Annotated in this window: 104 protein-coding genes and 1 pseudogene (2 of these 105 cut by a window edge); 60 read left to right on the top strand and 45 right to left on the bottom strand. The window is 72.0% G+C overall.

What is annotated here, in order from left to right; translation table 11 throughout:
* The 6 genes from ACWEGE_RS06985 to ACWEGE_RS06960 all read left to right on the top strand — a co-directional run.
* Positions 1 to 700: the 3' portion of a TlyA family RNA methyltransferase gene (locus ACWEGE_RS06985; RefSeq protein WP_449659496.1), read on the top strand. The gene continues 128 nt to the left of window position 1, outside the view; only the last 700 of its 828 coding nucleotides appear in the window; its start codon lies beyond the left edge, outside the window; the stop codon is at positions 698 to 700.
* Positions 697 to 1,623: an NAD kinase gene (locus ACWEGE_RS06980; RefSeq protein ID WP_449659495.1), complete on the top strand. Its 927-nt coding sequence runs from the start codon at positions 697 to 699 to the stop codon at positions 1,621 to 1,623. The genes ACWEGE_RS06985 and ACWEGE_RS06980 overlap by 4 nt, the downstream gene beginning before the upstream one ends.
* A gap of 87 nt (positions 1,624 to 1,710) precedes the next feature.
* Entirely contained in the window at positions 1,711 to 3,489 is a 1,779-nt protein-coding gene (gene recN, locus ACWEGE_RS06975) for a DNA repair protein RecN (RefSeq protein WP_449659494.1), read from the top strand.
* A gap of 115 nt (positions 3,490 to 3,604) precedes the next feature.
* The gene (locus tag ACWEGE_RS06970; protein ID WP_449659493.1) at positions 3,605 to 4,780 is read left to right on the top strand and encodes a DUF1266 domain-containing protein; all 1,176 of its coding nucleotides are present in this window, start codon (positions 3,605 to 3,607) and stop codon (positions 4,778 to 4,780) included.
* Between the two features lie 98 nt (positions 4,781 to 4,878).
* Positions 4,879 to 6,063: a putative cytokinetic ring protein SteA gene (gene steA / locus ACWEGE_RS06965; RefSeq protein WP_449659492.1), complete on the top strand. Its 1,185-nt coding sequence runs from the start codon at positions 4,879 to 4,881 to the stop codon at positions 6,061 to 6,063.
* Complete coding sequence (locus ACWEGE_RS06960) at positions 6,060 to 7,010, top strand: copper transporter (RefSeq protein ID WP_449659491.1); 951 nt, start codon at positions 6,060 to 6,062, stop codon at positions 7,008 to 7,010. Before steA ends, ACWEGE_RS06960 begins: the two co-directional genes overlap by 4 nt.
* Positions 7,011 to 7,075: 65 nt before the next feature.
* Here the strand turns inward: ACWEGE_RS06960 and ACWEGE_RS06955 are convergent, their stop codons facing one another.
* The 3 genes from ACWEGE_RS06955 to ACWEGE_RS06945 all read right to left on the bottom strand — a co-directional run bounded on the left by ACWEGE_RS06955 (position 7,076) and on the right by ACWEGE_RS06945 (position 10,555).
* Entirely contained in the window at positions 7,076 to 8,338 is a 1,263-nt protein-coding gene (locus tag ACWEGE_RS06955) for an alginate lyase family protein (protein WP_449659490.1), read from the bottom strand.
* A gap of 91 nt (positions 8,339 to 8,429) precedes the next feature.
* Positions 8,430 to 9,137, bottom strand: coding sequence for an aspartate/glutamate racemase family protein (locus tag ACWEGE_RS06950; protein ID WP_449659489.1), 708 nt, complete (start codon positions 9,135 to 9,137; stop codon positions 8,430 to 8,432).
* Positions 9,134 to 10,555, bottom strand: coding sequence for an NCS1 family nucleobase:cation symporter-1 (locus tag ACWEGE_RS06945; protein WP_449659488.1), 1,422 nt, complete (start codon positions 10,553 to 10,555; stop codon positions 9,134 to 9,136). Before ACWEGE_RS06945 ends, ACWEGE_RS06950 begins: the two co-directional genes overlap by 4 nt.
* Positions 10,556 to 10,702: 147 nt before the next feature.
* On the opposite strand from ACWEGE_RS06945, the gene ACWEGE_RS06940 reads away from it, so the two are divergent.
* The 5 genes from ACWEGE_RS06940 to ACWEGE_RS06920 all read left to right on the top strand — a co-directional run bounded on the left by ACWEGE_RS06940 (position 10,703) and on the right by ACWEGE_RS06920 (position 16,536).
* Positions 10,703 to 11,371 (top strand): GntR family transcriptional regulator, encoded by a 669-nt coding sequence (locus ACWEGE_RS06940; RefSeq protein WP_449659487.1) that lies wholly within the window; start codon positions 10,703 to 10,705, stop codon positions 11,369 to 11,371.
* A gap of 163 nt (positions 11,372 to 11,534) precedes the next feature.
* Entirely contained in the window at positions 11,535 to 12,725 is a 1,191-nt protein-coding gene (locus ACWEGE_RS06935) for a S53 family peptidase (protein WP_449659486.1), read from the top strand.
* A gap of 234 nt (positions 12,726 to 12,959) precedes the next feature.
* Entirely contained in the window at positions 12,960 to 14,120 is a 1,161-nt protein-coding gene (locus ACWEGE_RS06930) for an acyltransferase (RefSeq protein ID WP_449659485.1), read from the top strand.
* 89 nt (positions 14,121 to 14,209) lie between these two features.
* Positions 14,210 to 15,910, top strand: coding sequence for a CTP synthase (locus ACWEGE_RS06925; protein WP_449659484.1), 1,701 nt, complete (start codon positions 14,210 to 14,212; stop codon positions 15,908 to 15,910).
* A complete protein-coding gene (locus ACWEGE_RS06920; RefSeq protein ID WP_449659483.1) occupies positions 15,907 to 16,536 on the top strand; it encodes an NUDIX domain-containing protein in 630 nt (209 codons plus the stop codon). The genes ACWEGE_RS06925 and ACWEGE_RS06920 overlap by 4 nt, the downstream gene beginning before the upstream one ends.
* Before the next feature lie 21 nt (positions 16,537 to 16,557).
* Here the strand turns inward: ACWEGE_RS06920 and ACWEGE_RS06915 are convergent, their stop codons facing one another.
* On the bottom strand, positions 16,558 to 17,067 hold the full coding sequence (locus ACWEGE_RS06915; RefSeq protein WP_449659482.1) for a DUF1707 domain-containing protein: 510 nt from the start codon (positions 17,065 to 17,067) through the stop codon (positions 16,558 to 16,560).
* 92 nt (positions 17,068 to 17,159) lie between these two features.
* Here ACWEGE_RS06915 and xerD point away from each other — a divergent pair, with 92 nt between their 5' ends.
* The 6 genes from xerD (at position 17,160) to ACWEGE_RS06885 (ending at position 22,125) form a co-directional block, all read left to right on the top strand.
* Complete coding sequence (xerD, locus tag ACWEGE_RS06910; RefSeq protein WP_449659510.1) at positions 17,160 to 18,062, top strand: site-specific tyrosine recombinase XerD; 903 nt, start codon at positions 17,160 to 17,162, stop codon at positions 18,060 to 18,062.
* A gap of 147 nt (positions 18,063 to 18,209) precedes the next feature.
* On the top strand, positions 18,210 to 19,181 hold the full coding sequence (locus ACWEGE_RS06905) for a ParA family protein (RefSeq protein ID WP_449659481.1): 972 nt from the start codon (positions 18,210 to 18,212) through the stop codon (positions 19,179 to 19,181).
* Positions 19,178 to 19,588, top strand: a complete 411-nt coding sequence (locus tag ACWEGE_RS06900) for a cobyrinic acid a,c-diamide synthase (protein ID WP_449659480.1) — start codon at positions 19,178 to 19,180, stop codon at positions 19,586 to 19,588. Before ACWEGE_RS06905 ends, ACWEGE_RS06900 begins: the two co-directional genes overlap by 4 nt.
* Positions 19,588 to 20,484: a segregation and condensation protein A gene (locus tag ACWEGE_RS06895; RefSeq protein ID WP_449659479.1), complete on the top strand. Its 897-nt coding sequence runs from the start codon at positions 19,588 to 19,590 to the stop codon at positions 20,482 to 20,484. Before ACWEGE_RS06900 ends, ACWEGE_RS06895 begins: the two co-directional genes overlap by 1 nt.
* Complete coding sequence (scpB, locus tag ACWEGE_RS06890; protein WP_449659478.1) at positions 20,481 to 21,386, top strand: SMC-Scp complex subunit ScpB; 906 nt, start codon at positions 20,481 to 20,483, stop codon at positions 21,384 to 21,386. Before ACWEGE_RS06895 ends, scpB begins: the two co-directional genes overlap by 4 nt.
* A complete protein-coding gene (locus ACWEGE_RS06885) occupies positions 21,373 to 22,125 on the top strand; it encodes a pseudouridine synthase (RefSeq protein WP_449659477.1) in 753 nt (250 codons plus the stop codon). Before scpB ends, ACWEGE_RS06885 begins: the two co-directional genes overlap by 14 nt.
* Here ACWEGE_RS06885 and ACWEGE_RS06880 read toward each other — a convergent pair.
* Positions 22,104 to 22,934: an SAM-dependent methyltransferase gene (locus ACWEGE_RS06880; protein ID WP_449659476.1), complete on the bottom strand. Its 831-nt coding sequence runs from the start codon at positions 22,932 to 22,934 to the stop codon at positions 22,104 to 22,106. The genes ACWEGE_RS06885 and ACWEGE_RS06880 overlap by 22 nt on opposite strands.
* Positions 22,935 to 23,013: 79 nt before the next feature.
* On the opposite strand from ACWEGE_RS06880, the gene ACWEGE_RS06875 reads away from it, so the two are divergent.
* Entirely contained in the window at positions 23,014 to 24,843 is a 1,830-nt protein-coding gene (locus tag ACWEGE_RS06875) for a Xaa-Pro dipeptidyl-peptidase (protein ID WP_449659509.1), read from the top strand.
* Here the strand turns inward: ACWEGE_RS06875 and ACWEGE_RS06870 are convergent.
* The 3 genes from ACWEGE_RS06870 to ACWEGE_RS06860 are packed head-to-tail and all read right to left on the bottom strand — an operon-like array spanning position 24,840 to position 26,928.
* Positions 24,840 to 26,033, bottom strand: coding sequence for a cation:proton antiporter (locus ACWEGE_RS06870; RefSeq protein WP_449659475.1), 1,194 nt, complete (start codon positions 26,031 to 26,033; stop codon positions 24,840 to 24,842). The genes ACWEGE_RS06875 and ACWEGE_RS06870 overlap by 4 nt on opposite strands.
* Before the next feature lie 7 nt (positions 26,034 to 26,040).
* Positions 26,041 to 26,523, bottom strand: a complete 483-nt coding sequence (locus ACWEGE_RS06865; protein WP_364591918.1) for a cation:proton antiporter regulatory subunit — start codon at positions 26,521 to 26,523, stop codon at positions 26,041 to 26,043.
* 36 nt (positions 26,524 to 26,559) lie between these two features.
* Positions 26,560 to 26,928, bottom strand: a complete 369-nt coding sequence (locus tag ACWEGE_RS06860) for a DUF4267 domain-containing protein (RefSeq protein ID WP_449659474.1) — start codon at positions 26,926 to 26,928, stop codon at positions 26,560 to 26,562.
* 94 nt (positions 26,929 to 27,022) lie between these two features.
* Here ACWEGE_RS06860 and ACWEGE_RS06855 point away from each other — a divergent pair, with 94 nt between their 5' ends.
* From ACWEGE_RS06855 to ACWEGE_RS06815, 9 genes are all read left to right on the top strand, one after another.
* A complete protein-coding gene (locus tag ACWEGE_RS06855; RefSeq protein ID WP_449659473.1) occupies positions 27,023 to 27,589 on the top strand; it encodes a TetR/AcrR family transcriptional regulator in 567 nt (188 codons plus the stop codon).
* Between the two features lie 91 nt (positions 27,590 to 27,680).
* Positions 27,681 to 28,385 carry a (d)CMP kinase gene (gene cmk / locus ACWEGE_RS06850; protein ID WP_449659508.1) on the top strand — a complete coding sequence of 235 codons (705 nt, stop codon included), beginning with the start codon at positions 27,681 to 27,683 and terminating at the stop codon, positions 28,383 to 28,385.
* Positions 28,382 to 29,041 carry a lysophospholipid acyltransferase family protein gene (locus tag ACWEGE_RS06845; protein WP_449659472.1) on the top strand — a complete coding sequence of 220 codons (660 nt, stop codon included), beginning with the start codon at positions 28,382 to 28,384 and terminating at the stop codon, positions 29,039 to 29,041. Before cmk ends, ACWEGE_RS06845 begins: the two co-directional genes overlap by 4 nt.
* Before the next feature lie 17 nt (positions 29,042 to 29,058).
* Complete coding sequence (gene der, locus ACWEGE_RS06840) at positions 29,059 to 30,519, top strand: ribosome biogenesis GTPase Der (RefSeq protein ID WP_449659471.1); 1,461 nt, start codon at positions 29,059 to 29,061, stop codon at positions 30,517 to 30,519.
* Positions 30,520 to 30,854: 335 nt separating this feature from the next.
* The gene (locus ACWEGE_RS06835) at positions 30,855 to 34,730 is read left to right on the top strand and encodes a Pls/PosA family non-ribosomal peptide synthetase (RefSeq protein WP_449659470.1); all 3,876 of its coding nucleotides are present in this window, start codon (positions 30,855 to 30,857) and stop codon (positions 34,728 to 34,730) included.
* Between the two features lie 81 nt (positions 34,731 to 34,811).
* Positions 34,812 to 36,215, top strand: a complete 1,404-nt coding sequence (locus tag ACWEGE_RS06830; protein ID WP_449659469.1) for a M1 family metallopeptidase — start codon at positions 34,812 to 34,814, stop codon at positions 36,213 to 36,215.
* Positions 36,216 to 36,361: 146 nt separating this feature from the next.
* Positions 36,362 to 38,659: a glycosyl hydrolase family 95 catalytic domain-containing protein gene (locus ACWEGE_RS06825; RefSeq protein ID WP_449659468.1), complete on the top strand. Its 2,298-nt coding sequence runs from the start codon at positions 36,362 to 36,364 to the stop codon at positions 38,657 to 38,659.
* Between the two features lie 25 nt (positions 38,660 to 38,684).
* A complete protein-coding gene (locus ACWEGE_RS06820; protein ID WP_449659467.1) occupies positions 38,685 to 40,958 on the top strand; it encodes a glycosyl hydrolase family 95 catalytic domain-containing protein in 2,274 nt (757 codons plus the stop codon).
* Between the two features lie 59 nt (positions 40,959 to 41,017).
* Positions 41,018 to 41,911 carry a peptidylprolyl isomerase gene (locus ACWEGE_RS06815; protein WP_449659466.1) on the top strand — a complete coding sequence of 298 codons (894 nt, stop codon included), beginning with the start codon at positions 41,018 to 41,020 and terminating at the stop codon, positions 41,909 to 41,911.
* Positions 41,912 to 41,992: 81 nt separating this feature from the next.
* Here ACWEGE_RS06815 and ACWEGE_RS06810 read toward each other — a convergent pair whose 3' ends face one another.
* The 6 genes from ACWEGE_RS06810 to ACWEGE_RS06785 all read right to left on the bottom strand — a co-directional run bounded on the left by ACWEGE_RS06810 (position 41,993) and on the right by ACWEGE_RS06785 (position 49,173).
* A complete protein-coding gene (locus ACWEGE_RS06810; RefSeq protein WP_449659465.1) occupies positions 41,993 to 43,735 on the bottom strand; it encodes an FAD-dependent oxidoreductase in 1,743 nt (580 codons plus the stop codon).
* Positions 43,732 to 45,474 carry a maleylacetate reductase and hydroxyquinol 1,2-dioxygenase domain-containing protein gene (locus ACWEGE_RS06805; protein ID WP_449659464.1) on the bottom strand — a complete coding sequence of 581 codons (1,743 nt, stop codon included), beginning with the start codon at positions 45,472 to 45,474 and terminating at the stop codon, positions 43,732 to 43,734. Before ACWEGE_RS06805 ends, ACWEGE_RS06810 begins: the two co-directional genes overlap by 4 nt.
* Positions 45,475 to 45,549: 75 nt before the next feature.
* Positions 45,550 to 46,419: a helix-turn-helix domain-containing protein gene (locus ACWEGE_RS06800; RefSeq protein ID WP_449659463.1), complete on the bottom strand. Its 870-nt coding sequence runs from the start codon at positions 46,417 to 46,419 to the stop codon at positions 45,550 to 45,552.
* 471 nt (positions 46,420 to 46,890) lie between these two features.
* On the bottom strand, positions 46,891 to 47,685 hold the full coding sequence (locus ACWEGE_RS06795) for a siderophore-interacting protein (RefSeq protein ID WP_449659462.1): 795 nt from the start codon (positions 47,683 to 47,685) through the stop codon (positions 46,891 to 46,893).
* Positions 47,685 to 48,551 carry a PDR/VanB family oxidoreductase gene (locus ACWEGE_RS06790; protein WP_449659461.1) on the bottom strand — a complete coding sequence of 289 codons (867 nt, stop codon included), beginning with the start codon at positions 48,549 to 48,551 and terminating at the stop codon, positions 47,685 to 47,687. Before ACWEGE_RS06790 ends, ACWEGE_RS06795 begins: the two co-directional genes overlap by 1 nt.
* A 1-nt stretch (position 48,552) precedes the next feature.
* Positions 48,553 to 49,173, bottom strand: a complete 621-nt coding sequence (locus ACWEGE_RS06785; protein ID WP_449659460.1) for an MSMEG_1061 family FMN-dependent PPOX-type flavoprotein — start codon at positions 49,171 to 49,173, stop codon at positions 48,553 to 48,555.
* Between the two features lie 56 nt (positions 49,174 to 49,229).
* Between ACWEGE_RS06785 and ACWEGE_RS06780 the strand changes: the two genes are divergently transcribed.
* Complete coding sequence (locus tag ACWEGE_RS06780; RefSeq protein WP_449659459.1) at positions 49,230 to 49,847, top strand: TetR/AcrR family transcriptional regulator; 618 nt, start codon at positions 49,230 to 49,232, stop codon at positions 49,845 to 49,847.
* Here the strand turns inward: ACWEGE_RS06780 and ACWEGE_RS06775 are convergent.
* Both ACWEGE_RS06775 and ACWEGE_RS06770 read right to left on the bottom strand, forming a co-directional pair.
* A complete protein-coding gene (locus ACWEGE_RS06775) occupies positions 49,837 to 51,117 on the bottom strand; it encodes a right-handed parallel beta-helix repeat-containing protein (protein ID WP_449659458.1) in 1,281 nt (426 codons plus the stop codon). The genes ACWEGE_RS06780 and ACWEGE_RS06775 overlap by 11 nt on opposite strands.
* 59 nt (positions 51,118 to 51,176) lie before the next feature.
* A complete protein-coding gene (locus ACWEGE_RS06770; RefSeq protein WP_449659457.1) occupies positions 51,177 to 51,755 on the bottom strand; it encodes a response regulator transcription factor in 579 nt (192 codons plus the stop codon).
* Between the two features lie 22 nt (positions 51,756 to 51,777).
* Here ACWEGE_RS06770 and ACWEGE_RS06765 point away from each other — a divergent pair, with 22 nt between their 5' ends.
* A complete protein-coding gene (locus ACWEGE_RS06765; RefSeq protein ID WP_449659456.1) occupies positions 51,778 to 52,767 on the top strand; it encodes a histidine kinase in 990 nt (329 codons plus the stop codon).
* Here the strand turns inward: ACWEGE_RS06765 and ACWEGE_RS06760 are convergent.
* The 3 genes from ACWEGE_RS06760 to ACWEGE_RS06750 all read right to left on the bottom strand — a co-directional run bounded on the left by ACWEGE_RS06760 (position 52,709) and on the right by ACWEGE_RS06750 (position 55,208).
* A complete protein-coding gene (locus ACWEGE_RS06760) occupies positions 52,709 to 53,440 on the bottom strand; it encodes a polysaccharide deacetylase family protein (RefSeq protein ID WP_449659455.1) in 732 nt (243 codons plus the stop codon). The two genes, ACWEGE_RS06765 and ACWEGE_RS06760, sit on opposite strands and share 59 nt — an antisense overlap.
* A 122-nt stretch (positions 53,441 to 53,562) precedes the next feature.
* Complete coding sequence (locus ACWEGE_RS06755) at positions 53,563 to 54,369, bottom strand: NAD-dependent epimerase/dehydratase family protein (protein WP_449659454.1); 807 nt, start codon at positions 54,367 to 54,369, stop codon at positions 53,563 to 53,565.
* Between the two features lie 26 nt (positions 54,370 to 54,395).
* Positions 54,396 to 55,208, bottom strand: a complete 813-nt coding sequence (locus ACWEGE_RS06750) for an IclR family transcriptional regulator (RefSeq protein ID WP_449659453.1) — start codon at positions 55,206 to 55,208, stop codon at positions 54,396 to 54,398.
* A 153-nt stretch (positions 55,209 to 55,361) separates the two neighbouring features.
* On the opposite strand from ACWEGE_RS06750, the gene ACWEGE_RS06745 reads away from it, so the two are divergent.
* From ACWEGE_RS06745 to ACWEGE_RS06715, 7 genes are all read left to right on the top strand, one after another.
* Positions 55,362 to 56,870, top strand: a complete 1,509-nt coding sequence (locus tag ACWEGE_RS06745; RefSeq protein ID WP_449659452.1) for a sodium:solute symporter family protein — start codon at positions 55,362 to 55,364, stop codon at positions 56,868 to 56,870.
* Between the two features lie 51 nt (positions 56,871 to 56,921).
* Positions 56,922 to 57,857 (top strand): 5-dehydro-4-deoxyglucarate dehydratase, encoded by a 936-nt coding sequence (locus ACWEGE_RS06740; protein WP_449659451.1) that lies wholly within the window; start codon positions 56,922 to 56,924, stop codon positions 57,855 to 57,857.
* On the top strand, positions 57,857 to 59,113 hold the full coding sequence (locus ACWEGE_RS06735) for a glucarate dehydratase family protein (protein ID WP_449659450.1): 1,257 nt from the start codon (positions 57,857 to 57,859) through the stop codon (positions 59,111 to 59,113). Before ACWEGE_RS06740 ends, ACWEGE_RS06735 begins: the two co-directional genes overlap by 1 nt.
* A gap of 4 nt (positions 59,114 to 59,117) precedes the next feature.
* Positions 59,118 to 60,245 carry a hypothetical protein gene (locus ACWEGE_RS06730; protein ID WP_449659449.1) on the top strand — a complete coding sequence of 376 codons (1,128 nt, stop codon included), beginning with the start codon at positions 59,118 to 59,120 and terminating at the stop codon, positions 60,243 to 60,245.
* Between the two features lie 15 nt (positions 60,246 to 60,260).
* Positions 60,261 to 61,715 carry an aldehyde dehydrogenase (NADP(+)) gene (locus ACWEGE_RS06725; protein WP_449659448.1) on the top strand — a complete coding sequence of 485 codons (1,455 nt, stop codon included), beginning with the start codon at positions 60,261 to 60,263 and terminating at the stop codon, positions 61,713 to 61,715.
* A gap of 233 nt (positions 61,716 to 61,948) precedes the next feature.
* Positions 61,949 to 64,321 carry a polysaccharide lyase 8 family protein gene (locus tag ACWEGE_RS06720; RefSeq protein WP_449659447.1) on the top strand — a complete coding sequence of 791 codons (2,373 nt, stop codon included), beginning with the start codon at positions 61,949 to 61,951 and terminating at the stop codon, positions 64,319 to 64,321.
* A gap of 68 nt (positions 64,322 to 64,389) precedes the next feature.
* On the top strand, positions 64,390 to 65,838 hold the full coding sequence (locus ACWEGE_RS06715) for a flavin-containing monooxygenase (RefSeq protein ID WP_449659446.1): 1,449 nt from the start codon (positions 64,390 to 64,392) through the stop codon (positions 65,836 to 65,838).
* A gap of 48 nt (positions 65,839 to 65,886) precedes the next feature.
* Here ACWEGE_RS06715 and ACWEGE_RS06710 read toward each other — a convergent pair.
* From ACWEGE_RS06710 to ACWEGE_RS06680, 7 genes and pseudogenes are all read right to left on the bottom strand, one after another.
* Positions 65,887 to 66,015, bottom strand: a pseudogene (locus tag ACWEGE_RS06710) (winged helix-turn-helix transcriptional regulator); the annotation flags it as partial.
* Positions 66,016 to 66,422: 407 nt separating this feature from the next.
* Entirely contained in the window at positions 66,423 to 66,581 is a 159-nt protein-coding gene (locus ACWEGE_RS06705) for a 50S ribosomal protein L36 (protein ID WP_449659445.1), read from the bottom strand.
* A 40-nt stretch (positions 66,582 to 66,621) separates the two neighbouring features.
* A complete protein-coding gene (locus ACWEGE_RS06700; RefSeq protein WP_449659444.1) occupies positions 66,622 to 67,836 on the bottom strand; it encodes a VWA domain-containing protein in 1,215 nt (404 codons plus the stop codon).
* A complete protein-coding gene (locus ACWEGE_RS06695) occupies positions 67,833 to 70,016 on the bottom strand; it encodes a DUF5682 family protein (protein WP_449659443.1) in 2,184 nt (727 codons plus the stop codon). The genes ACWEGE_RS06700 and ACWEGE_RS06695 overlap by 4 nt, the downstream gene beginning before the upstream one ends.
* Entirely contained in the window at positions 70,013 to 71,098 is a 1,086-nt protein-coding gene (locus ACWEGE_RS06690) for an ATP-binding protein (protein WP_449659442.1), read from the bottom strand. The genes ACWEGE_RS06695 and ACWEGE_RS06690 overlap by 4 nt, the downstream gene beginning before the upstream one ends.
* Positions 71,095 to 72,480: a DUF5691 domain-containing protein gene (locus ACWEGE_RS06685; protein WP_449659441.1), complete on the bottom strand. Its 1,386-nt coding sequence runs from the start codon at positions 72,478 to 72,480 to the stop codon at positions 71,095 to 71,097. The genes ACWEGE_RS06690 and ACWEGE_RS06685 overlap by 4 nt, the downstream gene beginning before the upstream one ends.
* A 43-nt stretch (positions 72,481 to 72,523) precedes the next feature.
* Complete coding sequence (locus ACWEGE_RS06680) at positions 72,524 to 73,843, bottom strand: SWIM zinc finger family protein (protein WP_449659440.1); 1,320 nt, start codon at positions 73,841 to 73,843, stop codon at positions 72,524 to 72,526.
* A 92-nt stretch (positions 73,844 to 73,935) separates the two neighbouring features.
* On the opposite strand from ACWEGE_RS06680, the gene ACWEGE_RS06675 reads away from it, so the two are divergent.
* Both ACWEGE_RS06675 and ACWEGE_RS06670 read left to right on the top strand, forming a co-directional pair.
* Positions 73,936 to 74,445 carry a PadR family transcriptional regulator gene (locus tag ACWEGE_RS06675; protein WP_449659439.1) on the top strand — a complete coding sequence of 170 codons (510 nt, stop codon included), beginning with the start codon at positions 73,936 to 73,938 and terminating at the stop codon, positions 74,443 to 74,445.
* A complete protein-coding gene (locus ACWEGE_RS06670; protein ID WP_449659438.1) occupies positions 74,445 to 75,032 on the top strand; it encodes a GyrI-like domain-containing protein in 588 nt (195 codons plus the stop codon). The genes ACWEGE_RS06675 and ACWEGE_RS06670 overlap by 1 nt, the downstream gene beginning before the upstream one ends.
* Positions 75,033 to 75,068: 36 nt before the next feature.
* Here ACWEGE_RS06670 and ACWEGE_RS06665 read toward each other — a convergent pair whose 3' ends face one another.
* On the bottom strand, positions 75,069 to 77,135 hold the full coding sequence (locus ACWEGE_RS06665) for an AMP-binding protein (protein WP_449659437.1): 2,067 nt from the start codon (positions 77,133 to 77,135) through the stop codon (positions 75,069 to 75,071).
* A 340-nt stretch (positions 77,136 to 77,475) separates the two neighbouring features.
* Positions 77,476 to 78,414: a helix-turn-helix transcriptional regulator gene (locus ACWEGE_RS06660; RefSeq protein ID WP_449659436.1), complete on the bottom strand. Its 939-nt coding sequence runs from the start codon at positions 78,412 to 78,414 to the stop codon at positions 77,476 to 77,478.
* Between the two features lie 256 nt (positions 78,415 to 78,670).
* Between ACWEGE_RS06660 and ACWEGE_RS06655 the strand changes: the two genes are divergently transcribed.
* Positions 78,671 to 80,083, top strand: a complete 1,413-nt coding sequence (locus ACWEGE_RS06655; RefSeq protein WP_449659435.1) for a hypothetical protein — start codon at positions 78,671 to 78,673, stop codon at positions 80,081 to 80,083.
* A gap of 43 nt (positions 80,084 to 80,126) precedes the next feature.
* Here the strand turns inward: ACWEGE_RS06655 and ACWEGE_RS06650 are convergent, their stop codons facing one another.
* The gene (locus tag ACWEGE_RS06650) at positions 80,127 to 80,744 is read right to left on the bottom strand and encodes a toll/interleukin-1 receptor domain-containing protein (protein ID WP_449659434.1); all 618 of its coding nucleotides are present in this window, start codon (positions 80,742 to 80,744) and stop codon (positions 80,127 to 80,129) included.
* 121 nt (positions 80,745 to 80,865) lie between these two features.
* On the opposite strand from ACWEGE_RS06650, the gene ACWEGE_RS06645 reads away from it, so the two are divergent.
* Positions 80,866 to 81,258 carry a VOC family protein gene (locus ACWEGE_RS06645; RefSeq protein ID WP_449659433.1) on the top strand — a complete coding sequence of 131 codons (393 nt, stop codon included), beginning with the start codon at positions 80,866 to 80,868 and terminating at the stop codon, positions 81,256 to 81,258.
* On the opposite strand, the gene ACWEGE_RS06640 is transcribed toward ACWEGE_RS06645, so the two are convergent.
* Complete coding sequence (locus ACWEGE_RS06640; protein ID WP_449659432.1) at positions 81,212 to 81,652, bottom strand: hypothetical protein; 441 nt, start codon at positions 81,650 to 81,652, stop codon at positions 81,212 to 81,214. The two genes, ACWEGE_RS06645 and ACWEGE_RS06640, sit on opposite strands and share 47 nt — an antisense overlap.
* Positions 81,653 to 81,739: 87 nt before the next feature.
* Here ACWEGE_RS06640 and ACWEGE_RS06635 point away from each other — a divergent pair, with 87 nt between their 5' ends.
* The 8 genes from ACWEGE_RS06635 (at position 81,740) to ACWEGE_RS06600 (ending at position 89,616) form a co-directional block, all read left to right on the top strand.
* Positions 81,740 to 82,588, top strand: coding sequence for a helix-turn-helix domain-containing protein (locus ACWEGE_RS06635; protein ID WP_449659431.1), 849 nt, complete (start codon positions 81,740 to 81,742; stop codon positions 82,586 to 82,588).
* Positions 82,581 to 82,769: a DUF397 domain-containing protein gene (locus ACWEGE_RS06630; protein ID WP_449659430.1), complete on the top strand. Its 189-nt coding sequence runs from the start codon at positions 82,581 to 82,583 to the stop codon at positions 82,767 to 82,769. The genes ACWEGE_RS06635 and ACWEGE_RS06630 overlap by 8 nt, the downstream gene beginning before the upstream one ends.
* Positions 82,770 to 82,818: 49 nt before the next feature.
* Complete coding sequence (locus ACWEGE_RS06625) at positions 82,819 to 83,568, top strand: 3-hydroxybutyrate dehydrogenase (RefSeq protein WP_449659429.1); 750 nt, start codon at positions 82,819 to 82,821, stop codon at positions 83,566 to 83,568.
* 36 nt (positions 83,569 to 83,604) lie between these two features.
* Positions 83,605 to 84,930 (top strand): MFS transporter, encoded by a 1,326-nt coding sequence (locus tag ACWEGE_RS06620; RefSeq protein ID WP_449659428.1) that lies wholly within the window; start codon positions 83,605 to 83,607, stop codon positions 84,928 to 84,930.
* Between the two features lies 1 nt (position 84,931).
* On the top strand, positions 84,932 to 86,785 hold the full coding sequence (locus tag ACWEGE_RS06615) for a helix-turn-helix domain-containing protein (RefSeq protein WP_449659427.1): 1,854 nt from the start codon (positions 84,932 to 84,934) through the stop codon (positions 86,783 to 86,785).
* Positions 86,786 to 86,931: 146 nt separating this feature from the next.
* The gene (locus ACWEGE_RS06610; protein WP_449659426.1) at positions 86,932 to 87,186 is read left to right on the top strand and encodes a hypothetical protein; all 255 of its coding nucleotides are present in this window, start codon (positions 86,932 to 86,934) and stop codon (positions 87,184 to 87,186) included.
* A 34-nt stretch (positions 87,187 to 87,220) separates the two neighbouring features.
* Positions 87,221 to 87,424, top strand: coding sequence for a hypothetical protein (locus tag ACWEGE_RS06605; RefSeq protein WP_449659425.1), 204 nt, complete (start codon positions 87,221 to 87,223; stop codon positions 87,422 to 87,424).
* Positions 87,421 to 89,616, top strand: coding sequence for a TOMM precursor leader peptide-binding protein (locus tag ACWEGE_RS06600; RefSeq protein WP_449659424.1), 2,196 nt, complete (start codon positions 87,421 to 87,423; stop codon positions 89,614 to 89,616). The genes ACWEGE_RS06605 and ACWEGE_RS06600 overlap by 4 nt, the downstream gene beginning before the upstream one ends.
* On the opposite strand, the gene ACWEGE_RS06595 is transcribed toward ACWEGE_RS06600, so the two are convergent.
* Positions 89,613 to 90,800 carry an extracellular catalytic domain type 1 short-chain-length polyhydroxyalkanoate depolymerase gene (locus ACWEGE_RS06595; RefSeq protein WP_449659423.1) on the bottom strand — a complete coding sequence of 396 codons (1,188 nt, stop codon included), beginning with the start codon at positions 90,798 to 90,800 and terminating at the stop codon, positions 89,613 to 89,615. The genes ACWEGE_RS06600 and ACWEGE_RS06595 overlap by 4 nt on opposite strands.
* 191 nt (positions 90,801 to 90,991) lie before the next feature.
* Between ACWEGE_RS06595 and ACWEGE_RS06590 the strand changes: the two genes are divergently transcribed.
* Positions 90,992 to 92,329, top strand: a complete 1,338-nt coding sequence (locus tag ACWEGE_RS06590; protein WP_449659507.1) for a tannase/feruloyl esterase family alpha/beta hydrolase — start codon at positions 90,992 to 90,994, stop codon at positions 92,327 to 92,329.
* Here the strand turns inward: ACWEGE_RS06590 and ACWEGE_RS06585 are convergent.
* The gene (locus tag ACWEGE_RS06585) at positions 92,316 to 93,272 is read right to left on the bottom strand and encodes a glycoside hydrolase family 6 protein (protein ID WP_449659422.1); all 957 of its coding nucleotides are present in this window, start codon (positions 93,270 to 93,272) and stop codon (positions 92,316 to 92,318) included. The genes ACWEGE_RS06590 and ACWEGE_RS06585 overlap by 14 nt on opposite strands.
* A gap of 308 nt (positions 93,273 to 93,580) precedes the next feature.
* On the opposite strand from ACWEGE_RS06585, the gene ACWEGE_RS06580 reads away from it, so the two are divergent.
* Positions 93,581 to 93,994, top strand: coding sequence for a hypothetical protein (locus ACWEGE_RS06580; protein WP_449659421.1), 414 nt, complete (start codon positions 93,581 to 93,583; stop codon positions 93,992 to 93,994).
* Positions 93,995 to 94,060: 66 nt separating this feature from the next.
* Here ACWEGE_RS06580 and ACWEGE_RS06575 read toward each other — a convergent pair whose 3' ends face one another.
* The 4 genes from ACWEGE_RS06575 to ACWEGE_RS06560 form a co-directional block, all read right to left on the bottom strand.
* Positions 94,061 to 94,354: a hypothetical protein gene (locus tag ACWEGE_RS06575; protein WP_449659420.1), complete on the bottom strand. Its 294-nt coding sequence runs from the start codon at positions 94,352 to 94,354 to the stop codon at positions 94,061 to 94,063.
* Between the two features lie 245 nt (positions 94,355 to 94,599).
* Positions 94,600 to 95,574, bottom strand: coding sequence for a TolB family protein (locus tag ACWEGE_RS06570; protein WP_449659419.1), 975 nt, complete (start codon positions 95,572 to 95,574; stop codon positions 94,600 to 94,602).
* The gene (locus ACWEGE_RS06565) at positions 95,571 to 96,815 is read right to left on the bottom strand and encodes an MFS transporter (RefSeq protein WP_449659418.1); all 1,245 of its coding nucleotides are present in this window, start codon (positions 96,813 to 96,815) and stop codon (positions 95,571 to 95,573) included. Before ACWEGE_RS06565 ends, ACWEGE_RS06570 begins: the two co-directional genes overlap by 4 nt.
* Positions 96,816 to 96,819: 4 nt before the next feature.
* A complete protein-coding gene (locus ACWEGE_RS06560; RefSeq protein WP_449659417.1) occupies positions 96,820 to 97,689 on the bottom strand; it encodes an alkaline phosphatase family protein in 870 nt (289 codons plus the stop codon).
* 222 nt (positions 97,690 to 97,911) lie between these two features.
* Between ACWEGE_RS06560 and ACWEGE_RS06555 the strand changes: the two genes are divergently transcribed.
* Genes ACWEGE_RS06555 through ACWEGE_RS06525 form a run of 7 tightly spaced genes read left to right on the top strand, consistent with a single transcriptional unit; the run spans position 97,912 to position 102,419 of the window.
* The gene (locus ACWEGE_RS06555; protein WP_449659416.1) at positions 97,912 to 98,184 is read left to right on the top strand and encodes a hypothetical protein; all 273 of its coding nucleotides are present in this window, start codon (positions 97,912 to 97,914) and stop codon (positions 98,182 to 98,184) included.
* Complete coding sequence (locus ACWEGE_RS06550) at positions 98,181 to 99,284, top strand: FAD:protein FMN transferase (RefSeq protein WP_449659415.1); 1,104 nt, start codon at positions 98,181 to 98,183, stop codon at positions 99,282 to 99,284. Before ACWEGE_RS06555 ends, ACWEGE_RS06550 begins: the two co-directional genes overlap by 4 nt.
* Positions 99,281 to 99,832 carry a ferric reductase-like transmembrane domain-containing protein gene (locus tag ACWEGE_RS06545; RefSeq protein ID WP_449659414.1) on the top strand — a complete coding sequence of 184 codons (552 nt, stop codon included), beginning with the start codon at positions 99,281 to 99,283 and terminating at the stop codon, positions 99,830 to 99,832. The genes ACWEGE_RS06550 and ACWEGE_RS06545 overlap by 4 nt, the downstream gene beginning before the upstream one ends.
* Complete coding sequence (locus tag ACWEGE_RS06540; protein ID WP_449659413.1) at positions 99,829 to 100,950, top strand: NADH-ubiquinone oxidoreductase-F iron-sulfur binding region domain-containing protein; 1,122 nt, start codon at positions 99,829 to 99,831, stop codon at positions 100,948 to 100,950. The genes ACWEGE_RS06545 and ACWEGE_RS06540 overlap by 4 nt, the downstream gene beginning before the upstream one ends.
* The gene (locus ACWEGE_RS06535) at positions 100,947 to 101,150 is read left to right on the top strand and encodes a ferredoxin (RefSeq protein ID WP_449659412.1); all 204 of its coding nucleotides are present in this window, start codon (positions 100,947 to 100,949) and stop codon (positions 101,148 to 101,150) included. Before ACWEGE_RS06540 ends, ACWEGE_RS06535 begins: the two co-directional genes overlap by 4 nt.
* A 43-nt stretch (positions 101,151 to 101,193) precedes the next feature.
* Positions 101,194 to 101,937 carry an SIR2 family NAD-dependent protein deacylase gene (locus tag ACWEGE_RS06530; protein ID WP_449659411.1) on the top strand — a complete coding sequence of 248 codons (744 nt, stop codon included), beginning with the start codon at positions 101,194 to 101,196 and terminating at the stop codon, positions 101,935 to 101,937.
* The gene (locus tag ACWEGE_RS06525; RefSeq protein WP_449659410.1) at positions 101,934 to 102,419 is read left to right on the top strand and encodes an N-acetyltransferase family protein; all 486 of its coding nucleotides are present in this window, start codon (positions 101,934 to 101,936) and stop codon (positions 102,417 to 102,419) included. The genes ACWEGE_RS06530 and ACWEGE_RS06525 overlap by 4 nt, the downstream gene beginning before the upstream one ends.
* A gap of 94 nt (positions 102,420 to 102,513) precedes the next feature.
* On the opposite strand, the gene ACWEGE_RS06520 is transcribed toward ACWEGE_RS06525, so the two are convergent.
* The 3 genes from ACWEGE_RS06520 to ACWEGE_RS06510 form a co-directional block, all read right to left on the bottom strand.
* Complete coding sequence (locus ACWEGE_RS06520; protein WP_449659409.1) at positions 102,514 to 102,846, bottom strand: hypothetical protein; 333 nt, start codon at positions 102,844 to 102,846, stop codon at positions 102,514 to 102,516.
* Positions 102,847 to 103,049: 203 nt separating this feature from the next.
* Positions 103,050 to 104,570, bottom strand: a complete 1,521-nt coding sequence (locus tag ACWEGE_RS06515) for a protein kinase domain-containing protein (RefSeq protein WP_449659408.1) — start codon at positions 104,568 to 104,570, stop codon at positions 103,050 to 103,052.
* An 85-nt stretch (positions 104,571 to 104,655) separates the two neighbouring features.
* Positions 104,656 to 105,621 carry an SDR family NAD(P)-dependent oxidoreductase gene (locus tag ACWEGE_RS06510; RefSeq protein ID WP_449659407.1) on the bottom strand — a complete coding sequence of 322 codons (966 nt, stop codon included), beginning with the start codon at positions 105,619 to 105,621 and terminating at the stop codon, positions 104,656 to 104,658.
* Between the two features lie 104 nt (positions 105,622 to 105,725).
* Between ACWEGE_RS06510 and ACWEGE_RS06505 the strand changes: the two genes are divergently transcribed.
* Together ACWEGE_RS06505 and ACWEGE_RS06500 are read left to right on the top strand one after the other, a co-directional pair.
* The gene (locus tag ACWEGE_RS06505) at positions 105,726 to 106,265 is read left to right on the top strand and encodes a DUF6069 family protein (protein WP_449659406.1); all 540 of its coding nucleotides are present in this window, start codon (positions 105,726 to 105,728) and stop codon (positions 106,263 to 106,265) included.
* Positions 106,262 to 106,687 (top strand): nitroreductase/quinone reductase family protein, encoded by a 426-nt coding sequence (locus ACWEGE_RS06500; protein WP_449659405.1) that lies wholly within the window; start codon positions 106,262 to 106,264, stop codon positions 106,685 to 106,687. Before ACWEGE_RS06505 ends, ACWEGE_RS06500 begins: the two co-directional genes overlap by 4 nt.
* 21 nt (positions 106,688 to 106,708) lie before the next feature.
* Here ACWEGE_RS06500 and ACWEGE_RS06495 read toward each other — a convergent pair whose 3' ends face one another.
* From ACWEGE_RS06495 to msrA, 5 genes are all read right to left on the bottom strand, one after another.
* Complete coding sequence (locus ACWEGE_RS06495; RefSeq protein WP_449659404.1) at positions 106,709 to 107,512, bottom strand: ABC transporter permease; 804 nt, start codon at positions 107,510 to 107,512, stop codon at positions 106,709 to 106,711.
* Positions 107,509 to 108,513, bottom strand: coding sequence for an ATP-binding cassette domain-containing protein (locus tag ACWEGE_RS06490; RefSeq protein WP_449659403.1), 1,005 nt, complete (start codon positions 108,511 to 108,513; stop codon positions 107,509 to 107,511). Before ACWEGE_RS06490 ends, ACWEGE_RS06495 begins: the two co-directional genes overlap by 4 nt.
* 63 nt (positions 108,514 to 108,576) lie before the next feature.
* The gene (locus ACWEGE_RS06485) at positions 108,577 to 109,092 is read right to left on the bottom strand and encodes an OsmC family protein (protein WP_449659402.1); all 516 of its coding nucleotides are present in this window, start codon (positions 109,090 to 109,092) and stop codon (positions 108,577 to 108,579) included.
* A gap of 83 nt (positions 109,093 to 109,175) precedes the next feature.
* A complete protein-coding gene (locus tag ACWEGE_RS06480; protein WP_449659401.1) occupies positions 109,176 to 111,452 on the bottom strand; it encodes a M4 family metallopeptidase in 2,277 nt (758 codons plus the stop codon).
* A 319-nt stretch (positions 111,453 to 111,771) separates the two neighbouring features.
* Entirely contained in the window at positions 111,772 to 112,287 is a 516-nt protein-coding gene (gene msrA, locus ACWEGE_RS06475) for a peptide-methionine (S)-S-oxide reductase MsrA (protein ID WP_449659400.1), read from the bottom strand.
* A gap of 141 nt (positions 112,288 to 112,428) precedes the next feature.
* Between msrA and ACWEGE_RS06470 the strand changes: the two genes are divergently transcribed.
* Complete coding sequence (locus ACWEGE_RS06470) at positions 112,429 to 112,806, top strand: STAS domain-containing protein (RefSeq protein ID WP_449659399.1); 378 nt, start codon at positions 112,429 to 112,431, stop codon at positions 112,804 to 112,806.
* 34 nt (positions 112,807 to 112,840) lie between these two features.
* Here the strand turns inward: ACWEGE_RS06470 and ACWEGE_RS06465 are convergent, their stop codons facing one another.
* On the bottom strand, positions 112,841 to 112,994 hold the 3' portion of the coding sequence (locus ACWEGE_RS06465; RefSeq protein ID WP_449659398.1) for a hypothetical protein. 152 nt of this gene lie beyond the right edge of the window; 154 of the gene's 306 nt are visible here — the last part of the coding sequence; its start codon lies off the right edge, out of view; it ends in the stop codon at positions 112,841 to 112,843.

The raw sequence follows: 112,994 nt of genomic DNA, 5'->3' as shown, positions 1-112,994 counted from the left end.
CACCGGCGTGGAATCCGACGCGCCCATCGTCGTCAAGGACGAAGACGACCCCGGCTGGGCCTCGCGCGGCGCGTACAAGCTCCTCGGCGCGCTGGCGGCGTTCACGGGCCTGAGCGTCGAGGGCAAGCGCTGCCTCGACGCCGGCGCGTCCACGGGTGGCTTCACGGACGTGCTCCTGCGCCACGGCGCCGCGACCGTGATCGCCGCGGACGTGGGTCGTGGCCTGCTCGACTGGCGGATCCGCACCGACGAACGTGTAGTGGTCATGGATCGCACGAACGTCCGCAACCTCACGCCCGACGACCTCGGCGGCCAGGTCGACCTGGTCGTCGGGGACCTGAGCTTCATCTCGCTCAAGCTCGTGCTGCCCGCGCTCGCGGCCTGCGCGCGCGAAGGCGCCGATCTGGTGCCGATGGTGAAGCCGCAGTTCGAGGTGGGCAAGGACCGCCTCGGCAGCGGCGGCGTGGTCCGCGACCCGGACCTGCGCGCCGAGTCGGTGCTCACCGTCATCGACGAGGCCGCGAAACTCGGGCTCGCGCTGCGCGGGGTGACCGCCAGCCCGCTGCCCGGGCCGTCCGGGAACGTCGAGTACTTCGTCCGGCTCACCAAAGAACACGTGGCCGGGTCCACTGTGGACGCGGTAGACAGGTCTGAGGCCGAGCGGCTCGTCCGGACCGCCGTCGAGGAAGGGCCCGCATGACCACCGAACGTGAAATTCTCCTGATGGTGCACCCCGATCGCGACGCGACGGGCGAAGCCGCGCGCGAGGTTTCGGCGCGCTTCGCCAAGGCCGGCATCCGGATCCGGGTGACCGAGCACGACGTCTGCGCGCTGATCAACCCCGAGCAGCACGGCGTCGGCGCGACCTGCACCGTCGTGGACGCGGACGACAACCCCGCCGACGGCGTCGAACTGGTCTTCGTGCTCGGCGGCGACGGCACGCTGCTGCGCGCGGCCGAGCTGGCCCGCCCCGCCGGGGTGCCGGTGCTCGGCGTGAACCTCGGGCGCGTCGGTTTCCTCGCCGAGGCCGACTCGGACGCACTGGCCGACACCGTCCAGCGCGTCGTCGACGGCGACTACCAGGTCGAAGAGCGGATGACCATCGACGTCACCGTCACCCACGACGGTGAAGAGGTCGCCCGCACCTGGGCGCTCAACGAGGCCAGCGTGGAGAAAAGCACCCGGGAACGGGTGCTGGACGCGCTGATCGAGGTCGACGGCCGTCCGGTGTCCGCCTTCGGCTGCGACGGTGTGCTGTGCGCCACACCGACCGGCTCGACCGCGTACGCCTTCTCGGCGGGTGGCCCGATCATCTGGCCGGACGTCCAGGCGCTGCTGGTGGTGCCGAGCAACGCGCACGCGATGTTCGCGCGGCCGCTGGTCGTCTCCCGCGACTCGGTGATCACCGTCGGCATCGACCCGGACGGCTCGTCCGCGGTGCTGACCTGCGACGGAACCCGGCCGATCGACCTGCAGCCGGGGGCGCGGGTGCGCGTGACCTGCGGCAAGACGCCGGTGCGCCTGGTCCGGCTGTGGGACGGCCCGTTCACCGACCGCCTGGTGCAGAAGTTCTCGTTGCCGGTGAAGAGCTGGCGGGAGCGGCACGCGCGCCCCTGCGAGTAGCCGTTCAGCGCTTCGATCGAACATATTGGCGACGCGCCGGGTGCCCGCGCGCGCAGAGTGTCGGTGGGGGCCGCTACCGTAGGCGGCGTGCTGGCCGAGATGCGCATCCAGGGCCTCGGAGTCATCGAGGACGCCCTGCTGGAACTGCACGCGGGCTTCACCGTCGTGACCGGTGAAACGGGTGCGGGCAAGACCATGGTCGTCACCGGGCTGCACCTGCTGTCCGGTGGCCGCGCCGAGGTGTCCAAGGTCCGGACGGGGATGCTCAAGGCGTTCGTCGAAGGACGGTTCACCTATTCCGGTGTCGAAGGCGCCGAGAGGATCGTCGCCGATTCGGGCGCGGACGTCGACGAGGACGGCAGTGTGATCGCGCTGCGCGCGGTCGCCGTCGACGGGCGGTCCCGCGCCCACCTCGGCGGCCGGTCCGTGCCGGTCGGGGTGCTCGCGGAGCTGTCCGAGCAGCTGATCGCCGTGCACGGGCAGAACGACCAGCTCCGGCTGCTGCGCCCGGCCGAGCAGCGCGCGGTGATCGACCGGTTCGCCGGCGACGCCGTGGCGAAGCCGCTGCGGGCGTACCAGGAGATCCGGTCGGAGTGGCTGGCGGTGATCGCGGAGCTGACCGAGCGGTCGACGCGCTCGCGGGAGATGGCCCAGCAGGCCGATCTGCTCAAGCACGGGCTGACCGAAATCGACGCCGTCGCGCCGGAACCGGGCGAGGACGACGAGCTCACCGCGCAGATCAAGCGGCTCGCGGCGGTCGACGAGCTGCGTGCGGCGGCGACCGAGGCGCACATCGCGGTGTCCGGCTCCCCGGACGGCGATCCGGACGGGCCGGGCGCACTGGGCCTGGTCGGGGAGGCGCTGCGGCGGCTGTCGACCTCCGAGGACTCGGTGCTGCGCGAGCTCGCGCCGCGGCTGGAGGAAGCGTCGGTGCTGCTCACCGACGTCGGGGCCGAGCTGGGCAACTACGTCGAGACGCTGGACGCCGACCCGGCGCTGCTGGAGAAGGTGCTGGCCCGCCAGGCCGACCTCAAGCGGCTCACGCGCAAGTACGCGGCGGACGTTGACGGCGTGCTGGCCTGGGCCGACGACGCCCGGCGCCGGCTGGAAACCATGGACACGTCGGAGGAGGCGCTCGCCGAGCTGGCGCTGCGGCGCGACCAGCTCGCGATCCAGCTGGCCGCGCACGCGGCCGAGGTGTCGGCCGCCCGCGAGACGGCGGCGGCCGAGCTGGCCGCGGAGATCACCCGCGAGCTGTCCGGGCTGGCGATGGGCCAGGCGGCGATCGAGGTGACGGTCGAGCAGCGCCCGGCCGAGCACGGCGACACGCACGCGCTGACGATCGACGGCCGCGCGGTGCACGCGGGCGCGGACGGCGTCGACGACGTCGAACTGCTGCTGCGCGCACACGACGGCGCACCGCCGCTGCCGGTGCACAAGGCCGCCTCCGGCGGTGAGCTGTCGCGGGTGATGCTGGCGATCGAGGTGGTCCTGGCGCACGCGGACACGGTCCAGACGCTGGTGTTCGACGAGGTCGACGCCGGGGTCGGCGGCCGCGCGGCGGTCGAGATCGGCCGGCGCCTGGCCCGGCTGGCGCGGACGCACCAGGTCCTGGTGGTGACGCACCTGCCGCAGGTGGCGGCGTTCGCGGACCAGCACCTGGTGGTGGACAAGGGCCACAGCGGCGGCGTCACCCGCAGCGGCGTGAAGAACCTGAGCCAGACCGAACGGGTCAGCGAGCTGGCCCGGATGCTCGCGGGCATGGACAACGAGACCGGCCGGGCGCACGCGGAGGAACTGCTGGCGACGGCGGAGAAGGACAAGACGGAGTTCGAGCCGAAGAAGAAGCGGGCCAAGAAGAAGTAGCCGCCGGCTCGGTGGAAGGGACGATCTCGAACTTCTATCCGATCGGTTTCCCCCCTTCCGACGTGCGGCTGACCGCTTATGGTGGTGGTGACCGGCCGAGCGGAGGGAGCCGCCCGTGATCCTGCCGCCGCCCGCCGATGTCGAAGCCCAGCTCGCCGCCGCGCGGCGGGAGAGCGACCTAGACCGCTACCTCGGCCTGCTCGCCGGCGAGGAGCTGTTCGTCCCGATCCGGCGGGTGGACGCCCGGAGCATCCTCGACGAGCGGGCGGAAACCTTCCCGAACGTCTACTTCGAGACCGGCGGCGACGAGTTCCTCCAGGTCTTCACCCGCGGCGCGCTGCCGGACTTCGGCCCCGACATCGTGGCGATGAGCGGCGCCCTCGACTGGGCGGTCGACGGTGTCGGGCGGCACGAGCGCGTGGTGTTCAACCGCGGCACCCGCGGCGAGTGGCGGCTGGCCGGGGCGACGCTGCAGCCGTGGCTCGACGCGCACCCGGACGAGGTCACGCCGCTGGAGGAGCAGGTCGAGCGGCTGATCACCGCGCCGTACGGGCACCTCGAGGGGCCCATCGCGCACGCGCTGGCCTGCGGCGCGCACCTGGCCGTGCTCAACGCGGCGCCCTGGAACATCCTCGACGGCCGCTACCACGACTACGTCGCCGAGGTGCGCAGCCTGCGGGACTGGTGGGGCGTGCCCGACCCGCCCGGCTGGCGCGCGACGATGACCGGCCTGATCGGTGACGGCTACGCGCTGACGCCCGGCAACCTGGTCCTCATGCTGCGCCTGCGGTTCGCCGCCGAGTACGGGCTGCCGGGCGCCGAGTTCGACCCGCTGACCTGGGCGCAGCTGGTGGACCGGTGGTGCACGGAGAACGACGCGGTGGACCAGGCCGAGGAGCTGCGCGACACGGTCCGCCGGGTGTCCCGGTACGAACGTCGGCTGCGGGCCGACGGCCTGGTCGACGCCGACGGCTGCGTGACGACGGCGTTGTCCTGGGACGTCGGCCGGGCGATCACCATCGCCCGCGGCGGGCTGGCGGCCGGCTACTGCGACGCGCTGAGCGCCGAGCTGATGGTGCTCGAAGCCGGTTCCCTCGCCCGCCGCTACCACCAGTCATGGGCCGACCTGTCGGCGGGGTACATCATGGGCCGGGTGCTGCACGCCGGCTCCGACGGGTTCGGCGAGTGGTACCCGGCGGCCGTGCGCGTCCACCACCAGCTCCTTCAGGACCCGGCCAGCCCCTGGCTGAACCTCGATTTCGGCTCGCTGTCGGAGGAGTCCGAGGCCTGACCCGCGCGGGGGAGGGCGACGGGGCTCACCACAACGAGTCACGGCGGCTACGGCGTGGCGTACCTCGTCCCACGAGCAAATTTGTCACCATCGGCCACATGAAGCTCACGGGTCTGCTCACGCGGAATCAAGAACCCCTGCCGGGGATCACCGGGGTCGCCCGGGTCGACCGCCGCACCCGGGAGCTGCTGCGCCGGATCAGTCCCGGCGACATCGTCGTGCTCGACCAGCTGGACCTCGACCGCGCGACGGCCGACGCCTTGGTCGAGGCCGAGGTCGCCGGCGTGGTCAACGCGTCGCCGTCGATCTCCGGCCGGTTCCCGAACATGGGCCCGGAGATCCTCGTCGCGGCCGGCATCCCGCTGGTCGACTCGGTCGGCGGCGAGCTGCTGCGCTCGATCAAGGACGGCACGAAGCTGCGGCTGCTCGACGGCGTCGTCTACATCGGCGAGCGGCAGGTCGCCTCGGGTATCGAGCAGACCGCCGACAGCGTCGCCGACCAGATGATCGAGGCCAAGGCCGGGATGTCGACGCAGCTGGAGGCGTTCTCGGCCAACACCATCGAGTTCCTGCGCCGCGAGCGCACCCTGATCCTCGACGGTGTCGGCGTCCCCGAGCTGAAGGTGCCGCTGCGCGACCGGCACGTGCTGGTCGTCGCGGGCGGCAACGGGCACGCCGAGGACCTCAAGAAGCTGAAGAAGTACATCGCCGAGCACCGCCCGGTGCTGATCGGGGTCGACGCCGGGGCCGACACCCTGCGCGTGCAGGGCTACCAGCCCCACGTCGTGGTCGGCGATCCCACCGGCATCGGCACCGCGACCCTGCGCGGCGGCGGCGAGGTCGTCGTGCCCGCCGCGCCGGACGGGCACGCGCCCGGCGTCGAGCGCATCCAGGACCTCGGCATCGGCGCGGTGACCTTCCCGGCGTCCGGCAACGCCGAAGACCTCGCGCTGCTGCTGGCCGACGCGCACGGCGCCAGCCTGGTCGTCACCGTCGGCTTCCAGGCCACGCTGCGGGAGTTCCTCGACCACGGCCGGTCCGGTTCGAACCCGTCGACGTTCCTGACCCGGCTGAAGCTCGGCACGAAGCTCGTCGACGGCAAGGCGGTCGCGACGCTGCACCGCAACCGGGTGTCGATCGGCGCGGTCGTGCTGCTCGTGCTCGCCGCGGTCGTGGTGGTGGCCGCGGCCCTGCTGGTGTCCGACGTGGGCTCGGTCTACCTGGACTGGCTCAAGCACACCTGGAATTCGTTCGCCGCCTGGGTCAAGGGATTGTTCACGTGATTTCGCTGCGGTACCACGTCGTTTCCATCGCCGCCTGTTTCCTCGCGCTGGCCGTCGGCGTCGTGCTCGGCTCCACCGCGCTGAACGGCACGCTGCTGTCCGGCCTGGCGGGGGAGAAGAAGGACCTCGGCAGCCAAGTCGCCGACCTCGAAGCACAACGCAACGCCCTCAACGCCCGGCTGGCCGACGCCGACGCCTTCGCCGGCTCGATGGGCCCGAAGGTCGTCGCCGGTGCGCTGGACAAGCGTTCGGTGGTGCTGGTGACCACCGAGGACGCGCGCCCGGCCGACCGCGACGCGCTCAAGCAGCTGATCGGCCAGGCCGGCGCTTCGGTGACCGGCGAGGTGCAGCTGACGGCGGCGTTCGCCAACCCCGAGAAGGCCGACCAGCTCCGCGACGTCGTCACGCGGCTGCAGCCGGCCGGTTCCAAGTTCCCGACGGCGGGCGACTCCGGCACGCTCGCCGGCGCGCTGCTCGGTTCGGTGCTGCTGCTGGACAAGACCACGGCGAAACCGCAGTCCTCGGGAGAGGAGCTGGCGGCGGCGCTGAGCGGCCTCACCGACGGCGGGTTCGTCAAGGCGGGCCAGGACGTCAAGCCCGCGCAGCTGGCCATCGTGCTCACCGGCGCCCAGGCGAGCGGCGACGGCGCGGGCGACCGGGCGGCGACGATCGCCCGGTTCGCGACGCAGCTCGACCGCAGCGGCGCGGGCACGGTCCTGGCCGGCGACGCGGGTTCCGCGGACGGCACCGGCGCGCTGGGCGTGGTACGGGCGGACACCTCGGCGACGTCCATCCTGTCCACAGTGGACAACGCGGACACGGCGGCGGGCCGGGTGAGCACCATCCTGGCGCTCAAGGAACAGCTCGACGGCGGCGCGGGCCGCTACGGCGTCGCGGGCAACGCGCAGGCACCCGCGCCGGGCGTCACCGCGCCTCCCGGCAACTGAGCAGTCTCCCGCGGCTGTCGTGAGTGGTAAGGCGGGTTCTAACCCGCCTTACCACTCACGAGGGCTCAGCGCAGCGGCGGGTCGAGCGGGAAGCAGGACACCCGCACCGGCCACGTGTCGCCGCCCGCGGGCAGGGGCATCTGCTTGAGCGCCGCCGCCGCGTCGGTGTCGTGCGCCTCGTCGGCGGCCGCGTGGAAGATGTCCGCCGCGATCGACTGGTCGAACACGCCGATCTGCTGGTGGGGCCAGGCTTCGGCACCGTGCAGCGCACCGGGGATCAGCTGGTCGACCACCTTCCGCAGCGTCACCCCGTTCGAGGCGCGGTACTTCCAGACGTCGACGCCGAGGTTCTTCCCGACCTCCGCCATCCGGCCCCACGCCGTGAGGTTGAAGTTGACGTAGTGCCACGACATCGTGCGCGACAGCTCCAGCGGCTGGCTGCCGTCGGCGGCGAACTGCACCGGGAAGCGCTTCTGCTCCGCGTCCAGCACGATCTTCTTCGCTTCGGCACGCTTGCCCAGGTACGCCGAGATCGCCGCGTTCTGCATGTCGAGGAACGTGCCGTGGTTGTTGGTGGCGGCCAGTTCCAGCTTGGCCTGCGGGCTGGTCTGCATCCAGCTCAGGTACTGGGACAGCCACGCCTTGATCCCCGACCGGTCCTTCCCGGTCCAGCCCGGTGCGCCGCCGTCGAGCAGCGCGAACGCGTCCATCAGCTGGCTGAACGACTGCGTCGAGTCGATGATTCCGGTGCCGCTGACGGTGTTCCGGCACGGCACGATCTGGCTGTAGGTCATGTTCGGGTTCATCCGGGTGGCCGGGTCGAGGAACCACGTCCGGATGTCCAGGGCCGCGCGCTTCGCGTACTTCGCGTCGCCGGTGTAGTACCAGGCCAGCGAGAGGTAGTACATCGCGTCCCAGGCCCACATCCGGTAGGTGTGGTCGGTGATCGCGTCGGCCTCCGGGTTGCGCTGGCCGTCCTTGCTGACGTACGGGCAGCCCTGCGGGTTTTCCGGCGTCTTCGGCTGGCTCGCCCACCAGTAGGGCGCCTGGCTCGTGTAGTCGTGCTTGTCGCCGCTCGGGGGCGCCGACGGCTTGTCCATGACCGACCACGGCCCGTCGGTGAGCGCGGTGTTCGCCTTGGCCAGCACCGCTTTCAGCGCGTCCTGCTGGGCCTTGGTCGCGTGGCCGCCGCGGATCGCCTGCCTGATCCCGGCGAGCTTGGCGCCGTCGGTGACCACCGTGTGCGGTGGGGACGCGGCCACCGCCGTCCCGCTCACCGGGACCACCACGCTCACCGACAACGCCAGTGCGCAAAGAACCCTTCGCACGTCGACCGCCTTCCGGGGACGGCAAAATCCCCACGTCGTCACCGGGCGGCGGTACGGCTGCAGGGATTCTGACCGGGCGGAGCGGCAGGTGTCAACGTGGCCAGGTGCGGCGCTTGGCCAGCGGCCGCGCGTACGACCCCGCGCGGCTCGTCGTCAACCCCAGCGCCACCAGGGACTCCGCGAGCCGGACCGCGGCCGCGACGCCGTCGATGACGGGAATGTCCAGCATCGTCGCGATCTTCCGGTCCAGCCCGGTCATCCCGGCGCAGCCGAGCACCAGCACCTCGGCCCCGGCGTCCCGCGCGCGGCGGCCCGCGGTGAGCAGCGCCGACTCGGTCCGGCGTTCGTCGGTCAGCTCCAGCACGCCGAGCCCGGCGCCGGTGACCGTGACGCAGTTCTGTGCGACCCCGGCGGCGTGCAGGCTGTCCTCGATCAACCCGCACGTCCGGTCCAAAGTGGTCACCACGCCGTAGCGGCGGCCGAGCAGGCAGGCCAGGTGCGCGGCGGCTTCGGTGATGTCGACGACCGGGACGTCCAGCAGCTCGCGCGCGCCCTCGCGGCCGTGCTCGCCGAACCCGGCGAGCACGACCGCGTCGAACGGTTCTTCCAGGCCCCGCAACAGATCGAGCACCGCCGCCGCGGACAGGAAGCTGTCGAGCCAGCCTTCGGCCGACTCCGGGCCCCAACGCGGGGTCCGGGCGAGGATCTCGGTGCCGGGGCTCGCGGCCGCGCGGGCCCCGGCTTCGATCTCCTTCGTCATCGCCTCGGTGGTGTTGCAGTTGGTGACGACGATCCTCATCGGTGTTTCCTCGACACCACGTAGTAGAGGGCCGCGGACGACGCCGTGCCGATGAACCACGAGTACGGCGCGGCCGGGGCGAAGAACGGCACCAGCGCGATGACGGCGGACAGCGCCGCGGTCGGGAAGAACGTCACCAGTGCGCGGGGGTTCACGCGCGGGTAGCTCCCGCCGTCGACGAAGAGCTGGGCGACGTCGACCTTGCCGCGCCGGATCAGGTAGTAGTCGACGATCATGATCCCGAACAGCGGGCCGAGGAACGCGCCGAGCCCGCCGAGGAAGTAGTTGACCACGGCCGGCGAGGAGTACAGCTTCCACGGCAGCACGCACAGGGCCGCGACCGCGCTGATCATCCCGCCGATGGTGAAGGTGATCCGCTTCGGCCAGATGTTCGCCAGGTCGTAGGCCGGGGAGACGAAGTTGGCGACGATGTTGACGCCCATGGTGGCGACGGCGAAGGTCAGCGCGCCGATGATCAGCACCGGCGTGCTGTGCACCTTGGCCAGCAGCTCGGCCGGGTCGGTGATGGCCTCGCCGAACACCTGCATGCTGCCCGCGGTGACGATCACCGACAGCAGGGCGAACGCCGTCGAGTTGATCGGCAGGCCCCAGAAGTTGCCGCGTTTCACCGTCTTCTGGTCCGGGGCGAACCGGGAGAAGTCGCAGAAGTTGAGCATCAGCGTGCCGTAGGTGGCCAGGATGAGCCCGGCCGCGCCGAACCACTGCCGGACCTGCTCCCCGGTGGACAGCTGCTTCGGGCTGCTGGTGAAGGAGATGTTCCAGTGGCCCGCGGCGAGGATCCAGACGGCGAGGGCGATCATCACGACCCAGATCGCCGGGCCGCACCAGTCCTGGAACTTGCGCACCGACTCCATGCCGCGGGTGAGGATCAGCGCCTGGACCGCCCACAGCGCGACGAAGCAGATCCAGCCGAGTGCGTGCAGGCCGAGGAAACCGTGCTCGGTCAGGGGTTTCAGGCCGGGGTCGATGGCGAGCACGAGCAGCGTGATGGCCACGCTGGCGAGGTAGGTCTGGATGCCGTACCAGAAGATCGCGATGATCGCGCGGATCAGCGCGGGCAGGTTGGCGCCGAACGTGCCGAAGCTGATCCGCGCGACGACCGGGAACGGGACGCCGGTGCGCTGGCCGATCCGGCCCATCAGGTTCATCCCGGCGTAGATGACGATGAACCCGAACAGCAGCGCGGTGAACACCTGCCAGGCCGACAGGCCGAGCACGAACAGGCCGGCGGCGAAGGTGTAGTTGCCGAGGTTGTGCACGTCGGACATCCACAGCGCGAAGATGTCGTAGACCTTCCACCGGCGTTCCTTCGCGGGGGCGAGGTCTTCGTTCCAGAGCCGGGGATCCGGCGGCGGAGTCGTCTCTTGCGAAGATTCGGTGAGCGGGGCTGCGGTCATGCTGGCCTCCGGTCGACATGCGGCGACGGCGATTTGGGATACCAAACTTTGGAATCCCAAATATCGACCCGGGGTCGGCCCGAGTCAACCCTCCGGCCGATAAACTCGTGTTACGGCCGGTTACGGCGGTGTTGAAGGAGGGGCGCGGTGAACGAGCGGCAACCCCTCGCGGCCACCCGGCAGCGGGTTCGCGAGGAGCTGCGCGAACGGATCCTGACCGGCCGGCTGCGCCCGGGCGACAGGCTGGTCGAGCGCGAGCTGGCCGAAGACCTCGGGGTGTCGAGGGTGCCGGTGCGCGAGGCCATCCGCAGCCTGGAGGCCGAGGGCTTCCTCGTCGTCCAGTCGCCGCGGCGGGTCGTCGTCCGGCAGCTGGCGCGGGTCGACGTCGAGGAGCTGTTCGACGTCCGCGAGGCGCTCGAAGGCCTCGCCGCCGGGCTGGCGGCGGCGCGAGCGGGCGCGGCGGAGCTGAAGCGGCTCGAACGCGCCCTCGCCGACGCCGCCCGGGCCACGGCCCGGGGTGACGCCGCCCGGATCACCGTGCTGAACTCGCGCTTCCACGACGAGATCGTCGCCATCGCGGGCAACGCGCTGCTCTCCACCATGCTCCAGCCGCTCGAGGGCAGGCTCCGCTGGCTCACGAGCCAGAACGAGCACTGGGCCGAGCTGCTCGACGAGCACCGGCGGCTCTACGAAGCGATCGCGTCGGGGGACGCGGAACGGGCGAAGGCGTCCGCGGTGGAACACGTGCGGGTGAACCGCGAGGTGACGCTGCGTTCGCTCTTCGGTGAAGAACCCGGTGAGCGGCCCGCGGGCTGACCGCCGCCCGATTTGGCGAGGAATGCGCACGAGCGCCCGGTTTTTCAGCCATTCGCACCAACGGCGACCCGACTTTGGTCTGTGTCATGCCGCCGAACGGCTGCTTACGGTCTTCGGTCACCGGTCTCGTCGACCGGGGTCCCCGCCGTCCGGGAGGTTCACCGTGCGTAGTGCCCCAGTACTGGCCGCCGCCTTCACCCTCGCCCTGACCGTCACCGGCGTCGCCGAGGCGGCGCCTGCCGCCCACGGCCACGCCCAGCGCGTCTGCTCGGCCGCACCGGCCGGGTTCGCGGCCTGCAACGCCTGGATCGACACCGACACCACCTTCGCCGCGGCCGCCACGCCGTCCGGGCTCGGCCCGGCCGACCTGCTCTCGGCGTACAACCTCGCCTCCCTCGCGGGCAGCGCCGGCGCCGGCCGCACGATCGCCATCGTGGACGCCTACGACGCCCCGACCGCCTTCGCCGACGTCAACGTCTACCGCGCCCAGTACGGCATCCCGGCGCTCGCGTCCTGCACGCCGTCGTCGATCAACGCGAGCACCACGCCGTGCTTCGCCAAGGCCGACCAGAACGGCGGCACGAGCTACCCGCGCAAGGACGGCGGCTGGGCCCAGGAGATCTCGCTCGACCTCGACATGGCCTCGGCGATCTGCCCGAAGTGCAACATCCTGCTGGTCGAGGGCACCTCGTCGAGCTTCGCCAACCTCGGCACCTCGGTGAACACCGCCGTCCGGCTCGGCGCCGAAGTCGTCAGCAACAGCTACGGCGGCAGCGAGTTCTCCGGCGAAGCGAGCTCGGAGGGGCAGTACTTCAACCACCCGGGTGTCGCGATCACGGTCAGCTCCGGTGACTCGGGCTACGGCGTCGAGTTCCCGGCCGCGTCCCGGTACGTCACCGCGGTCGGCGGCACCAGCCTGAAGAAGGCCTCGAACACCCGCGGCTGGAGCGAGACGGCGTGGAGCGGTGCGGGCAGCGGCTGCTCGGCCTACATCACCAAGCCGTCGTGGCAGACCGACAGCGGCTGCGGCAAGCGCACGGTCGCCGACGTCAGCGCCGTCGCCGACCCGGCCACCGGCGTCGCCGTCTACGACAGCACGGCCTACCAGGGCCGCTCCGGCTGGATGGTGTTCGGTGGCACGAGCGTCGCGGCGCCGGTCGTCGGGGGCGTCTACGCGCTGGGCGGTGTCAGCGGCGTCACGGGTGCGAACACTGTGTACTCGCACACATCGTCGCTCAACGATGTGAGCGGCGGCAGCAACGGCTCGTGCGGCGGCGGCTACCTCTGCACCGCCGTGACCGGCTACGACGGCCCGACCGGGCTCGGTACTCCGAACGGGGCCGCTGCCTTCTGATTTCCGTTACCAGGGGCCACCATCCGGGCGTCGCCGCGCCCGAGTGGTGGCCCCTCACGCTGAGCATTAACATGATCACCGTAGTCGTGCATCCCCAGCGGAAGTGGCATATCCGACACGCCCCAGAGGCCCCGCCAACAGGCGCTTCCCAGCGGCTTCATGGGAAATTCACAGAATGGGTGGCAAGTCTGACAACGTGAAGCACGCCGACGACGGTGCCGGATCGGCGGCACGATGACGACCGCCCAGGCCACACTCGAAGCGCCCGCCCGCAGCACGAGACCGGGCGGCAAAGCGCCCTACCTCCACCAGATCGACCTGTTCCGGTTGATCACGTTCGCCTGCGTCATCCTCATCCACGTGGTGGGCGCGACGAACTTCGCGCAGGACGTCGGCGCCAACGCCGTCGAGACGCCGCTGCACTTCACCCGCGAGGCGTTCTTCGCCCTCACCGGGTTCGTGCTGGTGTTCCAGAACCGCCGCCGTGAGTTCACCGCCGGCGACTTCTGGCGACGGCGGCTCCCGCTGGTCGCCACGCCCTACCTCGCGTGGTCGATGTTCTTCTGGGCGTACGGCCTGGTGACCGGGGTGCAGCAGCCGGGCTCGCTCGAGGCGTCGATGCGCCTGCTGCTCAAGGACCTCGTCACCGGCGGGGCCTGGTACCACCTGTACTTCCTGCTCGTGACGATGCAGGTCTACCTGCTGTTCCCGGTGCTGATGAAGCTGCTGCGGGCGACCGAGGGCAAGCACAAGTGGCTGCTGCTCGGCAGCGGCCTGGTGCAGGTCGGCGTCACGCTGTTCATGACCTACCAGCCGCTCGGCGTGAGCTACGAGACGATCACCCACCTGTACGGCACGATCCTGCCGTACCAGTTCTACACGCTGTTCGGCGCCGTGGTGGCCATGCACTTCGAGACCGTGCACGCCTGGGTGGGACGGCACCGGCTGCTGCTCGGCGGCGCGCTGGTGGCGGTGCTGGCCGGCACCGAGTGGCTCTACTTCCGGACCGTCCACAGTGGAACGTTCCCGCAGGTGGCCAGCGACCCGTTCCAGCCGTACCTGATCCCGTGGTTCCTCACCGTGATCGCGGCGATCTACGCGTTCACCACGAGGTGGGCGGCGCGCCGCCGGGAAGGCAGCCGCGGGGCCCGGGTGGTTTCCTGGGCGGCGAACCGGTCGTTCAGCATCTTCCTCGTGCACCCGCTCGCCCTGGCGCTGCTCGGGCCGGCGATCCCGCACGTCGCGGAGCGCTTCGGCGCGCCGTGGCTCAGCGTGATCATCTACGCGGGGACGATCGTCTTGACCATCCTGATCGTGGAGGTCCTGCGGCGGCTGCCGGGGAGCCGGGCGCTCACCGGGCGGCCGCGGCTGCGGCCGGCGAAGGTCGCGGCTTAGGTCACCCGAGAGGGTGGCGGGCGTCATATCCGAAGGCGCGGGCATGTCACAGCGCGCGGATCCGCAGGAGTGGGATATGCTGGCGGCCCGTGGGACTTCAGTCACGGGCAACCAAGTACGTCTTTGTCACCGGAGGCGTTGCCTCCTCTCTGGGTAAGGGACTCACGGCTTCCAGCCTGGGTCAGCTCCTTACCGCGCGCGGGCTTCGCGTCACGATGCAGAAGCTCGACCCCTATCTCAACGTCGACCCCGGGACGATGAACCCGTTCCAGCACGGTGAGGTGTTCGTCACCGACGACGGTGCCGAGACCGACCTCGACATCGGCCACTACGAGCGCTTCCTCGACCGCGACCTCGACGGCAAGGCCAACGTCACCACCGGCCAGGTCTACTCCGAGGTGATCGCCAAGGAGCGCCGCGGCGAGTACCTCGGCGACACCGTGCAGGTCATCCCGCACATCACCGACGAGATCAAGGCCCGGATCACCGCGGCCGCCGGTCCGGACGAGAGCGGCCAGGCGCCGGACGTCGTGATCACCGAGGTCGGCGGCACGGTCGGCGACATCGAGTCCCTGCCGTTCCTGGAGGCCTGCCGCCAGGTCCGCCACGACGTCGGCCGCGACCACTGCTTCTTCCTGCACGTCTCGCTGGTGCCGTACCTGGCGCCGTCGGGCGAGCTGAAGACGAAGCCGACCCAGCACTCGGTCGCCGCGCTGCGCAACATCGGTATCCAGCCGGACGCGCTGGTCTGCCGGGCCGACCGGGAGATCCCCGAGGACCTCAAGCGCAAGATCGGCCTGATGTGCGACGTGGACACCGAGGCCGTCATCGCCTGCCCGGACGCGCGGTCCATCTACGACATCCCGAAGGTGCTGCACGGCGAGGCGCTCGACGCCTACGTCGTCCGCCGCCTCGGCCTGCCGTTCCGCGACGTCGACTGGACGGTGTGGGGCGACCTGCTCGACCGGGTGCACAACCCGAGCGAGGTCGTGCGGATCGCCGTCGTCGGCAAGTACATCGACCTGCCGGACGCCTACCTTTCGGTCACCGAGGCCCTGCGTGCGGGCGGGTTCGCCCACCGCGCCAAGGTCGAGATCGTCTGGGTCGCCTCGGACGACGCGCAGACCGCGTCCGGCGCGGCCTCCGTGCTGTCCGATGTGGACGGCGTGCTGATCCCGGGCGGGTTCGGCATCCGCGGCATCGAGGGCAAGGTCGGCGCGATCGAGTACGCCCGCACCCGCGGCGTCCCGCTGCTCGGCCTGTGCCTCGGCCTGCAGTGCATGGTCATCGAGGCCGCCCGGCACCTGGCCGGCATCACCGACGCCGGCTCGTCGGAGTTCGACGAGAACACCAAGCACCCGGTGATCTCGACCATGGCCGACCAGCGCGACGTCGTCGCCGGCGAGCGGGACATGGGCGGCACCATGCGCCTGGGCGCCTACCCGGCGAAGCTCAAGGCGGGTTCGCAGGTCGCGAAGGCCTACGGCACCACCGAGGTCTCCGAGCGGCACCGGCACCGCTACGAGGTCAACAACGCCTACCGCAAGCAGCTCTCGGACGCGGGCCTGGTGTTCTCGGGGACCTCGCCGGACGACCACCTGGTCGAGTTCGTCGAGCTGCCGGCCGACAAGCACCCGTTCTTCGTCGGCACGCAGGCGCACCCGGAGCTCAAGAGCCGCCCGACCCGGCCGCACCCGCTCTTCAGCGCGTTCGTCAAGGCCGTGGTGGACCGCAAGGTCGCCGAGCGCCTGCCGGTCGAGCTGCCCGAGGCCCCGGTGGCGGCCCGGTGACCGCGCCGGGCGAGCACGAGTTCAACGTCGCGTCCAGCCGGGACGTCCACATCGGACGGGTCGTCGGCCTGCGGATCGACGACGTCGTGATGCCGGGCGGCGACACCGCGGTCCGCGAGGTGATCGAGCACCTGGGCGCGGTGGCGATCGTCGCGCTGGACGACGACCAGCAGGTCACGCTCATCCACCAGTACCGGCACCCGATCGGGCACCGGCTGTGGGAGCTGCCCGCGGGCCTGATCGACCACCTCGGCGAGGACCCGGTCGGCACGGCCAAGCGCGAGCTCGTCGAAGAGGTCGGCCTGGCCGCTGCGGACTGGGTGACCCTGGTCGACGTCGCGGCCTCGCCGGGCTTCACCGACGAGGTCGTGCGGGTCTTCCTGGCCCGCGGACTGTCCGATGTGGACCGCGACGTGCTCGGCGAGGAGGAGGCGGACCTGGTCATCCGCAAGTTCCCGCTGGCCGAGGCGGTGCGGATGGCGCTGGCCGGCGAGCTGGTGAACGGCGCCACGGTGTCCGGGGTCCTGGCCGCGCACGCGGTGCTCTCGGGCGCGGCGTCGGCGCGTCCGGCCGATGCCCCGTGGGAGGACCGCCCGACGGCGTTCGCCAAGCGCAAGGAAGCCTGAGCTGCTCAGCTGCGTCCCGGTTCAGGGGCGCAGCTGGCGGCCCTCGGCGTCCGTGCCGCCGTTGACCAGCAGCACGATGCCGTCGATGATCGGCCACAGGATGCCGACCCCGGTGCAGAAGGTGGCGAAGAGCTGGGCGATGCCCAGGCCGGTCTGGCCGGTGTAGAACCGGCCGATGCCGAAGGGCAGCACGATCTGCAGCACCCCGGCCACCGTCTTCGACCGGTGCGAATACACCACGGGCGGCGGCCCGTACGGCATCGCCACGGGCATCGAAGGCGGCGCGTACACCTGCTGCGTCGGCATCGCCATCGGCATGGGTCCCGGTGGCGGCCCGAAGAAGCCCGGGTGGGGGTGCGGCAGGTCGCGGAACAGCGGCCGCAGCTCGCCCAGCGTCGTCGCCGCGTAGGCGTCGGTCACGCGCGTCTCGTACTCGACCGGTGTGATGCGGCCCATGCCGAAGTGATCGGCGAGCAGCCTCGCTGCTTCCTCGCGCTCGGCCGTGCCGATGCGGAGCTCCTCGGACCCCATGGATCCAAGGTAACCGAACGGGGTTTCTGCCGGGTCACGAGCGCCGGGCGGCCTAAGGTGACGGCGTGGCAGCCCCGGGCAGCACGGACGGCGTGATCGCCGCGTACCTCGACCACCTGGTCGTCGAACGCGGGACCGCGCGCAACACCCTGGACAGCTACGCCCGTGACCTGCGCCGGTACGCCGCGCACCTGGACGGCCTCGGCGTCGCGAAGATCGCCGACGTCACCTCCGCGCACGTCACGGCCTTCGGTGCCGCCCTGCGCGAGGGCGACGACGAGCACCGGCCGCTGGCCGCGTCGTCGGCCGCCCGCGCCCTGGTCGCCGTGCGGGGCCTGCACAAGTTCGCGCACGCCGAGGGCCTCACCGAGCACAACCCGGCCCGCGAAGTCCGGCCGCCGACGCCGGCGAAGCGGCTGCCCAAGGCCCTGCCGGTGGACGACGTGCTGCGGCTGCTGGAGACCCCGCCGCCGGACGGCGAGCGCCCGCTGCGCGACCGGGCGCTGCTGGAGGTGCTCTACTCCACCGGGGCCCGGATCTCCGAGGCGGTCGGCCTGGACGTCGACGACGTCGACGCCACCGAGCGCACGGTGCTGCTCGACGGCAAGGGCGGCAAGCAGCGGCTGGTGCCGATCGGCCGTCCCGCGCTCGCCGCGCTGCACGCCTACACCGTCCGCGCCCGCCCGGCGCTCGCCGCGCACGGCCGGGGCACGGCGGCGCTGTTCCTCAACGCCCGCGGCAGCCGGCTGTCGCGGCAGAGCGCGTGGCAGGTGCTCAAGGACACCGCCGAACGCGCGGGCATCACCGCGGTCGTGTCGCCGCACACGCTCCGCCACTCCTTCGCCACGCACCTGCTCGAGGGCGGTGCGGACGTCCGCGTCGTCCAGGAACTCCTCGGCCACGCGTCGGTGACGACGACCCAGGTGTACACGCTGGTCACGGTCAACACCCTGCGCGAGGTGTACGCCACGGCGCACCCGCGAGCGCTGGGCTAGAAAGCACTAGAAACGGCCAACAGCCTTGCCGGCCTGCACCGACGGTCGAGTGACATTGCCCCGTCGAGTCCGGCGCGTTGCTTTGCCGGGGCTCCGACTCCGGACATAGGCTGCGGCGGACGCTGACGAACAAGGAGCTTTCGCGCCATGTCGACACCGAACCAGCCGGCCGTACCGGCCGAGTCCGCCGGGTCGGCGGCGGCGAACCTCAGCCAGGTCACCATCGCGACACCCACCGACCACGACGGCGACGAAGCAGCCGAGCGCAACGGCAAGAAGGTCAAGCTCGAAGGCATCGGGCCGACCGGCCGCCCGATCCGCGAGCACCCCGATCCGGCGCCGCTGGACAAGCACGGCCCGGCCAAGATCATGGCGATGTGCAACCAGAAGGGCGGCGTCGGCAAGACGACGTCGACCATCAACCTGGGGGCCGCCCTCGCCGAGTACGGGCGCAAGGTGCTGCTGGTCGACTTCGACCCGCAGGGCGCGCTCGCCGTCGGCCTCGGCATCCAGCCGCACGAGCTGGACCAGACGGTCTACAACGCCATCATGGAGCGCTCGGTCAGTGCCACCGACGTGCTCATGAAAACCCGCGTCGACGGCGTTGACCTGCTGCCGAGCAACATCGACCTGTCCGCGGCGGAGGTCCAGCTCGTCGCTGAGGTAGGGCGCGAGCACACGTTGTTACGGGTCCTTCGTCCGGTCATGAACGACTACGACTATGTTCTTGTCGACTGCCAGCCCTCGCTCGGCCTGCTCACGGTGAACGCGCTGACCGCCGCGGACGGCGTGATCATCCCGCTGGAGTGCGAGTTCTTCAGTCTGCGAGGCGTCGCCCTCCTGATCGACACCATCGAGAAGGTGCAGGAACGCCTCAACCCCAAACTGGACATAGTCGGGATTCTCGCCACCATGTACGACCCGAGAACCCTGCATTCGAAGGAGGTCATGGCTCGCGTGGTGGAGGCATTCGGCGAGACCGTGTTCGACACGGTCATCAACCGCACCGTGCGGTTCCCCGAGACGACGGTCGCGGGTGAGCCGATCACGACCTGGGCGCCCAAGTCGGCCGGCGCGGCGGCGTACCGCCAGCTCGCCCGCGAGGTGATCGCTCGGTGAGCAGGCGCGCTTCCCTGCCCGGAGCGTCGGAACTCTTCAGGATCACCTCCAGTCCCGCCCTCGATCTCCCTCCCCAGGCACCCCCCGAGCCCGTCGAGGAACCGCAGCCGAAACCCTCGGGCAACGGCCGGGCCGACCAGCTCGCCCGCAGCGCGGCCCCGCACGGCTCGGGCCGCACCAAGCACGACGCGAAGATCACCGTGTACGTCTCCGGCGACGAGCTCGTCGCCATGGAGCAGGCCCGGCTGACGCTGCGCGCGAAGCACGACCTGGTCGTCGACCGCGGCCGGCTGGTCCGCGAGGCGGTGGCGGTGCTGCTGGCCGACTTCGACCAGCACGGCGAGGAGTCGGTGCTGGTCCAGCGGCTGCGGGTGGTCGGCTCAGACGGCGGCGAAACCGAGGGCTGATGGACGAGCCGGAACCGGCTCCGGAGGTCCCCGAAGAGCACCAGACCGTGCACGGCGGGATGATCCCCGAAGGCGTCAACACCGAAGAGCTGAGCACGTCGAAGTTCAAGGTGCGGCTGGCGAACTTCGAGGGGCCGTTCGACCTGCTGCTGCAGCTGATCTCGCAGCACCAGCTCGACGTCACCGAAGTGGCGCTGCACCGGGTCACCGACGACTTCATCGCCTACACGCGCGCGCTGGGCACCGACTGGAACCTCGACGAGACGACGGAGTTCCTGGTCATCGCGGCGACGCTGCTCGACCTCAAGGCGGCGCGGCTGCTGCCGTCGGCCGAGGTGGAGAGCGAAGACGACCTCGCGCTGCTCGAAGCCCGTGACCTGCTGTTCGCGCGCATCCTGCAGTACCGCGCGTACAAGCAGGTGGCGGCGCTGTTCGGGGAGCTCGAACAGAACGCGCTGCGGCGCTACCCGCGGTCGGTGGCGCTGGAAGAGCGGTTCGTCGGGCTGCTGCCCGAGGTGATGCTGGGCGTGACGCCGCAGAAGTTCGCCGACATCGCGGTGGCGGTGTTCCGGCCGAAGCCGCCGCCGACGGTGTCGATCGCCCACATCCACATGGGCCGCATTTCGGTGCGCGAGCACGCGGCCATCCTGCGGGTGATGCTGGCCGAACGCGGCCAGGCGACGTTCGGCGAGCTGGTCGACGACTGCGAGCACACGGTGGAGATCGTGGCGCGCTTCCTGGCGCTGCTGGAGCTCTACCGCGAGGCGACGGTGCAGTTCGAGCAGAGCGAGGCACTGGCCGAGCTGCACGTCCGCTGGACGGGCGGCTCGAAGGAAGAAGCCTCCGCGGCGGCCGAGCTGGACCGCGCGTTCGGAGATGAAGAGGAGTACGGGTGAGCCCGGAGAACAACGAGCAGGCCGAGACGCCGGAGGTCCCGGCCGACGAGCCGGCAGCCGAGGTCGAAGCACCGGAGCCGGTGGAGCCGCCCGCGGGCGAGCCGGAGGAGGCCGCGGCGGAGCTGGCGCTCGACGAGGCAATGTCCGGTGAGCCGGTGACCGAAGACGGCGAGCCGGTGGAGCCGCTGGCCGAGGAGAGCGCTGCCGCCGAGCCTGCGCCGGCCGAGGATGCGCCTGTCGAGGCCGCTGCCGAGCCTTCGCCCGCCGAACCCGAGCCCGAACCCGAACCCGAGCTCGACCCCGCCGACCCCGAGTCCGACCTGGTCGCCGCCGGGGACGCCGGCTCCATGCCGGACGTCACCTCCGACGAGGACCTGGAGTCCGCTCTCGAGGCGCTCCTGCTCATCGTCGACTCGCCCGCCGGCGAAGAACTCCTGGCCGACACCCTCGGCCAGCCCAAGTCGCGGATCGTCGTCGCCCTCCGCACGATGGCGCAGAAGTTCACCGACCGGAACTCCGGGATCGACCTGCGGCGCGTCGGCGAGGGGTGGCGGTTCTACACTAGGGACGTCTACGCCCCGTTCGTGGAGAAGCTCCTGCTGGACGGCCAGCGGTCGAAGCTGACCAGGGCCGCGCTGGAGAGCCTCGCCGTGATCGCGTACCGGCAGCCGGTGACCCGCGCGCGGGTTGCCGCGGTGCGGGGCGTGAACGTGGACGGCGTGATCCGGACGCTGCTCGCGCGCGGCCTCATCGAAGAGATGGGGACCGATCCCGAGACGACCGGAACGCTGTACGTGACGACCGAGCTGTTCCTGGAGCGACTGGGGCTGTCGTCACTGAACGACCTGCCGCCGATCGCTCCGTTGCTACCCGAAGTGGACACCATCGATGACATCCAGTGAACACCCCGACGGCGTCCGGCTGCAGAAGGTGCTGTCGCAGGCCGGGGTCGCCTCCCGGCGCGCGGCGGAGGACCTGATCGTCGCCGGCCGGGTCGAGGTGGACGGCGAGGTCGTCACCGAGCTGGGCCGCCGCGTGCACCCCGACGAGGCGGTCATCCACGTCGACGGCACCCGGGTGAACCTGCGCGACGACCTGATCTACCTCGCCCTGAACAAGCCCAAGGGCGTGCACTCGACGATGTCGGACGACCGCGGCCGCCCCTGCGTCGGCGACTACCTGCGCGGCCGCTACGAGGAGACGCCCGGTGTCGTGCACGTCGGGCGGCTCGACGAGAACACCGAGGGCCTGCTGCTGCTGACCAACGACGGCGACCTCGGCCACCGGCTGATGCACCCGTCGTACCGGGTGCTCAAGACCTACCTCGCCGAGGTCGACGGCCTGGTGCCGCGCGGGCTCGGCAAGGAGCTGCGCAACGGCTGGGAGCTGCCGGACGGCATCGTCAAGGTCGACCAGTTCCGGGTCAAGGACATGCACTCCGGCAAGTCGCTGGTCGAGCTGGTGATCCACGAGGGCAAGAAGCACATCGTGCGCCGCCTGCTCAAGGACACCGGCCACCCGGTGCTCAAGCTGGTCCGCACCGCGGTCGGCGACGTCCAGCTCGGCAACCAGCGCGTCGGCTCGATCCGCCGGCTGACGAAGACCGAGGTCGGCGCGCTCTACCGCAACGTCGAACTCTGATATTCGGCGGTCACGAACCCGTCGAGTGTCTCGTCGCCCGGACGGTCGTACTTCGCGGCCAGTTCGGCGTGGGAGACGACGGCCGGTGCCCAGCCGTGGCCGCGCAGCCACTCCGGCGCCGTGCCGCCGAGGCCGCCCTGCCACAGCCGGGTGACGCGCTCGGCACCCGGGGTCGCCTTGGCCCGGGCGAGCAGGCCGTCCCGCGTCTCGGCGGACCGGTGCTCGAACGACACCCGGCTGCCCGGTGCGGACAGCTCGGTCACGGTCGAGAGCATCGCTTCGGCGTCTTCGCGGGACAGGTAGACCAGCAAGCCTTCGGCCAGCCACGCGGTCGGAACGCCCGCGTCGAACCCGGCCGCCCGCAGGGCACCCGCCCAATCGCCGCGCAGGTCGGCCGGGACCACGACGCGCTCGCACGACGGTTCGGCGCCCTGCGCGGCCAGCACCTCGTCCTTGAAGGCGAGCACCTCGGGCAGGTCGAGCTCGAAAAACCGCACCCCCGGCGGCCAGGCGAGCCGGAAAGCGCGGGCGTCGAGGCCCGCGGCGAGCACCACGACCTGCGCGCACCCGGCAGCCAGCAGGTAGTCGTCGTAGAACCGGGTGCGGATCGCCACCTGCCGGGCGAAGAGCGCGCCGAGGCCACGCTCCGGGGTCTCGCCCGGCGCGACGGGCAGCAGAGAGCTGCCCGCGGCGTGGAACGCGGCTGCGTAGGGATCGTCGAACAGGCGGTCCGGTCGGCGGCTTTCGTACGCGCGCAGCGCGGCGACGCCGACGGCGGTGACGCTCACGGCGGGCAGGGAGTCCGGCACGTTTCCCAACGTACGCCCGACTTTCCGCCGTGGTGGGGGCGTGCGGCGGCTCGCTAGCGTGACGGGCATGCGACTCGGGATGGTGTGCGGGGTCCTGGCGGTGCTCCTGGCCGGCGCGGTGGCGCCGGCGGCCGCGGCTCCCGCGGCGAGCGAACCGGTCTACGACTACGCGAAGGCGGTCCGCGAGACCGTCTGGGTCGACATCGGCCGCGACGGCGACGGTGACGGCCGCTCCGACCGCGTCGCCGCCGACATCGTCCGGCCGGGTGAGGCGACTTCGCGGGTGCCGGTGATCATGGACGCCAGCCCGTACTACTCGTGCTGCGGGCGCGGCAACGAGAGCGAGCTGAAGTCCTACGACAGCGCCGGGAAGCCGGTGAAGTTCCCGCTGTTCTACGACAACTACTTCGTGCCGCGCGGCTACGCCGTGGTGCTGGTCGACCTGGCCGGGACGAACCGGTCCGCCGGCTGCGCGGACGTCGGCGGCGCCTCGGACGTCGATTCCGCGCGCAAGGTCGTCGACTGGCTGAACGGCCGCGCGACCGGCTACAGCGCGAAGACCGGCGGCAGCGCGGTGGCCGCGAGCTGGAGCACCGGGAACGTCGGCATGATCGGCAAGTCCTACGACGGCACGATCGCCAACGGCGTCGCGGCGACCGGGGTCGCCGGGCTGAAGACCATCGTCCCGATCTCGGCGATCAGCTCCTGGTACGACTACTACCGCTCGGACGGGGCGACCTTCGGGTTCAACCCGGACGGGCTCGCGCGCACGGTCGAAGCGCGCAACGGCGGGCAGAACTGCTCGGCGCAGAACCAGGTGCTGGCGTCCGGCGCCACCGCGAACGGCGACTACGGCCCGCTGTGGGCCGACCGGGACTACGTCCGGCGGGCGGGCACCGTGCGGGCGAGCGTACTGCTGTCCCACGGCGTCAACGACCTCAACGTCAAGACGATCCACTTCGGACAGTGGTGGGCCGGGCTGAACGTCGAGAAGAAGATCTGGCTGTCGCAGACCGGGCACGTCGACCCGTTCGACTACCGGCGCGCAGACTGGGTCGACCTGCTGCACCGCTGGTTCGACCACTACCTGCTCGGCATCGACAACGGTGTGCAGAACGGCCCGCAGGCCAGCGTCGAGCGGCAGCCGGACCAGTGGGCGGACCAGAGCGCCTACCCGGCGTCGGACGCGGTGGCGACGACGCTGCGGCCGGGGGCGTCCGGCACGCTGGGCACCGCGGCGTCGTCCGGGACGGCGTCGTTCACCGACAACCCGAACCTGGGCGAGGACACCTGGGTGACCAATCCGGGCGGTGCCGCGCTGACGTACTCGACCGGGACCCTGGCCGCGGACGTGCAGGTTTCCGGCACGACTTCGGTGACCGTGACGGCCACGCCGAGCACGTCATCGGCCCGCCTTTCGGCCCTGCTGGTCGACCTCGGCGCGGCGACGATCCGCAACTTCGCCGGCAGCGGCGAGGGGATCAAGACGGGGACGGCGGAGAACTGCTGGGGCTCGTCGACCGCCGGTGACGACGCCTGCTACCGCGTGGCGACGGCGGACGTGAAGAAGGTGAACTACACGATCCTCAGCCGCGGCTGGGCCGACCTGGCGAACTACGCTTCCCTGTCCCAGGAACGACCGCTGACCCCGGGCACGGCGTACACGATGACGTTCCGCCTGGCGTCCACGGACCACCTCGTCCCCCGAGGGCACGCACTGGCGCTGATCATCGGCGGCACGGACGGCAGCTTCATCCGCGGACCGGCCCAGCCGGGCCGGGTGACCCTGGACCTGGCCCGCACATCGGCCTCGGTCCCGCTGGCGGGCGCGGTCCCGGCGGCGACGACCCACCCGGCCCTCGACACGAGCGCGTTCGTGCCGTCGGCGGGCCGGGCGGACCTGCGCTAGCCCGCCTCGGCCGTGGCCGCCTTGGTGGCCGCTTTCCGTTGCAGGGCGCGGACGATCGGCTCCACGACCCGGGCCGCTGTCGGGCCGAGGATCGCCATCAGCAACACGTACGCCGTTGCCAGCGCCGCCAGCTCGCCGTCCACCGCGCCCGCCGTCACCGCCAGGCCCGCGATGACGATCGAGAACTCGCCGCGGGCGACCAGTGCCGCGCCGGCCCGGGCGCGGCCCAGGCGGCCGATGCCCTGGCGGCGGGCCGCCCACCAGCCCGTGGCGACCTTCGTCAGCGTCGTGACGACCGCCAGCACCACGGCCCAGCCGAGCACCGGCGGGATCGACGCCGGGTTCGTGTTGAGGCCGAAGACCACGAAGAACACCGCGGCGAACAGGTCGCGCAGCGGCTCCAGCATGCGCGTCGCGTTCTCCGCCGTCGAGCCGGAGATCGCGATGCCGAGCAGGAACGCCCCCACCGCGGCCGACACCTGCATCGCCGACGCCAGCCCGGCGACCAGCAGGGCCGCGCCGAGGACCTTGAGCAGGAACACCTCGCGGTCCGGGCTGTCCACCGCCGCGGAGACGTACCGGCCGAACTTCAGCGCGACCACCAGCACCACGGTGATCACCAGCAGCGAGATGCCCACCGCCTCCAGGCCGCCGAGCAGCGAGACCCCGCCCAGCACCGCGGTGAGGATCGGCAGGTAGAGCGCCATCGCGAGGTCTTCGAACACGAGGATGGACAGCACCACCGGCGTCTCGCGGTTGCCGAGCCGGCCCAGGTCGCCGAGGACCTTGGCGACGATGCCGGACGACGAGATGTAGGTGACGCCGGCCATCACCATCGCGCCGACCGGGCCCCAGCCCAGCAGCAGCGCGACGGCCGCGCCGGGCGCCGCGTTGAGGACGATGTCGAGCAGGCCCGCCGTCCACGAGCGGCGCAGGCCGGTGAACAGTTCGGCCGCGGAGTACTCCAGGCCGAGCAGGAGCAGCAGCAGCACGACGCCGATTTCGCCGGCCAGGTGCGTGAAGCCGCCGATGTCGCTCAGCGGGATCAGGCCGCCTTGGCCGAAGCAGAGGCCGCCGAGCAGGTAGAGCGGGATGGGGGAGAGGCCGATCTTGCCCGCCAGGCGCCCGAGCACGCCCAGCACGAAGAAGACCGCCCCCAGTTCGATCAGGGACAGCGCGGTGTGGTCCATCGGCCGCTCAGCCGTACTTGAGGATCTTGGCGGCGGCTTCGAGGCCCTCGCTCGTCCCGACCGCGACCAGCAGGTCGCCCCCGGTGAACGTGAAGTCCGGCGTCGGCGACGGGTGCACCTGGCCGGCCCGGGCGACCGCGACCACCGAGACGCCGGTGCGGGTGCGCATCGCGGTGTCGCCGAGCGTCCGGCCGTCGAAGGGGCCGGACGGCTGGATCGGCAGCTGCCGCGTGCTGATCCCCGGCAGGTCGCGGTGCTCCTCGGTGAGCTGCGCGACCAGCTGCGGCGCCCCGAGCAGGTTGGCCAGTGCGCCCGCCTCGTCCGCGGTCAGCGGGATCGAGGCGGCGCAGGCGTCGGGGTCGTCCGATTTGGACACGATCAGCTCGATGTGGCCGTCCCGCTGGGTGACGACGCCGATGCGGCGGCCGGTACGGGTGGCGAAGTCCTTGCGGACCCCGATGCCGGGCAGGGGAGTTACTTCGACGTTCACCCAACCACCGTAACCCAGGTGTCCGATTCGCGACGTTCAGCCGAGCAGGAGCAGCAGCGCGGCGACGACCATCACCGCGGCGGTCAGGCCGTGGACGCCGAAGGCGATGGCCTTCTTCCCCCGGTGACGCAGGATGATCAGCATGTCGAAGACCGGCCAGAGGGCCGCGGTGAGCACGACCCAGCCGAGCGCGTGCGCGTCGCCGTAGATCATCAGGGCCAGGGGGATCAGGCCGGCCCCGATGTCGCGGCCGCCCTTGACGTTGAGGAAGTTCTCCGCGTTCTCGGGGACCTTTCCGAAGCCGAAGCCCGCGGCGGTCTTGACCGGCGCGAAGACGTAGTTGAGGCCGACGTAGATGATCCCGAGCGAGACGAGCGCGGTCAGGATGTAGCCGGTGATGATCATGATGTTCCCTCCAGTGTTTTTCTAGCATCGCTAGGATTGCTAGCAACGCTAACCTAGCGGCGCTAGTTTGTCTAGCAGTGCTAGCATGTGACGTATGACCCAGCGACAACGGCGCGTGCGCGACCGGACCGAGCGAGCGCAGCGGATCGTCTCCGCGGCTCGCGAACTGGCCGAGGAGGAAGGCTGGGACGCGGTCACCACCCGGAAGCTCGCGGCGCTGATCGAGTACAGCCAGCCGGTGCTCTACAGCCACTTCCCGGGCGGCAAGGACGCGATCATGGCCGCGGCCGCGCTGGAGGGCTTCGCCGAGCTGGCCGCGGTGCTGGGGGACGCCCGCGGCGGCGGCCTCGCGGGTGTCGTCCGCGCCTACGTCGAGTTCGCCGAGGCCAAGCCCGCGTTGTACGACGCGATGTTCACGCTGGCTTCGGAACTGCCGTTCGCCCAGGACGACACCCCGGAGGTGATGAAGGCGAACTTCGCGGAGCTGCTCGCGGTCGTCGAGCCGGTGGCGGGCGAGCAGCACCCGGGTGTGCTGACCGAGGTGTTCTGGAGCACCCTGCACGGCCTGGTGACGCTGGACCGGGGCCACCGGCTGTCGCCGGCCCACCGTGAGGAGCGTCTCGCGCTCGTGGTGGCGCGCTTCGGCACACGGGGTGACTGATCTCCTCCGCACCCCGACCGGCAGAATGGAGCGCGAAGCCGAACGGGACGAGAACGCGAGGAGAGTGCCGGTGACGGGAGCCCTACGAGGTGTGGTCGCGCTGGACGGCCCGTCGGGGACCGGGAAGACCACCGTCGCCCGCAAGCTCGCCCAGCGCCTCGGCGCCGGCTACCTCGACACCGGTGCGATGTACCGGATGGTCACCCTCGCCGTGCTGCGCGCCGGCGTCGACCCGGCCGACGCGAACGCCGTCGCCGCCGTCGCCGACCGCGCCGAGTTCACCATCGGCACCAGCCCCGACCGGCCCGAGATCCGCCTGGCGGGCGACGACGTCGCCGCCGACATCCGCGGGCCCGAGGTCACCAAGGCCGTTTCGCCCGTCTCGGCCGTGCCGCACGTGCGCGAGCTGCTGGTCGCGCGGCAGCGGCGGATCATCGACGACGTCGTCTCCCACCGCGGCGGGATCGTCGTCGAGGGCCGGGACATCGGCACGGTCGTCGCGCCGGATTCGCCGCTCAAGGTCTTCCTGACCGCCTCGGCCGACGTCCGCGCGTCGCGCCGCAGCACCCAGGACACCGCGGCCGGGCGCCAGTCGTCGGTGGCCGACGCCCTGGCCAGCGTCGAGCGCCGCGACCACCTCGACTCGACCCGCGCCGCCTCGCCGCTGCGCGCGGCCGACGACGCCGTGCACGTCGACACCTCCGAGCTGTCGATCGACCAGGTGATCGTCGCCCTGAGCGAGCTGGCCAGCCACCGCGGGCTGCTCGCGGGGTGCAAAGAAGAAGTGGCTCGATGAAAGCTGACGGATTGCCCGAGGGCTCCGTCGGCAGGCTCCACGACGCCGGGCGGGTCTTCGCCCGGTACTATCTGCGCTCGGCCTTCCGCATCCGGGTGCACGGCCGCGAGCGCGTCCCCGCCACCGGGCCGCTGCTCGTGATCGCCAACCACAGCTCCATGATCGAGCCGCAGCTGATCTTCGGAATGCTTCCGCGGCGTTCGGCGTTCCTGGTCAAGGCCGAGATGTTCGGCGGGGTCGTCGGCAAGTTCATGCTGGCGATCGGGCAGATCCCGCTCAAGCGCGGCGAGATCGACCGCAAGCCGCTGATGACCGCGGTCGGCGTCCTGAAAGACGGCGGAGTCGTCGGGATCTTCCCCGAAGGCACCCGCGGTGCCGGGGACGTCGGCGCGGCCGAACGCGGCGCGGCCTGGCTGGTCCGGGCCTCCGGCGCGACCGTGCTCCCGGTCGCGACGCGGGGCACGCTCAAGCCGGCCGACGGCAAGCGACGGTTCCGGCCGCGGGTGGACATCCTCGTGGGCGAGCCGTTCTCGCCGAAGGTCGGTCCCGGGAAGACCGGGCTCGACCAGGGCACCGAAGAGCTGCGCGGTGAGCTCGCGGCGCTCGTCAAGACTTTGGACGACTGGCGTGCCGAACACGGATTCGGTGCGGTATAAGGGAAATTGGGTTAGCAATGGAAGAGTACGACGGCGTCGGCGAAGTCGACGGCACCTGGTCCGACGAGACCGAGTTCGCCGCGCTCGACGCGCAGATCGAGGCGGCGGAAGCGGCCGAGGAGGCCGCCCTGGGGCAGCCGGTGCTCGCCGTCGTCGGCCGGCCCAACGTGGGCAAGTCGACGCTGGTCAACCGCATCCTCGGCCGGCGCGAAGCCGTCGTGCAGGACGTGCCGGGCGTGACCCGCGACCGCGTCGCCTACGACGCCTACTGGGGCGGCCGCCGGTTCACCCTGGTCGACACCGGCGGCTGGGAGCCGGACGCGACCGGGCTGCAGGCCGCCGTCGCCGCACAGGCCGAGCTGGCCATGCAGACCGCGGACGCGGTGCTGCTGGTCATCGACGCCTCGGTCGGCGCGACCGCGACCGACGAAGCCGTCTCCAAGGTGCTGCGCCGCTCGAAGAAGCCGGTGCTGCTGGCGGCCAACAAGGTCGACGACGACCGGCTGCTCGCGGACACCGCGTCGCTGTGGTCGCTCGGCCTCGGCGAGCCGCACCCGGTCAGCGCGCTGCACGGCCGCAGCTCCGGCGACCTGCTCGACGCCATCCTCGAGGCCCTGCCCGAGTCGCCGCGCGAGGGCGGCGCCGTGACGTCGGGGCCGCGCCGCGTCGCGCTGGTCGGCAAGCCGAACGTCGGCAAGTCGAGCCTGCTCAACAAGCTGTCCGGCGAGCAGCGCTCGGTCGTCGACTCGGTGGCGGGCACCACCGTCGACCCGGTCGACTCGCTGGTCGAACTGGACGGCGAGACCTGGCGGTTCGTGGACACGGCGGGCCTGCGCAAGCGCGTCAACTTCGCCGCGGGCGCCGAGTACTACGCGTCGCTGCGCACCAAGACCGCGATCGACGCGGCCGAGGTCGCGATCGTGCTGCTGGACGCGGCCGAGCCGCTGTCGGAGCAGGACCTGCGGGTGCTGACCATGGTCGTCGAGGCCGGCCGCGCCTGCGTGCTGGCGTTCAACAAGTGGGACCTGGTCGACGAGGACCGGCGGCACGCGATGGTCCGCGAGCTGGACCGCGGCCTGGTCCGCGTGCCGTGGGCGGAGAAGGTCAACATCTCGGCGCTGACCGGCCGTTCGGTGCGCAAGCTCGCGCCGGCGCTGCGCACCGCGCTGAAGTCGTGGGACCAGCGGGTGCCGACCGGCCAGCTCAACGCGTGGCTGTCCGACCTGATCGCGGCCACCCCGCCGCCGGTCCGCTCGGGCAAGCAGCCGAAGGTCCTGTTCGCGACCCAGGCCGGCATCCGCCCGCCGACGCTCGTGCTGTTCACCACCGGCTTCCTCGAGGCGGGCTACCGCCGGTTCATCGAACGCAAGTTCCGTGAGCAGTTCGGCTTCACCGGCAGCCCCGTCCGGGTGAATGTCCGGGTCCGCGAAAAGAAGGCGAAGCCGAAGGTCGGCGGAAAAGCCGCCCGAACCCGGTGATTTCCTGACCCGTTTCGGACGACACGCGTACCTGAACGGACGACACGCGTACCCAGGCGGACGACACGACGAATCGTCGGTGATCCGGCGTGTCGTCCGGCCAAGTACGCGTGTCGTCCGTCTGGATGCGCGAGTCGTCCGGTACGGGGTGAGGTCCGACACCCTTGCGTGATCGGGGAGATATCTTTCGTTCATCTTGCGTTAGAGTGGAGGGTCGTTGCGGGCGCCTCAATCCGGAGAGCAAGCCCGGTTGAGGCTCCCGAAAGGTGAGTGGTGGGCTTGCGCGCCCATGGTTCGTCCCTGCACGTCTTCAGCGCGGTCGAGGTGAACGCCCGATGACCGTCACGATCGAACCCACCGGCACCACCCCCGAGGTCACCCTCGCCGACCGGGCGCTGTTCTGGTCCGGCCTCGGCGCCCCCGAGCGCACCCTCCTCGACGTCCTCGCCGCCACCGCCGAGCGGCACCCGAACGCCGCCGCGATCGACGACGGCACCACGACCCTGACCTACCGGCGCCTGCTCGACGAGATCGACGGCTACGGCCGCCGGCTCCGCGGCTACGGCGTCGGGCTCGGCGACCGCGTCGGCATCCGGATCTCCTCCGGCACCGCCGAGCTGTACATCGCCATCCTCGCGACGCTGTCGGTCGGCGCCGCGTACGTGCCCGTCGACGCCGACGACCCCGACGAGCGCGCCGAGCTGGTCTTCGAAGAAGCCCAGGTCGCCGCCGTCGCGACCGACGGCAAGATCAACGTCCACAGCACCCCGGGTGGCCGTGACGGCCGCCCCGGCCCGGCCGACGACGCCTGGATCATCTTCACCTCCGGTTCCACCGGCAAGCCCAAGGGCGTCGCGGTCACCCACGCGAGTGCCGCCGCCTTCGTCGACGCCGAAGCCGAGCTGTTCCTCACCGACGAGCCCATCGGGCCCGGCGACCGGGTCCTGGCCGGCCTGAGCGTCGCCTTCGACGCCTCCTGCGAAGAGATGTGGCTGGCCTGGCGCCACGGCGCCTGCCTGGTCCCGGCGCCCCGCGCGCTGGTCCGCACCGGCGTCGACCTCGGCCCGTGGCTGGTCGCGCAGCGCATCACCGTCGTCTCGACCGTGCCGACGCTGGCCGCGCTGTGGCCCGCGGACGCGCTCGAAGACGTCCGCCTGCTCATCTTCGGCGGCGAAGCGTGCCCGCCGGAGCTGGCCGAGCGCGTCGCCGTCGAAGGCCGCGAAGTCTGGAACACCTACGGCCCGACCGAGGCCACCGTCGTGGCCTGCGCCGCGCAGCTGACCGGTGACGGCCCGGTCCGGATCGGCCTGCCGCTCGTCGGCTGGCAGCTGGCCGTGGTCAACGACGAGGGCGAGCCGGTCGCCATGGGCGAGACCGGCGAGCTGGTCATCGGCGGCGTCGGCCTGGCCCGCTACCTCGACGCGGCCAAGGACGCCGAGAAGTTCGCGCCGCTGCCGTCCCTGGGCTGGCAGCGCGCGTACCGCTCGGGCGACCTGGTCCGCGCGGAAGAAGAAGGCCTGCTGTTCCTCGGCCGCCTCGACGAGCAGGTCAAGCTGGGCGGCCGCCGCATCGAGCTGGGCGAGGTCGACGCCGCGCTGCAGGCCCTGCCGGGTGTGCAGGGCGCGGCCGCCGCGATCCGCCGCACCAAGGCGGGCAACCAGGTCCTGGTCGGGTACGTCGTGCCCACCTCCGGGAGCTTCGACCTGGACCAGGCCGCGACCCGCCTGCGTGAGCACCTCCCCGCCGCGCTGGTCCCGCTGCTCGCCGTCGTCGACGACCTGCCGACCCGCACCTCCGGCAAGGTCGACCGCGCCGCGCTCCCGTGGCCACTGTCCACAGTAGAAGCTTCCGGGCTGACCCCGACCGAGACGTGGCTCGCCGAAGGCTGGGCCGAGATCCTCGGTGTGTCGGTCGACAGCCCGAAGGCGGACTTCTTCACCCACGGCGGCGGCAGCCTGACCGCCGCGCAGGTCGTCGCGCGCATCCGCACCCGGCACCCGCAGGTGTCGGTCGCCGACATCTACGCCCACCCCAAGCTGGGCGCGCTGGCCGCGATGCTGGACGCGCTGAGCGGCCAGGCCACCGAGCGCCGCGAGATCGCGCCGGTGAAGCGCCGCGCCGGGGTGATCCAGACCCTGCTGATGGTCCCGCTGATGGGCCTGGTCGGCCTGCGCTGGGCGACGCTCGCCGCCGCGCTGTCGAACGTCATGGCCCTGCTCGGGTTCGCCTGGGCGCCGACGCTGAGCTGGGCCTGGATCGGCCTGGCCTGGGTCGTGCTGTTCAGCCCGGCCGGCCGGATCGCCATCGCCGCGGGCGGCGCGCGCGTGCTGCTCTCCGGCGTCCGCCCCGGCACCTACCCGCGCGGCGGCAGCGTCCACTTGCGACTGTGGACGGCCGAGAAGCTGGCCGAGTTCTCCGGTGCCGACAGCGTCGCCGGTGCGTCCTGGATGACGACGTACGCGAAGGCGCTCGGCGCGCGGATCGGCAAGGACGTCGACCTGCACTCGCCGCCGCCGGTCACCGGCTTCCTCAAGCTGGGCCGCGGCGCGGCGATCGAGCCCGAGGTCGACCTGTCCGGCCACTGGGTGGACGGCGACGTCGTGCACATCGGCAAGGTCCGCGTGGGCGCGGAAGCCCGCGTCGGTGCCCGCAGCACGCTGTTCCCGGGCGTCCGCATCGGCAAGGGCGCGGAGATCGCGGCCGGCTCGACCGTCCGCGGCGCCGTCCCGGCCGGGCAGCGCTGGGCCGGTTCGCCCGCCGCCCGCGTCGGCAAGGACGAGCGGGACGCGCTGAAGTGGCCGTCGAGCCGCCCGCCGCGCTCGCACTTCTGGGCCGCCGTCTACGGCGCGACCTCCCTGGCGCTGGGCTTCCTGCCCGGTGTGGCCGCGCTGGCCGGCGTCGCCGTGCTCGGCTACGCGATCTCCGGCGCCCCGACGCTGCTCGACGCGTTCACCCGCGCGCTGGTCTTCGTCCCGGCCGCGACGGCCGCGTACTTCCTGGCTTACCTGCTGCTGGTGCTCGTCGGCGTCCGGGCGCTGAGCATCGGCATGGTCGAGGGCTACCACCCGGTGCACGGCCGCGTCGCGTGGCAGGTCTGGGCGACCGAACGCCTGATGAGCATGGCCCGCGAAGGGCTGTTCCCGCTGTACGCCAGCCTGTTCACACCGGTCTGGCTGCGCATGCTGGGTGCGAAGGTGGGCCGCAACGTCGAGGCGTCGACCGTGCTGGCGCTGCCGAAGATGACCAAGGTCGACAGCGGCGCGTTCCTCGCCGACGACACGATGGTCGCCACTTACGAGCTCGGCCACGGCTGGCTGCACGTCGCCCCGGCCCGGATCGGCAAGCAGGCCTTCCTCGGCAACTCGGGAATGACCGCGCCCGGCCGTTCGGTGCCGAAGCGCGGCCTGGTGGGCGTGCTGTCCTCGACGCCGCTGAAGGCGAAGAAGGGCTCGTCGTACCTCGGGATGCCGCCGCTGCCGGTCCGCCGCGCGATCGGCGAGGCCGACACGAGCCGCACCTACACCCCGGCGCTGCACCTCAAGGCGGCGCGGGCGCTGGTCGAGCTGTGCCGGATCATCCCGGTCATGTGCGGGGTCGCGCTGACCGTCTCGGTGGCCTTCGGGCTGCTGTGGGCGGCGACGGCGTTCGGCTTCGGCATCGCGCTGCTGCTGGCCGGGCCCGCCCTGCTGGCCGCCGGGATCGTCGCCGCGCTGACCGCGACGGCGATGAAGTGGCTGCTGGTCGGCAAGTTCCGCGAGGTCGACCACCCGCTGTGGAGCTCGTTCGTCTGGCGCAACGAGCTGGCCGACACCTTCGTCGAGGCGCTGGCGGTGCCGTGGCTGATCGGCTCGGTCGGCGGCACCCCGCTGCTGACCGCGTGGCTGCGCACGATGGGCGTCAAGATCGGCCGTGGTGTCTGGCTGGAGACGTACTGGCTGCCCGAGGCGGACCTCGTGTCGCTGGGCGACGGCGCGACGATCAACCGCGGCTGCGTCGTGCAGACGCACCTGTTCCACGACCGGATCATGAGCATGTCCCGGGTCGCCCTCGGCGAGGGCGCGACGCTCGGCCCGCACGGCATCGTGCTGCCGGGCGCGGGCATCGGCGCGCGGACCACGGTCGGCCCGGGGTCGCTGGTGACCCGCGGCGACGAGGTGCCCGCCGACACCCGCTGGCTGGGCAACCCGATCTCGGCGTGGCCCGGTAAGTAACGAATGCAGGACCGGGCGCGCGGGGCTCACCCGTGCCGTGCGAGCCTGGTTCCAGCACGCACGACGAAAGGTTCGCCACGGGTGATTTCGAAGGCTCCCGCTCCCGGCGCGGACACCTCCGGCGACCCCTACCTGCCCGCGCACGGCAACGGCGGCTACCGGACCCGGCACTACGACCTGAGCCTCGACTACAAGGTCGCCCCCAACCGGCTCTCGGCGTCGGCGGTGATCACGGCGGAGGCGACGCAGGCCCTGTCCCGCGTCAGCCTGGACTTCGGCGAGTTCCGGATCAACCGCGTGCTGGTCGACGGCAAGGCCGCCAAGTACCTCAAGCGTGGCGCGAAGCTGCACGTCAAGCCGGCGAAGTCGATCCCCGCGGGTGCGGCGTTCACCGTCGAGGTGCACTACGTCGGCAACCCGCGGCCGGTGGGCAGCCGCTGGGGTGACGTCGGCTGGGACGAGCTGACCGACGGCGCGCTGGTGGCGAGCCAGCCGGTCGGCGCGCCGTCGTGGTTCCCGTGCAACGACCACCCGTCGGACAAGGCGGGCTACCGGGTGAGCGTGACGACGGCGTCGCCGTACCTGGTCGTGGTCACCGGGAACCTGGTCGAGCGTTCGACGTCGGCCAGCACGACCCGCTGGGTCTTCGAACGGCCGGAGCCGACGGCGACGTACCTGATGAGCGTCCAGATCGGCCGCTACGACGACGTCGAGCTGACCGGCCGCGGCTGGGGTTCGCCCACCGGGGTGGGATCGCGGCTGTTGAGCCTCGGTTTCGGCCGGGGCGGCGTCGAGTCGGTCACCCCGGCGGTGCCGCAGCACGCGGCCGTGCCGCCGCGGCTCCGCCGCGCGTTCGATCGGGACTTCGGGCGGCAGGGCCGGATGATGGAGTTCCTGCAGCGGCTGTTCGGCCCATACCCGTTCGGCGAGTACGTCATCGTGGTCACCGACGACGACCTCGACGACCCGATCGAGGCACAGGGCATGGCGATCTTCGGCGCCAACCACGTCGACGGCCGCCGCACCCACGAGCGGCTCGTGCTGCACGAGCTGGCCCACCAGTGGTTCGGCAACAGCCTCACGGTGGCGGACTGGCGCCACATCTGGCTGAACGAGGGCTTCGCGACGTACGCGGAGTGGCTGTGGTCGGAGGAGTCCGGGGGCGCCTCGGCCGCGGCGTTGGCGCGTGACTGGTACGCGCGGATCAAGGCCAAGCCCGCGGACGTGCGCATCGCCGACCCGGGCGTGGCCCGGATGTTCGACGAGCGCGTCTACAAGCGTGGTGGGTTGACGCTGCACGCGCTGCGGGCCGAGATCGGGGACCCGGCGTTCTTCGCGCTGTTGAAGTCGTGGGCCGAGGAACACCGGCACGGGCTGGTCACGACCGAGGCGTTCGTGGCCGCGGCGGAGACGCACGCCGGGCGGTCGTTGAGCGCGTTCTTCACCCGCTGGCTGTACACCCCGGCGCTGCCCCCGCTGCCCTGACCGCAGACTGCGCGCAGAGGATAGGTCGGATGTCTCTGCCGCTTTCCGGGTGAACAGCTCTGGCATTTTGGGCACTCCTCTGTAAGTATGACCGAACGCCGCCGCGTGATCTCGCCGAAACGTAGTATGAATTCGGAGGATGCTTCATGGACGCAGTGTCCCGGCGGACGGTGCTTCGCTCGGCCTCGGTGCTCGCCGGAGCGGCGGCCTTCGGGGGTTTGTGGGCCCGCGCGGCCCCGCCCGCGCTCGCCACCGGCGGCCGGAACCCGCACGCCGACGTCGCCGCCGATGCGCGGATGGTGTGGCGGCGGCTGCCGAAGAACTGGCAGGAGGGCCCGTTCCTCGCCAACGGCTACCTCGGTGTCCAGGTCTACGCCGGGAAGACGCCGGAAACCCTCAAGTTCATGCTGAGCCACACCCAGGTGCAGGACCAGCGCATCCAGTGGGAAGCCGGGATCGGCCTGTCCCGCCTGCCCATCGGCTACCTCACGCTCACCCTGGCCGGCGCGGTCACCGCCGTCGACTGGACGCTCGACCTCTACAACGCCGAGCTCGGCGGCACCATCACCACCACGCAGGGCTCGGTCGCCTTCTCCGCCGTCGTGCACAACGACCTGAGCGGGCTGCTCGTCTCGCTGACGCCGAGCGCGGGAGAGGGGAAAGCCGCGTGGGCGTTCCAGCCCCTCGAATCCGCCACCACCCGGACCGTCCGCAAGCCACCCGAGTACGTCGCCAACCCGGCGCCCGAGCAGGCCGAGGGCTACTGCGCCCAGCCGATGCTCGCCGGCGGCGGGTACACCACCGCCTGGCAGGAACGCGCGATCGGCACGCGACGGCTGTTCGCGGCCACCGTCGCCTACAGCTTCCCCGGCACCACGCACACCGCCGACGCACAAGCGGCCGTCCGGAAAGCGCTTGCCACCCACCCGGACGCCCTGCTCGCCCGCCACCGCCGCTGGTGGAACGACTACCACCGGCGCAGCTTCGTTTCGGTGCCCGACAAGCAGGTGCAGCGGTTCTACTGGATCCAGCTGTACAAGATCGCGGCCGCCACGCGGGCGGGCGGGCCGGTCGTCTCCGAATGGGGGCCGTGGTTCCCCGAGGTCGGCAACAGCTGGACCGCGGTCTGGTGGAACCTCAACGTCCAGGTCACCTACCCGATCGTCAACAGCACCAACCACCCCGAGCTCGACGCCGTCACCGAGACCTTCCGGCGCGACCACGCGAACCTCGAGGTGTCCGTCCCGCCCGCGTACCGCGACGGCGACACCTACGCCCTCTCGCACCCGGGCGACTGGCGGCTGCGGCCCGGCGGCACGCGCTCGGTGGGCGTCCCCGGGACGACGTCCAAGACCGACCAGACCGGGAACCTGCTGTGGGGCCTGCACAACGTGTGGCTGGCCTACCGGCACCACCTGGACAGGCGCGTGCTCCGCGATGTCCTGTACCCGACGCTGGCGAAGGCGCTGAACTTCTACCGCCACTTCCTGTTCACCGACCCGGACGGGGCACTGCACCTGCCGCTGACCCGGTCGCCGGAGTACGCCGACGCACCCGACTGCACCTACGACCTGTCGCTGATCCGGTGGGCGGCCCGCACGCTCGTCGACTCCGCCCGGATCCTCTGCCTCGACGAGCCGCGGGTGCCGATCTGGCGGGAGATCGGCACGAAACTCGTTTCCTACCACGAAGACCCCGCCAACGGCGTGCTGATCGGCGACGGCGTTCCGCTGGCCGCGTCGCACCGGCACTTTTCGCACCTGCTGTGGCTGTACCCGCTGCGGGAGAAGGTCTGGGACGCGCCAGGCGACCGGGACCTCATGACGCGCACCTTCGACCACTGGGCCGCCGACCAGTCCGCTTGGCACGGCTACAGCTACGCGGCCGCGTCGTCGATGAAGTCGGTGATGGACGCGCCCGAAGAAGCGCTGCGGTACCTGAAGTTCTTCCTCGACCGGAACGTCGTGGCCGACACCGAGCTGACCGCGAACACGATGTACCGCGAGGGTTCCAACTTCGCCATCGAGAGCCCGATCACCGCCGCCCAGTCCGTGGTGGACATGCTGATGCAGGGTTCCGGCGGCGTGCTCAAGGTCTTCCCGTCGGTGTCGGCGACCTGGCGGGACGCCTCGATCGCCGGGCTGCGCGCGGAGGGCGCGTTCCTCGTGGACGCCTCCCGCCGCGACGGCAAGACCGAATTCGTGCGCGTGCACAGCGAAGCCGGTGAGCCGCTCGTCCTGCAGCACGGCGTCGCCGGGGACGTCGACGTCCGCGACGAGTACGGCCGGCGGCTGCCGTGGCGCCCGGCGGGGCCGGGGCGGATCGCGATCGGACTGCGCCGCGGCGGCACCGCTGTCGTCACCCCGCGGGGCGGGCGGCCGGACTTCGCGCCGCGGGACGTCCCCGCGCTCGGCCCCGCGCCGGCGTGGGGCCTGCCGAGCTGAACCCGCTCTTCGACGAGGAGGTCGAATGGACATCACCCGCAGAACCGTGCTCGGCGGCGCGCTCGCCGGTCTGGCGGCGGCCGGCCTGGCCGCCGGTTCGGCCGCGGCGGCACCCGGCGGCGACGACTTCGGCTGGGCCGGGTTCCTGGGCACCGCCGACCTGTACTGGCGGCGGCTGCCGAAGACCTGGTACGAAGGCCCGTTCCTGGGCAACGGGTTCCTCGGCTCCGGCATCTACGCCGAACCCGGGCGGAACGCGATCCGGTTCAACGTCCAGCACAGCCAGGTGCAGGACCACCGGCCGGAGTTCGGCTCGCTGTTCGGCCTGGCCCGGCTCCCGATCGGGTACTTCACCCTCGAACCGGTCGGCGCGATCACCGCGATCGACTGGCGGCTGGACCTGTGGAACGCCGAGCTGACCGGCACGATCACCACGGCCGCGGGCAGCCTGAGCCTGCGCGCGATCGTCCACACCGGACAATCGCTGCTGGCCGCCGAAATCCGGCCGTCCGAAGGGGAACGGGCGTTCCAGTGGGTGTTCCACCCGGCGGTCGCGGTCAGCCCGCGGGCCGACCCGGTGTGGAACAAGCCGCCGCCCGTCGGGTACACGGCCAACCCGCCGGTGCAGCTGTCCACGAGCGGTGACGCACAGCTGGCCGTCCAGCCGCTGCTGGCCGGCGGCGAGCACGTGACGGCCTGGCGCGAGGTCACCCGCGGGGGCGCCCGCACGCTGTACACGTCGGTGGCCTGGTCGCACCCCGAGAAGACGTCGGCGGCGCGGGCGCTGGCCGCGGTCCGCCGGGCGCTTCCGTTTTCCGCGTCGGCCCAGGACCACCGGCGCTGGTGGCACGACTACTACCGGCGCAGCTTCCTGTCCATTCCGGACACCCGGTTGCAGAGCTTCTACTGGATCCAGCTGTACAAGGTGGCTTCCGCGGCCCGGCGCGAGGCGCCGGTGATGGCGACTTCGGGACCGTGGCTGGAGAACACGCCGTGGCCGGCGACCTGGTGGAACCTCAACGTCCAGCTCGAGTACTGGCTGATCCACGGCTCCAACCACCTCGAGCTGGACGCCGTCAGCCATGCGCTGGACAAGTACCGCGCGAACCTGACGAGCCAGGTCGCTTCCCCGTATCAAGCCGACTCGGCGGCCATCCCGCGCACGACCGACATGACGCTGCTCAACGGCGTCTCGAACACCACCAGCGGGTTCCCGGTCGGGATCCCGGGGCAGGACACGCCGACGCCGGAGGTCGGCAACCTCACCTGGGCGCTGCACAACGTGTGGCTGTCCTACCGGCACACGATGGACCGGTCCCTGCTCCAGGGCACGCTGTTCCCCCTGCTGCGCAGGGCGATCAACTACTACCTGCACTTCCTCGCGCCGGGACCGGACGGGAAGCTGCACCTGCCGCCGACGTTCTCCCCCGAGTACGGCGTCAACGCGCCCGACTGCAACTACGACCTCTCGCTGATCCGGTGGGGCTGCAAGACGCTGCTGCAGACCGCCCCCGGCGACCCGCTGGCCCCTCGCTGGCGGACCGTGCTCGCGGACCTCGTCGACTACCCGGCCGACGTCAACGGCTACATGATCGGCGCCGGGGTGCCGTTCGCGAAGTCGCACCGGCACTACTCGCACCTGCTGCAGATCTACCCGCTCTACGACGTCACGTGGGAGCAGCCGGAGCACCGGGCGATCATCGAGACTTCGCTGAACCACTGGGTCGGCTTCGAAGGCGCCCTGCAGGGCTACACCTTCACCGGGGCGGCGTCGATCTCGGCGCAGATGCTGCGCGGCGACCAGGCCGCGTTCTACCTCGGCGAGCTGCAGCGGCGGTACATCCAGCCGAACACGATGTACAAGGAGTCCGGTCCGGTCATCGAGACGCCGTTGTCGGCGGCGAAATCCCTGCAGGACATGCTGGTGCAGAGCTGGGGCGGAGTGGTCCGGCCGTTCCCGGCGGTGCCCGCGGCCTGGGGCGACGTCGCACTGCGGGACTTCCGCACCGAGGGCGCGTTCCTGCTCAGCGCGTCCCGCGCCGGCGGGAAGACGCGCTGGCTGAAGGTGCACAGCGAGGCCGGGGCGCCGTGCGTGCTGCGGCCGGGCATCGACGGCGAGCTCGCGGTGACGGACGCGCGGGGCCGGGCGCGGCGCTGGCGCCGGCTGGCGAACGGGGACGTCCAGGTCGAACTCGGGTGCGGCGAAGACGCGTTCGTGTACCGGAAGGGGGACCGGCCGGACTTCGGCGTCCGGCCGGTGGCGCCGGGCGGCCCGAGCACGCCGTGGGGCCTGCCGTGATCGGCGTGTCCGCGCGGGCCTGACCGCAGTAGGGTGCTCCCCGACGAAGGGGAGCGTTGATGAGCGAGCCGGAGCACGGTCACTACCCGCGGTGGCAGCCACCGGTGCCGCCGAAGCAGACGTCCCCGGCCGCGATGGTGCTGATCACCGGGTCGGTCGCGGTCGTCATCCTGATGGTGCTGGCGTTCCTGGCCTGGGGCTACCCGGGGTTCCTGCGCGAGCCGGACACGCAAGGGGACGTCGGGCAGGGGCGCCGGCCGGCCGCGTCGGTGACGGTCGTGAGCTCGACACCGCCGGTGCCGAGCACCCCGGTGACGCTGCCGGGTGGCCGCGCGCCGATGCCGAAGCGGAGCAAGCCACTGGCCGACCCGGTGACGTGCGCGTTCACCCCGGACCCCGCCACGCCGGCGCCGAAGAAGGTCGCGCTGCCGCCGGACGGCCCGGCACCGTCGTCCGGGACGGTCGAGGCCCGGCTGGCGACCAGCGCGGGCGACATCGGGCTCACCCTGGACCGGGCGCTGGCGCCGTGCACCGTGGTCAACTTCCTGAGCCTGGCTCGCCAGGGTTTCTACGACGGGACGTCGTGCCACCGGCTGTCGGTGCAGACCGGGCTGCAGCTGCTGCAGTGCGGCGACCCGGTCGGCGACGGCACCGGTGGCCCGGGCTACACGATCCGCGACGAGGTGTTCCCCGAGCTGACCTACGGCCGCGGCGTCCTCGCGATGGCGAAGACGGCCGCCCCGGACTCCGGCGGCTCCCAGTTCTTCCTCGTCTTCGGCGACATCAAGATCCCGCCGGACTACACGGTCTTCGGCAGCATCGACGACCCGGGCCTGGAAACCCTCGACGCGGTCGCCCGCGCCGGAATCGACCCGTCGAAACCCGGCATCGGCGACGGCAGCGGCCCCCCGAAGACCCCGGTGACCCTCACCCACGTCACCGGCAGTCCGTAACTCGCGTGATCAGAGCCGTAACTCGCGTGATCAGAGCCGTTACGGCTTCGATCACGCGAGTTCCGTGCTCAATCACGTGAGTCACGGGCGGGCGAGGAGGTGGCGGAGGGCCTTGAGGAGGGTGTCGGCGGGGGTGGGGGACAGGGTTTGGTGGCGGGAGGCGACGTAGCCGTCGGGGCGGATGAGGAGGCAGCCGTCCTCGTCGATGGCGCTGAGGCGGGACCAGTCGCCGTAGGCGTCGCGGACGCCCGCGTCGCCGATGCGGACCGTGCGCAGGTCCAGGCCCAGTTCGGCGCCGGCCTTGGCCGCCGCGTCGAGCCACGGCTTGCCGGTGAGCCCGGTCAGGACCGTCCAGCGGCCGCCGCCCACCAGGTCCAAAGTGGACACGCGACGGCCGTGCGGCCCGACCAGCCACGCGTGCGGCAGCTTCGCGCCCGGCTCGGTGCTCGGCCGGTGGTACAGCTCCGGATCGCGGTCGGAAACCGTGGTGACGCCGTCGGGCAGCACCGCACCGGACACGTACCGCTGGTCCAGCTCGACGCCGTGGGCGTTGAACTCGTAGTGCTTGAGTTCGATCGCCTTCTCCAGCTCACGCCGTTTGCGCGCCCCCTCGGCCGTCGGCGCGAGGCACGTCTCCAGCCCGGCCGTGATGCCGTCGGCGTCGGTGTCGCCCGAGATGCCGAGCGCGGCGAAGATCGGCCCGAACTGGTCGCGGCTGAGGTTCGCCCGGTCGACGATCTGCTTGCCCACCGGCGCCCGCTCGGCCGTGTAGCTGTCCAGCAGCCCCTCACCCGCCTCGCCGCGCAGCACCATCGCGAGCTTCCACGCCAGGTTGTAGGAGTCCTGGACGGACGTGTTCGACCCCAGCCCGTTCGACGGCGGGTGCCGGTGCACGGCGTCCCCGGCGCAGAACACCCGGCCGCTGCGGTACTCGGTCGCGTAGTTGTGGTTGACCGTCCACAGTGACGTCGAGGTGATCTCGACGTCCAGTTCCGGGTCGCCGACCAGGTCCCGCACCAGCCGCGTCGCTTCCTCGGCGTCGACCTCGGGCGGCGGCTGGGCGATGTCGTAACCCCAGGTCAGCAGCCATTCGCTCCACGGGCGCACCATCCGGACCAGGCCCATCCCGATCCCGCCGAGGTGCGCGCCCGGCCGCATCACCCAGTACAGGACGCTCGGCCGGTGCGCCACGTACCGCGCGAGGTCGGCGGTGAACGTGATGTTCATGCTGCCCGCCTTGCCGGTCTGCCCGGCGATGGGCAGCCCGGCCTGCTCGGCGACGCGGCTGCGGGCGCCGTCCGCACCGATGAGGTACTTGGCGCGCAGGGTGAACTCGTCGCCGCGCACCCGGTCGCGGAACCGCGCGGTGACCCCGGACTCGTCCTGCTCGAAGGACAGGAACTCGGTGTCCAGCCGCAGTTTCGCGCCGCGCGCGGCGGCCTCGCTGACCAGGATCGGCTCCAGGTAGGTCTGCGGCAGGTCGATCATGTGGCACGGGCTGGCCGCGGTGTATTCGGACGCCGACCGGTCGCCGGTGCCCCAGCTGGCGATCCGGCCGATCTCCGGCCCGGTCAGCGAGGTGCACAGGACGGTGTCGCCCATCAGCTCCGGCGGTGTCCCCACGGCGAGGGCCTTGTCCTCGACACCGAGGTCGCGCAGCACCTCCATGGTCCGCTGGTTGGTGATGTGGGCGCGAGGCGTGTTCGCCGTCCAGCCGTACTTGGTCGCCAGCACGGTGGGCACGCCGTAGGTGGCCAGCAGCAGCGCCGCGGCGCCGCCGGCCGGCCCGCTGCCGACCACGATGACGTCGGTGTCATAGGTCATGCGTCGCTCCCTGAGATGCGGAAGGTGAAGTCGAGCCCGTCGGTGAAGTCGACGATCAGGCCGTCCTTGACGCCGAACACGGTGTCGGAGTCGAGGTACTCGCCGCCGGCGACGAACAGCTGGGTGATCAGCGTGCGGTAGCCGGGCTTGGCGATCATGAAGTGCACGTGCGGCGCGCGGTAGGGGTGCCGCCCGACGGCGTCGAGCATCTGCCCGACGGGGCCATCGGCCGGGATCGGGTACGCGCTGGGCACGATCGTCCGGAACCGCAGCCGTCCTTCCGCGTCGGTGCGGAAGCGGGCGCGCAGCACCGGGCCGTCGACGTCGGGCAGCTGGACGTCGTAGAAACCGTCCTCATTGGACTGCCAGACGTCGACGACCGCGTCCGCCACCGGCCGATCGTCCGTGTCCACCACCCGGATGTCCGCCTCCAGGGGAGTCCCGGGAAGCCCGGCGGCGAGGTCGGCGCCCTGCGGCGTCTCCGGCGGGCCGTCCACGTAGAACGGCCCGAGCACGGCCGACGGGGTCGTGTCCGGCGTCCGCGAGTTGGTCAGGACGTCGACGACGCTCGACACGCCGAGGGTGTCCGACAGCAGGATGAACTCCTGCCGCGTGTCGGTGGTGATGTGCCCGGCCCGGGTGAGGAAGCCGATCGCGTACTCCCACTCGGCCTGGGTCAGGCCGGTGCGGATCGCGTAGCCGTGCAGCGTCTCAACCAGGTCGGACAGGAGCACGCGCACGCGGTCCGGCGCTCCGGCGAAGCTGTCGACGACCTGCTTCGTGAGCGCTTTGAGGCTCGGGCGCGTGGCCGGTCGGGTGCCGTGCAACGCGGCGCGCAGCAAGTCCGGCTCGCCCTCGATGTCGGCTTCGGTCAGGCCGAGTTCGGCGAGCGAGTGCGGGATCGGGAGCGACGCGGCGAGCTCGAACACTTCGTCCGCGTCGTCGATACCCTGGTGCGCCATGACGTGGGGGAGGAGGACGGCGTGGGTCTCGGCGTGCGGCAGGCCGAACTTCCCGCCGAGGTGGTGGCACAGCTTGTGGTGCAGGCCCATCGTGGCGGCGTCGAGGCAGGTCCCCGCCAGCCAGGCGCCCCGCAGCAGGTCGGTGCGGGCGTCCACATCGGACGGGTTCGCGGCGACGCGCGGGAGTGCGCTCGTGATCAGCCGCTTGGCCTCCGCGGCGAAGAGGTCGGTCATCGGGTTGGCGTCCGGCGCGTAGGTCGCCTCCACCGCGTGGGCCAGTGCGTTGAGCCCGCTGGCCGCCGACACCGGCACCGGCAGCGAAAGGGTGAGCTCTACGTCGTAGAGGACGGCTTCGGGCCGGACCTTCGCGGTCCGCTGGGTGGTCTTGCGGCCGTCGGCGGTCTGGCCGAGGACCGATGTCAGCTCGGAGCCCGCGTACGTCGTCGGGACGATCAGCTGCGGCAGGTCGGTGTGCAGGGCGATCGCCTTGGCCAGCCCGGTCGCCGAGCCGCCGCCGATCGCGACGACCCCGTCGACGTCGTGCTCGGCGACGACCTTGAGCGCGCGCTCGGTGACTTCGACCGGGGTGTGCATGGCGGCGTCCTCGAAGCGCGCGGCCAGCCGGGGGCCGAGCGCGGCCGCGGCCCGGTCGCCGTAACGCGGACTGCCGATCAGCAGCACCCGGTCGAGCCCGAGGCGAGCGGCTTCGTCGCCGAGGGTGCCGAGCGAGCCGAAGACCACCCGGACGGGGTTCGCGGCGTAGCTGAACGAGGTCATGCGAGGGAGTATCCGGCGGTGAACCGGGCCGGTCCTGCACGTTCGTGCTGCGCGACGGCACGAAACGCGCGCGTGTCAGCGGGTTCGGCGCAGGGCGGCGGGCGTGGTGCCGAGCTGGGCGCGGAGCACCCGGGTGAGGTGCTCCTGGTGGGAGAACCCGCAGCGGACGGCGATCTCGGCGATCGGGTCGTCGCCGGTGCGCAGCAGCAGCCCGGCCTGCTCGACGCGCAGCCGCAGCAGGTAGCGGTGCGGCGGCAGGCCGGTGCGGGCCTTGAACCGGCGGGAGAACTGGCTGACGCTCAGCCCGGCGAGCGCGGCCAGGTCGGCCAGCGGCACCGGCTCGGCCAGCCGTTCGGCCATCAGGTCGCGGACCCGGGTGAACTGGCGGTCGGAGAGGCCGCGGGCCGGCTCGGGCCCGGGGACGGGCCCGGCGCGGTGGTGGCGCACCAGCTGGGCGGCGACGAGCGCGCCGAGCTGGTCGGCGTAGGTCCGGGCGGCGGGCTCCCAGTCGCGGACGACGCCGTCGAGGCCGAGGACGAGCTGTTCGAGCAGGGGATCGCGGCTGCCGAGCTCCTCGGCGAGCCGCACGGGTTCCCCCGCGGCCTCCTGGACGGCGGCGTCGTCGACGTAGACGTGCACGGTGTCGAGTTCGCCGCCCAGCTCCACCGACAGCTCCGCGTGCGACGGCTGCAGGAAGAGCCCGCCGACGGGCATCCGCCGGCTCTGCTCGCGCGAGGTCCCGACCCCGCGCCGGACGGTGACCGGGCCGTCGAGGTGCAGGATCAGCTGGTGGCTGCGGGCGGCCCCGAACTCGGCGCGGTAGGGCCGCTCGCGCTGCCGGGAGACGTACACCCGGTCCCAGCCGAGGCCGGCGCTGGTCCGGTCCGGGCGGACCCAGGGCAGCGCGAGGATGCCGTTGGTGTCGGCCAGCCCGAGTTCGCCCACGCTGCCTCCTCGCCGTCGAGGCTGCCCGCGATAGTACCCGCCCCGAGCTGGGCCCCCGGCCGCGCGACACAGGAGGGCCTGGTGCCGTTGCGTCGGCCGCCGTGCACCGCCGGCCCGGCGGCTCTGCCCGGTGGCTCTGGCTGCCCGGCCTGCTCGGCGCCTACTCCTGTGCCGAGCACCCCCGCCGCGGGGGCGCCCCCCGTTTTCCACGCTACCGGAGGGCACCGACAATTCCGGTCGCTCGAAGCGGCTCCCGCTGGTCGAAGGCATGATCGCCGTCCGCCGCGAATGGCGCATCCGGACACCTCCGGCTCCGCCCGGAAGGGAGCCGGCTTCCGGTCATGGGAGCCGCTGCCCAGCGCGGCCGGCTGGTGGTGGGAGCGCTGCTCGGGTGAGCCGGTGAGCGAGGTCAGCGGCGACGATCGGGTGCGCTGCCTGCTGATCGGGGCGGTCCGCGGCGGGCTCGTCGGCTCAGCCGGGTGCCGCGCGGCCGTGGCGCCAGTAGCCGAGGAACGCGATGTCCGCCTTCGGCCAGCCCCGGTCCCGCACGAGGTGGCGGCGCACGCCCGTGGCCAGCGCGGCTTCCCCGGCGACCCACGCGTAGGCAGGCCCGGATGGCAGGACGGCGTCCCGGATCGCCGCCAAGGGCAGCGTGCCCGGACGGCCGGGACCCGGGCGCGGCAGCCAGTGCACGCGCACCCCGGGCGGCGCTTCGACCTCGCGGACGTCCGCCGGCGACGGCACTTCCAGGAACACCTCCGCCACCAGGTCGTCCCGGGCGTGGTCGAGGATCGCCAAGATCGCGGGCAGCGCGCTCTCGTCCCCGGCCAGCAGCTGCCAGGACACCCCGGGCGGTGGCAGGTAGCTGACGCCGAGGTCGAAGACGCCGGCCGGGTCGCCCGGGCGGGCCCGGCGCGCCCAGTCGGCGGCGGGAGCGTCGCCGTCGTGCAGGGCGAATTCGATGTCGATCTCGCCAGGCCGCGCCCGCCGGATCGTGTAGTTGCGGACCCAGGGGCGCCGGGACTTCGGCATCACGAGCAACTCGGCCATCCAGCCCTCGTTGTCCAGCGTGGGCATGCGGAGCCGGTCCTGGCCCGCGCGGGGGAAGAACAGCCGCACGGCCTGGTCGTCGCCGGCCGGCTCGAACTCCGCCAGCCCGGGACCGCCGAGAGTGACAGTGCGGAACGCCGGGCTGGGTGCCGTGCTCCCGAGCACCTCCAGGGTGATCATCCGCCGCGTGCGGGGGCGGCGCACCTTCGGGATCATCAGACGTCCAGCACCAGCCGCGAGGACAGCGCGCGCGACACGCACGGGTACATCCGGCCCGCCGCCGCGCCGATGTCGTCGCGGTGCTCCGGTTCGCCCTCGACGACCAGGACCTGGCAGCTGCCGCACACCCCTTCGCGGCACGCCGACGGCACCGGTTTCCCGGCGTGGTTCAGCGCGTCGAGCAGCGACTCGTCCGCCGGGACCTGGATCGTGCCGCCGGACCGGGCGCACTCCACCTCGAACGGGGTGTCCGGCCCGAACGTCCGCCGCGTCGGCTCGAACCGCTCGGTGTGCACCCGCGGGAACGCCGCCTCCGCCGCGTCCACCATCGAGGCCGGGCCGCAGCAGTACACCTCCGCGGACCGGAACTCCCCGGCCAGCGCCGCGAGGTCCGGGCGCCCGAGCCGCACGCGGTCCCCGTACTCCGCGGCGAGTTCCGCGGCGAACGGCCGCCCCGCGTACGCGAGCGTCACCGCCGCGCCGGAGCCGGCCGCGGCCCGCAGCATCGGCATGATCGGCGTGATCCCGATGCCGCCCGCCACGAACAGGTACTCCGGCGCCGGGAGCAACGGGAAGTGGTTGCGGGGCAACGAGACCGGCAGCGTCCGGCCCGGCTGCAGGAACAGGTGGACGTACTCCGAGCCGCCGCGGCTCAGCGGGTCGTGGCGGACGGCGATGCGGTACGCCGACAGGTCGGCGGGGTCGCCGCACAGCGAGTACTGGCGCGTCAGCCAGTTCGGCAGCTCGAGGTCGATGTGCGCGCCCGGCTCCCACGGCGCCAGCGGGCCTTCGTCGCCGCGCAGGACCAGGGAGACGACGTCGTCGGTCACGCGCTCGATGCGCTCCAGGATCGTCTTCTGCATGTCAGTACAGCTTCCGGTAGCCGGTTTCGAGGAGCTGGTCGAGCAGCGCCGGGTCGACGTTCATCTTCTCGCCGGCGATCTCGCCCGCCGAAGGCAGCTCCGCGGCGAGCGCCTGGCTGGCCGGGTCCCACAGGCGCGAGCGGATCAGCGCGCGGCCGCAGTGGAAGTACACCTCGGCGACGTCCACGACGATCGCCAGCGCCGGCGCCTTCGCCTCGGTGCGCATCCGGGCGAGCACGCCGGGATCGTCGGTCACGTACGCGCTTCCGTTGACCCGCAACGTCTCCCGCATGCCCGGGACGAAGAACAGCAGGCCGACGCCGTCGTTCTCGGCGATGTTGCGGAAGGAGTCGGCGATCCTGTTGCCGGGCCGGTCGGGCAGCGCGAGCGTGCGCTCGTCGAGGACCTTGGCGAAGCCGGGGTAGTCGCCGCGGGGTGAGCAGTCGGCGCGGCCCGCGGCGTCGGCGGTGGCCAGGGTGAGGAACGGCGAGTGGGCGATGAAGCGGCGGGCGTGGACGTCGATGCGGTCGCCGATCTTGGCCTTGATCATCTCTTCCGGCTCGCCCAGCTGGGCCGCCACCTCGGCCGGGGAGACGCGGTGGAGCGTGTTTGTGCTGGTCATGACACAATTATGAGCAAATACTCAGGTCTTGACTACTCGCTTTCCCGGAGGAAGCCGTGTTGCCGGACGAGCGCCGCATCCAGCCACGTAAACAGCCGCGGCAGGTCCGCGCCGAGCTGACCCGGCAGCGGATCCTGACCGCGGCTGCTCACGTTTTCGCCGAGCACGGCTACGCCGCCGGCACCACCAACCGCATCGCCGAGCGCGCCGGGATCTCGATCGGGTCGCTCTACCAGTACTTCCCGAACAAGGACGCGATCCTCGCCGAGCTGCTGACCCGGCACCTCGACGGCGGCACGGCGGCCGCGACGAAGGTCCTGACCGGCCCGCTGCCCGATTCGATCGAGGAGATCCTCCGCGTCTTCGTCCGGCTCGCGGTCGAATCCCACCGCGACGACCCCCACCTGCTGCGGATGCTGCTCGAAGAGGCACCGCGGTCGCACGAGCTGCTCGAGCGGGTCGGCCGGGTGAAGCGGGAGATGGTCGCCCACACCCGCGACCTCCTGGAAAGCCACCCGGAGGTCCGCGTCGCCGACACCGCGACGGCCGCGCGCCTGGTCATCGCGACGGTCGAGCTGGCCGTCCACGACCTGCTGGCCGAGCCGGACCCGATCGACGCCCGGCGGCTCGAGGACGAGATGGTCGCGATGCTGACCCGGTACGTCAGGGGGTGAACTGGTAGGCGCCGGCGTCGATCCGGGTGCCGACCGCGTTGCCGTCGACGTCGATGTCCGCGTACTTCTGGACGCCGAGCCCGATGGCGGGGCTGCCGGTCTTGAGGACCAGGTTCGTCGCCGAGGTGAACTTCGGGTCGGCGACCTTGTCCGTGGTGCCCGGGGTGAACTGCCGCTGGCCGCCGTAGAAGACGTTGTGGTCGGTCGCGGTCCAGCCGGTGTCGGCGTACCCGACCTTCATCGCCGCCTGGATGACGTTCTGCGTGAGCTTGAGCGTCTGGTTGGTGCAGCCGCCGTAGCAGACGAACCCTTCGGATTCGGCGTTGCCGAGCCGGACGGAGTTGTTGCGGAAGACCGTGCCGGTCACCGGCCCGTTGCCGTCCTGGGCACCGCGCGTCACGATCCCGCCGCGCGTCTTGCTGCCGAAGACTGCGTTGTACTCGTAGACGTTGTTGCGGGAGACGCCGTCCGGATCCTTCGCGTCGGTGCCGAGCTCGGTGAAGGACTCGTTGTCCTCGGAAATGTTGTGGTGGATGATGTTGTCCGAGCCCCAGAAGACCTCGACCGCGGCGCCGTCGAGCCCGCCGAAGTCCTCGCTCACCGCGATCGAGCCGCTGATCCGGTTCCAGCCGATGTCGGACCCGTTGCCCTGCACAAGGATCGCGAACGCGCCGGAGTCGTCGTTGCCGCCCGGCGTCACGACGGTCATGTGGTTGTTGTCGACGAGGTCGTTCTGGGTGACCTCGGTGCCGTCGGCGCTCGGGGCGATGTAGACGCCCGCGCCGGCGCCGGTGATGTAGTTGGAAAGGACCTTGTCGTGGTCACCGCCGACCTCGACGCCGGCCCAGGAGCAGCGCCCGGCGTCGGCCGCGACGCCGACCTGCAGGTCCTGCACGGTGATGTAGTCGCCGGGCAGGTTGACGCAGGCTTCGTCGTTGCCCTGGACGATCGGCCGGGCGCCGTCGCCGTAGGCGCCGATGGTCACCGGCGCGGCGGCCGAGCCCTTGCCGGAGACGCTGAGCCCGCCGCTCCAGGTCCGGCCCCGGCGCAGCAGCACCTTGTCCCCGGGCTTCAGCTCCGTCGCGGCGACCTTGGCGAGGGACTTCCACGGCGCGGCCTGCGTGCCGGCCGCGCCGTCGCTGCCGAGGGCCTGGTCGACGTAGTAGGTGTTCGGCGCCGCGGCGGCCTCGGTGGCGGTGACCGTGGTGACTGTGCCGGCCGTCAGAGCGGCGAACACGCCGAGCGAGAGCAGTTTCCACTGGTTCGACATGGCCCGCGACGCTAACCCGGGGACGTACACGGGCCGTACAAGTCAGCCGGGCCACGCACTCAGCGGTCCCTGGCCACGAGCGCCGCCTGGGTGCGGCTGGTCACCCCGAGCTTGGCCAGCACGTTGCCGACGTGCACCTTCACCGTCCGCTCCGCCAGCCGCAGCCGGGCCGCGATGTCCTTGTTGGACAGTCCCTCGCCGAGCAGCTCCAGCACGTCCCGCTCCCGCGGGGTCAGCACGCCGCCGCCGCTCAGTGCCGAGGCCGCCGCCGGGCTCAAGGCCGTCACGCCGTGGTGCGCCGCCCGGACCGCGGCCGCGAGCTCGGCGCCCGAGGAGTCCTTCAGCACGAACCCCGCCGCGCCCGCGCCGAGCGCTTCGCGGATCTCCCGCGGCCGGCCGACCGTCGTCAGCATCAGGACCCGGGGTGCCGAGGGGCCGAGCCGGCGCAGGACTTCGAGGCCGTCCATCCCGGGCAGGTACACGTCGAGCAGGACCACGTCGGCCGGGACCGAGGACGCCAGCAGTTCCGGCCCGGACGCGTACTGCGCGACCACCTCGAGGTCCGGCTGCGCCCCCAGGATCAGCGCGATGCCTTCGCGCACCAGCGCGTGGTCGTCGACGACCTGCACCCGGATCATGCCCGCACTCTACTGTCGGCCCATGCGTCAGTCTCTCGTCACGACGGCGGCCGTCGCCGCGGTGTTCTTCGCCGGTGGGGCCTGGACGCCGCAGCAAGGGTGGCTCGCGGCCGGGCTCGGCGCCGCCCAGCTCGTCCCGCTGCTGTGGTCGCGTCGCGCCCCGGCTCTCGTGCTCGTCGTGGTGACCCTGGCGACCGCCGGGCACCTGCTGCTCGGCCAGCCGCGCAACACGATGTACGTGCCGGTGCTGCTCGCCCTCTACAGCACCCCGCGGCGGTGGCTCGCGGCCGCCGCGACGCTGGTCGTCGGCGCCGCCGTGTTCCCGGCGAAGGGCCTGCTCGACGGCACGGTCCTGGCGGTGACGATCGCCGCGGTGGCCTGGCTGCTCGGCGCCGAACGCCGTCGCGCGCTCGCCGACCGGGCCGAGCGCGCGGCCCGGCGGCTGCACGACACGCTCGCCCAGACCACCGCCGTCATGCTCGTGCAGGCCGAGACGCTGCGTGCGGTCGGCGACCTGACCGACGCCGACCGCGAACGCCTCGACACCCTCCTGGCCGCCGGGCGGGGCGCGCTCACCCTCGTCCGCCGCACGCTCGACGACCTGCGCGACGACGCCGAACGCGCCCCCGACCTCGCCGAGGTGCTGGCCCGCCTGCGCACCGCGGGACTGGTGCTCGACCGCGACCCGGTGCTGCCCGCGCTGCCGCGCCCGGTGCGGGAGCTGGCCGAGCGGTTCATCGCCGAGACCGCGGTGAACGCGTTGCGCCACAACGGTCCCGGCGTCCGCCTCCGGCTCGACGTCGAAGCCGGTGCGCGGGTGAGGATCACGGCGCGGAACACGCTGAAGGGCACCCCGCACCAAGGGGTCGGCTACGGGCTGGCCGGGCTAGCGGAACAGGCCGCGGCGGCCGGGGGAGCGCTGACGCACGGCCCGCGGGACGGCGAGTGGGTGGTCAGTGCCGAGCTGCCAGCAGCCGCGCCACGGTCACGAACCGGTAGCCTCGCTGCTTGAGCTGGTCCAGGATCGGCCCGATCGCCTGGCGGGTCTGCTCGCGCGAGGCGTACATGCCGTGCAGCAGCACGATCGAGCCCGGCCGCACCCGCTCGACGGTGGTCCGCACGACCGTGGCGGTGTCCGGCGTGCCGTCGGAATCCGGCTCGACGTCCCAGGTGATCGTCGTGCGGTGGTGCTCGGCCAGGTAGTGCGGGAGGGCGAAGAGCTTCTTGCCGTTCGGGGGCCGGAAGCGGATTTCGCCGGTGTAGCCGGTCGTCCGGATGAGGGCGTCGGTGGCTTCGACCTCGTCGGCGACCCACGCCGGTGTCACGCCGATCATCCGTTCGTGGCTGAAGCTGTGGTTGCCGATTTCGTGCCCGGCGGCGGCGATGTCGCGGGCGAGGTCCGGGTGCGCGGCGATGTCCCGGCCGATGAGGAAGAAGGTCGCGGGCACCTGGCGGCTGTGCAGCGTGTCGAGGATCGGTTTCGTCCCGGCGGGGTCGGGGCCGTCGTCGAAGGTGAGGGCGACGATCTTTTCGCTCGTCTCGACGCGGTTCACGAGGGAGCCGAAGAACTGGAAGGTGTGGGACCTCGACACCTCGAACAGGGTTGCCGCACCGCCGAGCACGACGACCAGCAGGCTCGCCACGACGATCGTCCACTTCCGGGCGCGGCGGGATTTCAAGATCATGCCCGCCACCCTGGCGGTGGTGCCGGGGCGGGGGAAGCCGCAAAGGTACTAGTACCCCACCCCGGAGCCTGCTGGCGCCCACGGCCGGCGGCGCACCGCCGCCGGCCGTGGGCGGCGACCGGTCAGAGCGGGTTGAACACACCCAGCGGCGCCGTGCAGAAGGGGCCGCCCACGTATTCGGCCGCCGGGCCCGTCGGTGCCGGCTTGGCCGCCAGCTGGTCCGCGTACACCTCGGCGTCGTCCAGGGACTTGTAGCCCAGGGCCTCCGCCTCCTTCAGCGAGTAGATCCGGCGGGTGTTGTCCGATACGCCCCAGATCAGGCGGTAGCCCGGGGATGGTGCCGAAAGGCATGCCTCGAACAGTCGTGCGGCGTCGTCCGGGGACAGCCACGTCGTCAAGCCGCGGGGGCCCAGGGGCAGCGGTGTCTCGAAGCACGAGCCGATCCGGATCACGATCACGTCCATGCCGAAGCGGGAGTGGTACAGGCTGCCCAGGGCCTCGATCGCCGCCTTCGAGACGCCGTAGTACGTGTCCGGTCGCGGGGACGAGTCGGCCGGGAGGTCCGAATCCACCCGGCGGAAGCCCACCGCGTGGTTGCTCGACGCCAGGATCACCCGCTGGATCCCCGCGGCCCGCGCCGCCTCCAGGACCGTCTGCGTGCCGTTGATGTTGACGTCGAGCGTCGCTTCCCACGAGTTCTCGCGGCTGTGCCCGCCCAGGTGGATCAGCGCGTCGACGCCTTCGCACGCCGCCGCCATCGCCGCCGGGTCGGTCACCGATGCCGTCACGATCTCTTCGGACGCATCGGACGCCGTCTGCGGAGCCAGGTCGAGCAGGCGCAGCACGCGGCCGTCACGCTTCAAGCGGGGCCGCATCAGGGTGCCGACGACACCCGCCGACCCGGTGATGAGCACACGCTGGTCCGTCATGGAATTCCTCTCGGTAAGGGCGGCGGTCAGCGAATTCCGGCCCGGCGCAGCTGCTGCCCGAGCTCGGCGGTGGTCTCGGCGAGCAGTTCGCCGACGCGGCGGGCGTCCTCGTCGGTCACCTGGGCGATGGGCATCGAGCAGCTGATCGCGTCGGTGCCCGGGATGCGGTAGGGGATCACCGCGGCCACGCACCGGACGCCGAGCGTGCCCTCCTCGACTTCGGCCGCGTACCCGCGTTCGCGGGTGGCGGCGAACTCGGCGTGCAGGCCTTCGAGCGTGGTGATCGTGTTGGGCGTCAGCGCGGCCAGCACCGGCGGCATCAGCGCCTCGATCTCGTCGTGCGTCAGCTCGGCCAGCAGGGCCTTGCCCAGCGCTGTCGCGTGCGCGGGCAGCGTGCGCCCGACGCGCGAGACCAGGTGCGTCGAGCGCTGCGACTCGCGCGTCTCCAGGTAGACGACCTCGGTGCCGTTGCGGCGCGCGAAGTGCGCGGTGAAGCCGGTCTTCTCCCGGATGCGCTCCAGCGCTTCGGTGGCGAACGGGACGACGGCGTCGCGGTCCAGGTACGCCGTGCCGCAGATCAGCGCCCGGACGCCGAGGCGGTAGCGGGCGGTGTTGGCGTCGGCCTCCAGCCAGCCGGCCTCCAGCAGCGTCCGGAGCAGGCCGTGCAGCGACGAGCGCGGGAAGCCGGTGCGGGCGTGCAGGTCCGACAGGGACAGCCAGACGTCGTTCGCCGCGAACGTCTCGATGAGGTCGACGGCCCGGCGCGCGGACTTCACGCCCGAGGACTCCGTGGCCGGGGCGCCATCGGCTGCCGCCGGGTTGTCCACCTTCTGCGGCATTTGTGTGCCTCCGTCCGGCCGTTGACTTGTGACCCCGGCCATATTAGCGTCCCGAACAACGTTCTTATGGATGAACATAATCACTATAACAGACTCCGTTCATAGATGTGAACAGTAAGACCGCATCGACGTGGACGCGGAAGGGAGCCTGCGGTGCACGCACTCGACTGGACGATGATCTGCGCGTACTTCGCGCTGATGATCGTGATCGGCTGGTGGTCGCACAAGAGAGTCAGCGACGTGAAGGACTTCTTCACCGCCGGCGGGCGGATGCCGTGGTGGCTGGCCGGCATCTCGCACCACATGTCCGGCTACAGCGCCGTGCTCTTCGTCGCGTACGCGGGCGTGGCCTACACCACCGGTGTCACCGTGTACTTCTGGGGCTTCGCCAGCATCGGCATCGGCGTGGGCATCGGCAGCTGGCTGTTCGCCGCCCGCTGGAACCGGTTGCGCTCGAAGCTGGGTGTCGCCTCGCCGCTGGAGTACCTGGCCAAGCGGTACAACGTGCCGACGCAGCAGGCGCTGGCCTGGAGCGGCAGCCTGCTGAAGATCTTCGACATCGCGGCCAAGTGGTTCGCCGTCGCGACGCTGCTGCACGTCTTCGCCGGCCTCGACTACAACCTCGGCATCCTCATCACCGGCGCGGTCACCCTGGTCTACTGCACCATCGGCGGCCTGTGGGCCGACGCGCTGACCGACTTCGGCCAGTTCGTCATCCAGGCCATCGCCGCGATCGTGATGATCGTCGTGGTGCTCGGCAAGCTGGGCGGGATCTCCGCGCTCTGGACGATGTGGGACAAGCTGCCCGAAGGCCACGTCGACCCGGTGACGTCCAAGTACACCACCATCTTCCTGCTCGTCTACGTGCTGGTGAAGACCCTGGAGTACAACGGAGGCATGTGGAACCTGGCGCAGCGGTACATGGCCGCGCCGAACACCCACGAGGCCAAGCGGGGTGCGCGGCTGTCCTCGGCGCTGTACCTGTTGTGGCCCCTGGTGCTGATGTTCCCGATGTTCGCCGCGCCGCTGCTGATCCCCGGTGTCAAGGACCCGACGCAGTCGTACGCGATCATGACCACGACGTTCCTGCCGCCCGGCCTGATCGGGCTGGTGCTGGCCGGCATCTTCTCGCACACCATGGCGATGGTTTCCTCCGACGCCAACGCGATCTCCGCGGTGATCACCCGCGACATGATCCCGGCGATGTTCCGCCGCGCCCGGCAGTGGACCGACGTCCAGGGCCTCAAGGCGGCCCGGATCACCACGGTCGTGTTCGTCGCGCTGACCATGCTGGTGGCCACCCAGGCGCAGAACCTCGGCGGCGTGCTGCAGATCGTCGTCAACTGGGTCGCCGCACTGATGGGCCCGATCTCGATCCCGCTGCTGCTGGGCATGCTGCCGTGGTTCCGCAAGTGCGGCCCGCGGGCCGCGCTGGTCTCCTGGGCGGGCGGCCTGATCGACTACGCGCTGGTGTACTACGTCTTCAAGGCGAACCAGACCGTGCTCGTCGCGACGCCGATCCTCGTCTCGCTCGCACTCTACGTCGGCCTCGGCCTGCTCGCTCCCGAGCGCAGCGCGGCCGCCGATGAGATCGTCGACACCGTGAACACCGCCGACGACGAAGTCGACCGGAAGCAGGAAGGCACGACCGTGCCCGCCTGACCGCAGGCCACACCCGGCCGAACCGAAATAAGGACGAGAGAGCAGAAACACATGGCACAGAACGAGATCGAGCTGGACGGCCTGCTGGCGTTCCCCCTCACCCCGTTCACCGAGGACCTCGAGGTCAACCTCGACGCGCTCGCGGAGAACGTGGAGAGCCACATCGCGGCGGGCGCCGGTGCGCTGTTCGTCGCGTGCGGCACCGGCGAGTTCAGCTCGCTCTCGCCCGCCGAGGTCGCCTCGGTGCTCACCCGGGCCCGGGAGGTGGCCGCCGGCCGCGTCCCGGTCTGGGTGGGCGCCGGGGGCGGCGCGGCGTCAGCGCGGGCCGGCATCGCGGCGGCCCGGGACGGCGGCGCGGACGGCGTCCTGCTGCTGCCGCCGTACCTGGTCACCGGGCCGTCTTCGGGCCTGGTCGACTTCGTGCGGTACGCCGTCGGCGACTCGTCCGTGCCGGTCATCGTCTACCACCGCGGCACCGGCGTGTTCACCGCGCCGGCCGCGGCTTCGCTGCTGGACATCCCGTCGGTGGTGGGACTGAAGGACGGCTACGGCGACGTCGAGTGCATGACCCGGATCGTCACCACCATCCGGTCGCTGGACACCGAGCGGGCGCGGAACTTCCTGTTCTTCAACGGGTTGCCGACCGCGGAGGTCTCGGCCAAGGCGTACGCCGCGATCGGCGTCGCCCGCTACTCCTCGGCGGTGCACTGCTTCGCGCCGGAGATCGCGCACCGCTTCCACCGCGCGCTGGGCGAAGGCGACACGCGCGTGATGGACGCGCTGCTCACCGGTTTCTACCTGCCGCTGGTGGCGTTGCGGGACGAGACGCCGGGCTTCGCCGTCTCGCTGGTCAAGGCGGCCGCCCGGCTGCGCGGTGACAAGGTCGGCCCGGTCCGGCCGCCGCTGGTCGAGCCGACCCCGGAGCAGATCCGCCGGCTGGAGAAGATCGTCGAGGACGGCTTCGTGACGCTGAAGGGACTCGGCTGATGAAGGTCCTCGACGTGGTGCTGACCCCGGTCGCGTTCGCGGACCCGCCGCTGCTCAACGTCATGGGCGTGCACGAGCCGTTCGCGCTGCGCAGCGTCGTCCAGGTCAAGTGCGAGGACGGGGTCGTCGGGCTCGGCGAGTCCTACGGCGACGACGCCTTCCTCGGCGAGGTGCGCAAGGTGCTGCCGCGGCTGCGCGGCCACGACGTGTTCGACCTGCCCGGCCTGCGGCGGCTGGTGGCGGAGGCGCTGTCGGACACGGTGCTGACCGACGCGCACGGCCTGATCGGCGGGTTCTCCATCCGCAAGACGATCGCGAGCGTCTACTCGCTGTTCGAGGTCGCGTTCCTGGACGCGCAGGGCCACTACCTGGGCCGCCCGGTGACCGACCTGCTCGGCGGCCGGGCCCGGGACGCCGTCGAGTTCTCCGCCTACCTGTTCTACAAGTACGGCAAGCACATCGACGGCCGCGAGGACTCCTGGGGCGAGATCACCACGCCGGAGGCGCTGGTCGGTTCGGCGAAGCGGATGTTCGACGAGTACGGCTTCCGGTCGATCAAGCTCAAGGGCGGGGTCTACGAGCCTGCGCAGGAAGTCGACGGCATCCGCGCGCTGGCCGAGGCGTTCCCCGGAAGCCCGCTGCGGATCGACCCGAACGGCGCCTGGACGGTCGAGACCGGCATCCGGGTGGCTCGCGAGCTGGACGGGGTCCTGGAGTACCTCGAAGACCCGACGCCGGGCATCGACGGCATGGCCCAGGTGGCCGCCGAGGCGTCCATGCCGCTGGCGACCAACATGTGCGTGGTCAACTTCGGCGACGTCGAGCCGGGCTTCCGGGCGCGGGCGATCGGCGTCCTGCTGTCCGACCACCACTTCTGGGGCGGGCTGCGGGCCACGCAGGCGCTGTCGGTGACGTGCGAGAGCTTCGGCGTCGGCCTGTCGATGCACTCCAACAGCCACCTCGGGATCAGCCTGGCCGCGATGGTGCAGGTCGCCGCGGCCACGCCGCACCTGACCTACGCCTGCGACACGCACTGGCCGTGGAAGGTCGAGGACGTCGTCGAGCCGGGCGTGCTGGAGTTCACCGACGGCGCCGTCGCGGTGCCCACGACGCCGGGGCTCGGGATCACCCTCGACGAGGACGCGCTGGCCCGCCTGCACGAGAACTACGTCCGATGTGGACTGACCAAGCGGGACGACGGGACCTACATGCGGAAGTACGTCCCGGACTTCGAAGCGAACACGGCGAGGTGGTGAGTCGGTGAAGGTGACGGGATACGCCTACCCCTGGGACGTCCTGGACCCCGGGTTCGTTCCGCGGGTCCAGGCGCTCGGCGTCGACGAGGTGGCCGTGGCGCTGTCGTACCACAGCGCTCGCGCGGCAACGCCGTGGTCGCCGTCCCGGACGGCCGTCGTGGCGCGGCACGCCGCGTTCTACCGCCCGGTTTCCGGCGGGTGGGGCGAGCTGCGTCCGTCCACTCCGGACTGGGTGACTTCCGCGGACTCCGGGGGCGAGGCCGTCCGGCTGCTCAACGAGGCCGGGATCCCGGCCGCCGCCTGGATCGTCCTGACCCACAACTCCCAGCTGGGTTACGCGCACCCGGACGTCGTGGTCCGCAACTGCTTCGGCGAGGCCTACCCGTGGGCGCTGTGCCCGTCGCAGCCCGCCGTGCGCGAGTACGCCGCGGCCGTGGTCGCGAACTCCGTCGCCGGGCTGGAGCTGTCGTCGGTGATCCTCGAGGCCTGCGGTCCGCTCGGCGCGGTGCACCAGCACCAGCACGAGAAGACCGACGGCGTGTGGGCGCCCGCGGTGGCCCGGCTGCTGTCGATCTGCTGCTGCGACGCCTGCGCTGCGGCGTGGGACGTCGACGCGGACACCGTCCGGGCCCAGCTCGTCGAAGAGGTCCGGCGGCTGCTGGCCACCGGTGATCTGGGGATCACCGGCGACCGGCTGCCGCCGTCGCTGACGCAGCTGCTGCTGCGTGGCCGGCAGCGGGCCACCGACGCGCTGCGGGCCGCGGTTTTGGCCACGCTGCCGCCGGGCACCCGGATCGTGCTGCACGGCGCGCTCGACCCGTGGGTCACCGGCGCGCTGCCCGGGCTGACGCCGTCGGCGCCCGACGACGTCGACGCGGTCGTATTGTTCGGGTGGGCGCCCGCCACGGGTGCCGAGGCCGTCGCGGCGGCCCGCGAGGCCCTGCCCGACCGCGTGGCGATCGGGAGCTACATCACGGCGGTGGCCGCCGCGCCGGTGCCGGACATCGCAGGCTACGTCGGCGAGCTGGCCAAGGCGGGCGCCGCCGAGCTGCACCTGTACCACCTCGGCCTGGCCGGCCCGGGTCGCTGGGGCGACCTGGAAACGGCCACCGCCGCCGCCCATGAGAACTGAGGAGCTGTCCCACCCATGAGCCAGGCCACTGACGCCGCCACGCTCGAGAAGATCCTGGCGGGAGCCGCCGACGCGGCCCGCCCCGCCGCCGAAGCGACCCCGGCCGAACGCGCCGGCTGGCTGACCGCGGTCGCCGACGCCCTCGACGCCGCCGCGGACCGGCTGGTCCCGCTGGCGCACGCCGAGACGCACCTGCCCGAGACGCCGCGGCTGGCCGGCGAGCTGAAGCGCACGACGTTCCAGCTGCGCCTGTTCGCCGAAGTCCTCGCGGACGGCGAGTACCTCGGCGCCACCGTCGACCACGCCGACCCGGAGTGGCCGATGGGCCCGCGGCCGGACATCCGCCGCGTCAAGACCGCGATCGGGCCGGTGCTGGTGTTCGCGGCCAGCAACTTCCCGTTCGCGTTCAGCGTCGCGGGCGGTGACACCGCTTCGGCGCTCGCCGCGGGCTGCCCGGTGGTGCTCAAGGCCCACCCCGGGCACCCGGAGCTGTCCGCGCAGACCGGCTCGATCGTGCGCGAGGCGCTGATCAAGGCGGGCGCGCCGGCGGCGCTGTTCAACGTGATCTTCGGCCAGGAGGAGGGCGTGACGGCCCTGAAGGACCCGCGGATCGCGGCGGCGTCCTTCACCGGCTCGATCCCCGGCGGGCGCGCGCTGTTCGACATCGCTGCGGCTCGACCGCGGCCGATTCCGTTCTACGGCGAGCTGGGCAGCGTCAACCCGGTGGTGGTCACCGAGGCGGCGATCGCCGCGCGCGGGGAAGCCGTGGCCAAGGGGTACGCCGGTTCGTTCACCCTCGGCGCCGGCCAGTTCTGCACCAAGCCGGGCCTGCTGTTCCTGCCCGAGGACCACGGCCTGACCGAGACGCTGCGCACGGCCCTTTCCGGGGTGGCGGCGCAGCCGATGCTCAACGACCGGATCGCTTCGGGGTTTTCCGCGCAGCTTTCGAAGCTGCAGGACGTGCCGGGCGTGGAGGTCGTGTCGTCGTCGGATTCTTCGTCTCCGGCGTTCACCCCGACGCTGCTGGCCACGACGGGCAAGCAGTTCCTCGAGGGCGGCGCCGCGGTGCACGAGGAGTGCTTCGGGCCGGCGTCGCTGATCGTCACCTACACCGACCAGGCCGAGCTGCTGCGCCTGCTCGACGTGATCGAACCGGGGCTCACCGCCACGATCCACGGCGAGGAGTCCGATGTGGACTGGGTCCGGCCGGTGCTGCCGTCCCTGGCCCGCATCGCCGGCCGGCTGCTGTGGAACGACTGGCCCACCGGGGTGACGGTGAGCTGGGCCCAGCAGCACGGCGGCCCCTACCCGGCCACCACGGCCCCGACGACGACTTCGGTGGGCACCGCGGCGATCGAGCGGTTCCTGCGGCCGATCGCCTGGCAGGGCTTCCCGGACGCGTTGCTGCCCGAACCCCTGCAGGAGGCCAACCCCTGGCAGCTGCCCCGCCGCACCGACGGCTCCCGCTGATCCCACCGGCCGCTGTGGTCCCACCGGCATCACGGACCTGCGGGGGCGCCCCCCGGTTCCATTCTATCGTTCGGCACCGACAGTTTCCGGTGTCGCTGACCCGCTGAAAGCGGCGCTCCCCGGGGAGCGCCGACCCGGCCCGGTGCCTTTCCCGCAAGGCGCCGGGCCGGGACCCTCCGCCGCCGCACGACCGAATTCCCGTTAGCCGAAGATGTCTTCTGGGAGGCATTGTCATGCCCGTGAACCGGAGAAACGCGCTGCGCGGCGGTGCCCTGGCGGCCGCTTCCACCGTGCTCCTCACCCGCCCGTCCTCCGCGGCGAGCCTCGCAGCCGCACCCGCGGTGAAAGCGAGCCCGGTGCCCGCCGCGACCGCGCCGATCGTCGCCGCGTACCGGCAGTTGCAGACCGGCATCAACCGGCCGTCGCCGGAACGCGCCGAAGCATTGGCCAACCTGGGCCGGGTCGCCAAAGCCTACAACGCGAGCCTGTCCGTGGCCGGCGGCGGCGCTCCACTGTGGACAGACTTGCCCCTCGGCCCGGGCAGCGACTACACGACTTCGATGTACGCGCGGCTGCGCGCGATCGCCGTCGACTGGGGCACGCCCGGCGGTTCGCTGTCCGGCGACCCGGTGGTGCTCGACCGCATCAAGTCGGCCCTCGAGCTCATCTACGCCAGCCAGTACAACGAAAACGTCGGGGAAATCGGCAACTGGTACACCTACGAAATCGGCATCCCGTACTACCTGCTGCACACGCTGTCGGTGGTCGCCGACCAGCTCACCGCCGACCAGCTCGCCCGCTACCTCAAGCCGGTCAAGCGGTTCGTCGGCAACCCGAACCTGCGCGCGAACAACGCCTCGGTCGTCGAGACCGGCGCCAACCGCGCGGACAAGGCCCTCATCTCGATCGTCTCGGGCGCCATGCTCGGCGACACCGCGTGGATCAAGACCGGCATCGACGCGCTCACCGACGTCGCCGGCGGCGGCGCGGCGAGCGTCGTCGCGAAACTGGACCGCGCGGCGGGCGACGGCTTCCACGTCGACGGCTCCTTCATCCAGCACGACACCATCCCGTACCCCGGCCACTACGGCATCGTGCTGCTGACCGCGCTCGCCGGCGCCATCCACGTCACGCAGGGCACCGAGTACGCGCTCCCGCAGCCGCTGAAGGACAAGATCTACGCGCTGGTCGCGGACAGCTTCGCGCCGTTCGTCTACGCGGGCGCGCTGATGGAGCCGGTGCGCGGGCGCATGCTGTCGCGGCAGGGGGAGACCGGCCAGGACATCGGCCACCAGCTCACCGTCGCGACGCTGGTGCTGGCGCGGACGGCGGCCGGCAAGACGAAGACCGACCTCAACGCACTGGCCGCGAAGTGGCTCAAGGAAGGCACGTTCGCACCGTTCCTGAAGATCCCGGACCCCGAGCGGTTCGCGCCCGGCCCGGACCTGGTGGCGACGCCGGGCATCGAGTTCGCGCAGGACATGCTGGCGTCCGGGGCACGCCCGGCGCGGGTCGAAGCGACGCATCGCATCTTCGGCCAGCAGGACCGGCTGGTGCACGTCACCGACGGCTGGTCGGCTTCGCTGGGCGTCAGCTCGACGCGGATTTCGCGCTACGAGGCCATCAACGGCCAGAACCTCAAGGGCTACCACGTCGGCGACGGCGTGCTCTACACGTTCCTGCCGAACGCCAAGGGCCACTACACCGACGCCTACTGGCCGACGGTCGACCCGCTGCTGCTGCCGGGCACGACCGAGCACGACGGCCCGGTCGACCCCAAGTTCGGCGGGGTGCCGGTGGGGCCGAACGCGCACACCGGTGGCGTCCGCTGGGACGAGCGGCACGGCGCGAGCGCCTTCGACTTCAAGAACTGGGACGGATCGCTGGTCGCGAAGAAGTCGTGGTTCTTCACCCCGGCCGGGGTCGTCTGCCTCGGCGCCGGGATCACCAGCACGTCGTCGTACGCGGTGCGCACGACGATCGAGAACCGCAACCTCGGCGAGGGCGGTCGCGGCGCGCTGCTGGCCGACGGACGGCGACTGGCCACCGATCCCGGGAAGGCCAACGCACTGCGGAAGCCGCGTTGGGTGCACCTCGAGAACGTCGGCGGGTACGTGCTCCTCGACGACGCCTCGGTGACGGCGGTGCGCGAGGACCGGACGGGCGCGTGGCGCGACATCGACACGGGCGCCAACACCAAGGGCACCACGACGCCGAACACGCGCCGGTACCAGAAGCTGGTCCTGGAACACGGCGTCAAGCCGACGGACGCGACGTACGCGTACGCGGTGCTGCCGGGCGCTTCGGTGATCGACACGCTGACCGCGTCCTGGGCGTGGCGAGTGCTGGCGAACACGCCGGTGGTGCAGGCGATCCGGGTGGCCGGCGGCACGGTGCTGGCGAACTTCTTCGCGGCGGGCTCGGTCGGCGACCTCGGTGTGTCGGGGCCGGCGTCGGTCGCGCTCGGGCGGTGCGGGGCCCGGACGCAGCTCGCGGTGTCGGATCCGACGCAGCTGCAGGACAGCGTCACGGTGACCGTGCGCGGCCGGTCCGTGGTGGTGCCGCTGAAAGGCACGTTCGGCGCGACGAAGGTCGTCCTGGTGTAGGACCTCCCCGCCGGGCCGGTGCCCCGACCCGGTCCGGCGGGGTCTCCACCTCGGTTAGGCTGCCGGGCATGACCGAGCACGTGGACGTCCTGATCGTGGGCGCCGGCCTGTCGGGCATCGGCGCGGCCTGCCGCCTGCAGGAGCGGTTGCCGCGCAAGACGTACGCCGTGCTGGAAGCGCGGGACACGATCGGCGGAACCTGGGACCTGTTCCGGTACCCGGGCATCCGGTCCGATTCGGACATGTTCACCCTCGGTTACCCGTTCCGGCCCTGGAAGGACCCGAAGGCGATCGCGGACGGGCCGTCGATCCTGAGCTACCTCCGCTCGACGGCCGAGGAGTTCGGGGTGACCGGCCACATCCGCTTCGGCCACCGGGTGACCGAAGCGTCGTGGTCGTCATCGGATGCGCGGTGGACGGTGTCGACCGCGCACGGGGCGAGGTTCACCTGCCGGTTCCTGTACCTGTGCAGCGGTTACTACTCGTACGGCTCGGGGCACGTCGTCGAATTCCCGGGCCGCGCGGAATTCGCCGGGGAGATCGTGCACCCGCAGCACTGGCCGGAGGAGCTGGACTACACGGGCAAGCGGATCGTGGTGATCGGCAGCGGGGCGACGGCGGTGACGCTCGTCCCGGCGCTGGCTTCGCGCGCTTCGCACGTGACGATGCTGCAGCGGTCGCCGTCGTACATCGTGGCGCGCCCGGGCACGGACGCGCTGGCCGACCGGATCCGCGCGCTGCTGCCGGAGAAGCTCGCGCACCGGGTGGTCCGCGGCAAGAACGTGGTCATGGGAACGCTGTTCTTCCAGCTGATGCGGCGGCTGCCCGGCCGGGCGTCGCTGGCGTTGCGCAAGCGCGTCGCGGCGCAGCTGCCGGCGTCGATCCCGGTGGACCCGCACTTCGTGCCGTCGTACGCCCCGTGGGACCAGCGGCTGTGCCTGGTGCCGGACGCGGACCTGTTCCGGGCGTTGCGGTCCGGCAAGGCGGACATCGTGACGGACCGGATCGCGCGGTTCACGGCGTCGGGGGTCGCGCTGGAATCGGGCCGGGCGCTTCCGGCGGACCTCATCGTGACGGCGACCGGTCTCCGGCTGGTGGCGTTCGGCGGCATCGCGTTGACCGTCGACGGGCGGGCGATCGAGCCGGGGGAGCAGCGGGCGTACAAGGGCACGATGTTCGGCGGGGTGCCGAACCTGGCGTGGTGCGTGGGGTACACGAACAGTTCGTGGACGCTGCGCGCGGACCTGGCGTCGCAGTACGTGTGCCGCCTGCTCGCCCACCTGGACCGGCACGGGTACGCGTTCTGCGTGCCGGACGCGGCCTCGGCGTCGGGCGCGGGCCGGCCTCGCCCGATCGTGGACCTGCAGTCCGGGTACATCAAGCGGACCGTCGCCGACCTGCCGAAGCAAGGCGGGCGGCGGCCCTGGATGATGCGGCAGAACTACCTGCTGGACTTGGCGGACATGCGGTTCAAGCGCGTGGACGACGGGGTGCTGCGGTTCGCCCGCGCGGGTTGACGGTTCAGCTTTCGCGTTCGCGCAGCAGCGGGCGGACGGCGGCGGCAGCGGCCGGCGCGTCACGACGCCGCTGGCCTCGAGCTCGCGGAGCCGGTCGGTGACCAGGTTCGAGCTGACGCCGGGCAGCGCCCGGCGCACGTCGGAGAACCGCTGCGGCCCGAACAGCAGCTCGCGCACCCGGAGGGAACCTCGTCAGCCTCGCCGGCCTGGCCTGCGGTGTGACCAGGAAGGTATCTCGCGTGATTGCAGAGGCATCACCGGTGATTGGAGGGGCATCGCGCGTGACGGGGAAGGCATCGCGGTGATGCCCGCTCAATCACGGCTGATGCCTGACCAATCACGCGCGATGCCCGCTCAATCACGGCTGATGCCTGACCAATCACGCGCGATGCCCGCTCAATCACGAGTGATGCCCGGCCAATCACGGGTGATGCCTGGCCGATCACGCGCGATGCCCGCTCAATCACGAGTGATGCCCTGCCAATCACGGGTGATGCCTGTTGGTGTGCATGGCGGTGCCCCGGAGCCGAGGTGGCTCCGGGGCACGGTGGCGAGGTGGTGCGCCCTCGGCGGGGTGGCCGCGGTCAGCCTTGGCGGGCCTTCGAGCGCGGGTTGTCCTTGTTGATCACCAGCACCTTCGTCCCCCGGCGGATGACCTGAGCACCCGGCTGGCGGGCGAGTGAGCGGATCGAGCTGCGGACCTTCACGGCGAGCCGTCCTTCCTGCGGGAACTGCCGTCCCACATCCCGTTCAACCCTCCGGCCGTCAGTTTCATTCCACAACTCAACTGCTCTCGCGGGCCACCCACCCCTGCAGGTCGTCGCCGCGGATGGCGGCGGCCATCAGCTCGGGGAACTGGTCCGGGGTGCACGCGAACGCCGGGATGCCCAGCTCGGCCAGAGCCGCCGCGTTCTCGTGGTCGTACGACGGGGCGCCCGAGTCCGACAGCGCCAGCAGCGTCACCACCTGGACCCCCGCGCCGGCCAGCTCCGCCATCCGGTGCAGCAGCTCCTCCTCGTCGCCGCCCTCGTAGAGGTCGCTGATCAGGACCAGCAGCGTCCGCTCCGGGCGCTCGACCAGGCCCTGGCAGTACGCGATCGCGCGGTTGATGTCCGTGCCGCCGCCCAGCTGGGTGCCGAACAGGACGTCGACCGGGTCGGCGAGGTGCTCGGTGAGGTCCGCGACCTCCGTGTCGAACGCCACGAACGACGTCTTCAACGCCCGCATCGACGCCAGCACCGCCCCGAACAGCCCCGAGTACACCACCGACTCCGCCATCGACCCCGACTGGTCGACGGCCAGGACCACGTCCCGCTGCACCGCCTGCTGGCGCCTACCGAAGCCGATCAGCTTCTCCGGGACGATCGTGCGCAGGTCGGGGGAGTAGTGCTTGAGGTTCGCGTGGATCGTGCGCGCCCAGTCGACGTCGCCGGGACGCGGCCGGTGCGTGCGCGACGCCTTGTCCAGCGCGCCCCGGATCGCCGCCCGCGTGCGCTCGGCGAGCCGCTCCTCCAGCTGTGTGACGACCGTGCGGACCACCTCGCGCGCGGTTTCCTTGGTCTCCTCCGGGAGCACGCTGTTCAGCGACAGCAGCGTGCCGACCAGGTGGACGTCCGGCTCGACCGCCGACAGCAGCTCCTTCTCCAGCAGCATCCGGGTCAGCCCGAGCCGGTCGACCGCGTCACGCTGCATCACCTGCACGACGGTGCTCGGGAAGTAGCGCCGGATGTCGCCCAGCCAGCGCGCGACCCGCGGCGCCGACGCGCCCAGGTTCGCGCTGCGCGGCCCGCCGGTGGTCTCCTCGTCGGGCTTGTCGTAGAGCGCGGCCAGCACCGCGTCCACCCCGCTGTCCTCATCGGACAGCTGGGCGTCCTCCAGGCCTGACCCGGGTCCGGCGCCATCGCCGCCCAGCACCAGCCGCCAGCGCCGCACCCGATCGGTGTCGGTGTCGGTGCTCATTGCCGCCTCCGCGGGAGGGAGTCCGTTGGCGGTGTTCATGCCCCCACCCCCAGCAGCGTCGCCAGGACCGGCAGCACCCGCTCGGCCCGGTCCTCGTCCAGTTCGTCGGCGACGGCCACCGCGCGGGCGGTGCCGGTGAGCCCGGCCGCGCGCTGCCCGATCGCCCGCTTTTCGGGCCCGCTGAAGGCGCCGAAAGTGCGGCGCAGCAACGGAAGGACCTCGGTGAAGACCTCCGCCGGGATCGCCGCCAGCCACGCGTCGATCACCCGCAGCAGACCTTCGTCGTGCACCAGCAGCAGCGCCCCGCCGTCGAAGAAGCCCTCGACGTACGCCGCGCCCGCCGACGGGACGACACCCGGCGTGAGGGCCCGGCCCAGCCGCAGTTCGACGTCGAGCGCGTCGAACAGCCCGGCGTCGTGCAGGACCCGGGTGAGCCGTCCGGCCAGCAGCGGGGGCAGCGACGGCCGTTCCGCCAGCCGGGCCAGCGCCGCGAGCCAGCGCTCCTTGGCGTCCTCGCCCAGCAGGGAGGTCGCGTCGTGCACGCCGTCGACCAGCTTGGCCAGCCGGGCCGCGGCGTCGTCGTCGATCCCGTGGGCGGCCGGCGGCAGGCCGGCGCAGATCCGGTCCAGCATCCGGTCGGCGACCGCCCGCAGCGCGCCGGTGTCGGTGCCGCGGACGTTGCCGTACCGGGTCGCCCTGGCCAGCGCGGGCAGGGCCGACATCAACCGGGCGACGTCCGCGTCCGCCGCCGCCCGGGCGTCGAGCGCCGCGAGCGCTTCGGGCAGCGCCTCCGGCAGGTCGGCGAGCAGGCAGTTTTCGACGGCCGTGGTGACCTCGTCGAGCGGCGGGGTGCCTTCGACGGTGCCGCGGACCGCCGCGGTGGCCGCCGACGCCACCGTGGTGCCGTACACCGCGGCCGCGACGAGGTCGACCTCGAACGACGGTTCCCAGCACAGCGCCCACGTTTCGCGGAACGTCCCCTTGTTCCGCCGCGCCGACGCCTCGCGGCTGCCCCACTCGATGCCGAGGATCCGCAGCCGGTGCAGCAGCTTCGACCGGTCGAGCCCGCCGGGTGTCCGCAGGTCGAGGTCGAGCTCCTTGACGATCGGGTCCTTCTTGAGCCGCAGGCGCTTCGCCGTCGCGGTCAGGTCCGCGGCCAGTGGCGGCTGCGGGACGCTTTCGGGCACCTCGCCGAGCCGTTCGCCGACCACCAGCCGCCGGGTGACGAGCTCGACCTGCACCTCGTCGCCGCCGCACAGCACGGACCGGGTGGCCTCGGTGACCTCGGCGAGGCCCGCCGACGACCGGCCGCGCAGCGTGGCCAGGGTTTCGGCGAGGCGGACGGCCTCGATGACGTGCGCGGTCGAGACGGGCAGGTCCTCCTCCCGCAACACCGCCGCGACCCCGGCCAGCCAGCGCGCGGTGACGTCGTCGGCCGTGGTGAACAGGTGGTGGTACCAGCCCGGCGACCGCACGCCCGCGCCGTACCCGCTGGCCGTGGCGAGCCGGCCGTGCGTCCACGGCACCCAGGTGCACGCGACCTTCCGCTTCGGCAGTCCTTTGAGGACGGCCTGGTCGTGCGACGCCGGCGGTAGCGGGTCGGCCAGCGCGGGCACGTGCCACGCCCCGCAGACGACGGCGATGTTCTCGAAGCCCTCCTTGCGCGTGCGGCGCAGCACCGAGCGCATGTAGGCCTCGCGGCGGGCTTCGTTGCCCTGCGGTGGTTTTTCGTCCTCCCGCACGGCGCTCATCGCCTCGGCGATCACTTCGAACGGGCTTTCGGTGGCCCGCCGCGATTCGACGACGTCGTCCCACCAGCGTTCCGGGTCGTCGTAACCGCCGGCCGTGGCCAGCAGGGCCAGGGGGTCGACCGGCGGGCCGGCGTGCTCGTCCGGCCCCGCGGCGAACGTGTTCGCGGCCGGGAGGTCGCAGAACCGCACCGGGATCCCCGCCTCGCGGGCGTAGACGAGCGCCTGCCATTCGGGGCTGAAGACGGCGAACGGCCAGAACGCCGCGCGCGAGACGTCTTCGGTCGCGTACGCGAGCAGCGCGACCGGTGGCTGCATGGCCGGGTCTTCGGTGAGGGCGACCAGGGCGTCGGCCTCGGGTGGTCCCTCGATGAGGACGACGTCCGGCTCGAGTTCGGCGAGCCGCGTCGCCACGGCCCGGGCGGATCCCGGGCCGTGGTGGCGGATGCCGAGCAGGTGGGTCGAGGTCAAGAGATCTCCTGACCGGCCCGGTAGAAGTCGGCCCAGCCGTCGCGCTCGCGGACGACGGTCTCCAGGTACTCGATCCAGATCGCGCGGTCGGCCACCGGGTCCTTGACGACGGCGCCGTGGATGCCCGCGGCGATGTCGTGCGGGCGCAGCACGCCGTCGCCGAAGTGGGCGGCCAGGGCGAGCCCGCCGGTGAGCACGCTGATCGCCTCAGCGGTCGACAGCGTGCCGGACGGCGACTTCACCGCCGTGCGGCCGTCCTCGGTGCGGCCCGAGCGCAGCTCGCGGAACACCGTGACGACCCGGCGGATCTCGGCCAGCTCGGCGGCTTCGGTGGGCAGCTCGAGCGAGGCGCCCAGCTCGGCGACCCGCCTGCTGACGATCTCGACCTCGGCTTCGGCGCTGTCCGGCAGCGGCAGCACGACCGTGTTGAACCGCCGCCGCAGCGCGCTCGACAGCTCGTTGACGCCCTTGTCGCGGTTGTTCGCCGTCGCGATCAGGTTGAAGCCCGGCCGGGCCTGCACCTCGGTGCCCAGCTCCGGGATCGGCAGGGTCTTCTCGGAGAGGATGGTGATCAGTGAGTCCTGGACGTCCGCCGGGATGCGCGTCAGCTCTTCGAGGCGGGCGAGCTTGCCGTCCCGCATCGCGCGCAGCACCGGGCTTTCGACGAGCGCGGCGGCGCTCGGGCCCTCGGCGATCAGCCGGGCGTAGTTCCAGCCGTAGCGGATCGACTCCTCGGACGTGCCCGCGGTGCCCTGCACCAGCAGCGTCGAATCCCCGCTGATGGCGGCCGAGAGGTGTTCGGACACCCACGTCTTCGCCGTGCCGGGCACGCCGAGCAGCAACAGCGCGCGATCGGTGGCGAGGGTGGCGACGGCGACCTCGATCAGCCGCCGCGGGCCGACGTACTTCGGGGTGATCACGGTGCCGTCCGGCAGGGTGCCGCCGAGCAGGTACTCGACGACGGCCCACGGCGACAGGTTCCAGTGGGGCGGCTTGGCCCGCTCGTCGGCGGCGGCCAGGGCGGCCAGCTCGGCGGCGTGGTCCTGTTCGGCGTGCGGCCGGAGGACGGTGGGGGCGGTCATGCGAGCTCCTCGTACATTTCGCGGCGGAAGTTCAGCGTTTCGGTGAGCGCCCGGCGCCACGGCCCGGCGTCCATGGTCAGGCGGGTGGTGGCCAGCGGGTGGCGCAGGCACTCGGGCGGCACGGCACGGGCGATCACGACGGCGGCGTGCGAGACCAGGCGGTGGTCGTCCTGCCGGGCGATCCAGTCGAGCAGCGCGGTGCCGAGCTCCTTCGTCCACGGCCGGGGCAGCTCGTGCACCAGCCGCGCGAAGGATTCGACGGGCAGCCTGCCGATCAGGTGCCCGACGGTGGCGGCCTGGCTCGCCGGGCTCAGCACGCCGAGCAGCGGAGGGGTGGTGCGCCCGCCGGGATCGGCGCCGATGAGCGCCTGCGCCCAGGTTTCGTCGCGCTGCCGCAGGGCGGCGGTGGCCCAGGAGTCCCGGAGCACGGCGGCCGGGCAGCCTTCGACGGACATCCGCACGACCTCGGCGGGCGGGCCGAACTCGGCCCAGAAGGCCAGTGGAGCGGCCGCGACGAGGGTGCGCAGCCGGACGGTGCCGTCGCCGCGTTCGCCGTGGGGGAGGGCGACGGTGAGCACCCGGTTCCGGCGGTGGACCAGGGGCCGCAGCCGCTCGGCCATGCTCTCGCCGTAACGCGTGCCGGGCAGCCGGCCGAGCAGGTCGGCGGCCTGTTCGCGGACGGCGGCGGCCCGATCGGTGAGCGCCGCTTCGAGGAAGGCTTCGTCCTGGGGACGCACGTGCCCGGCGAGCACGCCGAGGAAGTCGGCGCGGACCTCGGCGGGCTCGGTCTTCCAGGAGCCGGTGAGGGCCTCGCGGGCGGCGTCCGGGTCTTCGACGAGTTTCGCGCCGAGCCACCGGCGGCGCTGGGCGAGGCTGCCGTAGTTCCAGAGGTCGGCCTCTTCCTCGGCGGGCGCGGCGAGGAAGGACCAGTCGGGATTGCGCCGGCCGAGCCAGGCGCCGAGGGGCCCGGCGACGGCGGCCAGCGGCGTCCGCAGGGCGACCTTGGTGCGGGCGGCTTCGGCGAGCAGCGGCAGGGTTTCGGGCGGAACGCGGTACCCGGTGCCGGCGACGATGCCGAGCCACTCGAGCAGCAGATCGGGGTGACTGGCGGCGAGCAGCCTGCCGAGCCGGCCCCGGGCGAGCGGCGGCACGAAGGGCCGCTCGTCTCCGGCCGCCACGGGCAGCGGCCGGACGTCGTGCAGCGGCTGCCGCCCGGCCCGCCGGTAGGTGCCGAGCGCGGCCGCGGCGGCGAGCAGCTGCTCGGCGGGATCGGCGCGGCCGGCGACGAGCTCTTGGACGGCGGGCGGCAGCGCGGACGGGTCCAGGGTGCGCCGCCGGGTGCCGAGGAGGGCGGTGCCGACGAGATCTTCCCAGGCTTTCACGGCTTCACCGCCTTTCGGGGTTTCGGAAAACGAGGTTCGAGGTTCACAGCCGCACCGCCCGGCCTTCGTGCCAGCACGTCAGCGGCCGCAACCCCGCCGGGCTCCACTCGCCCGCCACCGTCAGCGGGCGGCCCGCGGACAACGCCAGCAACGACCACGGGAACGCGTACGGCACCAGCGGCAGCGCCGTTCCGTCCTTTTCGGACAGACACCAGCCACCGGTGTGCTCCGCCGGGGTGACGCCGGACAGCAGCACCGGCCAGCGCTCCAGCCACGGGTCCGCCGCCATGGCTCGCGCGTGCGCCGCCAAGGCCTCGGTGATCGAGCCGCCCTCGGCCGTCGCTGCCGCGACCGGGATCTCCCGCTCCGCCACCAAGGCCCGCAGCGGCGCGGCGCCCGGGTAGAACGCCAGCTCCGCCGGGAGCCGGTGGCCCGGTGGCAACGACGAATCCAAGGGACGGCCCGGCGGGGCGAACGACAGCACCAGCGCGTCCCGGCCCGTGCCGAGACCGCGCAACCACGTGCGCCGGGTGAGCAGGCGGTCGTTCTCCTCGTCCGCCGCGCCCGTGATCAGCCAATCGTCCGCGACGCGCTCGCCGCTCTCCAGGACGCGGGCCGTCTCGACCGAGAAACCGAGGCGCGTGCGGACCGTCTCCGCCAGCGCGGGTGGCAGCGAGTCCACGCGGCCGGCCGCGTCGGCCAGCAGGTACAGCTGGGAGAGCTCGGCCAGCAGCGCCTCCGGCCAGTCGCGGCGGCCGACGAGCCCCGCCGCGCGGCGCAGGCCGCCCGCGAGGCCCGACGCCTGGGCGTCGACCATGCGCGCCGCGACCGTGCGCAGCTCTTCGCCGCCGGTGCGCTCGAAGCCTGCGAACCCGGCGCCGATCCGGTCGGTGAGCCAGACCTTCAGCTCCGCGACGCCGCCTTCGACGCGGGCCGCCCGATCGGAAGCCCGCCGGGCGGCCGCTTCCTCGTCCTTCGGCCCGGTCGCCTCGGCGCGTTTTTCCGCCCGGCGGGCGCGATCGGCTCGTTCCGCCAGCCACGTGTGCACCCACTCGGGTGGTTCCGCGGCGTCGACGCGCCCCGCCGCCCAGAGCAGCAGCAGGCCGAGCGCGTGCTTGCACGGGAACTTGCGGCTGGGACAGGAACACCGGAACGCGGGCTCGGCGAGCTCGACGCACGTCTGGTACGGCTTCTTGCCGCTGCCCTGGCAGAAGCCCCACACGGCGTCTTCGGACGCACCCGCGCCCGACCACCTCGCCGGCGTGGCGAGCGCCCGGCCCGCCTTCTCCGACGCGGGATCCGGCGCCAGCCCGGCCACGCGTTCCGCGGTCCACGGCACCGCCGTCACCACCTGTCCCCCCACTGTTCTCCCTCGCTTCTCCGGTACGAGGTGAAGCATGCCAGTCACCACCGACAATTTCCGGAGGCCGAGTATTCTAGTGCTAGAGTAGGGCCGTGCTCACCGACGCGGAACTGACGGTGCTCGGCCTGGTCGCCGAGCGGCCGAGGCACGGCTACGAACTCGACGAAGTCGTCTCGGAGCGCGGCATGCGCGACTGGACGGCGCTCGGCTTCAGCTCGATCTACTACGTCCTGGGCAAACTCCGCGACAAAGGCTTGGTCGCCGAGGTCGAGGGAGAGCGCGCACACGCCAAGGCCAAAAAGACGTTCACGGCCACCGAAGCCGGCCGCAAGGCCTGCGCGGCAGCCGCCGAGGCCGCCGTCGCCGAGCTGCGGCCGGTGCACCCGCCGGTGCTCGTCGGCCTCGCGAACAGCCCGGCCGTCCCGCCCGCACGGCTCGCGGCCGCGCTCGCCCGGCGCGCGGAAGCGGTCGAGGAGCGGCTCGCCGACGTGCGTCGAGCGGCAACCGCCCAGGAGCACGCCCCGCCGTTCGTCCGGGCGATCTTCGACTACTCCATCGCACAACTCGAGGCGGAAGCCCGGTGGCTGGAAGGACTGACCTGATGCCGTACGACCTCAAAAAGGACCTCAAGCAGCTCTACGCGCCCAAGAACACCGACTGGGCCCTGGTGGACGTCCCCGAGCAGCGGTTCCTCGCGATCGACGGCCGCGGCAACCCGAACACCGCGGAGAGCTACCGGAAGGCCGTCGAAGCGCTGTACGCCTTGGCCTACACGATCAAAATGACGGCGAAGCAGCGCGGCGAGGACTTCGTCGTGGGTCCGCTGGAGGGCCTGTGGTGGGCCGAGGACTACGCCGCGTTCACCGTGCGCGCCAAGGATTCCTGGCAGTGGACGATGCTCATCGCGCAGCCGCCGTGGATCGGTGAGGAGGCCGTCGAGGAAGCCCGGGTAAAGAAAAAGCTCGACGCGCCGGTCCGGCTGGAGAAGCTGCACGAAGGCCGCTGCGCGCAGGTGCTCCACGCCGGCTCGTACGACGACGAAGGGCCGCTGCTGGCCCGCCTGCACGACGAATACCTTGCCGGGCAAGGCCTGAAGCCGACCGGCCTGCACCACGAGGTCTACCTCGGCGACCCGCGGCGCGTCGAACCCGCGAAGCTGAGGACGGTGTTGCGGCAGCCGGTCGGCTGAACCCGCCGCGCGCTGTTGTCCGGTCGCTTGGAGTGGTCAGTACTCGCTGGTGGCCGGCCAGGTGTCGTCGTGCAGCAGCCGCTTGAGGATCTTGCCGGTCGCGTTGCGGGGCAGGTCCGGCACGAAGTACACGTCCCGCGGCACCGCGAACCGCGCCAGACGGTGGTGTATGTACTGCCGGATGTCCTCCGCGTGCAGCGACGCGCCCCGGCGCGGGACGACGTACGCCGCCAGGCGCTGGCCCCACTCCGCGTCGGCCACGCCGACCACCGCCGCGTCGTGCACGCCCGGGAGCGCCACCAGGGCCTCCTCCACCGGGCGCGGGAACACGTTCTCGCCGCCCGAGACGATCATTTCGTCGGCCCGGCCGGTGACGAACAGGCGGCCCGCCGCGTCGAGGTAGCCGACGTCGCCGCTGGCCATCATGTCCGCCGCGCGGGCCGGGTCGGTCCCGCTCGTGTAGCCCTCGAACAGCATGTCGTTGCCGACGAAGATCTGGCCTTCGCCGCCCGGCGGCACCGGCTTGCGGTCCTCGTCCAGGATCGCCAGCCGCGTGCCGAGCGGGCAGCGGCCGGCCGTCGTCGGCGCCGCGCGCAGGTCGGCCGGGTCGGCGATGCTCGCCCAGGACACCTCGGTCGAGCCGTAGAAGTTGTAGAGGACGTCGCCGAAGGTGTCCATGAACTGCGTGACGAACGGCCCGGACATCGCCGAGCCGCTGCTGGCCACGATCCGCAGCGAAGACAGGTCGTAGCGCGCGCGGACCCGCTCCGGCAGGTCCAGGATCCGCTGCAGCATGATCGGCACGGCGAACAGCGCGTCGCACTTCTGCTCGGCGATCGTCCGCAACGTCTCTTCGGCGTCGAACTTGCGGATCAGCGCGAGCGACGCCCGCAGCGCCATCCCGATCTGCATCGCCGCGAGGCCCCAGGTGTGGAACAGCGGCGCCGCCACCAGCAGCCGGTCCCCGGAGCGCAGCGGGATCCGGTCGAGGATCGCCGCGGCCGTGCCCAGCCCCTTCGGCGTCGGCCGGCGGGCGCCCTTCGGCGTCCCGGTGGTGCCGGAGGTGAGCACGATCAGCCGGCCCGGCCGTTCGACCGGCTTCGGGCGGTCGGCGGGCGCGGCGTGGATCAGCTCGTCGACGGTCGGGTAGCCGGCGTCGGCGTCCGGCCAGGTGCTGATCCGGGCGAAGTCGCCCGGCACGTTCGCGATGGTCTGCGCGAACTCGTCGTCGGCCAGCACGGCCGAGGGCTGGTGCTCGGTGAGCACGTCCTTCACCGAGGCGGCGGACAGGCCGGTGTTCAGCAGGATGACGTCGGCGCCGAGCTTGCTGGCCGCGACGAACGACTCGATCATCGCGGAGTGGTTGCGGCACATCAGCGCGATCCGGTCGCGCTCGACGACGCCGAGTTCGCTCAGCGCGTTGGCGAGCCGGTCGCTGCGCTCCTGGACCTGGCGGAAGGTGCGGACGCTGCGCTCGTCGTGCAGGGCGAGCTCGTCCGGGACGCGGGCCGCCGCGGCCTGGTAGCCGCCCGCGACCGTGGCCCCCCACTGCGCGAGGGAGTTCAGCTGGCGCGCGAGCTTGTCCGGCCGCCCGGCGCTGAGCACCCCGGCGCGCAGCAGGATGCTCGTGGTGCGCAGCTTGGTGGCCTTGTTGGTCTCGCCGTCGGCTTCGGGGTCGTGCTCCCCGGCCAGGTGCAGGTCGAGGCGACGGCCGAGGGCGCGGACGTCCTTCTTGATCGACGACACGAGATCCAGGTACGACGGCGGCAGCATCATCCGCACGAACAGCTCGGTCCTGCCGCCGGCCAGCGGTCTCAGCTCCAGCGAGACCCAGGTGCCCTCGTCGGGGACGCCGCACCACACGACGTGCTCGCCCGGCCGGTAGACGACGGCCTGCATCTGCGTCTCGAGCATCGGTCCCCGCGCGGGGACGATCCGGACCACGCCCTTCGGGCCGCGGCCGCGCCCGGCCGGCTCCTGGATCTCGCACCAGCTGATCTCCGGCACGAACCGCGAATACCACTCCGGCGATCCGACGATCTGCCACACCACATCGGGGGAGTGCCCCACAACCGCACTCGCCTCGACCACATCGTCACGCATTGTCTGCCCTCACCGAAGTGTCACCGAACGCACGTTCAGGTCACGGAGGCGTCACAGTAGCAGCAAACGGGTGATCAGGCATACTCCGAACGGCCAGATACCGGCGGGTAACGGACACTCGCAGTAGGCCCTCCGCGTGTCCATTGTAGACCGATTAACGGCGTTCACCAAGCGTGCGGGCGATGGGGCGGCTCGACGTGATCGACAGGAAGGGTCCGAAGGGCGAGCGGGGTTCGGCGGCGAGGGCGGCGAGCGGCACCGAACATAAAGGACATCAGTGACATAGCGGGCGGCGGCCTTCGGGGCTGGGCCGGCCCAGGGTCATTACGCAAAGTCACTGTCACGAGCCGTAGCGGGCGACCAGCTCCGCGCCCAGCCGGGCCAGTTCGGCCCGCACCGAGGCCGGGCCCTCCACCTCGACCAGCGCACCCCAGCCCGCCAGCTCCTGCGCGATCATCACCGGCGCCGGCGCGGCGACCCGGGCGCGCACCCGCTCCCCGGGCAGCTCCTCGACCAGCTCGCAGTGCCGCCCGAACCGCCCCTGGAGCACGCCGAAGTGCCGCCGGTCGAGCACGACGTCCGCACTGAGCAGCGAACGGCGTTTCTCCACCTCTTCGACGACCTCCTGCCACACCGCGGCCAGCTCGAGGTCGGAAGGACGGTCCGCGGGCTCGTCGGTGGTGGTGGCCGCGACGATCCGGTCCACGCGGAAGGTGCGGCGGCCCTTCGCGGTGCCCGCGACCAGGTACCAGACGTCGTCCTTGTCGACCAGGCCCCACGGGTCCACGAGCCGCTCGGACCGCTCCCGCCCGGCGTAGGTCAGCCGGACCCGGTGCCGCGCGATGACGGCGTCCCGCAGCAGCGAGACCATCGGCGGCTGTTCCTTCGGGCGCTCGCCCCAGCCCGCCTGGTCGACGACGACCGCGTCCGCCGCCGCCTCGGCGTCCGCCCGGAACGTGCCCGGCAGCGCGCCCATCAGCTTCCGCAGCGCCGACTTCACCTCCGGTGCGCCCGCCGCGGCCGGACCGGCCAGCAGGAACAGCGCCTGCGCCTCGCGCGCGCTCAGCCCGGAGAGGTCGGTGCGCGCCCCGCCGACGAGCTGCCAGCCGCCGCCGCGGCCCGGCTGCGGGTAGACGGGCACACCGGCGGCCGAGAGCGCTTCGAGGTCGCGGCGGGCGGTCGCGACGGAGATCTCCAGCTCCGCCGCCAGCTCGGCGGCCGTCACCCGCCCGCGCGTCTGCATCAGCAGGAGGGTGGCCACAAGGCGGTCGGCGCGCATGGACGCAGTGTCGCACCCGGCGGGTGGGCGACGTTTTTCCGGCGGAACTGACAATTAGTTGTCAGTACTTGGTCAAGAACGGAAAGCGGCAGGCGGCCGATCTAGGCTCGGCCGCCCGTGTGTTCGCCTGTCACGGGGTATTCGCGCGAACCAAAAGGAACCTCCCGTGGCAGACAACTCATTTCCGAAGCAAACTGTTCACAACGAAGACGGCGGCACGGTTTTTGCCAACCAAGGTGGTGACCAGACCATATACATGGAGACGGTCAAAGACCACCTCCAGAACGGTCTGATGGCGCTCAAGGGCCGCATGTACGCCAAGGCGGTCGGCGAGTTCGAGGAATTCCTCAGCGATGCCCGGAAAGTGGGCGCCCAGAAGATGCCGGAGGCGCAGCGGGACCTCGCCACCGGGCACTTCTGCGCGGCGCTGGCCATGCTGGACGGCCGTCCACCCAATGACCGCTCGCCCGAGCAGATCGACCGCGTCGAGGCCCACATCGAGCAGGCCATCGGCTACGGCGACGTCGTGGTGACCCACCAGGCCAACGTGTTGTGGGCCCTGGTGAAGGACGACTACTACACGGCGATCGGCATGCCGCCCCCGCCGCCCGCGGCCGCCGACCTGGCCGCGAGCATCGGGCAGCTGCAGCCCACGCAGCTGGAACCGCTGATCACGCACGTGAAACGCGCCCAGGGCCGGACTTTCAAGGCACTGCAGGCCCGCGCCGGCGAGCTCGGCATGGTCGCCACGGCGGAACCCGAGCAGGCACCCGTGGTCCGCGACTTCGACCCGGCTCGCGGGGAGGCGGTCAAGCGCTACTTCATCCGCACGCCGCGCCACCGCAGCCCGGCACCCGGCGCGATCGCGCTGGGCGTGACCGCGCTCTGCGTGGTCTTCGCCGCGGCGGCGCACAACGCCGGCAGCCTGGTGCTGCTGGTGATCGCCTACTTCGCCGGGAAGTGGGGCTGGCAGAAGGTGAAGCAGTACCAGACCTACCGCAAGCGGTACGCGGAGGCGGAACCGAAGCCGGGCGACGCGCAGATGGACGCCTGGCTGCAGCAGGACATCACCGCGCTGGCGGCCAAGGCGAGCCGTCAGGTCCGGCTGGTCGCGACCACCAAGCACGAAGGCGGCGACCTCGTCTACCCGATCCAGACCGTGGTCGGCGTGCCCTCGCCCTCGGGGCCCATGGCGGAGTCCCTGCGCGTCCGGCGCGGCGACGACCACCGGTGGCGCGCGAACCACTACGACGTGCTGATCATGTTCCTCACCAACGACCTGATCAGCCTCTACCGGTGCGCCCTCGACTTCCACACCGGCGAGCCCGTCTACGAGCAGCTCACCGAGTGGCACTACCGCGACATCGTGGGCGTCTCCACCGACCGGATCCCCATGCCCCCGTCGATCACCGCGCTGTTCCGGAAGGTCGACGAGCTGTTCGAGCACGACGTGGACGGCGGCGCAGCCAACGGCGGCGAGTACGAGAAGTACGCCGACATCCCGTACGCCCAGGAGTTCACCATCTCGATCGTGAACGGCCAGCGGGTCAACCTGAACACCGGCTTCGGCGAGACCCTCGGTGCGGACAACGAAATCGCCTGGCTGAACAACGAACGCGCGCTCACCATCATCAAGAAGATGGTCCGGGCGCGGCACACCTCCGCCTAGCGGAGGGCGGCCTGCCGGTGGTGTGCGCCGCCGGCAGGCCGTTTCACATCGAGATGTTCTGGTCGCCGCCCTGGTTGACGATCGTGAGGCCCCCGCCGCGCGAGACGACCTTCTGCCGGAGCGGGGCCGGGCCCGTCGAACGCGGCGGCAGGTGCGGCTGACGCGCGCCCAGCGCCGGCTTGACGTGCGGCGGCTGGGCGGTCAGCACCCGGAGCAGCGATTCGCAGCCGGCGACGGTGAAGTCGTCGACGAGGTAGTGATCGGCGGTCTGCGGCTGCAGGAACTGCGGGATCTCCTCCGGCGTGTGCCCCGGCAGGACGACCGGCAGGATCTTCCGCGTCCACGCCGGCCGGTCGCTGTGCAGTTTTTCCCGCAGCAACGCGGCCTCGGACTGCATGCCGCGGTTGCTTTCGGCCGAGGCGTAGCCGTCTCCGACGACGCGATACCGCGCCGACGCGACGACAATGACGTGGTCGGCGTTTTCGATGCCGTCGATGGCCCACGTGTACCAGTCTTGGCGATGCGCCAGGTGCCACCGGTCCAGGGTGACGTCAATGCTGTTTTCCACGAGGAACTCACTGAACGCGAGCACTTGATCTTTGTGCTCCGGTGAATCGTGCGTGTACGACACGAAGACCCGCACCGGGTCGCTTCTCGGCATCTACGGACAATAGCATTTCCGGCGCAAAAGAATGGCCTCCCGAGCCGGGCTCGCAAAGTGCTCACTTGGTGAGCACTTTGACCCCGCATGATGGCGCCACACCGCTTGAGAGGAGCAGGACATGCTGCGAGGGATGGCCACCGTCACCTACTACGCCGAGGACCACGAAGCCGCGAAGGCCTGGTACGCGGAGTTCCTGGGGGTCGAGCCGTACTTCAACGTCCCCGGGTACTCGGAGTTCCGGATCGGCGACTACCAGCACGAACTCGGCATCATCGACCGCCGGTACGCCCCCTTCACCCACACCGAGCCGGGCGGCGAGGTCGTCCGCTGGCACGTCGACGACCTCGAAGCGACGTTCGCCCGCCTGCTGGAGCTGGGTGCGAAGGAGTACGAGCCGATCATCGAACGCGGGCCGGGGTTCGTGACGGCGTCGGTCGTCGACCCGTTCGGCAACGTCCTCGGGATCATGACGAACGTGCACTACCTTGCGGTGCTGGCGGAACGCTCATGAGCCGGTACGCCTCTTTGACGCACCTCTCGCACCGCTCGTGCCGCGCGGTCCGGCCCGCGGGATCGGTGGCGTAGAAGGGGAAGCAGCCCGCGCCGCAGCTCGCGAAGTAGATCAGCCCGAGCCGCACCTCGCCCCGGCCGACGTAGTGCGACAGCCGCCGGCGCGGGTCCGGCCCGCATTCGGGGATCCAGCCGTCGGCGGGCAGGCGGGCGGCGGCGATCTCGTCGAGGACGTTCGCGCGGCTGATCAGGTCCGCGCCGAGGCAGCTCAGGCGCTCGCCGAGGTCGCGCAGGCCGTCCGCGCGCAGGGGCGGGCCGGTGAGCCAGGCGAGGTCGCCGGGAAGGGTTTCGGCGAGGTCGCGGAGACGGGTCTGGAGTGCGTGGTCCGGGTCCATGACCAGCAGCGAAGCCGACGCGGATCCGCGACACCAGCCGGCGGGCGGGGAGGCGGGAATGTCGGACCCCGGTGACACAATGCGGTCATGGCGACACCCTTCGCGACACCCCGGGCGAGAGCGCTCGGGTTCGGCCTGCGCAGCTGCCGGGAGGCCCGGAACCTCGGCGTGCGGCAGCTGGCCAGGAAGATCGGCGTGCATGCGCAGGAGCTGTCCAATTGGGAGTACGGGAAGCGGATTCCCAAGGTGGAGCAGGTGGCGCTGCTCATGGGGGTGCTGGTGGTCGAGCCGGGGGAGCGGGCGAGGCTGCTGGAGCTCGCCCGCACCGCCCGCGAGCTGAGCTGGCTCGAGAAAGAGATGCCCGGCCCGAAAGGCTTCACGTACGTCCAGTACGAGCGGGAGGCGAGCGAGATGTTCGGCTGGGAACCGGCGCTGGTTCCGGGACTCTTCCAGACGCCCGCCTACACCCGCGTGGTGCTGGCCGGGCTCGGGGTGCCGGGTGAGCACATCGAACGGCAGACCTTGGCGAGGCAGGTCCGCCGGGACTTGCTCACCGGGCCGAGGCCGACTCCCTACCAGGTGGTTGTCGGCGAAGCGGCCTTGCGCCCGGGGTTCATCGAGCCTGCGGTCATGGCCGACCAGCTTCGGCTCGTGCTCGATCTGGTGCGGCGGCGCAACATTTCCGTGCGGGTGCTCCGCGGTGGTTCGAGCTGCCATCCGGGGCTCTGCGGACCGTTCGCCATCCTCGACTTCGAGCAGCTGCCGCCCATCGTGTACGTCGAGCAATTTCAGGCGAGCGGTTACCTCTACGATGAGGATCAGGTCGCCGGTTACCGGGCGGCCGCCAAGACTCTGGCGGCGCTTGCCCTGAGCGAGCAGGACAGCTGTGCGTTCATCCGGGAGGTGATCGCCGAACTCGGAGGCTCGGATGGGTGAGTGGCGGACTTCCCGCTATTCAGGCAAGGAAAACTGCGTGGAAGTGGCGCTTGGACCTGCGGCAAAAATCCGCGACACCAAGGACCGGTCCGGCGGCACCCTCGAAATCTCCACCCGATCGTGGGAAGCCTTACTCTCCGCACTGTGTGCCCCGGCCACACTGGATCTTCCCCAGGTGTAGCTCCGCCGCACATAGCTAGCGACCGGGGTCACGCTTACCGTTCCCGTCCATGACCAGCGATCTGGACGGGCGCACCGCCCTCGTCACCGGCGGTGCCGGCGGTATCGGCCTCGCCTGCGTCCGCGCCCTCGCCGCGGCCGGGGCGAAGGTGCACGTCGTCGACATCGACGAACGCCGCACCGAAGCCGCCGCCGCCGAAGTCGGGGGCTGGGCGCACGTCGCCGACCTCAGCGACCCCTCCTCGATCGGTGGGCTGCCCGCCGAGGTCGACGTCCTGGTCAACAACGCCGGGATCCAGCACGTCGCACCCATCGAGGACTTCCCGCCGGACGTCTTCGCCCGGATCCAGACCCTGATGGTCACCGCTCCTTTCCTGCTCATCCGGCACACCCTCCCGGCCATGTACGCCCGGGGATGGGGGCGGATCGTCAACATGTCGAGCGTCCACGGGTTGCGCGCGTCCGCCTTCAAAGCCGCGTACGTCGCCGCCAAGCACGGGCTCGAAGGCCTCTCGAAGGTCGCCGCGCTCGAAGGGGCTGAACACGGGGTCACCAGCAACTGCGTGAACCCCGGGTACGTCCGCACGCCACTCGTCGACGGGCAGATCGACGCCCAGGCCGCCGAGCACGACATCCCGCGTGAGGACGTCGTCGCCGAGGTGCTCCTCAAGCGGGCCGCGATCAAGAAGCTCATCGAACCCGAAGACGTCGCTTCCCTGGTGGTGTGGCTGTGCTCGCCGCACGCCGCCCACATCACCGGGGCCTCGGTTCCCCTCGACGGCGGTTGGACCGCCGCGTAACCACCCGCCAAACCCCACAAGGAAGTGGAGCCCGCAGTGAGCCAACCCCACCGGTCGGCGATCGCCAAGATCGTCGGCGCGAGCCTGATCGGCACCACCATCGAGTGGTACGACTTCTTCCTCTACACCTCGGCCGCCGCCCTCGTCTTCAACAAGCTGTTCTTCCCGACGGCGAACCCGCTCACCGGCACGCTGCTGGCGTTCCTGACCTACGCCGTCGGGTTCCTCGCCCGCCCGGTCGGCGGCCTCGTCTTCGGCCACTTCGGCGACCGGCTGGGCCGGAAGAAGCTGCTGATCGTCAGCCTCGTGCTGATGGGCGGCTCGACCTGCCTGATGGGCGTCCTGCCGACGTACGCCACCGCCGGCGTCGCCGCGCCTCTCCTGCTCACGCTGCTGCGGCTCGTCCAGGGCTTCGCGCTCGGCGGGGAGTGGGGCGGGGCCGTGCTGATCGTCTCCGAACACGGTGACGACCGGCGCCGCGGCTTCTGGGCGAGCTGGCCGCAGTGCGGCGCGCCCGGCGGCAACCTCCTCGCCACCGCCGTCCTGGCGATCCTCTCCGCCACCCAGTCCGACGCGACCTTCCTGTCCTGGGGCTGGCGCGTTCCGTTCCTGCTCTCGGGTGTGCTGCTGCTGATCGGGCTGTGGATCCGGCTGGCCGTCGCCGAGTCGCCGGTGTTCCTGGCCGCGCAGCGCCAGGCCGAGGCGCGGGCCGAGAAGCACGTCCCGGTCGTCGACGTCTTCCGCAAGAGCTGGCGGCAGGTGCTGATCACGATCGGCGCGCGGATGGCCGAGAACGTCTCGTACTACGTGATCACCGCGTTCATCCTGGTGTACGTCACGACCGGGCTGCACCTGCCGAAGGGCGTCGGCCTGACCGCGGTGCTCATCGGCTCGGCCGTGCACTTCGTGACGATCCCGATGTGGGGCGCGCTGTCGGACCGCGTCGGGCGGCGTCCGGTCTACCTGTTCGGCGCGATCGGGATGGCGGTGTGGGGCTTCGCGTTCTTCGCACTGCTGGACACGAAGTCGTCGGCGGTGATCGTGCTGGCCGCGACCGTCGGGCTGGTGCTGCACGGCGCGATGTACGGCCCGCAGGCCGCGTTCTTCGCCGAGCAGTTCCCGACCCGGGTCCGCTACACCGGCCTTTCGGTCGGCGGGCAGCTGTCGTCGATCGCCGCCGGGGCCGTCGCGCCGCTGATCGCCGTGGCGCTGTTCTCGGCCTGGGGCAGCACCGTGCCGGTGTCGCTGTACGTCGCGGCGATGTGCCTCATCACGGTGATCGCGCTGCTCGCGGCCCGCGAAACCCGCGGCGAATCGTTGCACGACGACGTTTCGGCGGAAAAGACGGCCGTTTCGCCCTAGCATGACCGCCGTGACCGCACCCTCGGACGCGCTGCGCCGGCTGCTCGACCTGCTCGCCTCCGGGGCGAGCACCGAGCAGCTGGCGCACGTCGTCGTGGCCGCCCGCGCCGAGGGCGCCCTCGACGCGGCCGACCTGGCCGCGCTGGCCAGCGCGGGTGAACTGGCCCTGCGCATCCGCGAGACCCTGGCCGAGCACCGGCGGCGCGAGGCCCAGCTCACCGCGCTGTTCGAGACGGCGAGCGAGCTCGCCGCGCTGTCGGACCCGGACACCGTGCTGCGCTCGATCGTGCGGCGGGCGCGGGCGCTGCTCGGCGTCGACGTCTCCTACCTTTCGCTCAACCACGAAGCCGAGAACAAGACCTACGTCCGGGTCAGCGACGGGTCGGTGTCGGCGGAGTTCCAGCAGATCGTGCTCGGCATGGGCGAGGGGCTCGGCGGGCTGGTCGCGCAGACCGCGCGGCCGTACGCGACCTCGGACTACTTCAACGACGACCGGTTCAAGCACACGCGGCACATCGACTCCGGCGTCGCGGACGAAGGCCTGACCGCGATCCTCGGCGTCCCGCTGGCCATCGGCCCGAAGGTGCTCGGTGTGCTGTTCGCGTCGGACCGCGCCACCCGGGAGTTCTCCGCCGACGAGGTCGCCCTGCTCTCCTCGCTCGCCGACCACGCGGCGATCGCGCTGGACAGCGCGAACCTCCTCGACCAGACGCGCCGCGCGGTCGCGGAGCTCAACGAGGCCAACGCGACGATGGAACGCGCCGAGGACGCGCACGACCGGCTGACCGACCTCGTGCTGCGCGGGGGCGACCTGCCGGACGTCGCCGGCGCCGTCGCCGACGTGCTGCACGGCGACCTCACCGTCTACGACGCCGACGGCACGCTCCTGGCGAGCTCGTCGGCGCCGGTCGCGCTCGACGCGGAGGCGCTCGCGGCGGCCCGCGCGTCCGGGCGTGCGGTGTCCACAAAGGACAACTGGGTGTGCGCGGTGCAGGCGGGCCCCGAGCTGCTCGGCAGCCTGGTGCTGGCCGGGCGGGCCGGGCTCAGCGACCCGGACCGGCGGCTGTTCGAACGCGCCGGCGTCGTGACGGCCCTGCTGCTGATGCTGCGGCGATCGGTGGTGCGCGCCGAAGACGAGGTCCGCGGCGAGCTGCTGACCGACCTGCTCACCGCGCCCGGCCGCAACCCCCGCGCGCTGCTGGCCCGCGGCCGACGGCTGGGCATCGACCTGTCGGCCCCGCACGCGGTGCTGGTCGCCCACGCGGACGGCGGCTCCCGCCGGCGCGTGGCGAGCGCGGCCGCCCGGCACGCGACGCTGGTCGGGGTGCACGCCGAAGAAGTCGTGCTGCTGGCGACCGGCGACCCGGACGAGCTGGCCCGCCGGGTGGCAGCCGACCTCGGCTCGGCCACCGGCCGCCCGGTGACGGTGGGCGCGGCGGGCCCGGCGGGCGGCCCGTCGGCGATCGCGGAGGCCCACGCGGAGGCGGCGCGCTGCGTCCGGGCGCTGCTGGCGCTCGGCCGCACGGGCGAAGGCGCGGCGATGACCGGGCTCGGCTTCCTCGGCCAGCTCCTCGGCGACCGCGCGGACCTGGACGCGTTCGTCCGCCAGACGCTGGGGCCGGTCCTGGACTACGACGAGCGCCGCGGCACCGAGCTGGTCGCGACGCTGCGGGCGTACTTCGCGAACGGTTCGCAGCTGGCCCGCACGAAGGATGTGCTGCACGTCCACGTGAACACGGTGGTGCAGCGGCTGGAGCGGGTGGCGTCCCTGCTGGGGGAGGACTGGCAGGTGCCGGACCGGGCGCTGGAAATCCAGCTGGCCCTGCGGTTGCACCGGCTCGGCGGGGCCCGCTGACCCCGGTTTTTGTCGGTGCTGTCCGGTAGCGTGGAAATCGGGGGACACCCCCGCGGGCCCGGCAAGTACCCCCGCCCGGCCCTAGCGGAACCCCCGCCGGGTTCGGCACGGTGGGAGTTGACGGATGCCGACATCGAGGGGGTCTCGTGCAGGAATTCGAAAACGCGCTCGCGGCAGCGTTCGGGGTGGGCCCGGCCGAACCGCCGGGGCTGGCGATCGACCAGCTCGACGGCCGGCGGGTCGCCGACGGCGGCGCGGACGTCCGGGCGTCGACCTGTGTGACCCGTGCCGAGCCGGTTCGGGCGTCGACCTGTATGACCCGTGCCGAGCCGGTCCGGCTCTGCGTGGGCTGCGTCGGCTGCCTCGCCGAACTGCCCGAACCGGTGGCCGCCCGGGCGTAGCGGCGCTCGGCGCCAACGACTTGGAGGGGGTCTGGTGCGGGACTTCGAGAAAGCACTGGCGGCGGCATTCGGCACCGGGTCGGCCGAGCCGCCCGGACTGGCGATCGACCGGCTCGACGGGTCGATCGTGTCCGCTCCGGTGCGGCTGTGCCGGCCCCACCCGGCCGGGCCGGTGCGCGGCTCGGTCAGCCCCTGCCTGACCGGGGTGAACCTCTGCGCGGCCCCGGCCGCCGGGTGATCGAACCGGAGCCGCCGGTCGTCGGGTTCAAGCGGCACCTCAGCACCGCCGTGGTGCCCGGCGACGCGGTCTACGTCCTGTCCGAAGACGGTGCGACGGCGCTGAGCGGGCCGCACCTGGAGTCCCTCGTACCGTTGCTGGACGGCACCAGGGACTTCGCGGCCCTGCGCCGTGACCTGCCCGACGGCGTCCCGGCCGACGAGGCGTCCGGAGTGCTGACCCGGCTCGCCGAAGCCGGGCTGATCGGCTTGCGCCCGGCGGCGTCCACCCCGGAACTGGCCTACTGGGACGCCGTGGGCGGCGAACCGGCGCACGGCCGGGTCGCGCTGGTCGGCGGGGACCCCGCGGCGGCCGACGCCCTGCGCGCGGCCGGGCTCACCGTGGGAGAAGACGCCGAGCTTTCCGTCGTGCTGTGCCGCGACTACCTCGACGAGTCACTGTCCGAAGTGGACGCCGAGCACCGCGCGTCCGGACGGCCGTGGCTGCTCGCCAAACCGTTCGGGGCACGGGTGTGGATCGGCCCGTTCTTCACCCCCGGCGACGGTCCGTGCCGGCACTGCCTGGCCGTGCGGCTGTGGGGCAACCGGCCCGCCGAAGCCCACGTCCGTGACGCACTGGGCCTGCCGGGTCCCGTGCCCCGCCCGGAAGTCGCGTTCACGCCGCTGACCGCCGTCGCGCTCAACCTGGTCGCCCTCGAAGCGGCCAAGTGGCTGGCCGGGCACCGGTATCCGGGCCAGCGTGCCCTGTGGACGTTCGACAGCCGCGACCTGACCGGCGAACGGCACGAGGTGCGCGCCCGGCCGCAGTGCCCGTCCTGCGGAAACCCGGACCTGGTGCGGGAGCGGACGCGCCGGCCGGTGGTGTTCCGGCCGCGGCCCAAGTCCGCCACCGACGGCGGCGGGCACCGGGCGCTGCCGCCGGAGCAGGTCCTGGACACCTACCGCCACCTCGTCAGCCCCTTGACCGGGGTCGTCAAGGAACTGCGCCGTGACAAGCGTGGTCCCGCGCTGTTCAGTTCGTTCCGCTCGGGGCCGAACACCGCGCTGGGCCGCCGTGGCGCCGACCGGCTGCGCACGGCGTTGCGCAGTGAGAACGGCGGCAAGGGCGTCACACCGCTGCAGGCCGAAGTCGGCGCGCTGTGCGAAGCCCTCGAGCGGCACAGTGGTCACCACGACGGCGACGAAGAACGGGTGCGGGCCAGTTTCCGTTCGCTGGGCGACAAAGCCGTGCACCCGGACACGTGCCAGCTGTTCCACGAACGCCAGTTCGCCGAGCGGGCGCGCACCAACGCGGAACACGGGCCGTTCCAGTTCGTCTGCGACCCGTTCGACGAGGACGCGGTCCGCGACTGGACGCCGGTGTGGTCGCTCACCCGCGGCGAACACCGGCTGTTCCCGACCGGCATGCTGTACTTCGGCGTGCCCGCCGAGCCGGGCCGGGTGTCGTTGTTCCCCGACTCCAACGGCAACGCCGCGGGCAGCACCCTGGAAGACGCCGCCCTGCAGGGGATGCTCGAGGTCGTCGAACGCGACGCCGTCGCGCTGTGGTGGTACAACCGCACCCGGCAGCCGGCCGTCGACCTGGACTCCTCCGGTGACCCCTGGATCGCCGAGCTGCGGCAGGCGTACGCCGGTCTGGGCCGCGAGGTCTGGGTCCTCGACCTCACGTCCGACCTCGGCGTGCCGGTGATGGTGGCGCTGTCCCGGCAGACCGGCGGCCCCCGCGAGGCGATCATGCTGGGGTTCGGCGCGCACCTGGACCCGGCCGTCGCGCTGCGGCGCGCGCTGACCGAGCTGAACCAGATGATGCCCCCGCTCCTCGACGGCTGGGACGGCGGCGCCGACCCGGACGCGGTGCGGTGGCTGCGAGACGCGACCGTGGCGAACCAGCCGTACCTGCTGCCCGACCCGGCGCTCGGCCCGGCCGGCTTCACCGATGCTTCCGCACCCGACCTGCTGACGGACGTGCGGCTGGTGCAGGCCAGGCTCGAGGCCGCCGGGCTGGAGGTGTTCGTGCTCGACCAGACGCGCCCCGACATCGGGCTGCCCGTGGTCAAGGTGATCGTCCCGGGCCTGCGCGGGTTCTGGGCGCGGTTCGCGCCCGGGCGGCTCTACGACGTGCCGGTGCGGCTCGGCCGCCTGGCCGAGCCGACCGCCTACGAAGACCTCAACCCGATGCGGATCTTCCTCTAGCACTGCCCGTCGGCGAGGACCCAATAACCGGGGGACGTCTCCCGCAGAGCGTGCACGGTGAAGGTGTTCCACAGCCCCATGGCCTGGTTCGACCCGTTCGCGTACGTCTGCCCGCCGCTCTGGTGGGCGCGGCCCGCCTGCGTGTGGGCGTAGTTGCTGGCGCTCACGCAGGTGCCCGACGGAGCGGCGGTGGTCGTCGGCGGCGGCGGCGAAGTGGGGCCCGATCCGCCGTCCAGACCGAAGAACACGCCCGTGTAGTAGCTGGAACAGATCCCGGCGAGGAAGTACGCGCCGGTGCTGCCGCACTGCGTGGCGCCGGTGCCGGGGTCGACCGCCGTGCCGTGGCCCATGCCCGCGATCGAGTACAGCTGCACCTTGCCGCCGTAGTTCGTCAGCGTCGTGCCGCCGGACAGGGACTGCGTGCTCGTCGGCGTCTGGGAGACGCCGTGCACCGCCGTCCACTGGTCGCGCAGCTCGGTGCCGTTGACCGGGTAGACCGTGTAGTCGCCGGTGCCCTGCCAGATCGCCACGCGCGGCCACGGCCCGCCGTAGCCGGGGTACTGCGCCTTGACCTTCGACGCCCACTGCGCCGGCGTCAGGTGCTGGTCGTTCTGCTGGCAGTTCGTCGCTTCGGTGACGCTGGTGGCGCACTGGGCAGGCAGCCCGGCGTTGATCCCACCGGCGGCGAAGACGTCCGGGTAGGCGGCGAGCAGGTCGGCGGTCATGCCGCCGCCCGCCGACAGGCCGGTGACGAACACGCGGGAGCGGTCCGAACCGTGGTCGGCGACCGCCTTGTCCACCATGGACTTCACGGACGCGGCTTCGCCGTTGCCGCGGGTGTCGTCGGCGGTGGAGAACCAGTTGAAGCACTTCAGCGAGTTGTTCGCGGTCGATTGCTGCGGGAACACGACTTCGAACCGCCAGCGGTCGGCCAGCTCGGGCCAGCCCGAATGGGCGTAGTAGTCCGCGGCGCTCTGCGTGCAGCCGTGCAGCGCGACGACCACCGGACGGCCGGTCTCCAGCCCGGCCGGGGTGTAGCTGTACATCGCCAGCGCCCCGGGATTGGCGCCGAAGGACGTGGTCTGCACGAGGGACGACGCCGGCGGATCGGCGGCGGCCACCCCGACGGTGGTCAGCACGGCGGCGGTGAGCGCGGCGAGGCCGGCGAAAGCGAGCTTGCGCATGGTGAGTTCCTTCTCGTCGTTGAGAGGGTCCCCAGCGACGCTAAATCGGTGCCGCGGTCAGGACCATGTGGCTGCCCGCCACATCGGCCCGGCGATTAGTGGTGGCCGGCGGGATGGCATCCGGCCGGCGCACGCGCTTGGGTTCGGTCCATCGGAAGAGGCGGAGGTGAACCGTGCGGGGTTGGCTGGCTTTGGTTCTGGCGGGCGCGCTGGCGGCGGCGCTGCCCGCGTCGGCGTCGGCTGCGGCCGGGCGCTGCTCGGCGGCCGTACCCGGCGCTGAACAGCAGGTCGCCGCGTGCCTGGACGACCTGACGACGACCGGCACGCTCGCGTCCGGGCACACCGTCGAGGCGGACTGGGCCGGGCTGACCTCGGCGGGGCTGCCCACGTTCGGCGCGGTGCCCGGTGTCCAGGTCGACGGGTACTTCCCGGACTCCTCGACGGCGAACACCAACCACGGCTGGAACCACGACGCGCAGTTCGTGCTGCGGCTGCCGGACCGGTGGAACGGCGGCCTGGTCGTCTCCGGCTCGCCCGGCGTCCGGCGCCAGTACGCGAACGACCGCGCGATCGGCGACCAGGCCCTCGCGGAGGGGTACGCGTTCGCCGCGACCGACAAGGGCAACACCGGCGCGGCGTTCTACACCGACGGCGTCCGGCCGGGAGACGCACTGGCGGAGTGGAACGCGCGCGTCACGCAGCTGACGCTCGCCGCCCGGGCCGCGGCGGTGCGGCACTACGGGCGTCCGGTGACGAAGACGCTCGCCGCCGGGCTGTCCAACGGCGGGTACCTGGTGCGGTGGCAGCTGGAGAACCGGCCCTGGCTCTACGACGGCGGCGTCGACTGGGAAGGGACGCTGTGGCGGCCCGACGGGCCGAACCTGCTGACGTTCCTGCCGCCGGCGCTGCGCGCGTACCCGGCGTACGCGGCCGGTTCCGAGACAGCCCACCAGTCCATTTTGGACGCCGGGTTCGCGCCGGGGTCGGAGTTCCTGTGGGACTACCACTACCGCTTCTACTGGGACCTGACCCAGCGGATCTACCGCGAAGAGGTCGACCCGTCGTTCGACGGCGCTCTTCAGGCCGGCACGCCGTTCTGCGCTTCGGGAACGCCTTCGTGCGATGCGGACTACGCGTACGCGTCCCGGCCGGCTTCGGTGGCGCGGGCGGTCGAGCGGATCTCGCTGACCGGCCGGATCGGCAAGCCGCTGCTGACCCTGCACGGCACGCTGGACACGCTGCTGCCGATCACGCGCGACTCCGACGTCTACGACCGGATGATCACGGCGGCGGGACGAGGGGCGCTGCACCGCTACTACCGGATCGAGGGCGGCAACCACGTCGACGGGCTCGTCGACGCCTTCCCGGACCGGCTGCGCCCGCTGGGCCCGTGCTACCGGACGGCGTTCGACGCCCTCGGCGGCTGGCTGCGCGGGGTGCGGCCGCCGGCCTCGGCGACGATCGCCCGCCCCGCCGGAGCGACCCCGGCGGAGCTGGCGACGTCGTGCGAGCTGGTCAGTCGCCCTTGATCAGGTGGCCGGCCAGTACCGGGCTGAAGGTGCCGGCCGGGACACCCGAGCCGTAGCCGCAGCTGCCGTCGGAGTCGCCGGGGACCTTGATCCACAGCTGCATCTCCGGGCCGCCGCCGAGCTGGGAGGTGGCACCCAGCTTGCGCTTCGGCGGGTTGCACCACTCGGAGTCCGTGCCGTGGCCGTTGCCGTTGCGGCTGGTGTCCACCACGAACGGTGCCGCGTACCCCAGCGCCGAGCCGACGGCCTTGCCGTAGGTCGTCGACTCGGCCGTGGTGTAGAAGTTGGACACGTTCAGCACGAAGCCGCGGATGGACTGCACGCCCACCTGCCGCAGGCGCGCGGCCATCGTCGCGGCCGGGATCCAGGTGGCGTTGCCACCGTCCACATAGGCCCAGGTGTTCGGTGCCTTCTGCGCGAACTGCGTCGTGGCGTACTTCAGCAGGTCGACGCGGGTTTGGCGGGCGTCGCCGGGCAGGCAGTCGAGCTGGGCGAGCGCGTCGGGCTCGATGATCACGACGGCCGGCTTGCCGCCGATGCCGTCGGCGAACGCGGAGATCCAGTCGCGGTAGGCCTGCGGGCTGCCCGCGCCACCGGTCGACTCGCCGCCGCAGTCGCGGCCGGGGATGTTGTAGGCGACCAGGACGGGCAGCTTGTCGGCGACGTCGGCGGCGTAGGTGTAGGAGTCGACCGCCGCCCGGATGTCGCCGCTCCAGTTGCCGAACCAGCGGGCGCCGGGCTTGGTCGCGATCGACGTCCGGATCGGACCGGCGAGGCTGTCGTTCGGGTGGTCGCGGACCCACACCGCCGGGTTGGCGTCCGGGTCGACGTAGAAGCCGTTCGTCTTCTCGAGCGGGTTGCCGTCCGCGGCGAGGGCGGGGGAGGTGGGGGCGAGCCCGGTGAGCGCCAGCGTGGCGGCCACGAGCCAGGTCTGGATGCGCATTTCCGCAGTTTGCCGCCGAGGCGTACACGAATCGTACAAAAATGCGGTGAACCGGATCGAACCCGCGTCCGTACTACTGGGTGAGGGGCGCGGTATGACTGCCGTTGACACCCGCGCCGAGCTGCAGTTTCACCGTCCGGACGGTCGACCCCGTTCGGCCGCTTGCGGGAGCGCCGGCTGTCATTCATGATGGCATCGGGGTCCGCGAAAATTCGTTAAAGTCGAATATCCAGGTGTCGGCCATGCTGCGGAAGAACCGTCCGTCCGGAAGTGAACGTCATGCTCCTACCTGTGCCCGGGGCCGCCTGATGGCCGTCGACCTGCCGGGTCTCGCGATCGTCGCCGGGGTGCTGTTGCCGGCGTTCGCCGCGGCGGCCTGGGCGATCAGCCTGGAACAGTTCCCCCGACGCCGTCCCCCGGCCGTCGACCCCGAGCCGGAGCCGGAGCCGGACTTCACCGTGGCCGGGATCCAGTCGCGCCTGCGCCGCGAGGTGGCCGCGCGCAAGCTGGCCGAGTCGGGCACAGTCGCCCTGCCGACGCTGCCGATCCCGGCCCAGACCCGCCGCGAGCCGGCCTCGCCCCGGCTGCCGCTGCGCGTGGTCGGGGTCCTGCCCCCACCGACCCCGGCACCGGCGGGCTTCCCGGCCCCGAGGTTCGCGTTCGCACCCCCGGACACGGACCTGATGCGGCGCATCCTCGACGGGCTGCGCAAACTGGACTGACCGGCCTGGTCTCCCCACGCCCTGATGCGGCGTCGGTTGCGCGCGAGATGTCGATGCCGTAGGCGGTCATGAGGTCAGTGGTCTCTCGCGTGATTGTCCGAGCTGGACGGGTAGAGCGCCGGCTTCGAGAAGCAGGCCCGCGTTCTCCCGGCGCAGCGCGGCAATCTCTTCTTTTACCGCGATGAGCTCCGCGAGCAGGTCGCGCGTGTAGGTGGCGCGGTCGTTGACCAGCGCCTGGTACCCGGTGTGAAGTGCCGCCAGTGCCTGTTGGTCACCGGCCGTGCGCGCCGCACGCACGGCACGGCGGGCGGAGAGCAGCCCGACAAGGGCGCCCGAGAGCGGGCCCAGGATCGCTGCCATGGCTGTGAGCCAATCGGGAGTAGTCACGCGAGAGCAGATAGCGAGGCTCGCCCACCCGGGACCTGACCAGGGAAGATCTGGTCTTCGACCAGGTCACGCGGTTGCGTGGCTCGCTCGTGAACACCTCGACCAGGTAGCACTCCGGACGGCCAGCCTGCTCCGGCCGGCCCGGTCGCCACGCCCGGCTCCGAGCGGCCCCCAAGCCGACTTGGGCCGGTTGGGTCCGGCCACCGACCCGGAGGCGATCACAAAGCCGCCGGGGACTCCGCGTCCGGGATCAGCAGCCGGGGTGTGCCCGAGGCGTCGGCCGGGGTCGACCAGACGTCCGCGTGGCCCGGGCCGCGGGGCAGGCCGTAGCCGATCGTGCGGTCGTCGAGCCACGCCGGCTGGTCGTCGACGCTGCGGGTCTCCGCCAGTGGCGTCACCTTCGACGTCGCCAGGTCGAGCACCGAAAGCCGCCACCCGTGGGCCGGGTCGCCGTCCACAGCGGACTTGAACGCCACCCTCGTCCCGTCCGGGGACAGCGACGGGCACTCGACGTTCTCGCGCAGCGTGCGGATCGTGTGCCCGGCGAAGTCGCCCGTGACCAGGTAGCGGTGGCCTGCCGTCGACATCGTCGCGTAGAAGTGGCGGTCGTCGGCGGTGAACGTCACGCCCCAGAAGTTGAGGTCGGCCGCCTGGTACGGCTTGCCGTCGAGGGTCACCGCGTAGTCCTCCAGCGTGCCCGCGAGGTCGCCGGTCGCCGTGTCGAGGATGCCGGCGCGGGTGGAGAACATGCCGCCGTTGTAGGAGTCGCCGGTGACGAACACCGTCCACGCCAGCATCCGGCCGCTCGCCGACACCCGTGCCCGGTTCGGCAGCCCGACCAGCGGGATCTCCCGCCGCACCGCCAGGCCGGCGTCGAGCACCGCCAGCTGGTAGGTGGTCAGGCCGGCGTCCTGGCGCAGGCACAGCCCGGTGCCTCCGGCCGCGTACACGCGCGCGCACGACAGCGGCGACACCGTCCGCGGGCCGCCGGGGTCGGCGACCGACACCGTGGCGACGTGCCCGCGGTCGGCGTCGGCGGTGCTGCGGAACAGCAGCCGCGGGCCGGGGTCGAGGCGGACCGCGCCGGTCGCGACGACGTCGTGGCTCCGGGCGCTCGCGAACCCGACGTACGCGACCGCCGCCCCGGCGAGCGCGAGCACGCCGGCGACCGCGACGAGGATCCGGGTCTTCACGCCGTCACCTTCCGCAGTACCACGAACGTCGTGGCGATCGCGGCCACCGCCCCGCCCGCCGCGACGGCGATGGCGAGGTCCGCGCCCCAGAACTGCCAGGCGAGTCCGAACAGGACGGACGAGGCGAAGTAGGCCAGCGCCTGCGCGGTCTGGACGAGCGAAATCCCGGTGGTGCGCAACGACTCCGGCAGCAGCGGACCGGCCAGGGCCATCAGGACGCCGTCGGTCGCCGCGTAGAACGCGCCGTACAGCGCCAGCGATGCCGCGATCAGCGGCCAGCCGGTCACCGGCCCGGCCAGCAGCAGGTAGACCAGCGCCAGTGCGCCGTACCCGCCGAGCACCACCGGCAGCCGCCCGACGCGGTCGGCGAGCGCGCCCAGCGGCGCGGCGAGCAGCAGGTAGCCGAGGTTCGTGCCCACGGCGAGCAGCGGGAACCAGCCGGTGGCGATGTCCTCCTTGTGCTGCAGCAGCAGGTAGACGAACCCGTCGCCGACCGTGGCCAGCCCGAGCACGCACGCGGCCACCAGCAGCCGCCGCACCCCGCTCCCGCGCAGCAACGCGGCCGCCGCCCGAGGGGAGACCGGCGTCGCAGCCTTCGGTGTCCGGCGGTCGCGGACGAACAGCACCAGCAGCAGCACGCCGATCGCGGCGATACAGAAGCTGACGACGAACACGGCGTCGAACGCCTCGGGGTTCGCCGCGCCGACCGCGGCCAGCACGGCGAGCGCGACCAGCGGCCCGGCGAACGCGCCCACGCTGTCCATCGCGCGGTGCACGCCGAAGGCCCGGCCGAGCAGCGGTTCGGGCGCGGACAGCGTGATCAGCGCGTCCCGCGGGGCGGTCCGCAGGCCCTTGCCGGTGCGGTCGAGGGTGATCACCGCGCCGATCGCGGCCGCCGACGACCCGGCGGCGAGCAGGCCGAGCTTCATCACCGCGGACAGCGCGTAGCCGGCGCCGGCCACGACCTTGCGCCGCCGGACCCGGTCGGCGACGTACCCCCCGACGATCCGCAGCACCGCCGTCGCGCCGGTGTAGAGGCCGTCGACCAGCCCGTAGGCGGCCGGGCTCAGGTGCAGGCCGAGGACCAGGTAGACGGGCAGGACCGCGGTGACCATCTCCGAGGAGACGTCGGTGACCAGGCTGACCGCACCCAGCGCGAAGACGTTCGCGCCGACCGCCGAGAGCTTGCGCCGGGACACCGTCCCAGCATGCTCTCGGCGGCCGATGGTGGACAGGTACACGCGGTTACTGCCAGACGTCGAGGATCGGCGACTTGCTCGCGGCGTTGCCGATGCCGGGCAGGCCGTAGGCCGCCTCGATGGTGCGCAGCACGGTGTAGTGGTTGATCGTTTCGCCGTAGCTGCCGACCTTGACGTTCGCGCCGGTGAAGGTGGTGAAGATCTGGTTGACCGAGGTGTTGCTGTCCTCGTCGAACGTCGTGATCAGGAGGCTGTTGTGCGTCTTGGCCCACTGGGCGTAGGCGTCGAGGTTCTTCTTCAGCCAGGTGTCGCCGGTGCCGATGCCGCAGTCGTGCATGTCGTTGCACATGTCGGGCGTGACGAAGGCGACCGTCGGGAGCTGGGTGAAGTCGGACGGGAAGCCCGAGAACCGGAGGTTGCTCGCGGCGGGGACGTTGGAGAAGTCGACCCAGCTGTTGTGCTTGCGGCGGTAGGTGCCGCTGGAGCAGCCGGTGTAGCCGTCCGACGGCATGGCCTCGGAGTAGCCCTTGAAGGTCTTGCCCGCGTCGATCAGCTGACGGCCGAGGTTGGCCTTCGCGCCGAGGTTGGCCGGGCAGGTGTCGTCGGTGACGCCCTGCGTCGCGCCGGAGAAGAGGGCGACGTAGTTCGGCTGGCTCGGGTGGGTGATCGCGAAGGAGCTCGTGAACTTCGCGCTCTGCGAGGCGAGGGTGTTGAAGTAGGGCGCGCTGGAACTGCCGTTGATCGAGGAGTACTTCTTGTTCTCGAACATCACGAGGACGATGTGGTCGAACGCCGGCACGGCCGCGGCGGTCGGCCGGACGGCGGCGGACTGGCCGCTGACGGCGGTCGCGGTGACGACACCGGCGGTGACCAGGGTGGCTGCGGCGAGCGCGGCGAAGATCCGCTTGCGGATCATGGGTCCTCCAGCACTGAGGGGGCGGGCGCCTCATGGTGCCCACGGCAGGGGACCGGTTCGTGAGGTGCTGTGGTCCGGTACGTGAACACCAGGAAACCTCCGGCGGACAACGGAAAGAGTGGGTGAATGGCTGTCCGGTGTCAACCTCCTTTGGTTGGGGCGCCAGGGCTTTGACAGGTCGTTCCCAGCTCGTTCAAAGGAACGGCGCCGACACTCGGTGCCATGGAACCCACCACCCCGCCCGGACCCGCCCGCCGCGAGCAGGGCCGCCGCAAGGCCGCACTGGCCACGGCGGCCGCCGCGGTCCTCGGCGCGGCAGCGGTCGGCGCCATCGGCTTCGGCCTTTCGGCGGCCTCGGCCACCACTGCCACCCCTGATTCCGATGCTGGTTCGACGAGCACCGATCCGACCGGCTTCCAGGACGAGCTGCAGGCGCCGGACAGCGGGCTGAGCAGCGGATCCGGCCACGCGCACACCGGTTCGGGTGCGTCGTGACGGCGGCGTTCCCGGCGCTGGGCACGACGGCGGAGCTGGTGCTGACGGATTCCACCCGGCTGGGGGAGGCGGTCGCACTGCTGCGGGAGGAACTGGCGGCGATCGACACGGCGTGCAGCCGGTTCCGGCCGGATTCGGAGATCTCCCGGCTGCACGCGGCGGCGGGGCGGCAGGTCCACGTGGGGCCGCTGCTGGCGGAGGCGTTGGGGGCGGCGCTGAGAGCGGCCCGGCTGACGGGAGGACTGGTCGACCCGACGGTGGGGGCGGCGGTGCGTGCGCTGGGGTATGACCGCGATTTCGCTTTGGTCACCGGTGATCGGGACGCGGAGGCACTCGGTGTCGCCGATGATCGGGACACGGCAACCGTTTCCGCGGCGGGCGGCCCGCCTGGGGTGGCTGCTTGCGGTGGGGAGCGGGCCGATGTTGCTCGGCGGCACGCCACAACCGCTCCGGCGGCGGGTGGCCCGGTCGAGGCGACTTGCGGTGGTGAGCGGGCCGATGCCGGTGATCGGGACACCACAACCATTCCCGCCCCCGGCTGGCACCGGGTCCTCTTCGACCCCGTCCACCGGCTCGTCGTCCTCCCGCGCGGCGTGCACCTCGATCTCGGCGCGACCGCCAAGGCGCTCGCCGCCGACCGGGCCGCGCTGCGGATCCACGCCGTCCTCGGCTGTGGTGTCCTGGTGAACCTCGGCGGCGATCTGCGCGCCGTCGGACCCCCGCCGCCCGGTGGCTGGCAGGTCGCCCTCGGCGACGACCACACGAACGCCGTGGCCCGGCCGGACGCCACCGTCGCCCTCGGCCGGGACGGTGCGCTCGCCACCTCCGGCGCCACCCGGCGGCGCTGGCGCCACGCCGGCCGGACCGTCCACCACATCGTCGACCCGCGCACCGGGGACGTCCCCGAAGCCCGCTGGCGCACCGTCACCGTCGCCGCGAAGTCCACTGTGGACGCCAACACCGCGAGCACCGCGGCGATCGTCCTCGGCGCCGCCGCACCCGGCTGGCTCGGGCAACGACAGCTCCCCGCGCGGCTGGTGGGCGTCGGCGGCGACGTCGTCACGACCGCCGGCTGGCCCGGCGAACGGGAAGCGGCATGAGCTCCGCGGTGTGGTACTTCAGCCGCGCGACCGGGCTCGTCTCGCTGGTGCTCTGCACCGGCGTCGTCGTCCTCGGCGCGCTCGGCGCCGGCCGGTTCGCCACGCGCGAGTGGCCTCGGTTCGCCGTCGCCGCCGTGCACCGGAACCTGGCGCTGACCAGCCTGGCCTTCCTCGCCGCGCACATCGCGTCGGCCGTACTGGACGGCTACGTCCCGCTCGGCTGGCTCGACGTCGTCGTCCCGTTCGGCGCGGGCTACCAGCCGCTGTGGGTCGGGCTCGGCGCCGTCGCGATCGACCTGCTGCTCGCGATCGTCGTCACCAGCCTCGTGCGCACCCGGCTGCCGGCGCGGGCCTGGCGCGCCGTGCACTGGCTGGCCTACCTGTGCTGGCCGGTCGCGCTGGTGCACGGCTTCGGCATGGCCGAAGACGACGCCGCCTTCGGCTGGATCGTCGCGCTCGACGTGCTGTGCGTGCTGGCCGTGCTCGGTTCCGCCGGCTACCGCGCGGCCCGCACCCGCAAGTTCGCCGCACTGGGAGGCGCCCGATGACCATCCTGTCCCCGCACCGGCTCGACCTGGCCGGCCACCGGCGCCGCAACGGCGTCGTGCCGTGGGTCGCCTACCACGGCGACGACGGCCGTGACCGGCTGATCGCCGCCGCCGAGTCGGCCGACCTGCGCGGCCGCGGCGGCGGCGGCTTCCCGATGGCGGTGAAGCTGCGCGCGGCCCGGTCCAACCGCTCGATCGTCGTCGCGAACGGCTGCGAAGGCGACCCGCTCAGCCGGAAAGACGTTGCGCTGCTACAGCTTTCGCCGCACCTCGTCCTCGACGGGCTGCAGCTGGCCGCGCACGCCATCGGCGCCGCCGAGGCCGTCCTCTGCGTGCACGCGGGCAGCCCGGCGCTGCCGGGTGTCGCCGCGGCCCTCGCCGAGCGCGAAGACCGGCTGCCGGTGCGGGTCGCGGAGGTCCCGCGCCGGTACGTCGCCAGCGAAGAGACCGCGCTCGTCCGGTACCTGACGTCGGGTGACGCGCGGCCGCAGGGCAAGCGGCCCCGGCCGGCCGAACGCGGCGTGCGCGGCCGGCCGACCCTGGTGTCCAATGTGGAGACTCTGGCGCAGCTGGCGTCGGCGGTCCTGCTGGGACCGCACCACTACCGCACGTCCCGGACCGAACTGGTCACGGTGACCGGCGCGGTCCGGCGGCCCGGGGTGGTCGAAGTGCCCGCGGGCACGACGGTGTCCGGCGTGCTGGCCGCGGCGGGCGGCGAAGCGGAACCGGTGCAGGCGGTGCTCGCCGGCGGGGCCTGGACCGCGGATCTCACCGGCGGCTGGTCCGGGATCGCGACGGTGTCCGCACTCCCGGCGCGTGCGTGCGGCCTGGAGTACACCGCGGAGGTGCTGGCGTACCTGGCGGCCGAGTCGGCCCGGCAGTGCGGGCCGTGCACGTTCGGCCTGCCGTCGATCGCGGCGGACTTCGCGGAGCTGGTCCGCGGCGGTCCCGCGACGGCCCGGCTGGCCCGCCGCCTCCCGCTGCTCACCGGCCGCGGCGCGTGCGCCCACCCGGACGGCGCCGCCCGCCTGGCCGCCAGCGCGCTGCAGGTGTTCGACGCCGACGTCCGCGCCCACCAGGCCGGCGGCCGGTGCCGGATCCCGGCGGGTGTCGCATGAAGGTGACAGTGGACCCGATCGGGTGTCGCGCGCACGGGCTGTGCGCGGACCTGCTGCCGGAACTGGTGCGCCTCGACGAGTGGGGCTATCCGGTGGTGGCGCCCGGCCCGGTGCCGGCCGAACTGGTGGCGGAGACCCGCCGGGCGGCCGCGGCGTGCCCTGCGCTGGCGTTGAAGCTGCGGAAGGACGAGCGGCGGTAAACCGGTCGTGCGGGGCGGGGCAGAGCCGTTAGCCTTCGCCACCATGGACGGCAAGCTCATCGACCGGATCCGCGGCGCCCGGCGGATCGCCGCGCTGACCGGGGCGGGGATCTCCACCGCGTCCGGCATCCCGGACTACCGCGGTCCCGAGGGCGTCTGGACGCGCACACCGAGTGCGGTCAACGCTTTCACGCTCGAGAACTTCATGGCCGACGCCGACGTGCGTCGCGAATTCTGGGGCACCTACGCGGATCACGCCGCCTGGCGCGCCGAACCGAACGCGGCCCACCGCGCGCTCGCTTCGCTCGACACCGCCGGGGTCGCCGTCCGCGTGCTCACCCAGAACGTCGACGGCCTGCACCAGCGGGCCGGGCTCGCCGCGCGAAAAGTCCTCGAACTGCACGGCAGCATGCACACCACGCGCTGCACCGGCTGCGCGGCCGGGTTCCCGACCGCGGAGATCCTCGCTTCCGGCCAGGACGACCCGTCGTGCCCGGACTGCGGCGGGATCCTCAAGCTCGACGTCGTCCTCTTCGGACAGTTGCTGGACGGCGAGGTGATCGGCCGGGCCCGGACCATCGCGGCGGCGAGCGGGCTGTTCCTGGCCATCGGCAGCACGCTGCAGGTGGAGCCGGCGGCGTCACTGTGCACGGTCGCCGTGCGCGCCGGAGCGACGCTGGTCGTGGTCAACCGCGACCCGACCCCGTACGACGAGGACGCCGCTTTCGTGCTGCGGGAGGACATCGAGGAAGTCGTGCCGGAACTCTGTGCGGCGGTGACCCGGTGATCCGCGAAGCCCGCGAAGGCGACTGGCCCGCGATCTGGCCGATCATCCGCGACGTCGTCACCGAGCAGCGGACGTTCGCCTACGACCCGGCGATGACCGAGCCCGCCGCGCGGCGGATGTGGCTGCTCGACCCGCCGGCCCGGGTCGTGGTCGCGGTGGACGGCGACCGGGTGACGGGCACGGCGAATATGTACGCCAACCGGCCGGGGCCGGGCAGCCACGTCGCTTCCGGCAGCCTCATGGTCGCGAAGGATGCGCGCGGCGCGGGCGTCGGACGCGCGCTCACGACGGATCTGATCGCCTGGGCCCGGCGCAGCGGCTTCGCGGCGATCCAGTTCAACGCGGTCGTCGAGGTGAACACGGCCGCGATCCGCCTGTACGAGAGCCTGGGGTTCGTGACGCTCGGAACGGCACCGGGAGCGTTCCGCCACCCGGACGCGAGGGCCGTCGGGCTGCGCATCATGTGGCTGGACCTGCGGTGACCTGCGCCGGCGGCGCAGCAAGACCTCGCGCCGATGCCCCGGGGCGGTCACGGTGGAAGCAGAAGAAATCCACCGGCCCGAGTATTCCCGAGGGTCAGGCCGCGGCCGCGTCTCCGGGTGGTTCCCCGTCCGCTTGCCCGACCGGGGTGTCGCGGGGTTCCGACAGTTCTTCGGCGAAGATGGAATCGATCTTGCGGCTCGCGGCCCGCAGTTTCGCCACGCTCGCGACCAGCAGCACGAATGCGGCGGCGGGCACCACCAGCAGCGCGGGCGGCCACCCGAAAGCGGCGACGCCTGCGGCGCAGGACAGGGCGATGACCAGGAAGACTGCCCGGCCGGCGACCCGCGGCCAAGCAGGTCGTGGCTTGGCGTGCCGTCCGCTCGGTGTGCGGAAAACCGGCCGCGCGAGGGCAGCGTGGACACCCATCCAGACCTCCGGGAATGTTTCGTCGAACCAGCCGGGAGGGGATTCCCGGCGGCGGCACCGTGGAGTGAGTCGGGCCGGGCAGCGGTTCGGTTACCTGCCGTTATTGGTTCGAGTCCCAATTCGCGGCATTCCATTGCCGGCCATTCCGGGCCGTTTTCCGCACTAGGGCCATTGGTCCCGGATCGGCCCGCCGGAGGTCCCGCTCAGGCGTCGTGACCGGGACCCTTGCCCTTGTTCTTGCCTTCCGGATCGGTCTTCGGGGGCTTGCCGGCCTTCGGCGGCGGCCCGGCCGGGGACGGCGGTTCGCGGGTCTCGGCGGCGGGTTCCAGCGAACCCGTTTGGCCGGTGCCCGGCTGCGTGCCGGCGCCGCCGGGGTCGCCGGCGGGCGGCGCGGAGGTCCCGTGCTCGGCGAGCGGCGTGGACGACGTCGGTGGGGCGGAGACGGCGGGGGAGTGCGCGGCGGGCGGCGGGACGGGCGACCCGGTCCCGGCTTCTTGTTCGGTCAGCAGCACGACTGCCACGGCGGCCGCGGCGGCGGTCAGCCCGGCCGCGGTGGCCAGGCGACGGCGCCGCGGGTTCCCGGCCGGGGGAGCCGCGGCGCCGTGGAGCTGTGTCGGAGCATCGGCTGCGAGCCGAGCGCGGCGGGCCGAGGTCACGTCGTGCGCCGGGTAGGCGGCGGCAGAGTCGCCGGCCGGGTCGTGTCCGGCCGTTGCCCCGTGCTGGGCGGCGAGCGCCCCCGCGGCGTCCAGGGCCCCGGGTGGCACCGAGGCCGGGCGGCGGCGCCGGAGGGGGCTGCGCTGCGTCCGGCTCCACGGCAGCGTCGGCGGCGGCGCGTGCAACATGTCCAGGACCTTCGCGGCCGTCGGCCGGTCGGCGGGCTCCCGCTGCGTCATCCGGCGCAACGTGTATGCCAGCGCCGCCGGTGCGTCCTCCGGGATCCGCGGCGGTCTCGTCAGCCGGGCCATGGCCGCCTCGACCATGGTGCCCGGGTACTCCCGTTGCCCCGTCAGGCATTCCAGCAGGATCAAGCCCAGCGCGTACACGTCCGCCGGCGGGCCGGCCGGCTCGCCCGACACCTGCTCCGGCGCCAGGTACGCCGCCGTACCCGGGATCAGGCCCGTGCCGGTGATGTGGGTGGTGTCGAGGGCGTGGGCGATGCCGAAGTCGCCGATCAGCGGACCGTCCGCGGACAGGAACACGTTGGCCGGCTTCAGGTCGCGGTGCACGATCCGCCGCGCGTGGACGTGGGCCAGTGCCTCGGCGAGCCCGTCGGCCAGCGCCGTCACCTCCGCCGCCGGCATCGGGCCGCCCAGCAGGCGCTCCGCGAGGTTCTCGCCCTCGACGAGCTGCATCACCAGGTACGTCCGGCCGTGCTCGGTGCCGCTGTCCAGCAACGCCACCACACCCGGGTGGCTGATGCTGCCCTGGATGGTCATCTCGCGCAGCCGGCGCCGCTGGTCGAGCGCCACCGCGTCCCGGTCGTAGATCTTCACGGCGACCTCGCGGGTCAGCCGGACGTCGTAGGCCCGGTACACGCGGGCCGTGCCGCCGCTGCCGATCAGCCTGCCGACTTCGTAGCGCCCGCCGAGCAGACCCGGCGGCCGCTCGTCGTCGAGGGCGTTGAGCGGGGTGACGGTGAACTCACCCAGTGCGTAGCGACCACAGGTGACCTCTGCCCCGTCGTCAGTCGGCGGGCGCCCCGTTCTTCCGGCTTCGTCGGCCACGGGCGGCAAGTACCCCCGTCCCGTGGTCGGCAAACGTCGGAAGATCACGAAGAAGGTATCGCCCGGGGGCCCGCCGACGTGACACTCAGGCCCGTGCGAACGCGTCCACCCCGGTGAGCTGCGCCGACAGCGTCCACAGCCGCTCGGCCTGCTCGCGGTCGACGGCGTACCGGCGGACGCCGGACTCGGCGAGGCCCTCGGCGCCCTCCGGGGCGAGCTCGGCGACGTCGCAGTCCTCCAGGTACAGCCCGCCGAGCCCGGCCAGCTGCGGCGAGGTGGCGGCCCAGACCGCGGTCGCCGCGCCCTGCTCGGGGGTCTTGAACTGCATCAGGAAGTTCCCGGCCTCGTCGATCCAGCCGCGTTCGATCATCTCCTCGCGCGGCAGGTGGCGCTGCAGCGGCGTCATGATGGCGCCCGGGTGCAGCGCGAACGCGTGCACGTCCTTCTCCGCGCCCAGCCGGTCGAGCTGCACGGCGAAGAGCACGTTCGCCGTCTTGGCCTGCCCGTAGGCCTGCCACTTCTCGTAGCCGTTCTCGAACTGGACGTCGTCCCAGCGGATCGGCGAGTAGTGGTGGCCGCGAGAGGAGAGCGAAACCACGCGGGCGCCTTGGGCGATTGCCGGCCACAGCCGGTTGACCAGGGCGAAGTGGCCGAGGTGGTTGGTGGCGAACTGGGCCTCCCAGCCGGGCCCCACGCGGGTCTCGGGGCAGGCCATGATGCCGGCGTTGGCGATGAAGAGGTCGATCTGCCGTCCGGTGGCCAGGAACCGCTCGGCGAACGCACGGACGCTTTCGAGGTCGCCCAGGTCCAGCTCGTCGACCTCGACGTTCTCGATCCCGGCGAGCGCTTCCTCGGCGGTCTCGCGGCGGCGGGCCGGGACGACGACGTGGGCGCCGGCGCCGGTCAGCGCGCGGGTGGTTTCGAGGCCGATCCCGGAGTACCCGCCGGTGACGACGGCGAGCTTCCCGGTGAGGTCGACGCCTGCGACGGCTTCGGCGGCCGTGGTGGTGGCGCCGAAGCCCGAACCGATCTTGTGCTGTGCGGTGGTCATGACACGACGCTACGAGCTGGAGTGCACTCCAGCGCAAATCGCGGCCGGGGCCGAATCGGGGGACAATCGAAGCGGAGGCACTGCCGAGGCGAGGGAAGGCCGTGATGTCCGACTACTACGGGAACCAGCCCCAGGACGTCCGCCCGGGGATCGACGCGCGCCGCCTGTGGGCGGGCGGTGTCGCGACGGCGGTGGTCGCAGCCCTGCTCGCCGTCGTCGGGTTGCTGATCGCGCGGGGCATCTTCGAGGTCGAAGTGCTGGCCCCAAAAGGCGAAGGCGTCTGGGGCAACGCGAGCACCACGACGTACGCGCTGGTCGCCGCCGCGGTGGCCCTGCTCGCCACCGGGCTGATGCACCTGCTGAGCGTGGCGACACCGGCGCCGTCGCAGTTCTTCGGCTGGATCATGGTGCTGGTCACGCTGATCGCGGTGGTGCTGCCGCTGACCCTGACGGTGGCGCCGAGCGCGAAGATCGCCACGGCGGTGATCAACCTGGTGATCGGCCTGGTCATCGCGACGGTGGTGAACAGCATGGCGGCCAGCGCCCGGACGCTGCACCGGCGCCGCTCCCAGCAGAGCGCGCCGCCGCCGACGCGGCAGCAGTGGACCCAGCAGGACCCGCCGACCCGGTACTACGACCGGTGACCGCGGTGGACGTCCGGGAGACCAACCGCCGGGTGATCGAGCAGTTCCGCGCGGGCGGTGAGGTCGAGGGCATGCACCGCGAGCGCCTGGCGCTGCTGACGACGACGGGCCGGAGCTCCGGAGAGCCCTACACGGTCCCGATGATGGTCCACCGCGACGGCGCCCGGTGGCTGGTGGTGGCGTCCAACATCGGGGCGCCCCGGCACCCGGACTGGTACCTGAACCTCGAAGCCGACCCGCGGGTGCACGTCGAGGTGGACGGCCGCTCGTTCGACGCGGAGGCGTTGCCGCTGCTGGGCGCGGACTACGTGCGGACGTGGACGGAGCTGGAGGAGCAGTACCCGTTCCTGGCTGACCACCAGGCCAAGGCGCGGCAGGCGAAACGGGTGATCCCGATCGTGGAGCTGTCCGAAGAGGACTGAGGAAGTCCTCTTCGGACTGTGCTACTTGCTCGCCACCCGGCGGTAGCGCGCCGTCGCCAGCGGGGCGAAGATCGCGATGATCGCCAAGCAGCACAGGAGCGCGTACAGTGCCGCGTGCTCCGCCGGCCAGCCCGTCGGCGGGGCGCCGAAGCGGTTGCCGAACAGGTCCCTCGTCGCGTTGATCACCGCCGTGAACGGGTTCCAGTCCGCGATCGCCTTCAGGAACGCCGGGAGCGTGTCCGTCGGGACGAACGCCGAGGAGATGAAGCTCAGCGGGAACATCCAGATCAGTCCCACGCTCTGCGCCACCTCGACGCTGCGCGCCGCCAGGCCGATCAGGGCGCCGACCCAGGACAGCGCCCACGCGAACATCAGGATCACCAGGTAGCCGAGCAGCGCGTCCCAGAAGCTGCCGCGGATGCGCCAGCCGACCAGCAGGCCGCACGCCGACATCACGACCAGCGCCACGACGCTGACCACCAGGTCCGACGTCGTGCGGCCGAGCACCACCGCGATGCGGGACATCGGCAGCGAGCGGAACCGGTCGATGATGCCCTTCTGCAGGTCGTTGGCGAAGCCGATGACCGTGAACGCCGAGTTGAACGCCACCGTCTGGGCGAAGATGCCCGCGATGAGGAACTCGCGGTACGCCGCGCCGCCCGCTTCGCCGCCGATCGCGTTGCCGAAGACGTAGGCGAACAGCAGGACGAACATGATCGGCTGCAGCGTCGCCGCCATCAGCCAGTCGGGGTTGCGGCGGACGTTCATCAGGTTGCGCCAGGTGACGATGCCGCCGTCGGAAATGCCCTTCGCGATCGCGTTCACTTCGCCACCGCCTCGACGGACCCGGCCGGCGAGGCCGACGTGGCGGGTGTGGCGCCGTGTCCGGTCAGGGACAGGAAGACGTCGTCCAGCGTCGGCCGGTGCAGGCCGACGTCCTGGACCGTGACGCCGTGGGAGTCGAGCCGCCGCAGGGCCTCGATCAGCGCCTTCGGCCCGGTGTCGACCAGGATCTCGGCCCGGCGCGTGTGGTCGTCGCCCGACGGCTCGCCGGTGCCCACCTCGCGCAGCACGTCGAGGGTGACCGGCAGGTCCGCGGCCGAAGCGACGACGAGCTCGAGGCGCTCGCCGCCGATCTGGGCCTTGAGCTCGTCCGCCGTGCCGCGCGCGATCACCCGGCCGTGGTCGATCACCACGATCGAGTCGGCGAGCTGGTCGGCCTCTTCGAGGTACTGCGTGGTCAGCAGCACCGTCGTGCCGTCGGCCACCAGCTCCTTGATCACCTCCCAGGTGTCGAGCCGCCCGCCCGGGTCGAGGCCGGTGGTGGGCTCGTCCAGCACGACGACGGCCGGCTCGGCGACCAGCGCGCCGGCCAGGTCCAGCCGGCGGCGCATGCCCCCGGAATAGCCCTTGGCCGGCCGGTCGGCGGCCTCCTCCAGCCGGAACCGGGTGAGCAGCTCCCGGGCGCGGGAGCGCGCCGCGGCCTTCTTGCGGCCGTAGAGCCGCCCGACCATGTACAGGTTCTCGAACCCGGTGAGGTTCTCGTCGACCGCCGCGTACTGGCCGGAGAGCCCGATCCGCTGCCGCACCGCGTCGGGCTCGGCCAGGACGTCGTGCCCGGCCACGTGCGCCGACCCGGAGTCCGGGCGCAGCAACGTGGTCAGGATGCGCACGGTGGTGGTCTTCCCGGCGCCGTTCGGCCCGAGCAGGCCGAGCACCTGGCCGGCCGGGATGTCGAGGTCGACGCCGTCGAGCGCGCGCGTCGAACCGTAGGTCTTGACGAGCCCGCGTACCCGGACGGCTGGGTCCGGTTCCGGCTGTGGCATGGCGGCTCCCCCTTCAGGTGACCCCGACAAGCTAGGCCACGCTGCCCGGTTTGTCCTCCGGGTTTATCCCTGGTTCGCCGAAAGCGTGACGGCGAATTCCGGCGGTGTCCGCAGCGACTGGAAGACGACGCAGTAGCGCTCGGTCAGCTTCTTCAGCGTGGCGAGCTGCTCTTCGGAAGCATCGGAGTCGAGGTCGAACGAGAGCCGGATGGCGCGGAAGCCCACCGGCGCGTCCTTCGCGACGGCGAGCGTGCCGCGGAAGTCGAGGTCGCCCTCGGCCCGGACGCGTCCGCCTCGGACGGTCAGGCCCAGCGACGTCGCCACGGCGCGCAGCGTCACCCCGGCGCACGCGACGAGCGCTTCGAGCAGCATGTCACCCGAACAGGCGAGGGTGCCGTCGCCGCCGGTGGCCGGGTGCAGCCCCGCTTCGACGACCGCCCGGCCGGTCTCCACCTTGCAGGAGATGCCGAGGCCGTCGAGCTGGGCGTCGGCGTGCAAGGTGACGAGCGCGCTTTCCGGGGCCTCGCGGTACTTGTCCTTCAGCGGCGCCTGGGTCGCCCGCAGTTCTTCGGTGTCCATGGGGCGATTCTGCTCCCGAAAAACGCGAAGCGGGGAGGCCGGTTCACCCGGCCTCCCCGCGGCGGTGTTTCAGTGGTTCAGCTTCAGCTCAGGGTCACGGCCACGTCGTCGATGACGAACGAGGTCTGCAGCGAGCTGTCTTCGGTGCCGGTGAACTTCAGCGCGAGGGTGCCGCCGGCCGCCGACGAGACGTCGATGGTCTTGAGCGCGTACCCGGACGCCTTGTTCAGGTTGGAGTAGCTGCCCAGCGTCGTGCTGCCGTTGGTCACGGTCAGCTTGTCGTAGGCGGTGGAGGTGGTCGTCTCCGCGGTGTCGATGTGCAGGTAGAACGTCAGGCTGGCGTGGCAGCCCGCCGGGATGCTGACCGACTGCGCGACCGACTCGGTGTGCGTGCTGCCGTAGCCGTCCAGCCAGGACGAGTACGTGCCGCCGTGGGCGGCCTCACCCTGCGAGCCCCACTGGCCGATCGAGCCGGTGGTGCCGGTCCAGCTCGTCGCGCCCGACTCGAAGCCGCCGTTGGCGATCTTCTGGCCGGAGCAGCCGCCGGTGGTGCCGACGGTCCAGGAGAACGACGCCGTGCCGGAGTGGCTGGCGCTGTCGGTCGCCGTCACCGTGACGTTCGAGGTGCCCGCGGTGGTCGCGGTGCCCGAGATGGTGCCGGTGGACGAGCTGATCGACAGGCCGGCCGGCAGGCCGGTGGCCGACCAGGTGTACGGCGCGGTGCCGCCCGAAGCCGACAGCGGCAGGTTCACCGAAGCGCCGGTCACGGTGGACTGGTTGCCCGGGTTCGAAACGGTGACCGTGCCGGTCGCCGAGCAGGTCGGGTCGGCCGACTGGGCCGGCACGCTGATCGCGTCCCACGCCGCCTTGACGGTGTTGAACTCGGTGCAGCTGCCCGGGAACAGGTTCTTCGCCGCGGTCAGCGTCCAGGTGCGGTACTTCAGGTACGAGCTGCTGGAGGTCTTGAGCAGCATCGCGTTGTAGAAGATCTTCAGCGCGGTCTGCACGCCGAGACCGGTGACCGTGGAGCTGTTGCACGTGGTGCTGGTCGGCTGGCCGTTGGTCGGGTTGGTGCCTTCGGCCAGCAGGTAGAACCAGTGGTTGCCGGGGCCGGCGGCCGCGTGCACCTCACCGTTGGGAACGCTGCTGTCGTAGCAGTTCTTGTCGCCCAGCGCCGACGGGTTGTACATGTTGCGGATCGGGCCGGAGCCGACCAGGTTGACCTGCTCGCCGACGAGGAAGTCCGGCACGTCGTACGGCGACGGCTCGTTCGCGAACCACTCGGTGGAGGCGCCGAAGACGTCCGCCACGAACTCCTGGGTGCCCGCACCCGAGATGCCACCCGGGGTGTGGTCGTCGATGCCGTGGCCGTGCTCGTGCGCGACGACGTCGATCGAGCCGATCCAGCCGCCGGCGGTGTTCTTGCCGATCTGGACCTGGGTGCCGTCGTAGTAGGCGTTCTGGTCGTTCAGGCCGACGCGGATCGGCCAGCCGCCGCCGTTGCCGTCGAAGCTGTTGCGGCCCAGCCACTGCGAGAGCATCTTGTTCTCGGTCTGGGCGGCGAACAGCGCGTCGACGCAACCGGTTTCGCGGTTGCTGGCGGTGCCGTTGCCCCAGAGGTCGTCCGGGCCGGAGAACGTGGTGTTGTTCGCCGCGTCCTGGCAGGACGTGTTGGTGATCGTCGGGTCCTTCAGCGAGTACGTGCTGCCCGAGTGCGTGGTGTCGAGGTGCACCGGGTTCGGGCCGTTCCACGCGCTGGTGCCGTCGCCGTTGAGGACGTGCTCCTGGGTCTTGAGCACCTTCCCGGTGGCGGCGTCGACGATGACGTCGAGCCGGCTCGGGCCCTCGGCGTCCCGGCCGACGACGGTGCTCTTCCAGGCCAGCGTCGGCGTGCCGAGCGCGTAGACGACCTGCTGGGCGGGGCTGATGCTGTCCACCGCGGTCAGCTGCTGCCGCGCGGTCGCCTCCGCGGCGGCCTGCGAAACCTTCGCCGTGGTGGTGGCGAGGTTGATCGTCTGGTCCTGCGCGACCGAGGTGCCGAGCACCTGGCCCGTCGAGTCGGTGGCGACCACGAAGTCGCCGCCCACCACGGCCATGCCCTTGTAGCTGCGCTCGTAGGGGATGTACTTGAGGCCGTTGGTCGAGGAAATTGCCTTCTGAGCCAGGAAAACGTCGTCCGCGCTCGCGTGCAGCGCGGCGGGCCTGCTCGCCACGAGCCCGGCCGCCGCCGACACGGCCAGGGTCTGGGCGTCCGGGACGGCGTTCGGGGTGGCGGGCTGGGCCTGGGCCGTGGTGGTCGTGCACACCGCGGCGATCAGCGCGCCGCTCGCGGCCAAGACGAATGGACGTCTCAGGTGCATCGGGGGATCTCCTCCGGGCAGGGCGAACCGGCCCGGGGTCGAGCCGGGCCGAGAACGGGGACGACGGGGAAAAATGGTGCGGCTTAGCGGAAATCAGCATCCGGTGTGAAAGCCCCGTGAACAAGCGACTAACGTACGGTCTTATCGGCAAGTCGCAATACATCCCAAAAAGGACATTTGACACTATTGGGATTCCCGGTGTCGACCGTCCATTGTGGACTTGATGTGGATCACCGCCGTTCGGCGGATCTCGGCTGCCTCCGGAACGACGAAGGGCCCCTTCGCCGGATCGGCGAAGGGGCCCTTCGGTGGTGCTGTGTCAGGCGGTCTTCTCGCGCTTCGGGAGCTTCCATCCCGGGCGCACGAAGTGGCACGTGTACCCGTTCGGGATGCGCTGTAGGTAGTCCTGGTGCTCCGGCTCCGCCTCCCAGAAGTCACCCACCGGGCTGACCTCGGTGACGACCTTGCCCGGCCACAGCCCCGACGCGTCGACGTCGGCGATCGTGTCCTCGGCGACCCGCTTCTGCTCGTCGTTCTCGAAGAAGATCGCCGAGCGGTAGCTCAGGCCGATGTCGTTGCCCTGGCGGTTCTTCGTCGTCGGGTCGTGCACCTGGAAGAAGAACTCGAGCAGGTCACGGAACGTGGTCCGAGAGGGGTCGTAGATCACCTCGATGGCCTCGGCGTGGGTGCCGTGGTTGCGGTACGTGGCGTTGGGGACGTCGCCGCCGCTGTAACCGACCCGGGTCGAGATCACCCCGGGCTGACGGCGGAACAGCTCCTGCATGCCCCAGAAGCAGCCGCCGGCCAGGACGGCCCTTTCGGTTGACGTGGTCACGGCGTCACTCCTTCTTCTCGTGCGGTGCTACTGCCCGTTACAACTGCCCCGGCCCCCTGATGATTCCACGCGGGTATTACGGAAGCCTGACGTCCGTGCGACCATGGGGGTGGGACGGGGACCCTTCCCCCGGAGGCGCTCATGCGTGACGACACCGTCTCGGAACAGGCCAGCGGCGTACTGGTCGTCGAGCTGCGAGGCGAACTCGACATCGACGCGGTGCTGCAGTGGACGTCGGTGCTCGAAGCCGCCGTCTGCGAGCTGCCGGGGCCGCACCTGCTGGTGCTCGACCTAGGCAAGCTGGAGTTCCTTTCGGCCCGCGGGGTCCGCGGCCTGCTGAGGGCGTTCGAGCTGTGCCGGACGCGCGGGATCGCGGGCTGCCTGATCGTGCCGCCCGTCAGCGACGTCGAGCGAGTGGTGCGGCTCACCGGGCTGGCCGGCCGGGTGCCGGTGTTCCCGCACCGGCTGCTCGCGATCGCCCGGTACCAGCCGGCCGAGGTGCGCTGGCTGCCCCGCTGAGCGTCACCCGGGCCGGCCGGTCGCCCGCGCGGAGTCACTCCTGGCGCATCGAGCGGCGGATCTCGGCGAGCCTGTCCTTGGCGGCCTGGTCGCGGTCGGCGATCTGCTTGTCGAGGGTCTCGGCGGTGTTCTCGGTGCCGAGACCGGCCACGTCGACCGAGCCGAGCGACGTGGTGTACCGGCTCTCG

This window comes from Amycolatopsis sp. NPDC004747 (assembly GCF_053601335.1).
This window is presented reverse-complemented; position numbering and strand designations above follow the sequence as displayed.

Bases quoted from the DNA above. Each gene is read 5' to 3' on its own strand.
- ACWEGE_RS06815 (WP_449659466.1), top strand. From the start codon at position 41,018: ATGAGCGAGCCGGAGCACGGTCACTACCCGCGGTGGCAGCCACCGGTG.
- ACWEGE_RS06790 (WP_449659461.1), bottom strand. From the start codon at position 48,551: ATGCAGAAGACGATCCTGGAGCGCATCGAGCGCGTGACCGACGACGTC.
- ACWEGE_RS06930 (WP_449659485.1), top strand. From the start codon at position 12,960: ATGACGACCGCCCAGGCCACACTCGAAGCGCCCGCCCGCAGCACGAGA.
- ACWEGE_RS06875 (WP_449659509.1), top strand. From the start codon at position 23,014: ATGGTGTGCGGGGTCCTGGCGGTGCTCCTGGCCGGCGCGGTGGCGCCG.
- ACWEGE_RS06650 (WP_449659434.1), bottom strand. From the start codon at position 80,744: ATGCCGAGAAGCGACCCGGTGCGGGTCTTCGTGTCGTACACGCACGAT.
- ACWEGE_RS06870 (WP_449659475.1), bottom strand. From the start codon at position 26,033: ATGGACCACACCGCGCTGTCCCTGATCGAACTGGGGGCGGTCTTCTTC.
- ACWEGE_RS06855 (WP_449659473.1), top strand. From the start codon at position 27,023: ATGACCCAGCGACAACGGCGCGTGCGCGACCGGACCGAGCGAGCGCAG.
- ACWEGE_RS06895 (WP_449659479.1), top strand. From the start codon at position 19,588: ATGGACGAGCCGGAACCGGCTCCGGAGGTCCCCGAAGAGCACCAGACC.
- steA (WP_449659492.1), top strand. From the start codon at position 4,879: ATGAAGCTCACGGGTCTGCTCACGCGGAATCAAGAACCCCTGCCGGGG.
- ACWEGE_RS06585 (WP_449659422.1), bottom strand. From the start codon at position 93,272: ATGCGCATCCAGACCTGGCTCGTGGCCGCCACGCTGGCGCTCACCGGG.
- ACWEGE_RS06630 (WP_449659430.1), top strand. From the start codon at position 82,581: ATGGGTGAGTGGCGGACTTCCCGCTATTCAGGCAAGGAAAACTGCGTG.
- ACWEGE_RS06700 (WP_449659444.1), bottom strand. From the start codon at position 67,836: ATGAACACCGCCAACGGACTCCCTCCCGCGGAGGCGGCAATGAGCACC.
- ACWEGE_RS06690 (WP_449659442.1), bottom strand. From the start codon at position 71,098: ATGACCGCCCCCACCGTCCTCCGGCCGCACGCCGAACAGGACCACGCC.
- ACWEGE_RS06750 (WP_449659453.1), bottom strand. From the start codon at position 55,208: ATGCCGCAGAAGGTGGACAACCCGGCGGCAGCCGATGGCGCCCCGGCC.
- ACWEGE_RS06825 (WP_449659468.1), top strand. From the start codon at position 36,362: ATGGACGCAGTGTCCCGGCGGACGGTGCTTCGCTCGGCCTCGGTGCTC.
- ACWEGE_RS06510 (WP_449659407.1), bottom strand. From the start codon at position 105,621: ATGACCACCGCACAGCACAAGATCGGTTCGGGCTTCGGCGCCACCACC.
- ACWEGE_RS06660 (WP_449659436.1), bottom strand. From the start codon at position 78,414: ATGCGCGCCGACCGCCTTGTGGCCACCCTCCTGCTGATGCAGACGCGC.
- ACWEGE_RS06540 (WP_449659413.1), top strand. From the start codon at position 99,829: ATGACCATCCTGTCCCCGCACCGGCTCGACCTGGCCGGCCACCGGCGC.
- ACWEGE_RS06770 (WP_449659457.1), bottom strand. From the start codon at position 51,755: ATGATCCGGGTGCAGGTCGTCGACGACCACGCGCTGGTGCGCGAAGGC.
- ACWEGE_RS06470 (WP_449659399.1), top strand. From the start codon at position 112,429: ATGCGTGACGACACCGTCTCGGAACAGGCCAGCGGCGTACTGGTCGTC.
- ACWEGE_RS06915 (WP_449659482.1), bottom strand. From the start codon at position 17,067: ATGGGGTCCGAGGAGCTCCGCATCGGCACGGCCGAGCGCGAGGAAGCA.
- ACWEGE_RS06945 (WP_449659488.1), bottom strand. From the start codon at position 10,555: ATGACCGCAGCCCCGCTCACCGAATCTTCGCAAGAGACGACTCCGCCG.
- ACWEGE_RS06885 (WP_449659477.1), top strand. From the start codon at position 21,373: ATGACATCCAGTGAACACCCCGACGGCGTCCGGCTGCAGAAGGTGCTG.
- ACWEGE_RS06505 (WP_449659406.1), top strand. From the start codon at position 105,726: ATGTCCGACTACTACGGGAACCAGCCCCAGGACGTCCGCCCGGGGATC.
- ACWEGE_RS06810 (WP_449659465.1), bottom strand. From the start codon at position 43,735: ATGACCTATGACACCGACGTCATCGTGGTCGGCAGCGGGCCGGCCGGC.
- ACWEGE_RS06860 (WP_449659474.1), bottom strand. From the start codon at position 26,928: ATGATCATCACCGGCTACATCCTGACCGCGCTCGTCTCGCTCGGGATC.
- ACWEGE_RS06560 (WP_449659417.1), bottom strand. From the start codon at position 97,689: ATGATCCGCAAGCGGATCTTCGCCGCGCTCGCCGCAGCCACCCTGGTC.
- ACWEGE_RS06805 (WP_449659464.1), bottom strand. From the start codon at position 45,474: ATGACCTCGTTCAGCTACGCCGCGAACCCCGTCCGGGTGGTCTTCGGC.
- ACWEGE_RS06530 (WP_449659411.1), top strand. From the start codon at position 101,194: ATGGACGGCAAGCTCATCGACCGGATCCGCGGCGCCCGGCGGATCGCC.
- ACWEGE_RS06820 (WP_449659467.1), top strand. From the start codon at position 38,685: ATGGACATCACCCGCAGAACCGTGCTCGGCGGCGCGCTCGCCGGTCTG.
- der (WP_449659471.1), top strand. From the start codon at position 29,059: ATGGAAGAGTACGACGGCGTCGGCGAAGTCGACGGCACCTGGTCCGAC.
- ACWEGE_RS06715 (WP_449659446.1), top strand. From the start codon at position 64,390: ATGACCGAGCACGTGGACGTCCTGATCGTGGGCGCCGGCCTGTCGGGC.
- ACWEGE_RS06485 (WP_449659402.1), bottom strand. From the start codon at position 109,092: ATGGACACCGAAGAACTGCGGGCGACCCAGGCGCCGCTGAAGGACAAG.
- ACWEGE_RS06635 (WP_449659431.1), top strand. From the start codon at position 81,740: ATGGCGACACCCTTCGCGACACCCCGGGCGAGAGCGCTCGGGTTCGGC.
- ACWEGE_RS06575 (WP_449659420.1), bottom strand. From the start codon at position 94,354: ATGGCAGCGATCCTGGGCCCGCTCTCGGGCGCCCTTGTCGGGCTGCTC.
- ACWEGE_RS06765 (WP_449659456.1), top strand. From the start codon at position 51,778: ATGCGTCAGTCTCTCGTCACGACGGCGGCCGTCGCCGCGGTGTTCTTC.
- ACWEGE_RS06645 (WP_449659433.1), top strand. From the start codon at position 80,866: ATGCTGCGAGGGATGGCCACCGTCACCTACTACGCCGAGGACCACGAA.
- ACWEGE_RS06775 (WP_449659458.1), bottom strand. From the start codon at position 51,117: ATGTCGAACCAGTGGAAACTGCTCTCGCTCGGCGTGTTCGCCGCTCTG.
- ACWEGE_RS06595 (WP_449659423.1), bottom strand. From the start codon at position 90,800: ATGCGCAAGCTCGCTTTCGCCGGCCTCGCCGCGCTCACCGCCGCCGTG.
- ACWEGE_RS06655 (WP_449659435.1), top strand. From the start codon at position 78,671: ATGGAGACGGTCAAAGACCACCTCCAGAACGGTCTGATGGCGCTCAAG.
- ACWEGE_RS06980 (WP_449659495.1), top strand. From the start codon at position 697: ATGACCACCGAACGTGAAATTCTCCTGATGGTGCACCCCGATCGCGAC.
- ACWEGE_RS06905 (WP_449659481.1), top strand. From the start codon at position 18,210: ATGTCGACACCGAACCAGCCGGCCGTACCGGCCGAGTCCGCCGGGTCG.
- ACWEGE_RS06755 (WP_449659454.1), bottom strand. From the start codon at position 54,369: ATGACGGACCAGCGTGTGCTCATCACCGGGTCGGCGGGTGTCGTCGGC.
- ACWEGE_RS06950 (WP_449659489.1), bottom strand. From the start codon at position 9,137: ATGAGGATCGTCGTCACCAACTGCAACACCACCGAGGCGATGACGAAG.
- ACWEGE_RS06785 (WP_449659460.1), bottom strand. From the start codon at position 49,173: ATGACCAGCACAAACACGCTCCACCGCGTCTCCCCGGCCGAGGTGGCG.
- ACWEGE_RS06760 (WP_449659455.1), bottom strand. From the start codon at position 53,440: ATGATCTTGAAATCCCGCCGCGCCCGGAAGTGGACGATCGTCGTGGCG.
- ACWEGE_RS06845 (WP_449659472.1), top strand. From the start codon at position 28,382: ATGAAAGCTGACGGATTGCCCGAGGGCTCCGTCGGCAGGCTCCACGAC.
- ACWEGE_RS06490 (WP_449659403.1), bottom strand. From the start codon at position 108,513: ATGCCACAGCCGGAACCGGACCCAGCCGTCCGGGTACGCGGGCTCGTC.
- ACWEGE_RS06580 (WP_449659421.1), top strand. From the start codon at position 93,581: ATGGCCGTCGACCTGCCGGGTCTCGCGATCGTCGCCGGGGTGCTGTTG.
- ACWEGE_RS06625 (WP_449659429.1), top strand. From the start codon at position 82,819: ATGACCAGCGATCTGGACGGGCGCACCGCCCTCGTCACCGGCGGTGCC.
- ACWEGE_RS06535 (WP_449659412.1), top strand. From the start codon at position 100,947: ATGAAGGTGACAGTGGACCCGATCGGGTGTCGCGCGCACGGGCTGTGC.
- ACWEGE_RS06735 (WP_449659450.1), top strand. From the start codon at position 57,857: ATGAAGGTCCTCGACGTGGTGCTGACCCCGGTCGCGTTCGCGGACCCG.
- ACWEGE_RS06640 (WP_449659432.1), bottom strand. From the start codon at position 81,652: ATGGACCCGGACCACGCACTCCAGACCCGTCTCCGCGACCTCGCCGAA.
- ACWEGE_RS06670 (WP_449659438.1), top strand. From the start codon at position 74,445: ATGCCGTACGACCTCAAAAAGGACCTCAAGCAGCTCTACGCGCCCAAG.
- ACWEGE_RS06795 (WP_449659462.1), bottom strand. From the start codon at position 47,685: ATGATCCCGAAGGTGCGCCGCCCCCGCACGCGGCGGATGATCACCCTG.
- ACWEGE_RS06545 (WP_449659414.1), top strand. From the start codon at position 99,281: ATGAGCTCCGCGGTGTGGTACTTCAGCCGCGCGACCGGGCTCGTCTCG.
- ACWEGE_RS06720 (WP_449659447.1), top strand. From the start codon at position 61,949: ATGCCCGTGAACCGGAGAAACGCGCTGCGCGGCGGTGCCCTGGCGGCC.
- ACWEGE_RS06835 (WP_449659470.1), top strand. From the start codon at position 30,855: ATGACCGTCACGATCGAACCCACCGGCACCACCCCCGAGGTCACCCTC.
- ACWEGE_RS06520 (WP_449659409.1), bottom strand. From the start codon at position 102,846: ATGGGTGTCCACGCTGCCCTCGCGCGGCCGGTTTTCCGCACACCGAGC.
- ACWEGE_RS06480 (WP_449659401.1), bottom strand. From the start codon at position 111,452: ATGCACCTGAGACGTCCATTCGTCTTGGCCGCGAGCGGCGCGCTGATC.
- ACWEGE_RS06740 (WP_449659451.1), top strand. From the start codon at position 56,922: ATGGCACAGAACGAGATCGAGCTGGACGGCCTGCTGGCGTTCCCCCTC.
- ACWEGE_RS06665 (WP_449659437.1), bottom strand. From the start codon at position 77,135: ATGCGTGACGATGTGGTCGAGGCGAGTGCGGTTGTGGGGCACTCCCCC.
- ACWEGE_RS06615 (WP_449659427.1), top strand. From the start codon at position 84,932: ATGACCGCCGTGACCGCACCCTCGGACGCGCTGCGCCGGCTGCTCGAC.
- ACWEGE_RS06725 (WP_449659448.1), top strand. From the start codon at position 60,261: ATGAGCCAGGCCACTGACGCCGCCACGCTCGAGAAGATCCTGGCGGGA.
- ACWEGE_RS06555 (WP_449659416.1), top strand. From the start codon at position 97,912: ATGGAACCCACCACCCCGCCCGGACCCGCCCGCCGCGAGCAGGGCCGC.